At 62.3% G+C, this 114,134-nt stretch carries 102 protein-coding genes, 1 tRNA gene and 1 pseudogene (1 of these 104 running past the window's edge); 77 read left to right on the top strand and 27 right to left on the bottom strand.

The annotated features are described in order from the left end of the window. The 4 genes in view from cyoB to cyoE are tightly spaced (at most 10 nt apart) and all read left to right on the top strand, a layout consistent with a single transcriptional unit that may run on beyond the window. On the top strand, window positions 1-992 hold the 3' portion of the coding sequence (gene cyoB / locus HX881_RS10050) for a cytochrome o ubiquinol oxidase subunit I (RefSeq protein ID WP_177084168.1). Its footprint begins 1,030 nt before the window's first position; only the last 992 of its 2,022 coding nucleotides appear in the window; its start codon lies beyond the left edge, outside the window; the stop codon is at window positions 990-992. 3 nt (window positions 993-995) lie between these two features. Continuing rightward, window positions 996-1,622 (top strand): cytochrome o ubiquinol oxidase subunit III, encoded by a 627-nt coding sequence (locus HX881_RS10055; RefSeq protein ID WP_042934322.1) that lies wholly within the window; start codon window positions 996-998, stop codon window positions 1,620-1,622. Beyond that, complete coding sequence (cyoD, locus tag HX881_RS10060) at window positions 1,623-1,952, top strand: cytochrome o ubiquinol oxidase subunit IV (RefSeq protein ID WP_177062302.1); 330 nt, start codon at window positions 1,623-1,625, stop codon at window positions 1,950-1,952. A gap of 10 nt (window positions 1,953-1,962) precedes the next feature. Next, on the top strand, window positions 1,963-2,850 hold the full coding sequence (gene cyoE / locus HX881_RS10065; RefSeq protein ID WP_017123636.1) for a heme o synthase: 888 nt from the start codon (window positions 1,963-1,965) through the stop codon (window positions 2,848-2,850). A gap of 58 nt (window positions 2,851-2,908) precedes the next feature. Here cyoE and HX881_RS10070 read toward each other — a convergent pair whose 3' ends face one another. Beyond that, window positions 2,909-4,321: an aminotransferase-like domain-containing protein gene (locus tag HX881_RS10070; RefSeq protein WP_177084170.1), complete on the bottom strand. Its 1,413-nt coding sequence runs from the start codon at window positions 4,319-4,321 to the stop codon at window positions 2,909-2,911. Window positions 4,322-4,446: 125 nt separating this feature from the next. On the opposite strand from HX881_RS10070, the gene HX881_RS10075 reads away from it, so the two are divergent. The 11 genes from HX881_RS10075 (at window position 4,447) to HX881_RS10125 (ending at window position 15,277) form a co-directional block, all read left to right on the top strand. Next, on the top strand, window positions 4,447-5,547 hold the full coding sequence (locus tag HX881_RS10075; protein WP_177084171.1) for a hypothetical protein: 1,101 nt from the start codon (window positions 4,447-4,449) through the stop codon (window positions 5,545-5,547). A 39-nt stretch (window positions 5,548-5,586) separates the two neighbouring features. Further along, entirely contained in the window at window positions 5,587-6,885 is a 1,299-nt protein-coding gene (locus tag HX881_RS10080) for an ATP-grasp domain-containing protein (RefSeq protein ID WP_177084173.1), read from the top strand. A gap of 68 nt (window positions 6,886-6,953) precedes the next feature. Continuing rightward, entirely contained in the window at window positions 6,954-7,445 is a 492-nt protein-coding gene (locus HX881_RS10085) for a RidA family protein (RefSeq protein WP_042934406.1), read from the top strand. A gap of 54 nt (window positions 7,446-7,499) precedes the next feature. Beyond that, window positions 7,500-7,985 carry a cupin domain-containing protein gene (locus HX881_RS10090; protein ID WP_017123641.1) on the top strand — a complete coding sequence of 162 codons (486 nt, stop codon included), beginning with the start codon at window positions 7,500-7,502 and terminating at the stop codon, window positions 7,983-7,985. Between the two features lie 404 nt (window positions 7,986-8,389). After that, entirely contained in the window at window positions 8,390-9,043 is a 654-nt protein-coding gene (gene yfcF / locus HX881_RS10095) for a glutathione transferase (protein ID WP_177084175.1), read from the top strand. A 256-nt stretch (window positions 9,044-9,299) separates the two neighbouring features. Beyond that, window positions 9,300-10,646: a KamA family radical SAM protein gene (locus HX881_RS10100; RefSeq protein WP_017123643.1), complete on the top strand. Its 1,347-nt coding sequence runs from the start codon at window positions 9,300-9,302 to the stop codon at window positions 10,644-10,646. Between the two features lie 29 nt (window positions 10,647-10,675). Beyond that, complete coding sequence (locus HX881_RS10105) at window positions 10,676-11,740, top strand: Ldh family oxidoreductase (protein WP_246356482.1); 1,065 nt, start codon at window positions 10,676-10,678, stop codon at window positions 11,738-11,740. Beyond that, window positions 11,737-12,618: a branched-chain amino acid aminotransferase gene (locus tag HX881_RS10110; protein ID WP_017123645.1), complete on the top strand. Its 882-nt coding sequence runs from the start codon at window positions 11,737-11,739 to the stop codon at window positions 12,616-12,618. Before HX881_RS10105 ends, HX881_RS10110 begins: the two co-directional genes overlap by 4 nt. A 21-nt stretch (window positions 12,619-12,639) precedes the next feature. Then, complete coding sequence (locus tag HX881_RS10115; protein ID WP_177084187.1) at window positions 12,640-13,398, top strand: TauD/TfdA family dioxygenase; 759 nt, start codon at window positions 12,640-12,642, stop codon at window positions 13,396-13,398. A gap of 75 nt (window positions 13,399-13,473) precedes the next feature. Then, window positions 13,474-14,442 carry a diiron oxygenase gene (locus tag HX881_RS10120; RefSeq protein WP_017123647.1) on the top strand — a complete coding sequence of 323 codons (969 nt, stop codon included), beginning with the start codon at window positions 13,474-13,476 and terminating at the stop codon, window positions 14,440-14,442. A gap of 13 nt (window positions 14,443-14,455) precedes the next feature. Further along, the gene (locus HX881_RS10125; RefSeq protein WP_017123648.1) at window positions 14,456-15,277 is read left to right on the top strand and encodes an N-acyl homoserine lactonase family protein; all 822 of its coding nucleotides are present in this window, start codon (window positions 14,456-14,458) and stop codon (window positions 15,275-15,277) included. A gap of 53 nt (window positions 15,278-15,330) precedes the next feature. Here the strand turns inward: HX881_RS10125 and HX881_RS10130 are convergent, their stop codons facing one another. Continuing rightward, the gene (locus HX881_RS10130; protein WP_042934410.1) at window positions 15,331-16,764 is read right to left on the bottom strand and encodes an aminotransferase-like domain-containing protein; all 1,434 of its coding nucleotides are present in this window, start codon (window positions 16,762-16,764) and stop codon (window positions 15,331-15,333) included. 738 nt (window positions 16,765-17,502) lie between these two features. On the opposite strand from HX881_RS10130, the pseudogene HX881_RS33185 reads away from it, so the two are divergent. Both HX881_RS33185 and HX881_RS33190 read left to right on the top strand, forming a co-directional pair. Next, a pseudogene (locus tag HX881_RS33185) lies at window positions 17,503-18,270 on the top strand (MCP four helix bundle domain-containing protein); the annotation flags it as partial. Window positions 18,271-18,372: 102 nt separating this feature from the next. Further along, window positions 18,373-19,128 (top strand): methyl-accepting chemotaxis protein, encoded by a 756-nt coding sequence (locus HX881_RS33190; RefSeq protein ID WP_425503504.1) that lies wholly within the window; start codon window positions 18,373-18,375, stop codon window positions 19,126-19,128. Here HX881_RS33190 and HX881_RS10140 read toward each other — a convergent pair. Both HX881_RS10140 and HX881_RS10145 read right to left on the bottom strand, forming a co-directional pair. After that, the gene (locus HX881_RS10140; protein WP_177084191.1) at window positions 19,093-19,704 is read right to left on the bottom strand and encodes a DedA family protein; all 612 of its coding nucleotides are present in this window, start codon (window positions 19,702-19,704) and stop codon (window positions 19,093-19,095) included. The genes HX881_RS33190 and HX881_RS10140 overlap by 36 nt on opposite strands. A 121-nt stretch (window positions 19,705-19,825) precedes the next feature. After that, the gene (locus HX881_RS10145; protein ID WP_017123652.1) at window positions 19,826-20,647 is read right to left on the bottom strand and encodes an AraC family transcriptional regulator; all 822 of its coding nucleotides are present in this window, start codon (window positions 20,645-20,647) and stop codon (window positions 19,826-19,828) included. Between the two features lie 160 nt (window positions 20,648-20,807). Between HX881_RS10145 and HX881_RS10150 the strand changes: the two genes are divergently transcribed. Next, complete coding sequence (locus HX881_RS10150) at window positions 20,808-21,632, top strand: alpha/beta fold hydrolase (protein WP_177084193.1); 825 nt, start codon at window positions 20,808-20,810, stop codon at window positions 21,630-21,632. A gap of 46 nt (window positions 21,633-21,678) precedes the next feature. Here HX881_RS10150 and HX881_RS10155 read toward each other — a convergent pair whose 3' ends face one another. Beyond that, window positions 21,679-22,584, bottom strand: a complete 906-nt coding sequence (locus tag HX881_RS10155; protein WP_177084195.1) for a LysR family transcriptional regulator — start codon at window positions 22,582-22,584, stop codon at window positions 21,679-21,681. A 102-nt stretch (window positions 22,585-22,686) separates the two neighbouring features. On the opposite strand from HX881_RS10155, the gene HX881_RS10160 reads away from it, so the two are divergent. Further along, entirely contained in the window at window positions 22,687-23,889 is a 1,203-nt protein-coding gene (locus tag HX881_RS10160) for an aspartate aminotransferase family protein (RefSeq protein ID WP_177084196.1), read from the top strand. A gap of 209 nt (window positions 23,890-24,098) precedes the next feature. Here the strand turns inward: HX881_RS10160 and HX881_RS10165 are convergent, their stop codons facing one another. From HX881_RS10165 to HX881_RS10175, 3 genes are all read right to left on the bottom strand, one after another. Further along, entirely contained in the window at window positions 24,099-25,112 is a 1,014-nt protein-coding gene (locus HX881_RS10165; RefSeq protein WP_177084583.1) for a sensor domain-containing diguanylate cyclase, read from the bottom strand. Between the two features lie 198 nt (window positions 25,113-25,310). Then, a complete protein-coding gene (locus tag HX881_RS10170) occupies window positions 25,311-26,036 on the bottom strand; it encodes a hypothetical protein (RefSeq protein ID WP_177084198.1) in 726 nt (241 codons plus the stop codon). Then, a complete protein-coding gene (locus HX881_RS10175; protein WP_177084200.1) occupies window positions 26,029-26,646 on the bottom strand; it encodes a hypothetical protein in 618 nt (205 codons plus the stop codon). Before HX881_RS10175 ends, HX881_RS10170 begins: the two co-directional genes overlap by 8 nt. A gap of 434 nt (window positions 26,647-27,080) precedes the next feature. On the opposite strand from HX881_RS10175, the gene HX881_RS10180 reads away from it, so the two are divergent. Beyond that, on the top strand, window positions 27,081-27,947 hold the full coding sequence (locus tag HX881_RS10180) for a hypothetical protein (protein ID WP_177084202.1): 867 nt from the start codon (window positions 27,081-27,083) through the stop codon (window positions 27,945-27,947). A 10-nt stretch (window positions 27,948-27,957) separates the two neighbouring features. On the opposite strand, the gene HX881_RS10185 is transcribed toward HX881_RS10180, so the two are convergent. Together HX881_RS10185 and HX881_RS10190 are read right to left on the bottom strand one after the other, a co-directional pair. After that, window positions 27,958-28,776 (bottom strand): GIY-YIG nuclease family protein, encoded by an 819-nt coding sequence (locus HX881_RS10185; protein ID WP_177084204.1) that lies wholly within the window; start codon window positions 28,774-28,776, stop codon window positions 27,958-27,960. Between the two features lie 162 nt (window positions 28,777-28,938). Beyond that, a complete protein-coding gene (locus HX881_RS10190; protein WP_017123661.1) occupies window positions 28,939-29,643 on the bottom strand; it encodes a hypothetical protein in 705 nt (234 codons plus the stop codon). A gap of 349 nt (window positions 29,644-29,992) precedes the next feature. Between HX881_RS10190 and bcsQ the strand changes: the two genes are divergently transcribed. The 10 genes from bcsQ (at window position 29,993) to HX881_RS10240 (ending at window position 46,088) form a co-directional block, all read left to right on the top strand. Continuing rightward, complete coding sequence (gene bcsQ / locus HX881_RS10195) at window positions 29,993-31,135, top strand: cellulose biosynthesis protein BcsQ (protein ID WP_177084206.1); 1,143 nt, start codon at window positions 29,993-29,995, stop codon at window positions 31,133-31,135. Next, window positions 31,132-33,357 (top strand): UDP-forming cellulose synthase catalytic subunit, encoded by a 2,226-nt coding sequence (gene bcsA, locus HX881_RS10200; RefSeq protein ID WP_017123663.1) that lies wholly within the window; start codon window positions 31,132-31,134, stop codon window positions 33,355-33,357. Before bcsQ ends, bcsA begins: the two co-directional genes overlap by 4 nt. Continuing rightward, on the top strand, window positions 33,354-35,711 hold the full coding sequence (gene bcsB, locus HX881_RS10205; protein ID WP_177084208.1) for a cellulose biosynthesis cyclic di-GMP-binding regulatory protein BcsB: 2,358 nt from the start codon (window positions 33,354-33,356) through the stop codon (window positions 35,709-35,711). Before bcsA ends, bcsB begins: the two co-directional genes overlap by 4 nt. Further along, a complete protein-coding gene (gene bcsZ, locus HX881_RS10210) occupies window positions 35,708-36,913 on the top strand; it encodes a cellulose synthase complex periplasmic endoglucanase BcsZ (protein WP_177084210.1) in 1,206 nt (401 codons plus the stop codon). Before bcsB ends, bcsZ begins: the two co-directional genes overlap by 4 nt. Continuing rightward, window positions 36,895-40,785 (top strand): cellulose biosynthesis protein BcsC, encoded by a 3,891-nt coding sequence (locus HX881_RS10215; protein ID WP_177084212.1) that lies wholly within the window; start codon window positions 36,895-36,897, stop codon window positions 40,783-40,785. The genes bcsZ and HX881_RS10215 overlap by 19 nt, the downstream gene beginning before the upstream one ends. Before the next feature lie 18 nt (window positions 40,786-40,803). Continuing rightward, entirely contained in the window at window positions 40,804-41,490 is a 687-nt protein-coding gene (locus tag HX881_RS10220) for an SGNH/GDSL hydrolase family protein (protein ID WP_177084214.1), read from the top strand. Further along, complete coding sequence (locus HX881_RS10225) at window positions 41,487-42,164, top strand: cell division protein FtsQ (protein ID WP_017123668.1); 678 nt, start codon at window positions 41,487-41,489, stop codon at window positions 42,162-42,164. The genes HX881_RS10220 and HX881_RS10225 overlap by 4 nt, the downstream gene beginning before the upstream one ends. A gap of 19 nt (window positions 42,165-42,183) precedes the next feature. Beyond that, the gene (locus HX881_RS10230; RefSeq protein WP_177084216.1) at window positions 42,184-43,599 is read left to right on the top strand and encodes an MBOAT family O-acyltransferase; all 1,416 of its coding nucleotides are present in this window, start codon (window positions 42,184-42,186) and stop codon (window positions 43,597-43,599) included. Next, complete coding sequence (locus HX881_RS10235; RefSeq protein WP_177084218.1) at window positions 43,599-44,747, top strand: alginate O-acetyltransferase AlgX-related protein; 1,149 nt, start codon at window positions 43,599-43,601, stop codon at window positions 44,745-44,747. The genes HX881_RS10230 and HX881_RS10235 overlap by 1 nt, the downstream gene beginning before the upstream one ends. 102 nt (window positions 44,748-44,849) lie before the next feature. Beyond that, entirely contained in the window at window positions 44,850-46,088 is a 1,239-nt protein-coding gene (locus tag HX881_RS10240) for a phospholipase D-like domain-containing protein (protein WP_177084585.1), read from the top strand. Window positions 46,089-46,211: 123 nt separating this feature from the next. Here HX881_RS10240 and HX881_RS10245 read toward each other — a convergent pair whose 3' ends face one another. Beyond that, window positions 46,212-47,609 carry an amino acid permease gene (locus HX881_RS10245; protein ID WP_177084220.1) on the bottom strand — a complete coding sequence of 466 codons (1,398 nt, stop codon included), beginning with the start codon at window positions 47,607-47,609 and terminating at the stop codon, window positions 46,212-46,214. 220 nt (window positions 47,610-47,829) lie between these two features. Further along, entirely contained in the window at window positions 47,830-48,675 is an 846-nt protein-coding gene (locus tag HX881_RS10250) for a helix-turn-helix transcriptional regulator (RefSeq protein WP_177084222.1), read from the bottom strand. An 85-nt stretch (window positions 48,676-48,760) separates the two neighbouring features. Here HX881_RS10250 and HX881_RS10255 point away from each other — a divergent pair, with 85 nt between their 5' ends. The 3 genes from HX881_RS10255 to HX881_RS10265 all read left to right on the top strand — a co-directional run bounded on the left by HX881_RS10255 (window position 48,761) and on the right by HX881_RS10265 (window position 51,322). Continuing rightward, complete coding sequence (locus tag HX881_RS10255) at window positions 48,761-49,384, top strand: glutathione S-transferase family protein (protein ID WP_177084224.1); 624 nt, start codon at window positions 48,761-48,763, stop codon at window positions 49,382-49,384. A gap of 97 nt (window positions 49,385-49,481) precedes the next feature. Continuing rightward, on the top strand, window positions 49,482-50,267 hold the full coding sequence (locus HX881_RS10260) for a DeoR/GlpR family DNA-binding transcription regulator (protein WP_017123675.1): 786 nt from the start codon (window positions 49,482-49,484) through the stop codon (window positions 50,265-50,267). 89 nt (window positions 50,268-50,356) lie between these two features. Next, entirely contained in the window at window positions 50,357-51,322 is a 966-nt protein-coding gene (locus HX881_RS10265) for a hypothetical protein (protein ID WP_177084226.1), read from the top strand. A gap of 32 nt (window positions 51,323-51,354) precedes the next feature. On the opposite strand, the gene HX881_RS10270 is transcribed toward HX881_RS10265, so the two are convergent. After that, entirely contained in the window at window positions 51,355-52,230 is an 876-nt protein-coding gene (locus HX881_RS10270; protein ID WP_177084228.1) for a DUF4087 domain-containing protein, read from the bottom strand. A 200-nt stretch (window positions 52,231-52,430) separates the two neighbouring features. Between HX881_RS10270 and HX881_RS10275 the strand changes: the two genes are divergently transcribed. From HX881_RS10275 to HX881_RS10285, 3 genes are all read left to right on the top strand, one after another. Then, complete coding sequence (locus tag HX881_RS10275) at window positions 52,431-52,928, top strand: sterol desaturase family protein (protein WP_177084237.1); 498 nt, start codon at window positions 52,431-52,433, stop codon at window positions 52,926-52,928. A gap of 949 nt (window positions 52,929-53,877) precedes the next feature. Beyond that, window positions 53,878-54,705 (top strand): NYN domain-containing protein, encoded by an 828-nt coding sequence (locus HX881_RS10280; protein WP_177084239.1) that lies wholly within the window; start codon window positions 53,878-53,880, stop codon window positions 54,703-54,705. A 34-nt stretch (window positions 54,706-54,739) separates the two neighbouring features. Beyond that, the gene (locus HX881_RS10285; protein WP_177084241.1) at window positions 54,740-55,255 is read left to right on the top strand and encodes a hypothetical protein; all 516 of its coding nucleotides are present in this window, start codon (window positions 54,740-54,742) and stop codon (window positions 55,253-55,255) included. A gap of 135 nt (window positions 55,256-55,390) precedes the next feature. Here HX881_RS10285 and HX881_RS10290 read toward each other — a convergent pair whose 3' ends face one another. The 6 genes from HX881_RS10290 to HX881_RS10315 all read right to left on the bottom strand — a co-directional run bounded on the left by HX881_RS10290 (window position 55,391) and on the right by HX881_RS10315 (window position 61,412). After that, a complete protein-coding gene (locus HX881_RS10290; protein WP_017123682.1) occupies window positions 55,391-55,612 on the bottom strand; it encodes a formate dehydrogenase subunit delta in 222 nt (73 codons plus the stop codon). Beyond that, window positions 55,609-58,497 carry a formate dehydrogenase subunit alpha gene (gene fdhF / locus HX881_RS10295; protein ID WP_177084243.1) on the bottom strand — a complete coding sequence of 963 codons (2,889 nt, stop codon included), beginning with the start codon at window positions 58,495-58,497 and terminating at the stop codon, window positions 55,609-55,611. The genes HX881_RS10290 and fdhF overlap by 4 nt, the downstream gene beginning before the upstream one ends. Further along, complete coding sequence (locus tag HX881_RS10300; protein ID WP_177084245.1) at window positions 58,494-60,056, bottom strand: formate dehydrogenase beta subunit; 1,563 nt, start codon at window positions 60,054-60,056, stop codon at window positions 58,494-58,496. Before HX881_RS10300 ends, fdhF begins: the two co-directional genes overlap by 4 nt. After that, on the bottom strand, window positions 60,053-60,529 hold the full coding sequence (locus HX881_RS10305) for a formate dehydrogenase subunit gamma (RefSeq protein ID WP_017123685.1): 477 nt from the start codon (window positions 60,527-60,529) through the stop codon (window positions 60,053-60,055). Before HX881_RS10305 ends, HX881_RS10300 begins: the two co-directional genes overlap by 4 nt. A 374-nt stretch (window positions 60,530-60,903) precedes the next feature. Then, window positions 60,904-61,233, bottom strand: coding sequence for a hypothetical protein (locus HX881_RS10310; RefSeq protein ID WP_177084247.1), 330 nt, complete (start codon window positions 61,231-61,233; stop codon window positions 60,904-60,906). A gap of 94 nt (window positions 61,234-61,327) precedes the next feature. Further along, window positions 61,328-61,412: transfer RNA gene (locus tag HX881_RS10315), tRNA-Leu, on the bottom strand. 108 nt (window positions 61,413-61,520) lie between these two features. On the opposite strand from HX881_RS10315, the gene queA reads away from it, so the two are divergent. From queA to HX881_RS10345, 6 genes are all read left to right on the top strand, one after another. Further along, window positions 61,521-62,585: a tRNA preQ1(34) S-adenosylmethionine ribosyltransferase-isomerase QueA gene (queA, locus tag HX881_RS10320; protein ID WP_177084249.1), complete on the top strand. Its 1,065-nt coding sequence runs from the start codon at window positions 61,521-61,523 to the stop codon at window positions 62,583-62,585. A gap of 14 nt (window positions 62,586-62,599) precedes the next feature. Next, window positions 62,600-63,715 carry a tRNA guanosine(34) transglycosylase Tgt gene (tgt, locus tag HX881_RS10325; RefSeq protein ID WP_167331613.1) on the top strand — a complete coding sequence of 372 codons (1,116 nt, stop codon included), beginning with the start codon at window positions 62,600-62,602 and terminating at the stop codon, window positions 63,713-63,715. Window positions 63,716-63,759: 44 nt separating this feature from the next. Continuing rightward, window positions 63,760-64,098, top strand: coding sequence for a preprotein translocase subunit YajC (gene yajC, locus HX881_RS10330; RefSeq protein WP_017123690.1), 339 nt, complete (start codon window positions 63,760-63,762; stop codon window positions 64,096-64,098). Window positions 64,099-64,160: 62 nt separating this feature from the next. Next, window positions 64,161-66,029 carry a protein translocase subunit SecD gene (gene secD, locus HX881_RS10335; RefSeq protein WP_177084252.1) on the top strand — a complete coding sequence of 623 codons (1,869 nt, stop codon included), beginning with the start codon at window positions 64,161-64,163 and terminating at the stop codon, window positions 66,027-66,029. Window positions 66,030-66,038: 9 nt separating this feature from the next. Continuing rightward, entirely contained in the window at window positions 66,039-66,953 is a 915-nt protein-coding gene (gene secF / locus HX881_RS10340) for a protein translocase subunit SecF (RefSeq protein ID WP_017123692.1), read from the top strand. A gap of 120 nt (window positions 66,954-67,073) precedes the next feature. Next, entirely contained in the window at window positions 67,074-67,622 is a 549-nt protein-coding gene (locus HX881_RS10345) for a glycine zipper 2TM domain-containing protein (protein ID WP_017123693.1), read from the top strand. Between the two features lie 75 nt (window positions 67,623-67,697). On the opposite strand, the gene suhB is transcribed toward HX881_RS10345, so the two are convergent. Continuing rightward, window positions 67,698-68,513, bottom strand: coding sequence for a type III secretion system regulator SuhB (gene suhB / locus HX881_RS10350; RefSeq protein ID WP_017123694.1), 816 nt, complete (start codon window positions 68,511-68,513; stop codon window positions 67,698-67,700). A 145-nt stretch (window positions 68,514-68,658) separates the two neighbouring features. On the opposite strand from suhB, the gene trmJ reads away from it, so the two are divergent. The 21 genes from trmJ (at window position 68,659) to HX881_RS10455 (ending at window position 87,616) form a co-directional block, all read left to right on the top strand. Further along, window positions 68,659-69,429, top strand: coding sequence for a tRNA (cytosine(32)/uridine(32)-2'-O)-methyltransferase TrmJ (trmJ, locus tag HX881_RS10355; protein WP_177084587.1), 771 nt, complete (start codon window positions 68,659-68,661; stop codon window positions 69,427-69,429). 2 nt (window positions 69,430-69,431) lie between these two features. Next, entirely contained in the window at window positions 69,432-70,208 is a 777-nt protein-coding gene (gene cysE, locus HX881_RS10360; RefSeq protein WP_177065206.1) for a serine O-acetyltransferase, read from the top strand. Between the two features lie 271 nt (window positions 70,209-70,479). Then, a complete protein-coding gene (gene iscR, locus HX881_RS10365) occupies window positions 70,480-70,971 on the top strand; it encodes a Fe-S cluster assembly transcriptional regulator IscR (RefSeq protein ID WP_026013140.1) in 492 nt (163 codons plus the stop codon). 50 nt (window positions 70,972-71,021) lie between these two features. After that, entirely contained in the window at window positions 71,022-72,236 is a 1,215-nt protein-coding gene (locus HX881_RS10370) for an IscS subfamily cysteine desulfurase (protein ID WP_017123699.1), read from the top strand. 102 nt (window positions 72,237-72,338) lie between these two features. Continuing rightward, a complete protein-coding gene (gene iscU / locus HX881_RS10375) occupies window positions 72,339-72,725 on the top strand; it encodes a Fe-S cluster assembly scaffold IscU (RefSeq protein WP_007929523.1) in 387 nt (128 codons plus the stop codon). A gap of 36 nt (window positions 72,726-72,761) precedes the next feature. Next, complete coding sequence (gene iscA, locus HX881_RS10380; protein ID WP_010565230.1) at window positions 72,762-73,085, top strand: iron-sulfur cluster assembly protein IscA; 324 nt, start codon at window positions 72,762-72,764, stop codon at window positions 73,083-73,085. Between the two features lie 8 nt (window positions 73,086-73,093). Beyond that, window positions 73,094-73,615, top strand: coding sequence for a co-chaperone HscB (gene hscB, locus HX881_RS10385; protein ID WP_177084272.1), 522 nt, complete (start codon window positions 73,094-73,096; stop codon window positions 73,613-73,615). A 51-nt stretch (window positions 73,616-73,666) separates the two neighbouring features. Beyond that, window positions 73,667-75,529: a Fe-S protein assembly chaperone HscA gene (gene hscA / locus HX881_RS10390; RefSeq protein WP_177084274.1), complete on the top strand. Its 1,863-nt coding sequence runs from the start codon at window positions 73,667-73,669 to the stop codon at window positions 75,527-75,529. A 2-nt stretch (window positions 75,530-75,531) separates the two neighbouring features. Continuing rightward, window positions 75,532-75,873: an ISC system 2Fe-2S type ferredoxin gene (gene fdx / locus HX881_RS10395; RefSeq protein ID WP_017123702.1), complete on the top strand. Its 342-nt coding sequence runs from the start codon at window positions 75,532-75,534 to the stop codon at window positions 75,871-75,873. A 14-nt stretch (window positions 75,874-75,887) separates the two neighbouring features. Next, on the top strand, window positions 75,888-76,088 hold the full coding sequence (iscX, locus tag HX881_RS10400; protein WP_017123703.1) for a Fe-S cluster assembly protein IscX: 201 nt from the start codon (window positions 75,888-75,890) through the stop codon (window positions 76,086-76,088). A 100-nt stretch (window positions 76,089-76,188) separates the two neighbouring features. Next, a complete protein-coding gene (gene ndk, locus HX881_RS10405; protein ID WP_007916882.1) occupies window positions 76,189-76,614 on the top strand; it encodes a nucleoside-diphosphate kinase in 426 nt (141 codons plus the stop codon). Window positions 76,615-76,642: 28 nt separating this feature from the next. Next, the gene (gene rlmN, locus HX881_RS10410; RefSeq protein WP_177084276.1) at window positions 76,643-77,785 is read left to right on the top strand and encodes a dual-specificity RNA methyltransferase RlmN; all 1,143 of its coding nucleotides are present in this window, start codon (window positions 76,643-76,645) and stop codon (window positions 77,783-77,785) included. 18 nt (window positions 77,786-77,803) lie between these two features. Beyond that, window positions 77,804-78,562 carry a type IV pilus biogenesis/stability protein PilW gene (pilW, locus tag HX881_RS10415; RefSeq protein ID WP_177084278.1) on the top strand — a complete coding sequence of 253 codons (759 nt, stop codon included), beginning with the start codon at window positions 77,804-77,806 and terminating at the stop codon, window positions 78,560-78,562. After that, window positions 78,562-79,563 (top strand): RodZ domain-containing protein, encoded by a 1,002-nt coding sequence (locus tag HX881_RS10420; RefSeq protein WP_177084280.1) that lies wholly within the window; start codon window positions 78,562-78,564, stop codon window positions 79,561-79,563. The genes pilW and HX881_RS10420 overlap by 1 nt, the downstream gene beginning before the upstream one ends. Window positions 79,564-79,566: 3 nt before the next feature. After that, window positions 79,567-80,676: a flavodoxin-dependent (E)-4-hydroxy-3-methylbut-2-enyl-diphosphate synthase gene (gene ispG / locus HX881_RS10425; protein ID WP_103032810.1), complete on the top strand. Its 1,110-nt coding sequence runs from the start codon at window positions 79,567-79,569 to the stop codon at window positions 80,674-80,676. A gap of 23 nt (window positions 80,677-80,699) precedes the next feature. Continuing rightward, window positions 80,700-81,989: a histidine--tRNA ligase gene (gene hisS / locus HX881_RS10430; protein ID WP_177084283.1), complete on the top strand. Its 1,290-nt coding sequence runs from the start codon at window positions 80,700-80,702 to the stop codon at window positions 81,987-81,989. Between the two features lie 41 nt (window positions 81,990-82,030). Continuing rightward, window positions 82,031-82,672, top strand: coding sequence for a tetratricopeptide repeat protein (locus tag HX881_RS10435; protein ID WP_017123708.1), 642 nt, complete (start codon window positions 82,031-82,033; stop codon window positions 82,670-82,672). Beyond that, window positions 82,665-83,816 carry an outer membrane protein assembly factor BamB gene (gene bamB, locus HX881_RS10440; protein WP_042934352.1) on the top strand — a complete coding sequence of 384 codons (1,152 nt, stop codon included), beginning with the start codon at window positions 82,665-82,667 and terminating at the stop codon, window positions 83,814-83,816. The genes HX881_RS10435 and bamB overlap by 8 nt, the downstream gene beginning before the upstream one ends. A 281-nt stretch (window positions 83,817-84,097) precedes the next feature. Then, window positions 84,098-85,570, top strand: coding sequence for a ribosome biogenesis GTPase Der (der, locus tag HX881_RS10445; protein ID WP_017123710.1), 1,473 nt, complete (start codon window positions 84,098-84,100; stop codon window positions 85,568-85,570). A 115-nt stretch (window positions 85,571-85,685) separates the two neighbouring features. Then, window positions 85,686-86,834 carry a pyridoxal phosphate-dependent aminotransferase gene (locus HX881_RS10450; protein WP_017123711.1) on the top strand — a complete coding sequence of 383 codons (1,149 nt, stop codon included), beginning with the start codon at window positions 85,686-85,688 and terminating at the stop codon, window positions 86,832-86,834. Next, window positions 86,822-87,616 (top strand): amidohydrolase, encoded by a 795-nt coding sequence (locus HX881_RS10455; RefSeq protein WP_177084285.1) that lies wholly within the window; start codon window positions 86,822-86,824, stop codon window positions 87,614-87,616. Before HX881_RS10450 ends, HX881_RS10455 begins: the two co-directional genes overlap by 13 nt. A 301-nt stretch (window positions 87,617-87,917) precedes the next feature. Here the strand turns inward: HX881_RS10455 and leuA are convergent, their stop codons facing one another. From leuA to HX881_RS10475, 4 genes are all read right to left on the bottom strand, one after another. After that, on the bottom strand, window positions 87,918-89,600 hold the full coding sequence (gene leuA / locus HX881_RS10460) for a 2-isopropylmalate synthase (RefSeq protein ID WP_017123713.1): 1,683 nt from the start codon (window positions 89,598-89,600) through the stop codon (window positions 87,918-87,920). Between the two features lie 439 nt (window positions 89,601-90,039). Further along, window positions 90,040-90,861 (bottom strand): peptidoglycan DD-metalloendopeptidase family protein, encoded by an 822-nt coding sequence (locus tag HX881_RS10465; RefSeq protein ID WP_177084287.1) that lies wholly within the window; start codon window positions 90,859-90,861, stop codon window positions 90,040-90,042. Window positions 90,862-90,879: 18 nt separating this feature from the next. After that, window positions 90,880-92,259: an exodeoxyribonuclease VII large subunit gene (gene xseA, locus HX881_RS10470; protein WP_177084289.1), complete on the bottom strand. Its 1,380-nt coding sequence runs from the start codon at window positions 92,257-92,259 to the stop codon at window positions 90,880-90,882. Between the two features lie 155 nt (window positions 92,260-92,414). Then, window positions 92,415-93,314 carry a LysR substrate-binding domain-containing protein gene (locus HX881_RS10475; protein WP_177084291.1) on the bottom strand — a complete coding sequence of 300 codons (900 nt, stop codon included), beginning with the start codon at window positions 93,312-93,314 and terminating at the stop codon, window positions 92,415-92,417. A 100-nt stretch (window positions 93,315-93,414) separates the two neighbouring features. On the opposite strand from HX881_RS10475, the gene HX881_RS10480 reads away from it, so the two are divergent. From HX881_RS10480 to HX881_RS10505, 7 genes are all read left to right on the top strand, one after another. Continuing rightward, a complete protein-coding gene (locus HX881_RS10480; RefSeq protein WP_177084293.1) occupies window positions 93,415-94,182 on the top strand; it encodes a sulfite exporter TauE/SafE family protein in 768 nt (255 codons plus the stop codon). 54 nt (window positions 94,183-94,236) lie between these two features. After that, complete coding sequence (locus tag HX881_RS10485; RefSeq protein ID WP_017123719.1) at window positions 94,237-94,785, top strand: hypothetical protein; 549 nt, start codon at window positions 94,237-94,239, stop codon at window positions 94,783-94,785. An 82-nt stretch (window positions 94,786-94,867) separates the two neighbouring features. Further along, window positions 94,868-96,337 (top strand): IMP dehydrogenase, encoded by a 1,470-nt coding sequence (gene guaB / locus HX881_RS10490; RefSeq protein WP_017123720.1) that lies wholly within the window; start codon window positions 94,868-94,870, stop codon window positions 96,335-96,337. A gap of 105 nt (window positions 96,338-96,442) precedes the next feature. Next, the gene (gene guaA / locus HX881_RS10495) at window positions 96,443-98,020 is read left to right on the top strand and encodes a glutamine-hydrolyzing GMP synthase (RefSeq protein WP_017123721.1); all 1,578 of its coding nucleotides are present in this window, start codon (window positions 96,443-96,445) and stop codon (window positions 98,018-98,020) included. 267 nt (window positions 98,021-98,287) lie between these two features. Further along, window positions 98,288-98,566 carry a hypothetical protein gene (locus HX881_RS32750; protein ID WP_246356484.1) on the top strand — a complete coding sequence of 93 codons (279 nt, stop codon included), beginning with the start codon at window positions 98,288-98,290 and terminating at the stop codon, window positions 98,564-98,566. Between the two features lie 4 nt (window positions 98,567-98,570). Next, window positions 98,571-99,092, top strand: a complete 522-nt coding sequence (locus HX881_RS10500) for a helix-turn-helix transcriptional regulator (protein ID WP_177084295.1) — start codon at window positions 98,571-98,573, stop codon at window positions 99,090-99,092. A 117-nt stretch (window positions 99,093-99,209) separates the two neighbouring features. After that, window positions 99,210-101,912 (top strand): AAA domain-containing protein, encoded by a 2,703-nt coding sequence (locus tag HX881_RS10505; protein WP_177084297.1) that lies wholly within the window; start codon window positions 99,210-99,212, stop codon window positions 101,910-101,912. A 71-nt stretch (window positions 101,913-101,983) separates the two neighbouring features. On the opposite strand, the gene treR is transcribed toward HX881_RS10505, so the two are convergent. After that, window positions 101,984-102,688, bottom strand: coding sequence for a trehalose operon repressor (gene treR, locus HX881_RS10510; RefSeq protein ID WP_017123723.1), 705 nt, complete (start codon window positions 102,686-102,688; stop codon window positions 101,984-101,986). Window positions 102,689-102,916: 228 nt separating this feature from the next. Here treR and treP point away from each other — a divergent pair, with 228 nt between their 5' ends. The 7 genes from treP to tadA all read left to right on the top strand — a co-directional run bounded on the left by treP (window position 102,917) and on the right by tadA (window position 112,381). Further along, a complete protein-coding gene (treP, locus tag HX881_RS10515) occupies window positions 102,917-104,359 on the top strand; it encodes a PTS system trehalose-specific EIIBC component (RefSeq protein WP_177084303.1) in 1,443 nt (480 codons plus the stop codon). Window positions 104,360-104,418: 59 nt separating this feature from the next. Next, a complete protein-coding gene (treC, locus tag HX881_RS10520; protein ID WP_017123725.1) occupies window positions 104,419-106,068 on the top strand; it encodes an alpha,alpha-phosphotrehalase in 1,650 nt (549 codons plus the stop codon). Window positions 106,069-106,167: 99 nt separating this feature from the next. Then, window positions 106,168-107,394: a maltoporin gene (locus tag HX881_RS10525; protein WP_177084306.1), complete on the top strand. Its 1,227-nt coding sequence runs from the start codon at window positions 106,168-106,170 to the stop codon at window positions 107,392-107,394. Between the two features lie 63 nt (window positions 107,395-107,457). Continuing rightward, window positions 107,458-109,992, top strand: a complete 2,535-nt coding sequence (gene ptsP / locus HX881_RS10530) for a phosphoenolpyruvate--protein phosphotransferase (protein ID WP_177084307.1) — start codon at window positions 107,458-107,460, stop codon at window positions 109,990-109,992. Window positions 109,993-109,994: 2 nt separating this feature from the next. Next, a complete protein-coding gene (locus HX881_RS10535) occupies window positions 109,995-110,288 on the top strand; it encodes a PTS sugar transporter subunit IIB (RefSeq protein WP_017123728.1) in 294 nt (97 codons plus the stop codon). Between the two features lie 225 nt (window positions 110,289-110,513). Further along, complete coding sequence (locus HX881_RS10540) at window positions 110,514-111,890, top strand: multicopper oxidase family protein (RefSeq protein ID WP_042934358.1); 1,377 nt, start codon at window positions 110,514-110,516, stop codon at window positions 111,888-111,890. Further along, window positions 111,890-112,381 carry a tRNA adenosine(34) deaminase TadA gene (tadA, locus tag HX881_RS10545; RefSeq protein WP_177084309.1) on the top strand — a complete coding sequence of 164 codons (492 nt, stop codon included), beginning with the start codon at window positions 111,890-111,892 and terminating at the stop codon, window positions 112,379-112,381. The genes HX881_RS10540 and tadA overlap by 1 nt, the downstream gene beginning before the upstream one ends. Window positions 112,382-112,434: 53 nt before the next feature. Here tadA and cmoB read toward each other — a convergent pair whose 3' ends face one another. Together cmoB and cmoA are read right to left on the bottom strand one after the other, a co-directional pair. Beyond that, window positions 112,435-113,391: a tRNA 5-methoxyuridine(34)/uridine 5-oxyacetic acid(34) synthase CmoB gene (cmoB, locus tag HX881_RS10550; RefSeq protein WP_177084311.1), complete on the bottom strand. Its 957-nt coding sequence runs from the start codon at window positions 113,389-113,391 to the stop codon at window positions 112,435-112,437. Then, window positions 113,388-114,131 (bottom strand): carboxy-S-adenosyl-L-methionine synthase CmoA, encoded by a 744-nt coding sequence (gene cmoA / locus HX881_RS10555; protein WP_017123732.1) that lies wholly within the window; start codon window positions 114,129-114,131, stop codon window positions 113,388-113,390. The genes cmoB and cmoA overlap by 4 nt, the downstream gene beginning before the upstream one ends. Window positions 114,132-114,134 lie beyond the last annotated feature (3 nt).

A 114,134-nucleotide genomic window follows, 5' to 3' on the forward strand; every position in this document is an offset into this window, starting at 1 on the left:
TCAACGCCTTCTTCGGCCTGGCGACCATGCTGATCTCGATCCCGACAGGGGTGAAGCTGTTCAACTGGCTGTTCACCATCTACCGCGGTCGTTTGCGCTTCACCAGCCAGGTCCTCTGGACCCTGGGCTTCATGGTGACCTTCGCCATCGGCGGCATGACCGGCGTACTGCTGGCCATCCCGGGTGCTGACTTCGTCCTGCACAACAGCCTGTTCGTTATCGCGCACTTCCACAACGTGATCATCGGCGGCGCGGTATTCGGCTACATCGCCGGCTTCAGCTTCTGGTTCCCGAAAGCGTTCGGCTTCAAGCTGCACGAAGGCTGGGGCAAGGCAGCGTTCTGGTTCTGGATCTCGGGCTTCTTCGTCGCGTTCATGCCGCTCTATGCACTGGGCTTCATGGGCATGACCCGTCGCCTGAACGCCAGCACCAACCCTGAGTGGGTACCGTACCTGTACGTCGCTCTGTTCGGTGCGGTCCTGATCGCCTTCGGTATCGCTTCGCAACTGATCCAGATCTACGTCAGCGTACGTGATCGCAAGCAGAACCTGGACGTGACCGGCGACCCATGGAACGGCCATACCCTGGAATGGTCGACCTCTTCGCCACCACCGTTCTACAACTTCGCCGAACTGCCGAAAGCCGATGTGGTCGACGCGTTCACCGAAGCCAAGGAAAACGGTACCGCGTACTCGGTTCCAAAGCGCTACCAGCCGATCCACATGCCGAACAACACCGCGACCGGCCTGGTCATGGGTGCTCTGCTGACCGTCTTCGGTTTCGCGATGATCTGGCACATCTGGTGGATGGCCATCTTCGGCCTGGCCGGTACCGTGATCTATTTCATCATCCATGCCGCCCGTGACGACCAGGGCTACATGGTGCCGGTAGAGACCATCGAACGCATCGAAGCCGAGCAGCACAAGGTGCTGGTAGAGGCCAAGGCGATTGCGGCCAATGCTCGTGTTGAAACCTCGTTGGAAAAGGCTTAAACCATGTCGAATGCAGTGACTCATGCTGGACACGCCCATGGTCATGACCATGGGCACGATGACCATCACCACGACTCGGGCGAGATGACCGTATTCGGTTTCTGGCTCTACCTGATGACCGACTGCATCCTGTTTGCGTCGATCTTCGCAGCGTACGCGGTACTGGTTAACAACGTAGCGGGTGGCCCGTCGGGCCACGACATCTTCGAACTGCCTTACGTGCTGGGCGAAACCGCCTGCCTGTTGCTCAGCTCGATCACCTACGGCTTCGCCATGCTGGCGTTGTTCAAGGGCAAGAAAAGCCAGGTACTGGGCTGGTTGGCGATCACCTTCCTGTTCGGCCTGGGCTTCATCGGCATGGAAATCAACGAATTCCACAAGCTGATCGAAGAAGGCTACGGTCCTAACCGCAGCGGCTTCCTGTCCGGGTTCTTCACCCTGGTCGGGACCCACGGTGTACACGTCACCAGCGGCCTGATCTGGATGGCCGTGATGATGTACCAGGTCTGGAAAAACGGCCTGACGCCGACCAACATCACTCGCCTGAGCTGCCTGAGCCTGTTCTGGCACTTCCTGGACGTCGTGTGGATCTGCGTATTCACCGTTGTTTACCTGATGGGGACTCTGTAAATGGCTAATGCACACCATTCCAGTGATGCCAACCACGGCAGCGTGAAGTCGTACATGATCGGCTTTGTCCTGTCGATCATCCTGACTGCCATCCCGTTCGGCCTGGTGATGTACCCGTCGCTGCCGAAGGCCGCGACCCTGTGGATCGTGCTGATCTTCGCCGTGATCCAGGTGCTGGTGCACCTGGTGTACTTCCTGCACTTGGACCGTTCCGCCGCGCAGCGCAACAACGTGATTGCGTTTATCTTCGCGGCGCTGGTGATTGTCCTGCTGGTAGGTCTGTCACTGTGGATCATGTTCAGCATCCACGCCGTCATGATGGCGAAGTGAGGTAGACCCGATGTCGCTCAAGCACTTTATCCAAATCACCAAACCGGGGATCATTTTCGGTAACGTGCTTTCTGTGGCGGGTGGCTTCTTCCTGGCCTCCAAGGGGCATGTCGATCTGGCCATCTTCCTGGCGGCCATGATCGGCACCTCGCTGGTGGTGGCGTCCGGTTGCGTGTTCAACAACTGCATCGACCGCGACATCGACCTGAAGATGGAACGCACCAAGAACCGGGTGCTGGTCCAGGGGCTTATCTCCCTGAAACTGGCACTGGTCTACGCGACCGTCCTCGGCGTTGCCGGCGTGGCCTTGCTGTACCGCGTCGCCAACCCGTTGGCGGCGCTGTTCGCGGTGATCGGCTTCGTCATCTACGTCGGCTTCTACAGCCTGTACTTCAAGCGCAAGTCGGTTCACGGCACGCTGATCGGCAGTCTGTCGGGGGCGATGCCACCGGTGATCGGCTACGTGGCGGTGAGCAACAGCTTCGACATGGCGGCGCTGACGCTGCTGGTGATGTTCAGCCTGTGGCAGATGCCGCATTCCTACGCGATCGCGATCTTCCGCTTCAACGACTACCTGGCCGCATCGATTCCGGTGTTGCCGGTGAAGCGCGGGATCCTGGTGGCCAAGAAGCACATCCTGCTCTACATCCTGGCCTTCCTCGGCGCGACGTTGATGCTGACGTTCAGCGGTTATGCCGGCATGAGCTACCTCGCGGTGGCCGCGGCCATGGGCATGTACTGGCTGTACATGGCCTGGACCGGCTACAAGGCGGTGGATGACACGGTCTGGGCACGCAAGCTGTTCGTGTTCTCGATCTTCACCATTACCGCCCTGAGCGTGATGATGTCCCTGGACTTCAAGGTGCCGACCGAGTTGTTGCTGACTTACGCGCACTGAGTGACCCGCATGACGAAAAAAGCCCCGCCTTCGGAAGAAGCGCGGGGCTTTTTTTCGCCTAGCTGTCCAGCAGGCGCATGAACCGCTCCCGTACGCGCATGTCATCGCTATGGGCGACGTTGAAGCGCAGGAAGCTCACCGCGTCGTCGGCCGTGCTCAACAGGGTTCCCGGGGCCAGCACGATGTCATTCTCCAGGCCCTTGCGCGCCAGTGTCTCGGCGTTCATCCCGGCGGGCAGGCGGGTCCAGAGAAACAGCCCCTCTCCCGGGCAGGATGACAACGCGCAGCCCGCTTCTGCCAGCCATTGCGCGACCCGGTCGTTCGACTCATACAAACGGTCGACCAGCCGCCGCGCATGTTTGGTGTAGCTGCCATCGCTGAGCATCCGGTAGGTCATCTGCTCGGCCAGCTCCGAAGTCACGCCGCCGCTCATCATCTTCAGGGCGATCATCCGCGCCGCCACTTCCGGCGTCAGCACGGCATAACTGACCCGGCTGTTGGCGCTCAGGGTCTTGGTGAACCCCGAGACATAGCTGATGTTCTCCAGCCCGCCGGCCGCCGCCAGCCGGGGCGTGCGCTTCTGCTGGATATCGCAGTACAGGTCGTCTTCGACGATATGGAAGCCGTAGCGGTGGCTCAATTCCAGCAAGCGATACACCTGGGCCGGCGAGAACGAATGCCCGGTGGGGTTATGCAAGGTGGTGTTGGTCAGGTAGAGCACCGGCCGGTGGCTGTCGAGCAACTGTTCGAGCCGGGTGAAATCCACGCCATCGCAATCGCGAGCGATGCTGATCACCTTGGCGCCGTGGAGCAACAGGTTCGAACGCAGGTTGAAATAGCACGGATCGTCGAGCAGTACCGTATCGCCGGGCTTGATCAGCAGGCGCATGAGCATGTCGATGGCCTGCACGGTGTTGGCGGTGGTCACGATCTGCTCCACCGGTACTTCGATGCCGAAGGTCGCCAGTTTCACCCGCAGGGCCTGGCGCAGCGGCAGATAGCCGGCGGGTACCCCGGCCTCGCCCATGCGCAGGGTGGTGGAGCGCAAGGTGCCGCGGGCGGCCTTGAGCAGTTCTTCGCCGGGCAACCAGGAAGAGGGCAGGAAACCGCAGCCGGGCCGCAGGGCACCGTTGTCCAGCAGCAGGGCGCGACGCACCACGCTGAGGGTGTCCTGCGGCAGCAGATCGCGGCCAACACCGGCATGCGCCGCTGCGCTGAGGCGGGTGACATAGTGCCCCGAGCCCTGGCGCGAGGCGACCAGGCCCTTGGCCCGCAAGCGGTCCAGGGCCTCGACCACGGTCGACTTGCCCACCCCCATCAGCTCCGACAGTTCACGGATCGGCGGCAGCTTGGCCCCGTGCTGCAGGCCACCCTGGCTGATGGCCGCGGTGAAGCGCTCGACGATCTGCTGTACCAGTGGCGCGCCGGGCTCGAACTCGATAGCGGCGATCACGGCTCTTTGCGCCTGCATTTTACTGGTCATCCGAGCAATAAAGTTCGGAGGATTCTAGTCCAACTTGCTCTGATCAAGAAGGACTTCGCTCACTAGTATCGACTTCATTGTCCTAGATGTCGTTCTGATCGAAGAGGTTCTCCATGAGTGTTGAAACAACTGCCGGTATCGCCAAGCCGGCCGTTAATGTCCGGCTGTTCGTCATCCGGATCATTACCGCCGTGTCGCTGTTCGCGGTCCTGGGCAAGGCCAACGTCTGGCTCGACACCGCCACCAACAGTATTCTCGCCCTGGGCTACCGCGCGTTGCTGCTGTTGCTGCCCCTGACGCTGCTGTTCCTCGGGCGCCGCTCCCTCAGCGTCACGCTGCTGTGTGCCACGACCGGTCTGGTCCTGCTGGCCCTGACCAAGGACCAGGGCATCGTCATGTTCGGCGCGGCGCTGTTCGCCTACGGGATCGCCATCGCCGGTTACCTGATCAAGAGCGAGGCGGCGCAGACCAAGGAAGGCGCGGCCTACAACCGCGTGGCCATGAACATGGGCAGCCTGATCGCCGGCCTGATCCTGCTGTCGCCGCAACTGACCCCGACCCTGTTCTTCCTCGGCGCCGCCGGCTTTGTCCTGATGTGCCTGCCGGTCGCCATGGGCGCGACCCTGCAACTGCCGACCATTTCCTCGCCGTCGAAGGCCCAGGGCGGTTCCGGCTGGCTGGGCAAGCTGCCGTGGGTGATCGCCGGGATCATCATGGGCATCAAGCTGTTCGGCGTGTTCTCGATCCTGCCCCAGGCGATCCTGCGGGAAACCGGCGAGCTGCCGTCCTGGTACGGCCTGATGCTGATTCTCAACAGTGCCGTGGTGGTGTTCCTGCAAGTCCCGGTCATGCGCGTGATCGAAGTGACCGGCCGGTTCAAGGTGTTCACCGTGATCGGCATCATTTTCGCCGGATTCCTCGTCCTGTCCTCGCCGGCCGCCTTCCATGTGGAAACCCTGATCGGTGCGTTCATCTGGGTCACCCTGTTGTCCATCGCCGAATGCGCGTTCAGCTACCTCGACTACTTCTCCGTCAAGCAGAACAGTATGTTCGCCAAGGAAGTGTCCCTGGGCGTCGGTGCCGGTCTGACCGTGCTGCTCATGCGCGCGCTGCCCGACCCCTATAACGCCTATGTCCTGGCGCTGATCGGTGCCTTGGGGATCCTGGCCTGGTACTACCTCAATCGCAGACTCAACGCGCCGCTGCATGACTGAACCGTAGCAAGAGCCCGTAACAGGAAGGGGAGATCCGAAATGAGTGCAAAACCCTGTGTGATCGTGGTCGGCTACAACGGCAACCGCGTACGTGACATCGGCAAGCTGCGCGAGCTGTGCCGGTCGCTCTACCAGGCGACGCTGATCCTGCTGGTGGAAAAGGTCCAGCTGGAAGACTACGAGGTGGCGGACTACGTCTGGACCACCTCCCTGGCCATCGAAAACCTCGATGCGGCGCTGGACGCGGTGTCCAGTTGCCTGGCGGTCGATGAGTGGAATCTGCTCGGTGTCCTGCCGTTTTCCGACCGTGGGGTGTTGCTCGGTGCGGGGCTGGCGACGCGTCACGGTTTGCCGGGCATCACGCCCGAGCAGGCCCGAGCCGGCCTCGACAAGGAAATCTTCCGCCAGTTGGAGGCGGCGGCACCGACTTCCCCTGAGAGTTACCGACCCGTGTTTTCCTGCCGGGTCGCGGACCTCGACGAACTGCGCCAACGGGTCGCGGCACTCGGCGGCAAGGCCTTTATCAAGCCGGCCTGCGAAGGGGCCAGCCGGGGTTGCCGGGTGATCCACTCGCCCGCCGAGTGCGAGGAAGCCTGGGCGGCTCTGGAGCAGTACCGGGCGGGTGGAATCATCGTCGAAGAGCTGGTGCAGGAAGCCCGGGAATACAGCTGGGATTGTGTGGCGGGGCGTTCCTGGGTCACCGAGAAGACGACCACCGAAGGGGCTTATCGTGCCGAGATCCAGCAGGTGGTTCCCGCGCCATTGACGGGCGCGGCGCTGACCGCCATCGCCGCGGCTGGCGAGCACATGCGTCAGTTGGTCTCCGTGGACAATGGCGCCTATCACAACGAGGTTTTCTTCAGGCAGGACGGCACGACCTCGGCCGTGGAAACCAATATGCGCCCGGCGGGCATGCATATCTGGGACCTGGCCCGTAAAGCCTTTGCTGCCCTCGACGCATTCGACCCCTGGGAGAGTTGGGTGCGCTGGGCGGTCGAAGGACGCATGGCGCAGGCCGAGCCGGTCGCGCAAGGCTACTGCGGTATCCGCCTGGTGAGCGCACCTGCCCACGGCACCCTGCAGCACCTTCCGGATATCCAGGCACTGGCCGCCAGCCTGGGGATCGAGGTGATCGAAGGCTGCTACAGCAAGGGCGTGGGTGACCGGGTTTCCTCCCTGGTGACCGACAACACCTCGTTCATCGGCCACGTCATTCTTTTCAATCCCGACTATCCGACGCTCAGCCGGCAGCTTCTGCAACTGACCCGGGCCATCGAGTCGGCGATCGTGGTGTCGCAGTCCGAACCGGTACGGCAACTCGAAGAGGCACTGCCGTGAACCGAGAACCCCCCTGGCCCGACGCCTCGATCCCGGTGCTTGCCCATCCACAGAAGGAAGTCATGTTGATGTCGTGTGATGAACGTTTTATCGCCATTGCCCAGGAACTGGGTTATGACATCTACGGTGAAAACACCGCCGGAGGTCATTACTCACCGGTGATCCGCCTGCATGATCAGGTCTACGTCAGCGGCCTGGTGCCGATGATGAGCGGCCGCGTGGTCCTGCCCGGCCGCGTCGGCGCCAACCTGAGCCTGTCCGAGGGCCAGAAAGCCGCCCGCATCAGTGCCATGCGCGGGCTGGCGCTGATCCTGCAGACCATCGGTTCGCTGGATCGCATCAAGACCCTGGTGCGGGTGACGGTCTACGTCAAGTCGACGGAAGACTTCCCCGAACTCAGCGAAGTCGCCAATGGTGCCTCGGACGTTTTCCATCGGGTGCTGGGCGATGCCGGCCGGCATACCCGGACGACCATCGGCGTGTACCAATTGCCGAAGAATGCCGCCATCGAAGTCGATATCATTGCCGCGGTTAGCGAAGGGGCGTTGCGCCAGCTATAAATTCAATGTCTGTGCGGCGGGAACGATTCGCCGCACGAAAAAATGGAACGACACATGGATACCTTCAAGGGCAGCTTTTTCACCTATCAGGATTTCCGCGACAGCCTGCAAGGATCGTCACCTCGGCCCCAGGTCTGGAAGGGCACGGACCTGGCGAGCCTGCAACGCGACATGCAGCCCAGCGATACCGATATCGTCGCGCTGTCGAGCGAGTCGAGTATCGGCGGTTGCGAAATCCTGCCCGGCACCGTGATCTCGATGCAGTGGTTGAACCCGGGCACCACCCTCAATGGACACGCCCACACCTGGTGGCATCTGTTCATTATCCAGTCGGGCCGGGGCGAGCTGACCCTGGGCGATGCCGAGGCGGTACCGGTCAGCAGCGGTGACGTGATCGTCGTGCCGGCGTGGAACAAGCACGGATTTGTCAACGGCTCCGCGGAAGAGCCGCTGGTGATGCTCAATATCAGCAACATGCCGCAGGTGGCGGCACTGTCGAATTTCGCCGATCAGAACGGACGGATCGGCGTGGTGAAGTAACCCGTCGCGATTCCTCCCCGCCGCTGTTCCCGTCAGGGAGCCAACGTTCGTTGGCTCCCTGATTGCATTTGCGCGCCCGGCTTTTCTGCCCGGTACTCTGCCGCGCCCTCGCTACCCCTTGCCTTCGCTCCTTCCCCGGGTAATCGGCTGTCCGATCGTCCCGCTGCAGGCGTTTGTCCGTAGGCCATCTGTATCGATACAAACAGGCATTTTCTGTATCTATCGAAGGAGTCTCCAGTTATCTACGATCCTTATCCGTAGATAACACCTCTGAATCAATTTGAGTGATGGGCAAATCGGCGTATTACCGCGCGTTGTCCCGTTATCTATCTGTCAGGCAGTTTTTGCAGTCGAACAATTCGATTGAAACTATTCATGTATTTGAATCTGGAAGGGAGCGTCCTGTGGCTGATCAATCATTAACCCTGTATGTCGGTGCGGACTTTGTCAGTGCCTTTGCGTTGTCGGCATTTGTTGCCTTGAAAGAAAAGGAACTGCCGTTTGATATTGTCACCGTTGATCTCAAGCAACGGGACAATTACTTGCCGGCTTATCGCGATCTGTCGCTGACCTGCAAGGTGCCGACCCTGGTCCATGACGGTTTCGCCCTGACCGAGTCCTCGGCCATCGCCGAATACCTGGACGAGGCTTTTGCCCATGCCGGCCACAAGCAGGTTCTGCCCCGTGGGCTCAAGGAGCGCGCCCGGGCTCGTCAGTTGCAGGCCTGGCTGCGCAGCGACCTGCTGGTGATCCGCCAGGAACGCCCGGCCGACCTGATCTATTTCGGCAAGAAAGACCAGCCCCTGTCCGATGCGGCGAAGGCTGCCGTAGAGCGCCTGTATCGGGTCGCCAGCACCTTCCTCGGTGACAGTGGCGGGCACTTGTTCGGTGACTGGAGCATTGCCGACACGGACCTGGCAATCATGCTCAATCGCCTGCTGGCCAATGGCGACGAGATGCCCGAGCACCTGGCGGCCTATGTCCGTCGACAATGGGGCCGTGACAGCGTCCAGGCCTGGGTCAACCAGGAACGTGTGGCGCCGCTGCCAGCGAAGTGAGCACAGCCGCGATCGGTCCGTTGGGGACAATGATCGATTGACCGTGATGAATGATTGAAAAGATTCGAATAAGCACTGTATCGCTGTCAGTGGTTGATAACCGCTATTGAACAAGATCGAACTTGCCGCGTTGAACAAGCGTTAAAGGCAGCAGGCATCTGTTTGCCTGTAATTGCTGAATAGGCGGAGTTCGCAACGGTTCGATTAAAAGCGATATGCAAGGTGAACTCATAACAGAATCGTCAGGAGCGCTGTCATGCAGGGAATGTCCGAACCACAGAAATACAAGCCTTATAATTCACGCACTATTCGCGATACGGTGTATTGGCAGAAGTTGACCCCGGAGTTGCAGGAAGCAATGACGGTAGTGTCCAAGGTCATGCCGTTTCGTACCAATGATTATGTGCTCAGTACCTTGATCGACTGGAACAACATTCCGGACGATCCGATCTTCCGCATGACCTTCCCTCACCGCGACATGCTGCACCCGCATGAGTACGAGGCCCTGAAGGCGCTGATCGACGGCGATGACAGTGCGGCGGTCAAGCGCCAGGTCGAGCAGGTCTGGCAGCGGATGAACCCGCACCCGGCCGGCCAGTTGACCCACAACACCGTGACCCTGGATGGCAAGCCGCTGTCGGGTATCCAGCACAAGTACCGGGAGACCGTGCTGTTCTTTCCCGGCGCGGGCCAGACCTGTCATGCCTACTGCACCTTCTGCTTCCGCTGGGCCCAGTTCATCGGCGAGGAAGAACTCAAGTTCAACGCCCGTGAATCCCAGGAACTGGCGGCTTACCTGCGGGTACACACCGAAGTGACCGATGTGCTGATCACCGGCGGCGACCCGCTGATCATGAACACCCGTTCCCTGGCCGAGTACATCGAGCCCTTGCTGGCGCCGGACATGGCGCATATCAAGAGCATCCGCCTGGGGACCAAGTCGGTGGCGTACTGGCCGCAGCGCTTTGTCACGGACAAGGACGCCGATGCCCTGATCGACCTGTTCAGGCGTGTGGTGGCGACCGGCAAGAACCTCTCGGTGATGGGCCACTACAACCATCCGGTGGAGATCAAGCAGGACATGGCCCGTCAGGCGATCCAGCGGATCCGCTCGTCCGGGGCGACCTTGCGGATCCAGGCGCCGCTGATTCGCCACATCAACGAAGACCCCGCCGACTGGGCGGCGCTCTGGACCGAAGGCGTACGCCTCGGGGCCATCCCGTACTACTTCTTCGTCGAGCGCGATACCGGCCCCAGCCATTACTTCGCGATGCCGCTGCACCGTGCCTTCGAGATCTACCAGTCGGCCTATCGCACGGTCTCCGGGCTGGCGCGCACGGTACGCGGGCCGTCGATGAGCACTTTCTACGGCAAGGTGGTGATCAACGGCATCGAGACCGTCGCTGGCGAGAAAGTCTTCGTCCTGCAGTTTCTCCAGGCCCGCGATCCGCAGTGGGTATTGCGCACCTTCTACGCCAAGTTCGACCCGCAGGCGACCTGGTTCGACGAGTTGGTCCCGGCCTTTGGCGAGGAGTTTTTCTTCTTCCAGAACGAAAGCGTCGCGCCGCCGAAACTGATTCCGGTCGTGCTGGAAGCCGTTTGATCCCAACCTAATTCGATGGAATGAACACCATGCTCTATCTGAATCCGCACACCGCTCGCCAGGTCTGCGCGCAGGCGGTCAAACGCCGTGGCGTGTCGACCGAACACGCCCACTGGTTCGCCAACGCCCTGGTCGACACCTCGCTGATGGGCGTCGACACCCATGGCCTGCGCCTGCTGCCGCTGTACCTGCGGGAACTGGACGAAGGCCGCAGCCATGCGATGCCGGACATCAATGTGCAGCGCCGCAACGGCAACGTGATTATCCTCGACGCCGACCAGGCACTCGGCACCGTGGCCGGCATGTATGCGGCCAAGCTGGCGGTGCAGGAAGCCCGCAACAGTGGCATCGCCGCGGTCGGGGTCGGTAACTCCAACCACTTCGGCGCGGCCTCGGTGTATGGCCTGGAAATCGCCAACAGCGGCATGATCGGCATCGTCACCACCAGCGCCGCGGCGCGCATGGCGCCGTTCAAGGGCAAGCAGCCGATGTTCGGGACCAACCCGATCTGCTTCACCGCTCCGGCGGACGAACAACCCTTCGTGCTCGACATGGCGACCAGCCAGATCTCCTATTCCCAGGTCAAGCACTACCGCAAGCTCGGCCTGTCGCTGCCCCTGGGCTGGGCGCTGGACAAGGACGGCAACGACACCGCCGAACCGGATGAGGTGGTTTCGCTGTCCCCGCTGGGTGGCTACAAGGGGCAGGGCCTGGCCATGATGGTCCAGGTGCTCAGTTGCCTGCTGACCGGCATGCCGCTGGATCACCAGTTGGATCATCTGGACACCGGCTCCTTCAGCAAGGGCCGGCAGATCGGTCACTTCATGATTGCCCTGGATATTGCCGCCTTCACCGACCTGCGCGGCTTCCAGAGCAGTCTTGCCGGCCTGATGGAAACCATTCGCACCACCCCGGCCCAGGCCGGCGAGCGTATCAGCGTGGCCGGCGATCCCCAGGCCCATACCCGGCGCAATCGCCTGATTGCCGGTATCCCGGCCTCGGAAGAAGAGGCCGGTGTGCTGATGGCCGAAGCCCGGCTCTGTGGCCTGAATGTGGCCAGTGTCCTGATGAACACCGCGGAGGTGAGTGTATGAGCGGCCCGACAGCAGTCCCTTTCGATCAGCGCGACGGCTACATCTGGCTCGACGGCGAGTTCGTCGAGTGGAAGGAAGCGAAGATCCATGTCCTGACCCACGGGTTGCACTACGCCAGCACGGTCTACGAGGGCGAGCGGGTCTACGGCGGGAAGATCTTCCAGCTGCGGGCGCACTCCGAGCGCCTGTACCGCTCCGCGCAGTTGATGGACTTCTCCATTCCCTACGACCTGCAAACCCTGGAGGCCGCCAGCCATGCCCTGCTCGAACGCAACGGCGTGACCGATGGCTACCTGCGTCCGGTGGCCTGGCGCGGCAGCGAGATGATCTCGACCTCGGCGCGTTTCAACAGCGTGCACCTGGCGATCGCCTGCTGGCAATGGCCGAGCTACTTCGACCCGGCGGCCCGCATGGCCGGGATCAAGCTCAAGACCGCGGCCTGGCGGCGTCCGCCACCGAGCAGCAGCCCGTTCGAGGCCAAGGCCTCGGGGCAATACATGATCGCCACCCTGAGCAAGCACGATGCGGAAAACAGCGGTTATCACGATGCCCTGATGCTCGACTGGCGCGGCCATGTGGCCGAGGCCACCAGCGCGAATATTTTCTTCGTCAAGGGCCGGCAACTGCACACGCCGGTGCCGGATTGCTTCCTCAACGGCATCACTCGCCAGACCGTGATCAGGCTGGCCCGGGCGCTGGACTACGAGGTGATCGAGCGGACCTTGTTGCCCGATGACCTCGGCGATTTCGACGAGTGCTTCCTGACCGGCACGGCCGCCGAAATCACTCCGGTGCGCAGCATCGACGACCTCCAGTATGAGCCCGGCCAGGCCTGTCGTGACCTGATCGACGCCTACGCCGCGGCCGTCATCGCCTGACCAGACAAAAGGACTTTCGTCATGTTGGAAGAAACCGCTGTAAACGACCCTGCCGTGGTTGCGCGGCACGGCTTGAGCCACCACCATCGCGAGCTGGCCGAACAGGGCTGGACCCTGTTGCAGCCGGGCGAACTCAGTACTGACCTGTACGAGACACTGGCGCCGTTCGGCCGGGTGATCCCGCAGTTCAATGGCCTGGATACCTTCGACGTCACCCTGAAGCCGGGCTTCGACGACCTGCCGTACTCCCAGAGCATGAACGGCATCGGTCCCCACACCGAGGCGCCGGTCTATGACCCGCCGCCGCGCTACCTGGTGCTGCACTGCCATCGCCAGGCGACCTGCGGTGGCGGGCATACGCAACTGGCCGACGGCCTGGCCTTCCTCAAGACCCTGCCGGCGGACCTGCGGGCGTGGATCGAGGACAATCCCGTCGCGTTCAACGCCACGGCCAAGCCCGGTGAAACCACCCGCCGCGTGCTGGAGGAGTACATCTTCAAGCCCGCTGTCGACGGCGACATCTTCCGCTTCAGCTACAACCAGTTCCACTACGGCGATGTGAATCCGTCCGTGGAGGACCTGGGCGCGCCCGAAGGCCGTAACAGCGGCACGCCCCTGGGGCGTATCGCGGCATTGGGCGAGCAGTTCTTCCTGGAGCACTGCACGCCGTTACTGATCCCCGATGGCTGCGTGCTGATCTGGGACAACTGGCGCCTGATGCATGCCCGCAGCCAGTACCGCGACCCCCAGCGGCACCTGACCCGCTACTGGCTCGCCTGACGCCCGAATGCGTCCGGCGGCTTCCCCCTTTGCACCCGCGCACGGACTCCGTGCGCGTCCTACAGGTATCACGTCATGCAACAAGCCATTGTCATCGCCAAGGTCGACCACAAGCTGGTCGTGCAACTCAACAAGGCCTGGACCAAGCGGGCGACCGTCTGCGCCGGCGACAAATTCCCGCTGACCGACGAGTTCGACCCGAGCAAGCCGGATTATCCGATTGCCATGGTCCCGTTCTTCCATCATCCGAAGTTCCAGGCGCTGAGCGAGGAACTGAAAAGTGCCGTGCTGACCTGGGGCTGGATCGGCTACAACCTGCGTACCGTCACCGCCGAGGAGTGCGTGGTCAATCCGGCCCTGAGCGTCATCGCCAACCAGTACCTGGGCAAGGACGACTGGCACTTTCGCGAAGCCATGCAGCAGACCCTGATCGACGAGCACTACCACACGCTCATGCACCTGCGGGCGATCCAGCGCAGCAAGGCCGACCGTAACCTCGAGCAGGACCTCGACCTGCCGCCTTCCGTCACCTACCTGCGCCTGCAGGCGCTGTGCGCGCAACTGCCCCATGCCTGGCAGCGGGACCTGGCCGCGATCACCTTTGCGGTGGTCGCCGAGATCAGCGTCAACGCCTACCTGGACATGCTCGCCGACGACCAGAGCATCCAGCCGCAGAACCGCCGGGTCGCCGAGCTGCACAACCGTGACGAGTACGCCCACAGCAAGGTGCTCGCCGAGGTGGCGAAAGTGATGTACGAACATATGGACGCCGAGAAGCGCCGTTTCTTCGTACAGACCTTGCCCGAGGCGCTCAATGCCTTTGTCGCCCAGGACTATTCGATGTGGGAGGCGATCCTGACGCAGCTCGGCGTGGCCGATGTCGACGTGATCATCGGCGACACCCGCGAAGCCAGCCGTGGCAGCGCGATCATGCGTGACTATAGCGGCCTGTATCGACTGGCCGAGGACCTGGGCATCACCGCCGACATGGACTTCGACTTCAGTTCCACCGTCAAGGCGGCGCCTGCCGCGCAACCGGCCTGAGGAGAGCAGCCGCATGTCGAATCCATCGCTGTCCCCGGTCTATGAAGTCTTCGCCATCCGCGTCGGCGCCAACTCCCAGCGTACCGCGCGGGAGAACTTTCTCTACGACGCCTGCTGCGGTGATCCCAATGCGCCGATGCCGCTGGACTACTACTTCTGGGTGATCCGCAACGACCAGCACGTGGTGGTCGTGGACACCTGTTTCCAGCCGGCCACGGCCGACCGCCGCAATCGTGAGATGTACCGTTTGCCGGAGGAGTCGTTGCAGCAACTGGGCATCGATCCGGCCCGGGTCGAAACGCTGATCCTGACGCACCTGCACTGGGATCATGCCGGCAACCTGGGGCTGTTTCCCAAGGCCGTGATTCACCTGCAGGAGGAAGAGTTGCGCTTCTGCACCGGGCCGAAGATGACCCACCATACGATCAACAAGACCTACGAAGTGGACGATGTGATGTCGGCGATCCCGCCGCTGTTCGAAGGGCGCCTGCGCCTGCATCGTGGCACCGTGGAGATCGTGCCGGGCGTGACGATCCACGCGGTGGGTGGTCACACGCCGGGCAGCCAGGTGGTGCGCGTGCGGACCCAGCGTGGCTGGGTGGTACTGGCTTCCGACGCGGCGCACCTGTGGGCCAATATCCGTTTGCGCAGCCCGTTCCCGATTCTCGATGACATGGCCCAGACCCTCGAAGCCTTCGCGACCATCGACGGCCTGGTGGATGGCGAGGACCATGTCATTCCGGGGCACGACCCGCTGATTGCCCAACGCTTCCCCCATTGGCAGAACGACCCGCACATCATCTGCCTGCACGAGCATCCGGTAGACCGGATGTAAGGGATGCCGGGAAGGTCCGCGGGTGACCGGGAGACCTCTCCGGCACGCTGCGTTCAGCCTTGTCGCGCAATCAGGCGCCCCAGGGTGGCCACTGCATTTTCAATGCGCGGTGAATAAGGCGTTCCACAGCCGATGCGGATGAAGTGATCGAAGCTTCGCGAGTTGGAGAAGATCATTCCAGGCGATATGTAGATCCCTTGCTGCAACGCCTGGTGGAACAGCTCCAGGGACGAATGGCCCTGGGGCAACTCCACCCACAGCAGGGTGCCGCCCTTGGGGTTGGTGATCTGCGTGCCCGCCGGGAAGTATTGCGCGATCGCCGCGCTCATCTGTTTTCTCTGCATCGTCAACTGCCCGCGCAGCCTGCGCAGGTAACGCTCATAGGACGGTGTTTTCATAAAGGCATCCACCGCCAGCTGCGGCAGCATTTCGCAGTTGCGCGACTGGGTGTGCTTGAGCATCTCGACCCGGTCGTGCCATTTGCCGGCGGCGATCCAGCCCAGGCGCAGGCCGGGAGCGAGCGTCTTGTTCAGGGACGCGCAATAGATCAGGTTGTCGTTGCGGTCCCAGCTTTTCAGGGCCGACAACGGCTGCTCGGTATCCGCCAGGTCGGAGTAGGTATCGTCCTCGATCAGCACCGTGTCGTAGTCCGAGCACAGTTGCACCAGCAACGCCTTGTGCGCATCGGGCATCACGCTGCCCAGGGGATTGTGCAGGTTGGGAATGACGATCAGCGCCTTGATCCGTTCCGAACCCTGGAGCAACTGTTCGAGGGCGAACAGGTTTATCCCGGTCTTGGCCGTGGTGGGCACTTCCAGTACCCGCAGGCTCAGGCTTTCGAGAATCTGCAGGAGTCCGTAGAACGTCGGTGACTCCACCGCGACGATATCCCCCGGCTGGGTCACGGCACGCAGGGCCAGGTTGATGGCTTCCGTGGCCCCGTTGGTGATGACGATCTTGTCGGCGGTGACGCTGATCTTCGAGCCCAGCGCCCGGCGGGCCAGCAAGTCGCGCAACGGGCGGGCGCCGCAGGCCGGGGACGGACTGCCGATCAATTGTGGGTCCTGGCGCAGGGCCTTGATCATATGGTCCTGGAGTACCTTGAGCGGGTAGATCTGCGCACCGCAGTAGGCACTGGCGAGGTTGACCTGGATCGAAGCCTGCTGGCTGGCCTTGACGACTGCCGAGACCTGTTCGTGGATACCGACATAGTGGCTGGTATCCAGGGGCAGCAGCGGTTCGCTGTCGGCGGCCAGCGCAATGGGCCTGGCAGGCTGGCGAATGAAGTTTCCGGAGCGGGGACGGGCTTCCAGGACACCGTAGTCTTCCAGCTGGCGACAGATCTGGACGGCGGTGGAGAGACTGATGGCGTGTTTTTCCATCATCAGGCGAATGGATGGGAAACGCTCACCGGTTTTCAGGGTTCCTGCCTGAATCGCGTTGAGGTAGTGATTGGCGAGTTGGCGGTAGAGAGGAGGCGAGTTCATATTGACCATCGAAATCGCATCACTGAAGTCATGACTGTAAGGCGAACGGCGTATTTGCAGGCGGACCCGTGATGCAGGAAGGTGGGGGGAGGTTCTTGGCACACAACCGTGGGGCATCACCTATCCATGGGGCTACCCTCCTGGTCAGGTACGCGGGGAGTTTCTGCGGGGCCGCGTGGCGTCGCAGTCTCCGGGGACTTTACAAGCTGGCAGGCCATCAGGCGTGATGGCCCGTCTCCGACCCGATGATCACCTGTTGTTGGGCCGAGCGGGGGATGGGCGTCAGCCGGTTGGCCGTGGCTTGTGCGCGGGCCGGTGGGGATATGGCGAAAGGCTTACAGACGGACACCGAGATCTCCTCTGTTGCGCCTTTGCCGCGGGGCTTAATCTTTACCCATCGCTGCTGCGCAAGGATGTGCACAGAGTCATGGAAGATTGGCCCAGGCCAGGACGGTCGACGACAGGATGTCGTAATGGTCAACAAAAAACCCGCTTCGGCGGGTTTTTTGTGGCCGATGGAAAAGCAATGTTTCACTTAATCCCCGCGCACCCTGGTCTCAAGAGCCTGGCCCCAAGATCGAGTTGGCTTTGCAGCACAATAGCTCATTGATGGCACACGGCCTTGTTTTTCCCGACAGCGTGTTCAAGTTGTCATACAACTTGCCGATAGCCTGCCAGTCGTCGGTGCCTGTGCCGACGCCGTTCCTCTTCGGATCCCTACAAGAAAAGGCTGCCGTCATGTTTCTTCGTCAATTGAATATCGCGCCCCGCGCAGCGCTCGGGTTTGCCCTGATTGCCTTGTTGGTGGCCTTGCTCGGGGTGTTCGCCCTGGAGAAGATGTCGAGTATCCGCGACAGCGAAGTGGCGGTTGAAACCCAATGGCTGCCGAGTATTCGAGGCGGTGACGAGATTCGCGAGATCATGCTGCGCATCCGCACCATCTCCCTGCGCATGGCCCTCGATCCGGACCCGAAGAACGTTGCCGTGTACCGCGGCCAGATGGACACGCGGGACAAGGAACTGAGCGACAAGATCAATGCCTACGACAAGCTGGTCACCACGCCGGAAGCCAAGGTGTTGTATGACCAGTTCAAGTCGACCTTCGCCGCTTACCGTTCCGGTATCGCCCAGTCGTTCACCCTGGCGGAACAGGGGCGACGGGATGAGTTGATCAAGCTGCTGCTGGTGGACATGAAAACCGTGGTCGATGGTTCGGGCAAGCAGCTCACCGACCTGGCAGACCTGTTCAGCAAGCAGGTTGCGGCCGAAAGCCTGAAATCCGAGGCGTATTACACGGGTTCGCGGATGATCGTCAGCCTGTTTATCGTGCTGGCGGCCCTGGCCACCGTGGTCCTGGCGATGCTGCTGACCCGCAGTATCGTCAAGCCGTTGGGCGAAGCCCTGAGCGCCGCGCAGAACGTGGCGCGTGGCGACCTGACCCAGACCATCGAAGCCCGTGGCAACGATGAAGTGAGCCGCCTGCTCGAAGCCCTGGCGACCATGCAACAGACCCTGCGCAACACTTTGCAGGGTATCAGCGGTTCCGCGGCGCAACTGGCGACGGCGGCAGACGAGTTGAACGCGGTGACCCTCGGCAGCACCCGCGATATGCAGCAGCAGAACAACGAAATCGAGCAGGCGGCCACCGCCGTCACCGAAATGACCACCGCCGTGGAGGAGGTCGCGCGCAATGCCGTGTCCACTTCCGAGGCCACCCGTGAGTCCAGCGACTCGGCGCGCCTGGGCCAGGAGCGGGTCGGCGAAACGGTCGAGGCGATCAACGCCCTGGCCGGTGAAGTGGCGCATACCGGGGAGCTGGTGCAGTCACTGGCCGCCCGGTCCCAGGACATCGGCAAGGTGCTCGATGTGATCCGGGCGATTGCCGAACAGACCAACCTGCTGGCGCTCAACGCCGCCATCGAGGCCGCCCGTGCCGGCGAGAGCGGACGCGGCTTTGCCGTGGTGGCGGACGAGGTGCGTGCCCTGGCCCATCGCACCCAGCAATCGACCCAGGAAATCGAGCAGATGGTCCAGGGGATGCGCAACGGCTCGACCCAGGCCCTGGATTCGATGCAGGCCAGTTCCCGCCGCGCCGCCAGTACCCTGGCCCTGGCCGAACGGGCGGGTGACGCCTTGCAGACCATTACCAGCTCGGTGCACCAGATCCATGAGCGCAACCTGGTGATCGCCAGTGCCGCCGAGGAACAGGCCCAGGTCGCCCGTGAAGTGGACCGCAACCTGGTGAATATCCGCGACCTGTCGCTGCGTTCGGCTACCGGCGCCGACCAGACCAGCGCCTCCAGCCACGAGCTGTCGCAGTTGGCCAATTCACTGCGGGGGATGGTGGGGCAGTTTCGCGTCTGACTGGCGGGCCTTGTGCTGGCTCCGCAGGTGCCGGATCAGCGCGATGCCCGCCATCAGCAGCACCACGCCGATGACGATGGGCAGGCGGTAGGGCTTGAGGTTGCCGAGCATCTGTTCCAGGAATTCACCGGCCCAGTAGCCGCCGGAGGCGAAGAGGCTGGCCCAGACCACCGCGCCGAGCAGGTTGATCAGACTGAAGCGCAGCGGCGACAGGCCGCTGGCGCCGATCACCAGCGGGCCCACCAGGCGCATGCCATACAGGAAACGCACGGAAAACACCGAGGCCAGCGGGTAGCGCGCGATCAGCCCGGTGACCCGGTCGATTGCCGCCTGCTGGCGATGCAGGTGCGGCAACAGGCGGGCGCCGAAATAACGCCCGGTCCAGAACAGCAACTGATCGCCGAGCATACCACCCAGGCTGGCCCAGAAGATCACCGGCATCAGTTGCAATACCTGTTGATGGGCCGCCATGCCACCGAGGATCAGGATGCTTTCACCCTCCAGCAGGCAACCGATGAAGATGGCCCAGTAGCCGTAGGTGGCGAGCAGGTAGGTGAAGTCGATGTGTTCGAACATGGTCGGCTGTTGATCCTTGTCGCGGTCGCTGGTTTGCCTTGCCGGGGGCGAGGCGCCTGTTGGGTCTGATCGACCCGGTGGGCGAAAGTGCCTGCCGGAATGCCCTGGCGGCGGTTTTTATTCAGGCTGACTGACGTGCCAGCCATTCCCGCGGGCTTTCGCCGATCTTGCGACGAAACGCCCGGGCCAGCGCCGACGGGCTTTCGTAACCGACCTCATCGGCGATCAGCGCAATCGGCCGGCCTTCGCGCAAGCGCTTCTGCGCCAGGCTCACGCGCCAGCTCAGGACATAGTCCGCCGGAGTCTGGCCGACCACCTTGTGAAAATGCGCGGCGAAACTGGCCCGCGACATGTTCGACTCCAGCGCCAGTTCGGCCACGGTCCAGGGCCGCTCGGGCCGGTTGTGCATCATGGTCATGGCCCGTGCCAGGCGCAGGTCGGCCAGGCCCGACATCATCCCGGTGGTCATGCTGTGGTAGGCCATCATGTGCCGCAGGAACTGGATCACCATCAGCTCGAACAGGCGGTTCATCACCGCTTCCCGGCCACAGTGCTCGGCGAAGGCCTCGTCGAACAGCCACTCCAGCGTGCCTTCGAGCATGGGCACCGCCGCGAGCGGCATCACGATGGTGTCGGACAAGGCCACGGACAAGGGATTGTCGATACCGCCGTCGAAACGCAACGAGGCGCACACCAGCTCGGCGGCATCGGCCTCGCTGGCGATCAGGCGATGAGGCAGTGGACGGGGAATCAGGATCAGGCTGGGCTCTTCGATCCGCAGCACCTTGCCCCCGGCCTCCAGGCTGACGCGTCCGCTTTTGAGCAAATGCACATGCCCGCGCGGTTGTGCGCCGTCGAGCTCGGCCTTGCCCCGCAGGAAGCCGCTGTGAAAGGTGTCGGCGGCGATGCCGAAGTGGGTGAGCAAGGTCGACAGGCGATCCATGGATTCAATCTCTTCCAAGACAGGTTTAGACGATCTGGCGCATATCATCGACAAAAAGGCGCCATTCGTAAATCGGTTTTGCCCATCATGGCACCACGTTCAGCGACCTGAACGCCGCCGCTTCCGGCGGATCATCCACTTCAAGCACGAGGAAACACCGATGCAAACGTCCCGTCTCTCTGCTGTCTCGAAACTGTTCGCCGCTGTTGCCATCGCTGCCGGCGCCCTGTCGCTGGGCTGGGCGGCTTCAGCCTCGGCTGCCACGGAACCCGGCAAGAAAGCCACCGTGGTCCTGGTGCACGGCGCCTTTGCCGAGTCGTCCAGCTGGAACGGGGTGATTGCCCGCCTGCAGGCCAAGGGGTATCCGGTCATCGCTGTCGCCAACCCGCTGCACAGCGTGAAGAGCGATTCGGACTACGTGGCCGATATCGTCGAACACACAGCGGGCCCGGTGATCCTGGTTGGCCATTCCTACGGTGGTTCGGTGATTTCCAACGCGGTCCATGGCCAGTCCAACGTCAAGGCCCTGGTCTATGTCGCGGCCTTCGCCCCGGAAAAAGGCGAGACCGCCGTCGAGCTCTCCGGTCGCTACCCGGGTGGTACCCTCGGCCCGACCCTGGCACCGCCGGTCCAACTGAAAAACGGCACCGTCGACCTGTTTATCCAGCAGGACAAATTCCCCGCCCAGTTTGCCGCCGACGTCCCGGCCAAAGAGGCCGCGCTGATGGCCGCGACCCAGCGTCCGATCGCCGAGGCCGCGCTGAAGGAACCGTCGGGTGATCCGGCATGGAAAAACCTGCCGTCCTGGTTCATCTACGGTTCGGCGGACAAGAACATTCCCGAGGCTGCCCTGAAGTTCATGGCCGATCGTGCCGGCTCGAAGGAAACCGTGGATATCAAGGGCGCGTCCCATGTGGTGATGGTGTCCCATCCGGACAAGGTCGCGGCGATCATCGAGGATGCGGCCAAGGCCACTGCCCAGTAAGCGGCCGCGGGTGGCGAGCGGGTGTATTCGCTCGCCACGACCTGTCTCAGAGCTTGGCCCACTTCTCCAGCGCGAACTCCACGAAGCTGCGCAGCTTGGGCAGCCGGTAGCGGTCCTGCGCATAGAGCAGGTTCATCGGCCGGCAGGGCAGTTTGTAGGTTCCCAGGATCGGCACCAGCCGCCCCTCGCGCAGGTCGTCGCGCAACAGCGCATCCGGCAGCATCACGATACCCATGCCGGCGAGCGCCGCCTGATACAGCGCCGACGAGCTGTTGACGGTCATCGGGCCACTGACCGGCACCAGGATTTCTCCTTCCGGGCCACTCAGGCTCCATTGTTTTTCCACCGTCCGCCAGTCGTCTCCCGCCGGGTAGGTGAAGGCCAGGCAATCGTGATGTTCGAGATCCTGGGGGATCAGTGGTGTCCCGCGTCTTTGCAGGTACGCCGGCGCCGCACAGACCGTCAGCGCGTAGTTTTCCAGGGGCCGGGCAATCAGTGCCGAAGGCTCGGGCACGCCCAGGCGGATCGCCACGTCGAAACCGCTGTCGATCAGGTCCTCGCGCTGGTTGCTGAGCATCACGTCGAGCTTGATCCGCGGATACCGTGCCACGAATTCGCTGAGGGCCGGTGCCAGGCGTTCGGAGCCGAAGGTCAGCGGCGCGGTGATCCGCAGGGTGCCGCTCGGCTCGCCCTGGACCTGTTCCGCCAACCGCTCGGAATCGGCCAGCAGCCCGAGTACCTCGAGGCAGCGCTGGTAGTAGGTCGCGCCGAACTCGGTCAGGCGCTGGCGCCGGGTCGTGCGGCTGAGCAGGCTGACCCCGAGGCGTTGCTCCAGCGCGCGCAGGTGATTGCCGACCATGGTGGTGGAAATACCGCACTCCAGGGCGGCCGCGGTCATGCTGCCGCTCTCCACCACCTTCACATATACCTGCATCGCCTGGAACAGATCCATTATCAATCCCTGGTTTAAAATTATTGAAGTGGTGAAGAGTTTATCCAGCTCAGGTGGCTAACGATACTGCCAGCACCACCCCGATGCCTGGAGCTCGATGCCATGACCGCCGCCTGCCTGATGACCACCTATCAACCGCTCGATCTGGGATTTGTCAAAGGCCTGGGCACGCGACTCTGGGACCAGGGCGGCCGCGAGTACCTGGATGCCGTGGCGGGCGTGGCGGTGACCAATGTCGGCCATTCCCATCCACGGCTGGTCAGTGCGATCAGCGAGCAGGCCGGCCTGTTGCTGCACACCTCGAACCTCTACAGCATCGACTGGCAACAGCGGCTGGCGCGGCAGTTGACCCAGTTGTCCGGCATGGACCGGGTGTTCTTCAACAATTCGGGGGCCGAGGCCAATGAAAGCGCGTTGAAGCTGGCGCGCCTGCATGCCTGGCACAAAGGCATCGAGCAGCCGCTGGTGGTGGTCATGGAGAACGCCTTTCACGGGCGCACCCTGGGCACTCTGTCGGCCAGCGACGGTCCGGCAGTGCGCCTGGGCTATCACGCGCTGCCGGGGGACTTCGTCAAGGTGCCGTTCGGCGACCTGCCGCTGTTGCACAGCCTCGCCCGCAGCCATGGCCAGCGTATCTGCGCGGTATTGATGGAGCCGATCCAGGGCGAAAGCGGCGTGCAACTGCCACCGCCGGGCTATCTCAAGGCCGTACGGGACCTGTGCAAGCGCCGCTCCTGGTTGCTGATGCTCGACGAAATCCAGACCGGTATCGGCCGCACCGGCCAGTGGTTCGCCTTCCAGCATGAAGGCATCGTCCCGGACGTGATGACCCTGGCCAAGGGCCTGGGCAACGGCATTCCCATCGGCGCCTGCCTGGCGCGGGGCAGGGCGGCGCAACTGTTCACACCGGGTAGCCACGGCAGTACATTCGGGGGTAATCCGCTGGCCTGTCGGGTGGGTTGCACGGTGCTCGATATCATCGAGGAACAGGCCCTGGTCGGTAACGCCCGGCAACAGGGCGAGCGCCTGCTGGCGCGTTTGCGTAGCGAGCTGGGCGGGCATCCGCAGGTCGTGGAGATTCGTGGCCGCGGGTTGATGATCGGCATCGAACTCAGGCAGCCGGTCCGCGACCTGGCATTGATCGCTGCCCGTGACCATGGCGTGCTGATCAATGTCACGCGGGGCAAGACCATCCGGCTGCTGCCGCCATTGACGATTGACGAGGCCGAGGTGGAGATGATCGTGGCAGCCGTCTGCGGGGTACTGGCTGGCGCGCCGGTGGAAAAAGCCTTGGCCTATGGCTAAAGGCTTACACGACATGCCGGTGATCACGTCTTGGTCGGCCACGGCGACTGGCCTAATCTGAACCTACTTCTGCTGCGCAAGGATGCGTACAGGATCAGGGACGATCGACCTGGCCAGGATGGCCGCTGACAGGATGTCGGAAGGTCAAAGGAAAAACCCGCTTCGGCGGGTTTTTTTGTGCGCGCGGAAATAGCGGAATGCCGCGGCGATCAACCCGAGATCATGTTCTTGCCCGCGGCCTTGGACCGGTACAACGCCTGGTCGGCACGTCCCATCAGGGCCGCCATCTGTTCACCGTCGAGGCGTTCGACCACGCCAAAACTCATGCTCAGGGAAATCGTGCCCCTGGGCCGCAGTTTCAGGATCATCCGGCGTATCCGCCCGGCCAGGGTCGTCGAGGTCGCCCGGGTGCCGTGGGGGACAACCACCATGAATTCGTCGCCACCCCAGCGCGCCAATACGTCGACATCGCGCAGGCAGCTCTGGATACCCCGGGCGACTTCCATCAGCACCGCATCGCCGCCGAGATGGCCATGCTGGTCGTTGATCAGCTTGAAGTCGTCGATATCCATGGCGATCAGCGCCAAGGGTTGGCGAAAGCGCTGGGCGCGCTCACATTCCTTGCGCAGCACCTGTTCCAGCCGGTAGCGATTGGCGACGCCGGTCAATGAGTCGCTGTGCGCCAGCTTGCGGTTTTCTTCCAGCTGCAATTGCAATTGATGATTGACCCGCGACAACTCGGCGGTCCGCTCGTTGATCAGGGCTTCAAGGGAATGGGTGCGCACTTCGAGTTGTTCGAGCAGGCGTCGCTTGTCTTCGATACTGCGGTGCGCGCCGATCATGCGGGCCACGGAGCCGTCGTCATTGCGGGAGATCACGTAGCCGCGATCCTCGATGAGGATGTAGTCGCCATGACGGTTCTTGAGGCGATACTCGGCCAGGTAACCCTGGGTATGACCGTGGATATGGTTGTCGAAGTGGGTCATGACCTGGGGGTAGTCGTCGGGGTGGACCAGGTTTTCCCAGGTAAAGACAGTGTTGGGCAGTGCATGGGGCGTGTAGCCGAGCATTTCGTACCAGCCGGGATTGCGGTAGACGAAACCGGTATTGGCATTCCAGTCCCAGATGCCATCGCTGATCAGCTCGAGGATCGCGTGCACCACTTCTTCACTGATATCGCTGAGATTGATATTCCAGGGGCCGTTCTTGGGTGCATTGGCCATCATCGCTCACTCCCTTGGCGTTGTTGATCTTGGGCTTTGCAGGCCAACAACAGGGCACGATGTCCTATGGCGCGGTGATACTGTACAGGTTGAGGTTGTGGCAGTGAAGCCAGTATGCGGTCTGTCTGAAGTAGCCTATAGGGGCTACATTTCAACAAGTAGCTTCTGGAGGATACGCGTGTTGTGCGAGGGTATCTGTCAGAGATCCAGTATCAGGACGACGATCAGACCTATGCCAATGCTGATGGAAAAGCTCAGCAAAGTGCCTACCAGTACGTACTCGCTGAGGGGCCTGTGTTCGGCGCCTTGTATTTCATTGAAGCGTAAGATGCTTTTGGCCGTGAGCAGGAAACCTACCGCCTCCCATTGACCGAGTAAGACGAAGGTTAGAATCAATGACCTTTCCAGATAACCGATAAGCCTCCCCGCATTCTTCAATGACCCACCGATGGCAATATCTTTCAGCATGGGACTGAGTATTGAGCCAATCAGGACTGATGCCGGGGAAAGTACCAGCAGATAGGCCAGTATGACGAGCAGATTACGCGTATTGGCTTGAGTGGACAGGTAGTCGCAAATCCTGGAAAGAAACTGCTCGCTGATGAGCCATACCCCGATCAACAGGGCAAGGAACATCCCCTGTCGAGTAATAAACAGGAATGTCGATGTCAGCCCCAGGCGGGGTAATACCGTACCGGCCAACAGCCGCACCAGGAGCGTCATCGCCGAGCCCCCGAGGGCCAATTCGACGTTATCGCGCAGAAAGTACAGCAGCGTCCCCAGGAGGAGGGCATGGAGCAGCATTTCTATGGTCAGTTCCAGGCCCTTGTTAGGCGTGTTTTCGGCATTGTGCGGTAACAGCATGAATTCGACGGTGACGTAAGCAAGCAGCAGGATCAGTAAAAAAACCGTTGAATCAAGCATGGTTCAATCCCTTGATCCATTCACCGGTGCAATCGAGATAACGATCCAGCAAGCGTGCATGTGCGCGTTGCAGTGCTTTGTTCACAGTGACCCTGGACTTGCCGAGCATGCGTGCGGTGCCTTGTTGATCAAGGTTTTCGGTCATGTGGAGGAAATAGGTCCGGGCCTCCACGATTGTCCATTCATCGAGGGTCGTGCCGACAAATTCCGTCAACAACTCGGTGCGCTCTTGCAGGTTCCGGTCATGGCTGAACAACATGAGCGTCGTCCTCTTCATGCTGTCCAAGCCTTGGCCGGACAACACATAGGCTTCGCCATATCCTGGATTTGAGTTTGCCGAACCGACCCCGACGGCGATCCGGGCATCCCATCGCTCCCCTGGCGGGCTTTTGGCGATCAGACCGGCGCGTAGGGCTAATGCACAATGAAAAGCCTGTTCCGGTGATACGGGTACCAACTGGAAACCATCACCACGAAAGATTTCCACCTGGAAGTCATAGTGCTTGCGGAGTTCGTCGAGCACCGCCTTCAGGCCGTCGATATAGGCCTGCGTGCTATCCGCTGCCTGGGAGTGGATCAGGTCGCCCGTCAATACCGCCTTGATCGCCATGGAGTATCTCTGTGCAGAAAGGATAAGAGAGTAGCCTCTGAAGGCTACATTTTTGAAAGTAGCCTTTAAAGGCTACTTTTGCAAATGGACAAGTTCGTTCAGGCGGTGAGTTGCCTGGAGGAAACCGAGGTAGTAGGCATAATGTACGGTGAGGTGAGCATGGCGCGAAAAGAAGAGTGCACGGAGTGATCAGAGAGTTGTTCCAAGGTTTGTCGACTCTGGCTTTGATATTGGCGTCTCTGTACGCCGGTGCGAATCAGCCGCTGTTTGATCAAGCCATCCGTTCTCCGACCAATTTACCCCTGTGTGGGGACTCGAGCCTGTATGCAGGCCCTATCGCCCAGCCCGGCACTGCGCTTGCTTCCCGGCAATGCTCGAAGCCTTCACCCAGGACTTACCAACCCCGCCATCGCGGCCTGGGTTACGAGATCCTGATGCTGGAGTCTGAGGCCTGTTTCGTGCCGGACGAGAGTTTTCGCCTGCTGGACTCGCTGATCGATCAGGCGCGGGATTCGCTGGCTGCCCGGCCCGGCGCAAAGGCCGACTGGCAAGCGCAGGCCCGGGCCACGTTTACGGTGGTGGGGGCCACGCTCGTCGACAACGGCTTCCAGCTGTACGTCCCGACCGAAACCCTGGGCGATGTCCTGGCCTCGCGCACGCTGCCCGGAGGCGGGCGACATATCGCCGACTGTGACACCAGCGCGTTCCTGTATCTGTCGGTGGCCGAGTCCCTGTCGCTGCCCATGAGCCTGGTGGAAATGCGCCTGCCCGACGGCGAGAGCCACAACTACCTGCGTTGGACGCCCCGCCACGGTCCGGCGATGGACTGGGACACCAATGGCCGCGCCCAATGCCGCACGCCGGCGGGTCTGCCGGCCTGGCAGGGGCGAAGCCTGTCGCGCGACGAAGTGCTGGGGTACGTGACCTTGTTGCGTGGCGAGTCCTGGCACAAACAGGGCAAGCTCGACGAGGCCCTGGCGGATTACCGCACGGGTGTGCGGCTCTATCCCCAGTCGCCGAAGGGGCAGAACAACCTGGCCTGGATCATCGCCAGCACGGCCGCCTTCAAGACCCCGGCGCTGCTGGCCGAAGCCCGGGTCGCGGCGCAACGGGCCGTGGCGCTGGAACCCGGAGCCAATGCCCTGGATACCCTGGCTTGCGTCAAGGCTCGGTCGGGGGACTTTGTCGGCGCGCTGGCGGCTGAAGAGCGGGCGCTGGCACTGAAGCCGGGAAGCCCGGATTTCCTCGCGCGCAAAAGTCGATTCAGCGCCGTGCCGGCCCGGGACTGCACGGGGTTTTAACTGCCACGACTCAGTTGCCGTTCAGGCCGCTGTCGCGTGTCAGCAGGCGGATTTTCCAGTGATTTTCCTTGTCGCGCATCTCGTCGGCGCCGGTGTGTTTGTCGGCGATTTCCAGGATGGAAAAGTGGAACTTCTCCGAGAAACTGCCCCCGCGCACGGCTTCGAGATCCACCAGCCGCACGTTGCCGCCATGACCCGAATGCGCGTAGTTCACCCAGCGTCCCCAGATGCCATCCATGCCGGTGGCACTGCCCACGTAGAGCTGGTTCTGTTCCCGGTCGGAGATCAGGTAGACCCCGGCGACGCTGGACAGCGCCGTGCGCCAGGACTCCAGCTCCTGATTGACGATCAGCCGCAGTTCCGGGTAGCTGACATTGACGTCCTTGAAACCGGGGAACGGGCCGATGGTGAGCCGTTCTTCGCGAATTTCCGACAGCTGCAGTTCGTGGAGGCAGGTTTCCAGGTTTCGATAGTTGGCCCGGGCCGTCTTCTCATGGTGAATGACCAGTCGCCCTTCCAGTGGCCTGAAGGCTTCGACCTTGCGGTAGCGGTAGTGATACTGCAGGGGCGGATACTCATCGTTGGGAATCGCTTCCAGCGAATCGTAGGCGCCGACAAACAGCCACTTGTTCCAGCGCGGCATCTGCACCAGCGACAGCAACAGCGGTCGTTCGAAATTCTTCTGGCGTTGCCAGGCCTGCCAGTCGTCGAACTTACCGGCGAAGTACACGTCCAGTGGATCGTCCGAACCATTGTGCTGGGCGAAATGGATCTTGGTCTGTTCCGGGTCGAAGCCGGGGTAAACGCTGGTCAACAGGGGCTGAAGCATACGAGGTCCGTTTTCGAATGGGATCGGCATGGCAGGCTTGAGGAAAAGTCGCGTCGTCTGCAGCGCTCATGAAGCAAAAAGGGCGGATCTGTTCCCCGGCACGTCGCACCTCGTAACACATCCACCCTTTCCCACCACGGCTTCGATCAAGCCATCGCGGTTTTACTGCTGAACGATGCTGTAGCCGGCAAACGCGGTCTGTTGCTGGATCGCGGTGACGATGTTCTTGCGTGTCGCCGGTTGTTCGTTGCCTTCGTTGTCCACAAAGGTTTCGCTCAGCAGTTCGGCCAGGTCGCCATGACCGGCAAAGGCGAAGCCCAGGAACTCGTAGGCTTCGCGATCGGCGTTGGCCTTGGAGCGTGGCGTGCGCAGCGGGAAGTTGACGCTGTTGCCGTCCTTGCTGATCACGAAGACCTCGGCTTCTTTCTTCGGGCGCGCGGCCTTGCCCTTGCCGGCATTCGGGTTGCTCACCGCCTGGTGGGTCTGGTTCAGCACCTTGAGCGCCAGGCCGTAGACCAGTTCCTGGAACGCCGGGTCGTCCTTGTAGCTGGAGAGGATCCGGGTGATCGGGAATTTCGTGCTCAAGTCTTCCAGCGCGGCGATATCCGCGGCCTCGGCGTCCTTGAGTTGCTTGAGCTGGCCCATGAGTTCGTAGGCTTTGTCGTCGTCAAAACGGTCGTGCGCCTGGCGGATTGCCGCGCGCAGCTGGCGAATCTCATCGCTTTCCTTGGAGGTGTGGAAAGCGTCGAGCACCATTTCACTGATGGTCTTGGCCTGGGCCACGTGCTGGGAAAGATTGATCGCGTTTTCGTACTCGTGCTTGGCGGACAAGGAGGTTACGGCTTCATCGGTATGGGAATCAGGCATCGAAATTTCGCTATTTCATTTGACAGGTTGTGAGGCGCGAAATGCCTTGGGCATTTCCGGGCGCCTAATCTATTGGACCGACGCGCCGTTGTCACGGATCAACAGGCGAGTGGCCCGCGCAGGGGACAAGAGCTCCTTTACATTCAAGGGATTACAGTTTGTTCGCCAAAATATTGGCGAGTGCGGCCTGTTCGCTGCGTAAAATCAATTAGACTCCAAAATAATGACACAATCATATTGATATCACTTGTGGGGGGAGTCATCGGGGAACAACGGAGTGTATGACCAGGGTTGGTGCTAGTCCCTTTGGATGCTCGTTTTGAACCTTTTTGTACAAAGGGATACCAGGATGCATCGGCTAGACGATATCGCGAATCTGTTCCAGAGATTCGGCGCAAGCGCGGACAGCTATCGGGAAATAGAACCGTCCTACGACTACATCGAAGAGACTGCCACGCCTGGTGCCACCGCCTTGAGTACCGGGCAACCGCCGGACGGGGTGTCCGCGGTCGAGGTCCCGGTGTCTCCTGTCGCGATAGCGCCTGTACCTCAGGCGCAGACCCCGTCTGCGGTCGTCGAGCCATCGCCGTTCGTCCTGCCGGCAGCCCCGGCCAGTTCCACACCGCTGAGTCGCCTGCTGGCGGAAATCGAGCAACAGCGTGCAGCGGTGGTCGTCGATGCCCCTGTCCCGGGTGCTTCCCGTCCGATCCTGAAAGCCAAGGTCATCGCGGTGGTCTCGGCCAAGGGCGGTGTCGGCAAGAGCACCCTGGCCGGTGCCCTGGCGAGTGCGATCAAGCGCTCCGGCGGGCGTACCCTGGCGATCGACCTCGACCCGCAAAACGCCTTGTGCCTGCATCTGGGCGGCAATGAGCAATGGCCGGGCATCGCCCAGGACGACCCGGAGCAGCAGGACTGGCGCCAGCTGATTCGCGAGGGTTTTGCCGCCAGCCGCTGCCTGGCCTACGGGGTGGTCAGCGAAGCGGAACGCCTGGATTTCGAAAACAGCCTGCGCGCCGATCCCACCTGGCTGGCTCGTCATCTGGCCGACATGGGGCTGGGCGAGCGGGACACACTGATCATCGACACGCCGCCCGGGGCTACGGCCTATCTCGCCCAGGCCCTGGCCATCGCCGACATCGCCCTGGTGGTAACCCTCGCCGATGCGGCGTCCTACTCCAGTCTCAACCAGATGGAGCGGCTGCTCGCGCCCTATCTGCAGCGGGACAAGCCGTTGCAGTGCAAATACGTCATCAACCAGTTGGATACGTCCCGCCAGTTCAGCCTCGACGTGTGCGAAGTGCTGAAAAAAAGAACAGGCAACCAGCTGCTCGGAGTGATCCATCAGGATCATTTCTTCAGCGAAGCATTGGCGTACGACCGTAACCCGCTGGCGCACACCCCAAGCACCCGAGGCTGCCAGGACACCCTCGATATCGCAGGCTCGCTGTGCGAACTGCTCATGCAAGGTACGCAAGAGTCCCATTTGTCATGATCCGCGATCCCAATCCCACGTCCCATCTCCCGGGGCGCAGCGAACTGCGTCTCAACGATTGGTCGACCCGCTTCAAGCAATGGCCGGGCGCACTGCGCCGGGCGTTGATTCTCGGCGGCGCGCTGGTCGCCGGCCTGTTGCTGGTCAGCATCATCAGCGCCCCGCTGGACCTCTACACCCAGTGCCTGTTCGCCGCGCTGTGCTTCGGTTCGGCGTTGCTGATCAAGCGCCTGCCGGGGCGCCTGCCGATCCTGGCGCTGATCGTGCTGTCGCTGGTGGCCTCGTTGCGCTACCTGTACTGGCGCCTGACCGACACCCTCGGTTTTGACGGCTGGTTGGACATCCTCTTCGGCTACGGCCTGGTGCTGGCGGAGATCTATGCGCTGGTGGTGCTGGTCTTCGGTTATGTGCAGACCGCCTGGCCGCTGCGCCGCCGTCCGGTGATGCTGGCGGGCGATCCGGGCGACTGGCCGACGGTGGATGTGTTCATCCCCACCTACAACGAAACCCTGAGCATCGTGAAGCTGAGCATCTTCGCCGCCCAGGCGATGGATTGGCCCAAGGACAAGCTGCGCGTGCATGTCCTCGATGACGGCCGGCGCGATGAGTTCCGCCGCTTCTGTCAGAGCATCGGCGTCAACTACATCACCCGCGACAACAACTTTCACGCCAAGGCCGGCAACCTCAACGAAGCCCTCAAGGTCACCGACGGCGAATACATCGCCATGTTCGACGCCGACCACGTGCCGACCCGATCCTTCCTGCAGATCGGCATGGGCTGGTTCCTCAAGGATCCGAAGCTTGCGATGTTGCAGACGCCGCACTTCTTCTTTTCCCCGGACCCGTTCGAGAAGAACCTCAACACCTTCCGCGCCGTGCCCAACGAAGGCGAGCTGTTCTATGGCCTGGTGCAGGACGGCAACGATCTGTGGAACGCGACGTTCTTCTGCGGCTCATGCGCCATTCTGCGCCGCAAGCCACTGGAGGAAATCGGCGGGGTGGCGGTCGAAACCGTGACCGAGGACGCCCACACCGCCCTCAAGCTCAACCGTGCCGGCTACAACACCGCCTACCTGGCGATCCCCCAGGCGGCGGGCCTGGCCACCGAAAGCCTGTCGCGACATATCAGCCAGCGGATCCGCTGGGCGCGCGGCATGGCGCAGATCTTCCGGCTCGACAACCCGCTGGTGGGCAAGGGCCTGAACCTCGGCCAGCGCATCTGCTACGCCAACGCCATGCTGCACTTTTTCTATGGCCTGCCACGGCTGGTGTTTCTCACCGCGCCGCTGGCCTACCTGATCTTCGGCGCGCAGATCTTCCACGCCTCGGCCCTGATGATCACCGCCTACGCCTTGCCGCACCTGTTCCATTCCAACCTGACCAACTCCTGCATCCAGGGGCGTTTCCGGCATTCGTTCTGGAACGAGGTCTACGAGACGGTCCTGGCCTGGTACATCATGCCGCCGGTGCTGATGGCGCTGGTCAACCCGAAGTTCGGCGGCTTCAACGTCACCGACAAGGGCGGGATCATTGACAAGGAGTATTTCGACTGGAAGCTGGCCCGGCCCTACATCGTCCTGCTGGTGCTGAACGTGACCGGTCTCGGCTTCGGTATCCACCAGTTGATCTGGGGGGCGCCGGACACGGCGATCACGGTGCTGATCAACTGTGTGTGGACGCTCTACAACCTGATCATCACCAGCGCCGCGGTCGCGGTGGCCAGTGAGACCCGCCAGGTGCGCGCGGAACCCCGGGTCCGGGCCGAGCTGCCGGTGAGGATCGAGCTGGCCGATGGCACCGAGGTCTACGGTACGACCCAGGACTTTTCCCAGCGCGGCCTGGGCCTCAAATTGCCGGCGGGAACCACGGTGGCGGCGGGGGAACGGGTGCGGGTGTCGTTGTTCCGCAACTCGCGCACCAGCCAGTTCGATACCACGGTGGTGTTCAGCAAGGGCCAGTACCTGGGTGCGCTGTTCGACCCGCTGAGCCTGCGCCAGCAAAGCGAGCTGGTGCGCATGACCTTCTCCCGCGCCGATACCTGGGCCTCCAGCTGGGGCAGCGGCAAGCTCGATACGCCGCTGTCGGCCCTGCGGGAAGTCAGTGCCATCGGCCTCGTCGGCATGGGCGCCCTGCTCAAGGCCGTGGCCCTGCAGGCCCGCGACCGCCTGGTCGCCCGATCCGCTCCTTCGCAACCGCTCGAACCTCTTATGGACAAGTCATGATCATCAAATCCTCAGCACGCAGCGCCACCCGTGGCCCACGTCATCCGTTCATGCGCCTGCCTTCATGGGTACTGCTTTCATCGGTGCAGCTTTTATCGGGGCTGGCTTTGCCGCTACTGGGCCTGGGCGGCATGATTCCCCTGGCCCATGCCGATACGACAGCGACGCCTGCGTTGGCACCGGCTCAGGCCGGCCCCGTGGTCCAGCCGAGCGCGGGCAGCTACAATCGCGACCTGACCCTCAAGCAACTGGGCCGGCTGGACACCATGAACCTGCAGGGTGTCGAAGCGGCCGACGGGGTCAATTTCGATATCCGCGCCGACGAAGTGGTCAACGGTGCGCAACTGGTGCTGCACTACAGCTACTCGCCGGCGCTGCTCGCCGACCTGTCGCAGATCAACGTGCTGGTCAACGACGAAGTCGCTGCCAGCCTGGCGTTGCCCAAGGAGGGCGCCGGCCAGCCGCAACAGCAGGTGGTGCAGATCCCTGCGCACCTGATCACCGAGTTCAACCGCCTGCGCCTGCAATTTATCGGGCACTACACGATGCAGTGCGAGGACCCGCAGCACAGCAGCCTGTGGGCCAAGATCAACAACAGCTCGGAACTCAAGCTCAGCGTTTCGCCGATCCAGCTCAAGGATGACCTGTCGATCCTGCCGCTGCCGTTCTTCGATCGCCGCGACTCGCGCCAGGTCAACCTGCCGGTCGTGTTCGCCCGGCAACCGGATAACGCCGCCCTGGAAGCAGCGGGGGCGTTGTCATCCTGGATCGGTGGCCTGGCGGCCTATCGAGGCGCGAGTTTCACCAGCAGCCTGGGCCAGCTTCCCGAGCAGGGCAATGCGATTGTCCTGATCGAAAGCCAGGAGGCGGTGCAACTGGGCGGCCTGCAGGTGCCGGCACCGAAAGGCGCGACCGTCACGCTGCTGACCAACCCCGGCGATCCCCATGGCAAGCTGCTGCTCGTCGCCGGACGCAATGCGGCCGAGCTCAAGCTGGCTGCCGCCGCCGTGGCGGTGGGCAGCAAGGCGCTGGTGGGCAGCAGCGTGGTGATCGAGCATCTCGATCCGCTGAGCCCGCGCAAACCCTATGACGCACCGAACTGGCTGCCGTCTGATCGGCCAGTGCGCCTGGGCGAACTGCTCGATACCCGCCAACTCAGTGTGTCCGGCTACAACCCCGGCAGTATCAATATCCCCGTGCGGCTGCCACCGGACCTGTTCAACTGGCGCGAAGCGGGTGTGCCGCTGGACCTGAAATACCGCTACACCCCGCAGCAGGAGTCGGCCAACTCGTCACTGCTGGTGAGCCTGAACAACACCTTCATGAAATCCATGCCGTTGCCGTCGCTCAAGAGCCTGGACGGCGGCGAGAACCTGCTGGCGTTGCTGAAGAAGGATGAAAGCCTGCCTCGCGAGGCGAATGTGCTGTTGCCCCTGGGCGTGGCGTCGCCGCGCTCGCAGTTGCAACTGCGCTTCATGTTCGACTACGTCAAGCAGGGCGAATGCCGGGACATCATCATCGATAACATGCGCGGCCTGATCGACCCGGACTCGAGCCTCGACCTGCGCGGTTTCAACCATTACATCGCCTTGCCCAACCTGGGCGTGTTCAACGACAGCGGCTTCCCGTTCACCCGCCTGGCGGACCTGTCGCAGAGTGCCGTGGTCCTGCCCGACGGCAGCGGCCCGCAAGAGTGGGGCGCCTACCTGACCGTGCTCGGCCGGTTCGGCGAGTCCACCGGTTACCCGGCGACGGCGGTGACCGTGGTCCAGGCCAAGGATGTGCAGACGGTCAGCGACAAGGACCTGCTGGTATTCGCCTCGGGAGCCAACCAGCCCTTGCTGGAACAGTGGGCCGATCGTCTGCCCGCCAGCACCGCCGGCAGCAGCCACCGCTTCAACCTGTCCGACCTGACCTTGCGCCTGCGCGACTGGATCAGCCCTGATGCCCAGGCCAACCAGCGCAAGCCACGTCTCCAGGTGACCTACACCGGCGCCAACAGCAGCACCTACCTGGCCGGTTTCGAATCGCCGCTCAAGCCTGAGCGCAGTGTGGTGGTGATTGCCAGCGGCAAGCCGGAAGGCCTGGCCGATGCCACCGCCGCGCTGATCGGTGGCGACTCGTACAAGGACAGCATCCAGGGCAGCCTGGCGGTGGTGCAGGACAAGCGGATCACCTCGCTGGTGGCCGACGAGCAGTACTACGTCGGCGACCTGAGCCTGTTCAAGCGGGTGCAGTGGACCCTGTCGCAGAACCTGTTGTGGATGCTGCTGGTGACGGTGGCGGGCCTGGCGCTGGTGAGCGTGCTGCTGTACCTGTTCCTGCGCTCACGGGCTCGGAAGCGACTGTCATGAGTGTCGCTCGATGTCTCAAGCCGCGCTGCCTGGGCGGCCTGCTGTCGCTGGTGCTGCTGATCTCGGGCACGGTGCGCGCCGAGGGCTGCAGCGTGCAGAACTGGCCGTTGTGGAAAAGCTACGCCGAGCGGTTCGTGCAGAAGGACGGGCGCATGCTCGGATCGAGCATGGACCCCAACCAGAGCAGTTCCGAAGGCCAGTCCTACGGGATGTTCTTTGCGCTGGTGGCCAATGACCCGGTGACCTTCGATGCGTTGTGGCGCTGGACCCGGGACAACATGGCCGGCGCCGATATCGTCGGGAACCTGCCCGGCTGGCTGTGGGGGCCGACTCCCGCCGGCACCTGGGGCGTGCTCGACAGGAACTCCGCCAGCGATGCCGACCTGTGGTTCGCCTACGCGTTGCTGGAGGCCGATCGCCTGTGGAAAAAGCCGGCGTACCGCAGCGATGCGCAACGCATTCTGAACAACGTCGAAAAGACCCTGATCCGCGATATCCCTGGCCTGGGCAAGATGCTCCTGCCCGGGCCTGTGGGTTATGAGCACCCGGATCAACTGTGGCGCTTCAATGCCAGCTACACGCCGATCCCACTGCTGCGCCGCTTCAGCAGGGAGGCGCCGTCGAGCCCCTGGAAAGAGGTCGCCGAGAGCACCGCGAAGATGATCGCCGACAAGAACATGAACCGCTTCGGATTCGTCCCGGACTGGGTCGGTTATCGGGGCACGGACGTCAACAAGGGCCTGTTCGTGGTGGACAAGTTCACCAATGCCCAGGGCAGCTATGACGCCATTCGTGCCTACCTGTGGGCCGGCCTGACTTCACCGGGCGACCCCCTGGCCAGGCCGATTCTCGACAATCTCGACGGCATGGCACAGGCCACGGCATCCACCGGCGTACCGCCGGAAAAGGTCCAGGTCCTGACCGGCGCCACCGAGGGGATCGGCCCCTACGGGTTCTCCGCCGCGCTGGTGCCGTACCTGCGGGCCAAGGGCCTGCCGTTGCTGGCGGACCAGCAGCAACGCCTGGTCGACCAGGCGATCGCGCACTTCAGCAACCCGGCCGATCCGGCTTATCAACAGCACCAGTATTACCACGTGATGCTGAGCCTGTTTTCCCTCGGCTGGAGCGAGAACCGCTATCAGTTCAACAAAGACGGCACCGTGAAAGTGTCCTGGGAGGCCGCATGCGCCAGCAAACCCTAGCCCTGGCGGTGTGTGCCGCCCTGGCATCCGGCGCCAGCTTCGCCGCCGACAGCGCTGCCCCGCAGTCGCTGCTGATTCAGCAGGGTTACTACTGGCAGGCCAAGGAAAAGCCGGACCGCGCGGCGGAAGCCTGGACGCGGCTGTTGAACCTGCAGCCCGAGCAACCCGACGCCTTGTATGGCCTGGGCCTGATCGACCTGCAACAACAGCGCCTGGCCGGCGCGCAGAATTACCTGGCCCGGTTGCAGGCGATCAAGCCGTTGCCGCGCCTGGCGTTGCAGCTCGAGCAGGACATTGCCCTGAGCCCGCCGGACAAACAGCAACTACTGGAGAAAGCCCGCGAACTGAGCGATGCCGGCGAGCGCGACAAGGCCGTCGAGGCCTATCGGCAGTTACTGGGCGGTCATCAGCCGCAAGGCCTGATTGCCCGCGAGTACTACAACACCCTGGGCTTCGCCACGGGGGGCTGGCCCGAGGCGCGGACCGGGCTGGAACGGTTGCGCCGGGAACGTCCGGATGACGCGATCCTCGACCTGTGGCTGGCATTGCATCTGGCGCGCAATCCCGACAGCCGCGCGGAAGGTATCCGTGCCCTGGCGCGGCTGTCGCATAACCCGGATATCGGTGGCAACGCCGACGAAACCTGGCGCTTCGCCCTGGTCTGGCTCGGTCCGCCGTCGCGGGACCAGGTGTCATTGTTCGAGCAGTATCTGCAGGCGCATCCGAACGACACGGAAATCCGCGCGTTGATGGACAAGGGCATCGCCCAGGGCCGCGGCGCCGCCGGCTGGCAGCGCGATCCCCATGTCGCCCGTGGCCTCAAGGCCCTCGAGGCCGGTGACCTGGCCACTGCCGAGCAGCAATTGCAGGCGCGCCTCAACGACAAGCCCGGCGACTACGACGCCCTCGGTGGCATGGGCATCCTGCGCCAGCAGCAGAAACGCCTGGGCGAAGCCGAGAACTATCTGCTGCAGGCGACCCGCACCGCCGGCGGCGGGCAATGGAAAGAGGCCCTCGAGGATGTGCGCTACTGGATCCTCCTCGACAAGGCCGCCGAGGCCCAGCGCAGCGGACGGCAAGCCCAGGCGCGGGAATTGATCGAACAGGCCATTGCCAAGAACCCGGTGGAGCCGGCCGGCCCGACCGCGCTGGCCGGGTTGCAGGCCCAGGCCGGGCAACTGGACGCCGCCGAAGCCGGTTATCGCCAGGTACTGGCACGCACCGCGAACTACCCGGATGCCTTGAGCGGACTGATCGCCGTGCTGTCGCGGGCGGGCAAGTCCGATGAAGCGTTGCAACTGATCGACGGCCTGCCACCGGCGCAACAGGCGCGCCTGGCGCCCAGCGTGCATATCCGCGCGCTGCGGGCCACCCAGGTGGCCAAGCTGGCCGAGCGCCGTGGCGATCTGGCTGCCGCGCAGAAAGCCTACAAGGAAGCCCTGGCCGACGACCCGAAGAATCCCTGGACACGTTTCGCCCTGGCCCGGGTCTACCTGCGCAACGGCCAGACCCAGGTCGCCCGCGACCTGATCGACGAACTGCTCAAGCAGCAACCCGACCAGCCGGACGCGCTGTACACCAGCACCCTGCTGTCTGCCGAACTGGGCGAGTGGAGCAAGGCCCAACGCACCCTGGCGCGGATTCCGGCGGCCAGGCGCAGTGCCGACATGAACGAGATGGAGCTGGATATCCGCCTGCATATCCAGACCGAACTGGCGGTGGACGTCGCCCGTCGCGGCCAGCGCCAGGAAGCCTGGGCGCTGCTGTCGCGTTGCGAGCCGCTGGCCCAGGGCAAGCCCGAGCGGCTGGCGGTGCTGGCCAGTGCCTACGCCGAAGCCGGCAATCCGGACCAGGCGGTGAGCCTGATGCGTGGTTTGCTGGATAAGTCCGCATCGACGCCGGACCTGCAATTGCTCTATGCGGGCGTGTTGCTCAAGGCCGACCAGGACGCCGAAGCCAGCGACATCCTGCGCCAGTTGCAAGGCAAGCCGATGAGCGAAACCGCGAGCAAGCGCTATGAGGACCTGGTGTTTCTCTACCGGGTCAAACAGGCTGACGAACTGCGCGAAAAGAATGACCTGGTGGCTGCCTACGACATGTTGTCGCCGGCCCTCCAGCAACGTCCGAACGACAGCCTGGCGGTGTCTTCGCTGGCGCGCATGTATGCGGCCAGCGGCAATCTCGCCAAGGCCCGGCAACTCTATGAGCCGCTGATCAAGGCCGATCCGGGCAACGCCAGGCTGCAACTGGGCCTGGCCGATATCGCCCTGCAAGGCCGGGACTATGCCCTGGCCGAAAGCGCGGTGAAAAAAGCCCTCGAACTGGAACCGGGCGTGCCGCAGACGCTGACTGCGTCCGCGCGGATCTATCGCGGCATGGGTCGTACCGGCGAGGCCAGCCAGTTGCTGCGCAAGGCCATCGAGATCGAGAACAGTCAGCGCAGCGACACCTACGTGGTGACTTCCGCCGGCTCGGCCGTCTCGGCCAACCCCTTTGTCGGGCTGGCCGGGCAGCGGCGCCAGACCACCGCGCTGGCCCAGGCGTCACTGATTCCGCCGCCGGTGGATGGCCCGGCGACGGGGCTTGGCGCGGGGGATCCGGAGCCGGTGCCGGCACCGGTCGGGCGCAAGGCCCAGGTCGTTGCCGCGACCAATGGCGGCGTCAATCCGTTCGACCAGAGCTATGCCCGCGACACGGCTGCGCAGGCGGGACGCAGCCCGGCGCAACTGGCCCTGGACGATATCCTCCAGGACCGCACCGGCTATGTGGTCCAGGGCCTCAGCGTGCGCAGCAACAACAGTGAGAAAGGCCTGGGCAAGCTGACGGATATCGAGACGCCGTTTGAACTCAGTATCCCCGTGGGTACGGAAATGGCGAGCATCGCCCTGCAGGTTACTCCGGTCTGGCTGTCCTCGGGCAGTCCGGGCAATTTCGCCCAGGCCCGTTTCGGCACCAGCGGCCTGGATCCGGTGGGGTCGCAGAAAGACAGCGGCGTGGGGTTCGCCTTGGCCTATCGCGACAAGGAGCAGGGCCTCAAGGCCGATATCGGGGTCAGCCCGGTGGGCTTTACCTACAGCACGCCGATTGGCGGGGTCAGCCTCAACCGGCCATTCGCGGCCAACTCCAATTTCAGCTACGGCGTCAGCGCCTCACGGCGGGCGGTGACCGACAGCCTGACCTCGTTCGCCGGCTCCCGCGACCCGCGTACCGGCGAGAAGTGGGGGGGCGTCACCGCCAACGGCGTACGTGGCGAACTGGGTTACGACAACCAGAAGTTCGGCGCCTACGGCTACGGTTCGGCACACCGGCTGGTGGGCCACAACGTCGACGACAATGACCGCTTCGAGCTGGGCAGCGGCGTCTACTGGTACCTGCGCAATACCCCCGGCAGCATCCTGACCCTCGGCCTCAGCGGTTCGGCCCTGAGCTACTCGGATAACCAGGACTTCTACACCTACGGCCACGGCGGTTACTTCAGCCCGCAGACCTTCTTCGCCCTCGGCGTGCCGGTCAGTTGGTCGCAACGTACCGAGCGATTCACCTACCGGATCAAGAGTTCGGTGGGCGTCCAGCATATCGGCCAGGACAGCGCCGCGATCTTCCCCGGTCACAGCGAGCTGCAGCCGAACGCCACGGCAGTCGGCCTGACGCGTTATGACGGCGAAAACAAGACAGGAATCGGCTACAGCTTCAACGCCGCCGGTGAATACAAGTTCGGTTCGAACTTCTTCCTCGGGGGCTCGCTGGGCGTGGACAACGCCAGCGACTACCGCCAGGTCGCCGGTGGCCTGTACCTGCGTTACACCTTCGAGGACATGACCGGCCCGATGGACTTGCCGGTCAGCCCCTTCGGTTCCCCCTATTCGAATTGATTCAACGAGGAATGGTTCATGGCTTCTTCTGTGCTCGCTGGTTTGACGTTGCTCGTGATTGGCGAAAGCCACATGAGTTTTCCCGACTCACTGATGAACCCGCTGTATGACAACCTCACCCAGCAGGGCGCGCAGGTCCATGCGATCGGTGCCTGCGGGGCCAACCCGGCGGACTGGGTCACGCCGAAACTGAAGCTCGACTGCGGCGCCACCCGCGATCCCGGCGAGAAGATCAAGGTGATGAGCCGCGGCACCCTGGACACCCAGCCGATCAAGGAGGTGATCGCCAAGGACAAGCCGGACCTGGTGGTGCTGATCATGGGGGACACCATGGCTTCCTATAAGACCACGCCGTTTCCCAAGGTCTGGGCCTACCAGAGCGTCACCGCGCTGACCCGGCAGATCGCCGACAGCGGCGCCAAGTGCGTGTGGGTCGGGCCGGCCTGGGGCAAGGCGAATGGCAGCAATACCAATGAAAACACCTACGGCAAGAACCAGGTGCGTACCCAACTGGTGGCGGGCACCCTGGCGAACATGGTCGCGCCCTGCACCTATATCGACTCCACGAAGTTCTCCAAGCCAGGCGAGTGGATCACCTCCGACGGGCAGCACTTCACCATCGCCGGGTACAAGTCCTGGGCGGCGGCCATCGGCAAATCCATCAGTGAACTGCCCGCGAGCGCGGTCAAGGGAGCGAAACAGTGAAACGGACCTTCAGCCTCGTTGGCGGCCTGCTCGGCGTCGCCTTGGGCGGCACCGCGTTCAGTGCGCAGATTGCCCTGTACCCCACCGGCCCGTCCCAGGACTCGGCCTACCTGCGCTTCGTCAATGTCTCCGGCAGTGCCCTGGAACTGACCCCGGAAGGAGCGAAGACCAGCCTCAAGCTGGAAGGCGACAAGGCCGTCAGCGGTTTTATCCCGGTGCCCGGTGGCCGCCCGGTCAAGGGCACGCTCCAGCGTGACGGGCAGAGCGTGCCGGTGCAGGTGACGGTCGCGGCGGGGGACTTCACCACGGTATTTGCCCTGGACGACGGCCACCAGGGCATCCGGCAACTGGTGGTCAACGAAGCCTTCGATATCCCCAACCAGCTCAAGGCCTCGCTGGCCTTGTTCAACGCCGACGCCGCTTGCGCCGATGCGCGGATCAACCTCGCCGGGCGCGACGTCGACCTGTTCCAGAAGGCGCCGGCGGGCAACCCGCGCCGCCAGGAACTCAATCCACGTGCTTCGCTGGCGGTCCAACTGCTCTGCGCCGACAAGCCGGTGGGTGCGCCGGTCGAGCTGGGGGCGCTGGAGCCGAACAAGCGCTACAGCTTGCTGGTATTGCCTTCGCCGACGGGGCCACGCCTTGTCACTGCCACGGATAGCGTGTCCAACTGAATCGGAAGCACCCGTCGCCATGGTTTTCGCCTCGCTCGAGTTTCTGACGCTGTTCCTGCCTGCGTTCCTGCTGGTCTATGCCCTGGCAAGACCGGGCTGGCGCAATGTGACCCTGTTGATCGGCAGTTGGTTGTTCTACGGCTGGTTGAGCCCGTTGTTCCTGTTCCTGCATATGGTCCTGACCGTGCTGGCGTGGGTCGGCGGCCTGCTGGTGGATCGTTCCCGGGAAGACGGGCGCGGGCGGGTGCGGCTGCTGATTGCGCTGATCGTGATCAACACCGCGGTGCTCTGCTGGTACAAGTACGCGAATATCCTCGCCGCTACCTGGAACGACCTGATCACCTGCTACGGTGCCATGCCCATGGCCTGGCAGCGGGTGGCACTGCCGGCGGGGCTGTCGTTCATTGTCCTGCAGGCGATTTCCTATCTGGTCGACGTGCACCGGCATGTGGTGCCGGTGGAGCGCAGCTTCGTCAATTACGCGACCTACATTTCCATGTTCGGCCACTCGATTGCCGGGCCGATCATCCGTTATGACTGGGTCCGGAGAGAGCTCAACCAGCGTTATTTCAACTGGGTGAACTTCTCCCTCGGTGCGCGCCGCTTCATGATCGGCATGTGCATGAAGGTGCTGGTGGCGGACACCCTGTCGCCGCTGGTGGACGTGGCCTTCCACCTGGACCAGCCATCCTTCGTCGATGCCTGGATCGGCTGCCTGGCGTACTCGTTGCAACTGTTCTTCGATTTCGCCGGCTACAGCGCCATGGCCATCGGCCTGGGGTTGATGCTGGGCTTTCACTTTCCGGAGAACTTCAACCGGCCGTACCTGGCCTACAGCATCCAGGACTTCTGGCGGCGCTGGCACCTGTCGTTGTCCAGCTGGCTGCGCGACTACCTGTACATCGCCCTCGGTGGCAATCGCAAGGGCACCTGGAAAACCTATCGCAACCTGTTCCTGACCATGGCCATCGCCGGCCTGTGGCATGGCGGCGACAGTTGGAACTACCTGTTGTGGGGCTCGGCCCACGGCGTGGCCCTGTGCGTCGATCGCGCCTGGTCGCGCTCCAGCCTGCCGGGCCTGCCGCTGTGGGCTTCGCATACCGCGACGCTGTTGTTCGTGTGCCTGGCCTGGACGCTGTTCCGCTCCCCGGATTTCGCCACGGCCCTGAGCATGTATGGCGGGCAGTTCGGCCAGCATGGCTTCGCCCTCGGCGATGCGCTGGCGGTGACCCTGCGCCCGGTGCACGGCCTGGCGGCCCTGCTGGGGCTGGTGTGCATCCTCGCGCCGCTGTTGCAGGCGCGATGTGAAAGACGATTCGCCGACAGTGCGTGGTTCGTGCTGGCAGCGGCCCTCTGGCCCGTGCTCGGGTTCATCCTGTCGTTCGCTCTGATCGCCAGTCGTGAAGCCGTGCCCTTTCTGTACTTTCAATTCTGATGACCAAGCCAACGCAATCCCCGTCGACCGCGCCCACGCCACCCACCGAACTGGCGTTGCGCGCCAGCCCGCTGGCCGGGGTGATCTTCACGCTGTTCCTGTCCCTGGGCTTCCTGTCCTGTGTCTGGCTGATGCTCAAGGGCTCGATCGAGTTCGTGCCCAAGGTGGTCACCCGGGACATGTTGCTGCATGGCGATATCACCCATCGTTTCGCCAAGACCCTGTCCGACGCGCCTGCGCCGAAACAGGCCGCCGACCTGGAGCGTGGCGCCAGCTGGCTGGTGTTCGGCGACCTCGGGCCACGGGTACGCGAGGGCTGTCCCGGCTGGTTGTTCCTCACCGATGAACTGCGGGTGAACCACAACGCCGCGCTCAATGCCCGGGCCAAGGCCGGGGCGGTGATCGAGTTGCAGCAAGGGCTGGCCAGGCGCGGTATCCAACTGATGGTGGCGGTGGTGCCGGACAAGACTCGGATCGTCGCGTCGCAACGGTGCACGCTGGCCCGCCCGGCGCTGCTGGCGCCACGCATCGGCGAATGGTTGACCCTGTTGCAGGGCGCTGGCGTGCCAGTCCTGGACCTGACACCGACGTTGCAGGCGGTGGGGGTGGGGGCCTATCTGCGCACCGATACGCACTGGAGCGAAGCCGGTGCCAAGGCGGCGGCGGGGCAGGTTGCCCGGGCGGTCGCAGGGCTGAAGTTCACTGCGACGCCACACAAGCGCTTCGATCTGGTGACGCAGGCGAGCGCGGTGCGCCCGGGTGATCTGGTGCGCCTGGCGGGGATCGATTGGTTACCGCCGATGTTGCAGCCTCGAACCGAAAACGTGGCCGCGACCCAGGTGAAGGAGCAGGCAGAAGAGGCCGCCGGTGCTGACAACCTGGACGATCTGTTTGGCGACGACAACCTGCCCAACACAGCGCTGATCGGCACCTCGTTTTCGCGCAACTCGAATTTCCTCGGTTTCCTCGAGGCCGCGCTGGGCGCCCCTGTGGGTAACTTCGCCAAGGATGGCGGCGAATTTTCCGGAGCGGCCAAGGCCTACTTCGACAGCCCGGCGTTCAGGCAGACGCCACCCAAACTGGTGGTCTGGGAGATTCCCGAGCGGGATTTGCAGACGCCGTATGGTAACGATATACGGCTACCCTGAGGGTTGATGGAGCGTTCCTTGCGCGTTGCGCGGGAACGACCGGCCAGCCGCGTGGTGCACGCCCGGGGTGCGGGCCGTCCTACCTTTCCCGACGAGACATCTATGCCGATCCACCTGAAGTTTCAACCGGCACGCTCAAGCGTCGCCATGGCGGGCCTGATCGGCCTGTTGCTCAGTCCGCTGGCCCAGGCGGACTTTTCCATTGCGGGCTTCGAGCTGGTGCACAGCGTGCCGCTGGCGACGGATCTCGCGACCCCGGACCTGCGCCAGCCCGGCGAGGTCTGGATCGAACTGTTCGACGGTGCGCAAAGCCGTATCGATATCGGCCAGTTCTATACTGCCGATCATCCCGGCTCGGTGATGGACAAGGTGCTCGAAAGCCTCGAGGCCGCCGGCCAGCGTGGGGTCAAGATCCGTTTCCTGCTGGAGGAAAAGGGCCTGGCGCTTTCCGATGAGGCGACCCTGGAGCGGCTGCGCAGGATTCCCAACCTGACGTTCCGTGTCCTGCCCTACGCACGCGTGGGGGGCGGCATCATCCACGCCAAGTATCTGGTGGTGGACGGTCGCCTGGCCTTTATCGGCAGCCAGAATTTCGACTGGCGCTCGCTCGAACATATCCATGAGACCGGCCTGCGCATCAGCGACGAGACCATGGTCGGCCAGGTGCAGGCGATCTTCGATCAGGACTGGAAAGCCCAGGCCGCGCTGGCCGACAACAAGGCGGTGCCGTTGCCCAGGGCCGGCAAGGAGCCGGCACGCACCGGCAACTACCTGGTCGCCAGCCCGCAACGCTACAACCCGCCCGGCGTCGGCGATTCGCAGCAGGAATTGCCGCGCTTGCTGGCCGAGGCGAAACGCGAGGTGCGGGTGCAATTGCTCGATTATGCACCGTTGTCATCCGCTCCGGACAACACCCGTGCGTACTACGCGGTGATCGACAATGCCCTGCGAGCCGCCGCGGCGCGTGGCGTGTCGATCAAGCTGATGGTCTCCGACTGGAACACCGGCATGCCGGAAGTCGCCTATCTGAAAAGCCTGGCGGTGCTGCCCAATGTGCAGGTCAAGATCGTCACCTTGCCCCAGGATCCGCAGGGCTTTATTCCCTATGCGCGAGTTATCCACAGCAAGACGATGGAAATCGACGGGCAGGTGGCCTGGGTCGGCACCAGCAACTGGCTGGGCGGCTACCTCGACAACTCGCGCAATCTGGAAGTGGTGATGCGCGACAGTGCCATGGCCGAGCGGATCGAAGCGTTGCATGAGCAACTGTGGGATGGCCCCTATGCGTGGCCGGTGGATATCGTCCGCGACTACCCGCAACCCCATCCGGGCAAACCCTGATAATACGGGACCGACGGCGATCGTTCCCACGCTCCGGCGTGGGAATGCCTGACCGGACGCTCCGCGTCCAGTGCCGGCGAGGTGACGCGCAGCGTTTTGCTGCGCGTGGGAACGATCAGGCGGTCAGGCCGGGCGGGCCGAACCCTTCGCCAGGCGCAGGCGGTACAGACCATAGATGAACAGCACCCAAACCGGCATCACGTACACCGATACGCTGATGCCCGGGATCATCAGCATCACGCCGAGGATCAGGGCGACAAAGGCCAGGCACAGGTAATTGCTGAACGGCGTCCAGAACGCCTTGAAGCCCGGCACCACGCCTTGCTGCTCCATGGCCTTGCGGAATTTCAGGTGGGTCAGGCTGATCACGATCCAGTTGATGATCAATGAAGCCACCACCAGCGCCATCAGCAATTCCAGGGCCTCATGGGGGGCCACGTAGTTGACCACCACGCACAGCAGCGTCACCAGTGCCGAGACGCCGATGGCCCGTACCGGTACGCCTTGCCTGTTCAGCTTCATCAGCGATTTCGGCGCGTCGCCCTGCTCGGCGAGGCCGAACAGCATGCGGCTGTTGCAGTACACGCCGCTGTTGTACACCGACAGAGCGGCGGTGAGGACCACCACGTTGAGGATCTGTGCCGCGGTGTCGCTGCCGATCAGGGCGAAGATCTGCACGAACGGGCTGCCGCTGTAGGCATCGCCGGAGGCGCCGAGGGTGGTCAGCAACTGGTCCCATGGGTACAGCGACAGCAGCACGGTCAGAGCGCCAACGTAGAAGATCAGGATCCGCAACACCACCTGGTTGATCGCCTTGGGGATCACCTTGCGCGGTTCGCTGGCCTCGGCGGCGGTGATGCCCACCAGCTCCAGGCCACCGAATGAGAACATGATGAAACACAGCGCCATCAGCAGGCCGCTGATGCCATTGGGGAAGAACCCGCCGTGGCTCCACAGGTTGCTGACCGTGGCCTGCGGGCCGCCGGCACCGCTGATCAGCAGGTAACAGCCGAGGGCGATCATGCCGACAATCGCCACCACCTTGATGATCGCGAACCAGAACTCGGCCTCACCGAAGGTCTTCACATTGGTCAGGTTGATCAGGTTGACCAGCACGAAGAACACCGCCGCGCTGACCCAGGACGGCACCTCGGGCCACCAGAACTGCACGTACTTGCCCACGGCCGTGAGCTCGGCCATGCCCACCAGCACATAGAGCACCCAGTAGTTCCAGCCGCAGAGGAAGCCCGCGTAGCCGCCCCAGTACTTGTGGGCGAAGTGGCTGAAGGAGCCGGCCACGGGCTCCTCGACGATCATCTCGCCGAGCTGGCGCATGATCAGGAACGCGATAAAACCGCAGATCGCGTAGCCGAGGATCATCGCCGGGCCGGCCGACTTGAGCACCCCGGCGGAACCGAGGAACAGCCCGGTGCCGATCGCCCCGCCCAGGGAAATCAGCTGGATATGGCGGTTCTTCAGGCCGCGCTTGAGCAGACCCGGTGTCAGGTTGTCACCTGTCATTGCTTCACCTTCTCTAGTTTTTCTTCTCAGCGGGGCCCTGAGCGGGTCAGGTGTGCAACCGGGACTGAGTGCTCGACATAAGCGGCGTGGATATTAAATCCCGAAGGTGGGGGGCTCAAGTATTACGCGGGCTCGAGGGCAAATTAGCGGTGGAATCGGAGGTTTCCGACAGGGGCGTGCCTGGAACCTCGGGGTCGGTTACACCGATTGCGCGGATGGCTCAACGCGCCCGGCGAAAACTGCCGGGTGTCACCCCGACCACCTTCTTGAAGGCCCGGGCCATATGACTCTGGTCAAAGAAGCCGCAGGCGAAGGACGCTTCGGCAATCCCGGTACCCAGGCGCAGCAACTGCTGCACCCGGGCGATTCTGCGCTGGATCTGGTACTGGTGCGGGGACACGCCGACATTGGCGCGGAACACCCGGATCAGGTACAGCGGCTCCATGTCCACCAGCCTGGCCAGTTCTTCCAGGGGAATACTGCGCTCGAACTCGTCGTCGAGCTTCTGCTTGATCCGGGTGACCGCGTGCCGCTCGAGGGCCGGCGACGGGACGATGCCGACGCCGTCGCGCTGGAACAAGCGGCTGACCAGTTCCAGCAGGGTGGTCTCGCGCTCCAGCGTCTGGCCGGCCTGTTCGATCAGTCGATGGGCGCGGAGAAACACCTGGGCAAAGTGCGGATCGTGGCTGATTGCGTGGTGAAACAGGTGGATATGGTCCGCGGCAACACGCTGGCCCAGCACGGTTTCGTTCAACCAGGTCGGATCGATATACAGCATCCGGTACATCCAGCCCGTGTCGCAGCCGGCCAGGCCGTCATGGATTTCCCCCGGACTGATGGTCACCACGCTGGACTGCCCACCGAGGTGATAGCTGCCACGGTAATAGAGCTTTTCCACGCCGGCGCTGATCACGCCGACGGCATAGCGCTCGTGGGAGTGACGGCCGAATGACTGGCTGCTGTAGCGCGCCGACAGTAGTTCGCAGTCGCCCTCGCTGATTCGCCAGAAGCGCGAGAAGTCCCGCCCGGCGGGGTCAGGTGTCCCTGGAAGCTGATGCTCGCTCATGACCCTGTCCAGTTTTGTGCAATACGGGGGAAAGGTGGGCCGATAAATTTAGCACCCACTCCATTGCGCAAGCCAGGTAAAAACAATGTCGACAACGCTCGTTATCGGGGACTACAACAGCTCTTCGTGGTCTTTTCGTGCATGGCTGGTCCTCAGGGCCGCCGGTGTTTCCTTCGAGGTGGTCGAGGTGAAACTGGGCCAGGAAAACACCCGCGCGCAGATTCTCAAGTATTCGCCCTCGGGGAAAGTCCCGGCACTGCTGACCGAAGGCGTGGTCATCAACGACAGCCTGGCGATTGCCGAATACATCGCGCACCTGCACCCCGAGGCCCAGCTGTGGCCGCAGTACCCGATCCCCAAGGCCCTGGCCCGGGCTGCCGTGGCGGAAATGCATTCGGGCTTCAGTCATCTGCGCACGCAGCTGTCGTTCGGCTTATCCACAGGGGATATGGCGCAAGCGCTGACGGTCGAGACGAAGGAGGAGATCCAGCGCATCTTCAGCCTCTGGAGCGACCTGCGCACGCGGAGCGCTTCCAGCCGTTTCCTCTGCGGCGAGTTCGGCATCGTCGACGCGATGTTCGTGCCGGTGGTGTTCCGCTTCCGCCGCTATGGCATCGCGGTGCCTGACGCCTTGCAGGACTACGTGGCGCAGGTGCTGGAGCACCCGCTGGTACAGGAGTGGCAGCAACTGGCCGGCGAAGAAGCCTGAGGGCTGACCGCGGGTCGGCGGGCGAGTGGTGCGGGGGCGGTTGGCTGGTATATAGTCATGCCTGAGTCGGCACAAACGTGCGTAATCGGGCATAAACATGCAAAACCTTCATCACGCCTCCGAGCTGCCGCACCTGCGGCGGCAGAAGATCCTGTTGCTGCTGGAACGCGACGGCAAAGTCATGGCCTCGGACCTCGGCCAGCATTTCGCGGTGTCGGAGGACACCATCCGCCGCGACCTGGCGGAACTCGCCCAGGCCGGGCTGCTGCAACGGGTCCACGGCGGCGCCTTGCCGCGGCCCAAGGACACGGGCAAGGACTACTTCACCCGCATCGCCGAAACCAACGAAGTGAAACGCTACCTGGCGCAACTGGCGGTGCGCCGCATCGAAGAGGGCCAGATCGTCCTGTTCGACTCCGGCAGCACCACCTTGCAGATCGCCCAGTCCCTGCCCACGGGCATGTCCATCACCGCTGTCACCTGCTCACCGATGATCGCCATGACCCTGGCCGAACACAAAGGCGTCACGGTGATCCTCGCCGGGGGCACGCTGAACCCGCTGACCATGGCGGTGGGCGGGCATGAAGCGGTACGGCTGATCCAGGGCATCAAGGCCGACCTGCTGTTTACCGGCGTCTGCGCGATTCATCCGGAAGTCGGCATCAGTTGCCTGCGCTACGAAGAACTCGCGGTGAAACAGGCTCTGCTGGACAGCGCCTCCCATGTGGTGGCGGTCACCACCGCCGACAAGCTCGGCGCGGTGGAGCCATTCGTGGTAGCACCTTGCTCGCGATTGCACACGATGATTACCGAGCACCAGGTGAGCGACGATATCGAGGCCTATCGACGCATGGGGATCGAGGTGGTGCAAGCGGAGGTTTGACGGTTACTTCTCGTCGAACGGGATCATGCTGGCAGTAATCCGGCAGACGTCTAGTCTCAGCCCAGTCATGGACGTTGGAGGCTGATGCAATGGACTCGAAAACCCTTTCCGCCGCACGTGCTTTTCTCCATTCGATCAATACAGGGGCCAACCGCCGATTGTTTTACCCCGGCTCAGGTAATGACGTGGGCTGTTCGGTGGGATTGTTCTGGAACATCTGTGACAGCTTCTATCTGATCGATCCCTTTCATGCTCCGGTGGGACAACTGACCTCGGGGCTGCTGGCGCAGATGGCGCAAGGTACCGCCGGGTACATGGAGGGCATGCGGGTTGCCCACTCGAGTTACGAGGATGGCTTTATCGAAGGGAGCCAGCCCTGCCGCCGCTACCAGGTATCGCTCCAGGGAGAGCTGGCGCGCAAACGGCTGTGCTTTGTCACCTGTGGCACCAACGAATGGCTCGATACAACACCCAACGTGCGTTACAACGTTGCTATCTGCAAAGATTACGCAGGTATCGAGGAGGGTGTGGATAACGACTATCCGTACGCTGAAATATGGGGGCGCCTCAATCGACATGGCATCTTCGCCGAGACCATCGGTGCTCAGCGTTCAATTGAAGCCTTCAACTTCGCCAAATATCAGTTCTATGGTTTCAGGCCACTATTCAAGGTCGTCACTGCATCAAACGGGCGCATCGGTTTCGGTGACGGATTCTGCCTGTTCCAGAAAGTAGACTCGGCAACCGCCGATGATTATCGACACCGACTCGATATCATGGGCGGTCTGGCGGGGCAAATCATCGAGGCGCTGGATCCCTTTTATGGCGCGGACAATTACACGCCTTCGGCCTTGCAGCATAAGGATCATGTCAATGCTCAAAACACCGAGTTGTACAAGATCATGACCGAAGGGGTCATCTCCAATTGGTCGCAGCTCCGGCAATCCCCATTGTTTATCAGCTGGATGAAGGCGCGCATCGACACCCCTATCAGCGATGAACTGTTATTCGAGTTGCTCGTACCTTTCCGGCTTGAAATGCTTGGAAGCTGGTGAGGCCGGGTCCTGTTGATATCGCATTGGCTGTTTTACTTCTTCTCGTCGAACCGCACCGAACGGATGATCGCGCTGAGGGTGTCGAAATCCTGGTAGTAACCCACGGTGTCGAACAGCAGCTGCGTCCTGGCGTTGTAGACAATTGCCATCAGGCAGGTGCCGCCGGCGGCGTGGAAGCCGGTCTCTTCATCGCCGACGCCACAGGTCTGGGTCGTCTGCATGCCTTTCCAGCCCGGGCCTTCGATCAGGTCGACGGGGCTGGGTGAGTCCATGCCGGCGCTGCGCATCCAGACGCCGTCTTCGAGGGAAAAGATCATGCTGTCGGCGGCCTGTTCCAGTGTGCCGTGCTGGACACACAGGTTGAGGGTGTATTCCTCGTTGGTCCTGGTCTTGGGCTGGTTGAGGTTCAGGCACTCCTTGATCTTGCTGACCTTCCAGCCCTTCGGGTAGCTGAAACTGAAGCCTTCGGCCTGATAGGGCTTCATTTCCCTGACCGGGCCTGACGTGGGGGTCGCAGTCGGGGCGAGCGGGTTTTCCGGCTCGCGCAGAGTCGCATCGTTGCGACAGGCCGCCAGCGGCCGGGCGGTGGCCTTGGTCAGGTTGTCCAGTCGACGGGTTTCGGGATCGGCGCTGGCGGTCATGCAGCCGCAGCCATAGCCGTAGTGGCCGTTGGTGCGCACCCACTGCGCATCGCTGAACTGCGGCCAGTCGCCCTCGGCCTGGTAGCCGCCCTGGCTGGCGATTTCCCAGGTGCCGTCGCGGTCGCTGAGGGTGGCGTTGGCCGGTGTCGGGTTCTCGAACCAGCCGCAGCGGCGTTCAACCTTGGCCGCGGCATGGGCCGGAAGACTCAGGCAAGCGAAGGTGAATGCGAGCAGGCAGAGCTGGCCGGGCAGGAAGAGGCGGGGCATGGAACGTCCTTGTCGGTGATCGTCACGGGGCGGCGCGGCACGGGCGTGCTGGCCGGCAGTTCGCGTGATGATAGCCAATATGGGGCTTTTCCCCCAGCGACGCCTGTCGCGGCAGGGCTCGATTTTCGCGCCCGGCAAGGTATGCTTGGACACCTTCTTCCGCTTGATTCCCTGACGTTCCCGCGAGCCGACAGCGTTCCATGATCAGCCACCTTGCCCTGTTCCTCTGCACCCTGGTCGCCATGGAGGGAGTCGGCTACCTGGCGCACAGGTACGTGATGCATGGCTGGGGCTGGTTCCTGCACCGTTCGCACCACGAGGAACACCTGGGGGCGTTCGAGACCAACGATCTCTACCTGCTGGTGCTGGCAGCGGTGGCGATCACCCTGATCGTGCTGGGCAATACCGGGCACGATCCCTTGCAGTGGATCGGCGCCGGCGTCGCGGCGTTCGGGATCATCTACGTGGTGGTGCATGACGGCATTGTGCACCGCTACTGGCCGTTCCGTCCGCGGCCGCGCAATCGCTACCTGAAACGCCTGTACCAGGCGCACCTGCTGCACCACGCGGTGAAAGGGCGCAAGAACAGTGTGTCGTTCGGCTTCCTGTATGCGCCGCCGTTGCGCACGCTGAAGCGCCAGTTGCGCGAATCGCGGCGTGGCGTTGAGTGTCGTGCTGAGTCGGGCGAGCAGGCCTGAGTCGGGACGAAAAAAAACCGCCTTAGTAGGGCGGTTTTTTTCGCAAAGCCAGTATGAAACTGATTTGCTGATCTCATAGAGACCTTCACGTGGACGGTTCAATGTTACTGAGACTCTTGGTGTTGTGCAACGCTCATCCACCGGGAGGGTTGGCTGGAACAAAGACTGGCTCAGTCTGAAATGTCTTGATTGAACTTCGCCGAAAAAAAAGCCTGATGGAAACATCTGAAGACTGGCGCTCGGATACGATGTCGGCGCTCTCACGTTAAAGGAGTGTCATGAGGCAGCCAGGCCTGCGCGCGCATTTTCGGACCCCCTGACACGGCTTAGTAACCCGTGCCGGATTCGCTCAGGGGGCCATCAGCCTGGCCGCCTCATGGAGTCCTTCACGTGGACTTGAAGGCGTACGTGTTCCGGTAAGTACGCTGGAGGTTTGGCCCACCTTGGGGGGCCAAAGTATGTCAAAGATCCTGCGACGTACCTGGAGCCTCGTAGTGAACGCATTCCGGGCTTATCGCTTGTATGAGTTTCTACGGGATCATTTCGACAATCAGCGGTAAGGATTGTTGAGGTGGCCTGCCCCGGCTTCGGTCGGGGCGGGTTTGAATTCGTACAAGTCTTGCGGAACACTCCTACAAATACTTTGTAACACTCGAACCTGTGGGAGCCGGGCTTGCCCACGAAAGCGCCGGCCCAGAAGGCGCGGGCTTCAAGTGAACGCCCAAGAATCCCCTCCGTTCTCACCTTCCTTTAGTCGTAAACCCCAGCCCGACCTGTGGACGCGGTAGTGTCAAAATAGTAGCGTCGCCCTCAAAGCCCCACGCTACTGGCCGTACCAACGCGCCAATGCCCCAGGCCTTCATGTTCGTTAAGGAAGACGTAGTGAACTGCCTGCCGGGTCCTGATCACGGTCAGCCCGCCCCAGGTAGTCACTTTTCAAGGATGAGTGATGGCTACCAAATCGCCCCACAACCACCAGCAGAAGCACCTGGCCGTGCTGATCGATGCGGACAACGCTCAGGCGGCGATTGTCGAAGGCCTGTTCGAGGAAGTCGCCAAATACGGCATCGCCAGCGTGAAGCGCATGTACGGCGACTGGACCTCGCCGCAACTGGGCAGTTGGAAAAAGCTGATGCTGGAACACTCCATCCAGCCTATCCAGCAATTCGCCTACACCAAGGGCAAGAACGCTACCGACAGCTCGCTGATCATCGATGCGATGGACCTGCTTTATACGCGCCGGTTCGACGGCTTTTGCCTGGTATCCAGTGACAGCGACTTCACCCGACTGGCCGCGCGCTTGCGTGAGGAAGGGATGACGGTCTATGGCTTCGGTGAAGAGAAAACGCCCAAGCCGTTTGTGTCCGCTTGCGACAAGTTTATCTATACCGAGATTTTGCGGGCTGAGGTGGCGGTTGAGCAGGGCGGGCAGGGGGAGAAAATACCTGCGGCGGCTCACCCTGTTGCTGAGGTAGAGAAGCCATCGTCTCCCCCAACCTCGGCCAAACAGCCGAAGGTGCCGGTGGAGTTCATCGCGAAGATCCTGGATGACATTGCCGATGAGGACGGATGGGCGCCTCTCGGAGCGTTGGGTAACAACATCAGCCAGCTACGTTCCGATTTCGACTCTCGGCTGTATGGGCACACCAAACTCAGTGGTTTGATTCGCAGCCAAAGCAAATCGTTTGAACTGGAAAGTCGAGGTGGTTCACCGACAGGTGGGGCGGTATTGTACGTGCGTAACAAGAACAGGGTTAACGGTCACTCGTCTCATTGATGTGGCCAGGTTAAAGAAGTAGATAAAGATTGATATGAAAAAAGTATGGATGGTTTTGTTGTGGGTGGTGGTTCTCACGGGGTGCGGACACAAGCAGATTGAGTACACGCCGAGGCCTGTTTCCGGAATGGATCGCCAGCAGGCGATAGATATCGTTGAGCAGGTATTCTATGAAGATTTCAGCAAGGGCCGGCCGCAGTCGGTTCAGGTGACGGAGCAATTCATTGCGTTATCCGATGGCACCGTTTCAAACGGTACAACCTACGGTACGGCTGCTCCGCTTGGTAATGGTGCAGTTGCGGTTGGTAGTTCGACGGTAACGACCAAGGAAAGAGGACAGCGTCTCTATTTTAGTTCGATAAGCTCGGTCAGCCTCTATCAAAGCAATGTTCGCAAAGGACGCTATGCCGTGATCATTCGTGCGGCTGAGGGAGGGCAGGTGCGAACGGTGAGAACGTTGAGTCTTGAAAAGGCTCAGAGGTTTGTTGATGCGTTGGAGTATCTGCGGATAGGGGCGGGAAAAGTCATGAGTAAAAATACGCTTCCCTGAGTGCTCTTGGTGTTGCGCGACCCTTGAATCCTCACTGCCAATCCAGCGGACCTAGCCTTTGAGCAGACAGCTTCCAGGAGCGCCCCTTGGCCTGCTTTCACAGGCCAAGGGGTAATCCCAAACAGTTGTGTGTACCTAAGCCTCCCACCCCGCCCCACTGACCGCTTCCTGCGCCAGTGGATGCAGGTCCGCACCTTGATGCGTGGTTTGCCAGGCCAGCAGTTCCTTGCGCATCCCCGGCGTCCAGAACATCTGCAGATGGTTGCGCACGCCCAGCACGGCCTGGTGCTGGTCCGGTTCGCTGGAGAAGTACTGGGCGATCTGGTTGGCCATCTTGATCAGGTTTTCAGTGCTCATCGGCGTACCTCCGCTTTTGCCCCGGTGCTGCGCGCATGGCGGCGTTCGTCGAGCAGGCGTTGTTGTTCGTCACTGAAGGCCTGGAAGCGTTTCTGCCACTCGGAAGGGTGATACACACGGCTGACTTCCACGGCGGTGACCTTGTACTCCGGACAGTTGGTGGCCCAGTCGGAGTTGTCGGTGGTGATGACGTTGGCGCCCGATTCCGGGAAGTGGAAGGTGGTGTACACCACGCCCGGAGCGACCCGTTCGGTCACCCGTGCGCGCAGCACGGTCTGGCCCGCGCGGCTGCCGATACCGACCCAGTCGCCCTCGTTGATACCCCGGCTCTCGGCATCGGTCGGGTGGATTTCCAGGCGGTCTTCGTCGTGCCAGGCGACGTTGTCGGTGCGCCGGGTCTGGGCGCCGACGTTGTACTGGCTGAGGATGCGTCCGGTGGTCAGCAACAGCGGATAGCGGTTGTTGACCTTTTCCTCGGTGGGCACGTAGCCGGTGAGCATGAAGCGCCCCTTGCCGCGCACGAACTGCTCGATGTGCATGGTCGGCGTGCCGTCCGGCGCCGCGGCGTTGCACGGCCATTGCAGGCTGCCATGGCTGTCCAGGGCGGCGTAGCTGACGTTGGTGAAGGTCGGCGTCAGGCTGGCGATTTCATCCATGATTTCCGACGGGTGCTTGTAGTTCATCGGATAGCCCAGGGCGTTGGCCAGGGCCACGGTGCCTTCCCAGTCGGCCTTGCCGCCCAGCGGCTCCATGACCTTGCGTACCCGCGAAATGCGCCGCTCGGCGTTGGTGAAGGTGCCGTCCTTTTCCAGGAACGAGCTGCCCGGCAGGAACACGTGGGCGAACTTGGCGGTTTCGTTGAGGAAGATGTCCTGCACCACCACGCATTCCATGGCCGACAGCGCCGCGGTGACGTGCTGGGTATTCGGATCGCTCTGGGCGATGTCTTCGCCCTGGCAGTACAGGCCCTTGAAGCTGCCGGCCAGGGCCGACTCGAACATGTTGGGAATGCGCAGGCCCGGATCGGGTTGCAGGGTGACGTTCCAGGCCTGTTCGAACTGCGCCCGTACCACTTCGTTGGAGATATGCCGGTAGCCGGGCAGTTCGTGGGGGAAGGAGCCCATGTCGCAGGAACCCTGGACGTTGTTCTGCCCCCGCAGCGGGTTGACGCCGACGCCTTCGCGGCCGATGTTGCCGGTGGCCATGGCCAGGTTGGCGATGCCCATGACCGCGGTACTGCCCTGGCTGTGTTCGGTGATGCCCAGGCCGTAGTAGATCGCCGCGTTGCCGGCGCTGGCGTAGAGGCGGGCGGCGGCACGGATGTCGGCCGCATCGACGCCGCAGATCAGGCCAAGGACTTCCGGCGAGTTTTCCGCGCGGCTGACGAATTCGCTCCAGCGGGCGAAATCGCTGCCTTCGCAACGGGCGTCGATAAAGGCCTGGTCGAGCAGGTTCTCGCTGACGATAACGTGGGCCAGGGCGTTGAGCATGGCGACGTTGGTGCCAGGGCGCAGGGCCAGGTGCAGGTCGGCGCGGGCATGCACCGAGTCCACCAGGTCGATGCGCCGCGGGTCGATGACGATCAACCGGGCGCCCTCGCGCAGGCGGCGCTTGAGTTGGGAGGCGAATACGGGGTGGGCGTCGCTGGGGTTGGCGCCCATGACCAGGATCACGTCGGCCTGCATCACCGAGTCGAAACTCTGGGTGCCGGCGGATTCGCCCAAGGTCTGTTTCAGGCCGTAGCCGGTGGGCGAGTGGCAGACCCGCGCGCAGGTGTCGACGTTGTTGTTACCGAAGGCGGCGCGCACCAGCTTCTGTACCAGGTAGGTTTCTTCGTTGGTGCAGCGGCTGGAGGTGATGCCACCGATGGAGTCGCGGCCGTATTTCTGCTGCAGGCGACGGAATTCGCCAGCGGCGTAGGTCACCGCTTCATCCCAGCTGACTTCCTGCCAGGGATCGCTGATGTGCTTGCGGATCATCGGCTTGGTGATGCGATCCGGGTGGGTGGCGTAGCCCCAGGCAAAGCGGCCCTTGACGCAGGAGTGGCCGTGGTTGGCCTGGCCGTTCTTGTCGGGAACCATGCGCACCAGTTGGTCGCCTTTCATCTCGGCGCGGAACGAGCAGCCCACGCCGCAGTAGGCGCAGGTGGTGATCACGGCGTGTTCGGGCTGGCCCAGTTCGACCACGCTTTTTTCCATCAGCGTCGCGGTGGGGCAGGCTTGCACGCAGGCGCCGCAGGACACGCATTCCGAGTCGAGGAAATCCTCGCCACCGGCGGCCGCGACCCGGGATTCGAAACCGCGTCCGGTGATGGTCAGGGCAAAGGTGCCCTGGGTTTCTTCACAGGCGCGCACGCAGCGGTTGCAGACGATGCACTTGCTCGGGTCGTAGTCGAAGTAGGGATTGGAGGTGTCTTTCTTGTCGGCGAGGTGGTTTTCACCTTCGTAGCCGTAGCGCACCTCCCGCAGGCCGACCTGGCCGGCGACGGTCTGCAACTCGCAGTTGCCGTTGGCCGAGCAGGTCAGGCAGTCCAGCGGGTGATCGGAGATGTACAGTTCCATGACGTTGCGCCGCAGGGTGGCGAGCTTCGGCGTCTGGGTGTGCACGGTCATGCCTTCGCTGACCGGCGTGGTGCAGGACGCCGGGTAGCCGCGCATGCCGTCGATCTCCACCAGGCACATGCGGCAGGAGCCGAAGGCTTCCAGGCTGTCGGTGGCGCACAGTTTCGGAATGCTGGTGCCCAGCAACGCGGCGGCGCGCATGACCGAGGTGCCTTCGGGCACGCTGATGCTGCGGCCGTCGATGGTCAGGGTGACCTGCACCTGGCTGTCGCGGGCAGGGGTGCCCAGGTCGATATCGGTTTTCGGGTCGAAGAGAGTGATCATTGGTCGGCCTCCGAGGGCTGCAGACCGAAGTCGGCGGGGAAATGCTTGAGGGCGCTGGCCACCGGATAGGAGGTCATGCCGCCCAACGCACACAGCGAACCGTATTGTAGGGTGTCGCACAGGTCCTTGAGGATGATCGCCTGTTCATCGCGACCGCCCTGGTCGGGTGCGGCCAGCAGGCGATCGATCACCTCCACGCCGCGGGTGGAGCCGATGCGGCACGGGGTGCATTTGCCACAGGATTCCTCGGCGCAGAACTGCAGGGCGAAGCGCGCCATGCGGGCCATGTCGAGACTGTCGTCCGCCACCACCACGCCACCGTGGCCGAGCATGGCACCGATGGCGGCGAAAGCTTCGTAATCCAGCGGCGTGTCGAATTGCCCGGGTGGCACCCAGGCCCCGAGAGGGCCACCGACCTGGGCTGCCTTCAGCGGCCGGCCACTGGCGGTGCCGCCGCCATAGTCTTCCACCAGCTCGCGCAGGGTCAGGCCAAAGGCCCTTTCGACCAGGCCGCCGTGACGGATATTGCCCGCCAGCTGGAAGGGCATGGTGCCCAGGGAACGGCCCATGCCGTAGTCGCGATAGAACTGCGCGCCTTTCGCCAGGATCAGCGGCACCGAGGCCAGGGTCAGTACGTTGTGCACCAGGGTCGGCTGGCCGAACAGGCCTTGCAGGGCGGGGATCGGCGGCTTGGCGCGGACGATCCCACGCTTGCCTTCGAGGGAGTCCAGAAGCGCGGTTTCCTCGCCACAGATATAGGCGCCGGCACCGACGCGGACTTCCATGTCGAAAGCCTGGCCGCTGCCGCTGACATTGGTGCCGAGATAGCCGGCGGCGCGGGCGATGTCCAGGGCTTCGCGCAAGGTCGCCACGGCCTGGGGATATTCCGAGCGTACATAGATGTAGCCGTAGCTGGCCCCGACGGTGAGGCCGGCAATGGCCATGCCCTCGATCAGCAGGAAGGGGTCGCCTTCCATCAGCATGCGGTCGGCGAAGGTGCCGGAGTCGCCTTCGTCGGCGTTGCAGACGATGTACTTCTGCGCAGCCTGGGTACCACGCACCGTGCGCCATTTGATCCCGGCGGGGAACGCCGCGCCGCCGCGTCCGCGCAGGCCGGAATCGAATACAGCGGTGGCGGTCTGTTCGCCACCGAGGGCGATGGCCCGGGCCAGGCCCTCGAAGCCGCCGTGGGCACGGTAATCCTCCAGGGACAGCGGTCGGGTAATGCCTGCGCGAGCGAACAGCAGGCGTTGCTGGCTCTTCAGGTAGGGCAATTCTTCCACGGGGCCGAGGGCCAGTGGATGGGTGGCGGGATCACCTTGCAGGGCGTCGAGCAGCGACGGTACGTCGGCGGCGGTCAGCGGACCGAAGCCGATACGGCCTTGCGGGCTGTCGATTTCCAGCAGCGGTTCGAGCCAGTACAGGCCACGGGAGCTGGTGCGGTGCAGCTCCAGCGGCAGATGGCGTTCCCGGGCCTGGGCGGCAAAGGCCGTGGCGACTTCATCGGCACCGACGGCGCGGGCCAGGGAGTCAGCGGGCAGATAGAGGCTGGGCATCATGCGTCCTCCCGGCAGGCGTCGAGCAGGGCATCCAGGCGTTCGGCGCTGAGCCGTGCATGCACCTGGCCATCCAGCTCCAGGGCGGGCGAGCAGGCGCAGGCACCGAGGCAATAGACCGGACGCAGGCTGATGCTGCCGTCGGCGCTGCTGCCGTGGTCGTCCAGTTGCAGGCGCTCGCGCAGTTGCGCGGCGAGCTGCTCGGCGCCGCGACTCTGGCAGGACTCGGCCCGGCACAGGCGCAGGATATGTCGGGCCGGGGGGGCGGTGCGGAAGTCGTGGTAGAAACTGATCACCCCGCGAACTTCGGCCTGGCTCAGGTTGAGGGCGTGGGCAATCTCGGGGATGGCGGCATCGGGGATGTAGCCGATGCCCGCCTGAATCTCATGAAGGATGGGCAACAGTGCGCCGGGGGAGCCTTTGTGGCGCTCCAGCAGGCTGTTGACCATAGGCAGGTGCAGCATCTCATCAGGCATACAGCATTCCTCACGGTCACGGACAAACCACAAGGTTGTCGGTTGTCCGAAAGTGTCGGCTGCGGCATTCACACCACGTCACGGTATCGTGGCATTTTCGGCCGTTGGCCAGGCACCCTGAGCGGGCATCTTGTTGGGCCCGGTGCGGTCTTTGCCGCACCTCTTCAGGGCATAAAGGGCAGCTTGCCACGCTGTCTTTGGTTTATCGGCACCAAAGCGACGTGCACGGTTCTTTCCGCGACTACCGTTGAGTATAGAAGGGTGTTGCCCGGGACATGGGGCGGGCGGCGGAATCGGCAAAAAAACGAGGCGAAAAAAAACGACTTAGAATGGCTTTCGCCTGATTCATGAGAGGGGACGGTGAGCGCGGCTCATTACTGAATGTCTTTCAGGTAGTCCTTGAGCAAGACGAGCGGTGCATTCATTTCTTCGGTGGTCCGCGCCTGGCTGAAGTCCGTTGCCAGTCTGTGCAGTTCGCGCCCCAGGGGCTTGTCCGTTCCGCCCACGGCGTCCAGCGCCACCGTTATGCACGCATTCATCTTCTGCTGGATAGCGTCGACATCGCGGTTGCGCACCAGCAAGTCGAACACGTCCCGCTGATAGTCACTCATGACCAGATCGTCGCGCAAAATCGGGCTCTGGCCTTCGGTTTCATAAGCCAGCTTGAGGGCAAAAAGGGCGACTGTTTCCAGTGACGATTCCATGGTGCCGGGTCCTCTGTCGTCGTGTGTGGCGGACGATGGCCGCTTTTCTGCAGACGAAAAAAAAGACCTTGATAATCAAGGTCTTTTTCAATTTTGGTGCCCCGAGGGAGACTCGAACTCCCACTCCTTTCGAAAACGGATTTTGAATCCGCCGCGTCTACCAATTCCGCCATCAGGGCTCAATGGCGGCGAAGTATAGAGACGCCATTACCGTTGGTCAATCGCCTTTCATGGTCAATATGGGTGAATTCCGCTAAACTTTCCGGCCCTGCTAGACGAACCCCATCATGCGCGTCGCTGACTTTACTTTCGAGCTCCCCGATTCCCTGATCGCTCGCCATCCGCTGGCCGAGCGTCGCAACAGCCGCCTGCTGACCCTGGATGGGCCCAGCGGCGCGCTGGCACATCGTCAATTCACTGATTTGCTTGAGCATTTACGCCCGGGCGACTTGATGGTGTTCAACAATACCCGGGTCATTCCGGCCCGTCTTTTCGGCCAGAAAGCCTCCGGCGGCAAGCTGGAAATTCTCGTCGAGCGAGTGCTCGACAGCCACCGTGTGCTGGCTCATGTGCGCTCCAGCAAGTCGCCCAAACCCGGCTCGAAGATCCTCATCGAAGGGGGGGGGGAAGCCGAGATGCTCGCCCGTCACGACACCCTGTTCGAACTGGGTTTCGCCGAGGAAGTACTGCCCCTGCTGGAGCGCGTCGGCCACATGCCGTTGCCTCCTTATATAGACCGTCCCGACGAGTGCTCGGACCGCGAGCGTTACCAGACGGTCTATGCCGAGCGCCTGGGCGCCGTGGCCGCGCCGACTGCCGGCCTGCATTTCGATCAGCCGCTGCTGGAGGCCATTGCCGCCAAGGGCGTCGAAACCGCGTTCGTGACCCTGCATGTCGGCGCCGGCACCTTCCAGCCGGTGCGCGTGGAGCGCATCGAAGACCACCATATGCATAACGAATGGCTGGAAGTCAGCCAGGCTGTCGTGGACGCCGTCGCCGCCTGCCGCGCGCGTGGTGGTCGGGTGATTGCGGTAGGCACTACCAGCGTACGCTCGCTGGAAAGCGCTGCCCGCGATGGCGTGCTCAAGCCGTTCAGTGGCGATACCGACATCTTTATCTACCCGGGCCGGCCGTTCCATGTGGTCGACGCCCTGGTCACCAACTTCCACCTGCCCGAATCCACGCTGCTGATGCTGGTTTCGGCCTTCGCCGGTTACCCCGAAGCCATGGCCGCCTACAAGGCCGCCGTGGACAACGGCTACCGCTTCTTCAGTTACGGTGATGCGATGTTCATCACCCGCAACCCCGCGCCGACCGGACCCCAGGAATCGGCACCCGAGGATCAAGCATGAGTCGCACCAGTCGTATGTCGTTCGAGTTGCTCGCCACCGATGGCAAGGCCCGTCGCGGTCGCCTGACCTTCCCGCGCGGCACCGTCGAGACCCCGGCGTTCATGCCGGTGGGCACCTACGGCACGGTCAAGGGCATGCTGCCACGGGATATCGTCGCCACCGGTGCCGAGATCATCCTGGGCAACACCTTCCACCTGTGGCTGCGCCCGGGCACCGAAGTGATCAAAAAACACGGCGACCTGCACGACTTCATGCAGTGGAAGGGGCCGATCCTCACCGACTCCGGCGGTTTCCAGGTGTTCAGCCTGGGCGCCATGCGCAAGATCAAGGAGGAGGGCGTGACCTTCGCTTCGCCGGTCGACGGTGCCAAGGTGTTCATGGGGCCGGAAGAGTCGATGCAGGTCCAGCGCGACCTGGGTTCGGACATCGTGATGATTTTCGACGAGTGCACGCCGTACCCGGCGGATGAAGATGTCGCCCGGGTGTCCATGGAACTGTCGCTGCGCTGGGCCCAGCGCTCGAAGAATGCCCATGGCGACAACACCGCGGCGCTGTTCGGTATCGTCCAGGGCGGCATGCACCAGAACCTGCGCATGCGCTCCCTCGAAGGCCTCGACAAGATCGGTTTCGACGGCCTGGCCATCGGCGGCCTGTCGGTGGGCGAGCCCAAGCACGAGATGATCAAGGTGCTGGATTACCTGCCGGGCCAGATGCCCGCTGACAAACCTCGTTACCTTATGGGCGTTGGCAAGCCGGAGGATCTCGTGGAGGGTGTTCGCCGCGGGGTGGACATGTTCGATTGCGTGATGCCGACCCGTAATGCCCGCAACGGGCATCTGTTCGTCGATACCGGCGTGCTGAAGATCCGTAACGCGTTCCATCGCCATGATGATTCGCCGCTGGATCCGACCTGCGATTGCTACACCTGCCAGAACTTCTCCCGTGCTTATCTGCATCATCTGGACAAGTGCGGCGAAATGCTGGGGAGTATGTTGAATACCATCCACAATTTGCGCCATTACCAACTGCTTATGGCTGGTTTGCGCGAGGCTATTCAACAGGGTACATTGGCCGCCTTTGTCGATGCCTTCTACGCCAAGCGCGGGCTTCCCGTGCCGCCTTTGGACTGATCTTTTCAGACCTTAGAACTACATATTTGCAACTGGAGTGTCACATGAGCTTTTTCATCTCTTCCGCCCTGGCGGACACCGCTGCACCTGCCGCTGCAGGTCCGATGGGCGGTGGTTTCGAATGGATTTTCCTGGTCGGCTTCCTGGTCATCTTCTACCTGATGATCTGGCGTCCACAGGCCAAGCGCGCCAAGGAGCAGAAAAACCTGCTGGGCAACCTGGCCAAGGGTGACGAAGTGGTGACCACCGGTGGTATCGCCGGCAAGATCCTGAAAGTGACCGACGATTTCGTCGTGCTGGAAGTTTCCGACACCGTCGAAATGAAGTTCCAGAAGGGTGCCATCGCGGCCACTCTGCCTAAAGGCACGCTGAAAGCGATCTAAGTTTCAACATTCAACAATCGACGGGGCGCGCAAGGCGCCCCGCGTCATAAGCGGGCGGCGTGATGCTGAACAAATACCCTCTGTGGAAATACGTACTGATCCTGGCGGTGCTGGCGGTCGGTTTTATTTATTCCGCTCCCAATCTCTACCCTGACGATCCGGCCATCCAGGTCAGCGGCGCCAGCACGGCGTTGCAGGTCAACCAGGCCGATCTGGACCGGGTGAGCAAGGCGCTCACCGAAGCCGGCATCGCCGTCAAGGGTGCCACCCTGGCCGCCAACGGCAAGGACGGCCTGCTGCGCCTGACCAAGCAGGAAGACCAACTGCCGGCCAAGGACGTGGTGCGTAAAGCCCTCGGCGACGACTACGTGGTGGCCCTCAACCTGGCACAGACCACCCCGCAATGGCTGCGCAGCCTCGGCGCGCACCCGATGAAGCTGGGTCTGGACTTGTCCGGTGGTGTGCACTTCCTGCTGGAAGTGGACATGGACAAGGCCCTCGATGCCCGCCTGAAAGTCTACGAAGGCGACGTCAAGAGCCTGTTGCGCAAGGAGCGTGTGCGTTATCGCAGCCTGCCGCAGCTCAATGGCGCCATTCAACTGGGCTTCTCCGACAATGATTCCCGCGAGCAGGCCCGTGCCCTGATTCGCAAGAGCTTCAACGATTTCGACATTGTTCCGGCTGATCTGAATGGCCAGGCGGTACTGCGTCTGGCGATGACCCCGGCCAAGCTGGCGGAAATCCGTGAATACTCCATCAAGCAGAACCTGACCACGGTACGTAACCGCGTCAACGAGCTGGGTGTGGCCGAGCCGCTGGTTCAGCGCCAGGGTGCCAACCGCATCGTGGTCGAGCTGCCGGGCGTGCAGGACACGGCTGAAGCCAAGCGTATCCTCGGCAAGACCGCCAACCTCGAATTCCGCCTGGCCGCCGAGCCGGGTGCGTCGAAGGCGACTTCCGAAGAGTTCGAGTTCCGTGAAGGCAACCGTCCTCCGGCGCTGATCGAGCGTGGGCTGATCATCACCGGTGACCAGGTGACCGATGCCAAGGCCGGTTTCGGCGAGCACGGTACCCCGGAAGTGAACATCCGCCTGGATGGTCATGGTGGCGAACTGATGAGCCGCGCCACGCGCAGCAACGTCGGTCGCCAGATGGCGGTGATCTTCATCGAACAGCGTCCGATCACCACCTACAGCAAGCAAGTGGTCAACGGTGTCGAGAAAGACGTGCCGGTACAGACTTTCAAGGAAGAGAAGAAGATCATCAGCCTGGCGACCATCCAGTCGCCGCTGGGCGCGCAGTTCCGCATCACCGGCCTGAACGGCCAGGGCGAATCCTCGGAACTGGCCCTGTTGCTGCGTGCCGGTGGTCTGGCCGCGCCGATGTACTTCGCTGAAGAACGTACCATTGGCCCGAGCCTGGGTGCCGACAACATCACCAAGGGTATCGATGCGTCGTTGTGGGGCATGCTGTTCGTCTCGCTGTTCATCATCGCCATCTACCGCTTCTTCGGCATCATCGCCACCGTGGCGCTGGCCTTCAACATGGTCGCGCTGCTGGCCCTGATGTCCTTGCTGGGAGCGACACTGACCCTGCCGGGTATCGCCGGTATCGTCCTGACCATGGGTATGGCGGTCGACGCCAACGTACTGATCTTCTCGCGGATACGTGAAGAGATCGCGGCGGGCATGACGGTTCAGCGGGCGATCAACGAGGGCTTCAGTCGTGCCTATACGGCGATTGTCGACGCCAACCTGACCACCTTGCTGGTGGGCGGCATCCTGTTCGCCATGGGTACCGGTCCGGTCAAGGGCTTTGCGGTGACCATGTCCCTCGGGATCTTTACCTCGATGTTCACGGCCATCATGGTGACCCGCGCGATGGTCAACCTGATCTTCGGCGGTCGTGACTTCAAGAAGTTGTGGATTTAAGGGGCTGCCATGTTACGTACTATCAACTTCATGGGCGTTCGCAACATTGCGTTCGGCGTCACCGTGCTCCTTACCGTTCTGGCGTTGTTCAGCTGGTTCCATAAGGGCCTGAACTACGGTCTGGATTTCACCGGCGGTACGCTGATCGAGCTGACCTACGAGCGTCCGGCCGATGTCACCAAGGTCCGTGAGCAACTGGTCACGGCCGGTTATCACGAGGCGATCGTGCAGAGCTTCGGCGCGACCACCGACCTGCTGGTGCGGATGCCGGGTGAAGACCCGCAACTGGGTCACCAGGTGGCGGATGCGCTGCAGAAGACCGGCGGCGACAACCCGGCGCAGGTCAAGCGCGTCGAGTTCGTCGGCCCGCAGGTGGGTGAAGAGCTGCGCGACCAGGGCGGCCTCGGCATGCTGATGGCGCTGGGCGGCGTCCTGATCTACCTGGCTTTCCGCTTCCAGTGGAAGTTCGCGGTCGGCGCCATCGTGTCGCTGATCCACGACGTGGTCGTGACCGTGGGTATCCTGTCGTTCTTCCAGATCACCTTCGACCTGACGGTGCTGGCGGCGGTACTGGCGATCATCGGTTACTCGCTCAACGACACCATCGTGGTATTCGACCGGGTTCGCGAGAACTTCCGGGTGCTGCGCAAGGCCAGCCTGATCGAGAACATCAACATCTCGACCACCCAGACCCTGCTGCGGACCATGGCGACGTCGATCTCCACCCTGCTGGCGATCGCGGCCCTGCTGTTCTTCGGTGGCGACAACCTGTTCGGTTTCTCCATCGCACTGTTCGTCGGTGTGCTGGCGGGTACCTACTCGTCGATCTACATCGCCAACGTGGTGTTGATCTGGCTGAACCTGAACAGCGAGGACCTGATTCCTCCGGCCAACACCCAGAAGGAAATCGACGACCGTCCTTGACGTTCGTTTTTCCTCCGGCTGTCACCTGAGAAGGCGCGAGTATTGAACTCGCGCCTTTTTTCATGCTCCAAGGCTAGGAGAGATGCGGATATTTCCCGCGGAGATGGTCAGGAGGTTCACGTGAACAAGTCGTTGCTGGTGGGTGCGGTATTGGGTGCTGTCGGTGTCACCGCCGGAGGTGCTGTTGCGACCTACAGCATGGTGAAGAGCGGCCCTGAGTATGCTCAAGTATTGGCGGTCGAACCTGTGAAGACGCAGGTCAAGACACCGCGCGAAGTGTGCAAGGACGTTGCCGTGACCCGGCAGAAGCCGGTGCAGGACGAGCATCGCCTGGCCGGTACGGCGCTGGGTGCGGTGGGCGGTGGACTGCTGGGCAGTCTGGTGGGCGGTGGCAAGGGCAAGACCCTGGCAACGGTAGTGGGTGCGGTCGGTGGCGGTTATGCCGGTAACAAGGTGCAGGAGGGCATGCAGGAGCGTGATACCTACACCACGACCCAGACCCGCTGCAACACGGTCAATGACATCAGCGACAAGGTCGTGGGTTATGACGTGCGTTACCAACTCGACGGCAAGGAAGGCAAGGTGCGCATGGATCGTGATCCGGGCAACCAGATTCCGGTCGACAAGGAAGGTCGCCTGATTCTCAGCCAGAACCAGCCTGCCCAGTAATCGCTCCGGGGGTTGACCCCGGATCGCAGGCACAAAAAAAGCACCCCTCGGGGTGCTTTTTTCATGGCCGGGCGCTTAGCGCTTCAGCGAAGCCGGCAGGTGCGGCTGGATTGCGGTCAACACGGCCTTGAAGCACTTGGTGTTGCCGGCGACGATATGGCCCTTCTCAAGGAAGTCGTGACCGCCGGTGAAGTCGCTCACCAGGCCGCCCGCTTCCTGGATCAGCAGTGCGCCCGCTGCCATGTCCCACTCGGACAGGCCCGACTCCCAGAAGGCATCGAAACGACCGGCGGCCACATAGGCCAGGTCGAGGCTCGCGGCACCGGCGCGGCGGATGCCGGCGGTCTGGCCGACCAGGGCGCGGAACATGCCCAGGTAGTTGTCGATGTTGTCCATCTGGTCGTCGCGGAACGGGAAGCCGGTGCCCAGTAGGGCGCCGTCGAGGCTGGTGCGACCGCTGACGCGCAGGCGGCGACCGTTCAGCTGGGCGCCACGGCCACGGCTGGCGGTGAATTCTTCCTGGCGAACCGGGTCCAGAACCACGGCGTGCTCAAGGCGGCCGCGGTATTTGCAGGCGATGCTGACCGCGAAGTGCGGGATGCCGCGCAGGAAGTTGGTGGTGCCATCAAGTGGGTCGATGATCCACAGGTATTCTTCGCCTTCGCCGCTACCGGCGTGGAAACCGGTTTCTTCACCGCGGATGGCGTGGGTCGGATACGCTTTGCGCAGAGCGTCGATGATTTTCTGCTCGGCAGCACGATCAACCTCGGACACGTAGTCCTTGGCGTCTTTTTCGTCGACCTTGATGGTATCCAGGCGCTCGATGGAGCGGAAAATCAATTCACTGGCGCTGCGGGCGGCGCGCAGCGCGATATTCAGCATGGGCTGCATGGACGTTTCACCTAGAGTGTTAAAGAAAGCCGAACATTCTAACAGAAAAGTGTTATCGGTGAAGGACGACATTCAGTTTCGTGGCGTAAACCCGAGTGCTTCTGTAAGATTTGCTCCCCTTTGCCCTGTCCGAGAGCGCCTGCCCGTGCTGCAAAATATTCGTGTCGTCCTGGTCAATACCAGTCATCCGGGCAATATCGGCGGGGCTGCGCGAGCCATGAAGAACATGGGATTGTCGCGCCTGATACTGGTCGAGCCGCGCATCTTTCCGTCCCATGAGGCCGATGCGCGTGCCTCCGGCGCCACCGACATCCTTGAAAACGCCCAGGTCGTCGCCACTTTGGAAGAGGCGCTGGTCGGCTGCAACCTGGTGTTCGGCACCAGTGCGCGGGATCGGCGGATTCCCTGGCCGTTGCTGGACCCGCGCGAGTCCGGCGTGAAAGTGGTCGAGGAGGCGGCGCAGGATGCGCAGATCGCCCTGGTGTTCGGTCGCGAAGATTCCGGCCTGACCAATGACGAACTGCAGCGATGTCATTATCACGTGCATATCCCATCTGACCCCGGATTCAGTTCGCTGAACCTCGGGGCGGCGGTGCAGGTGTTGAGTTATGAGGTGCGCATGGCCTGGTTGGCGGCTGAAGGCCAGCCGCACAAGGTCGAGAAGGATGAAGTGGCGTCCACCCGCAGTGGTGAATTGGCGACCATGGATGAGCTGGAGCGATTTTATGAGCACCTGGAACAGACGCTGGTGGCCATCGAGTTCCTCGATCCGGAAAAGCCGCGGCACCTCATGGCGCGCCTGCGCCGCCTTTACGGACGCAGCTCGGTCAGCCGGGCGGAAATGAATATATTGCGTGGCATCCTCACGGAAACCCAGAAAGCGGCCCGTGGCGAGCTTCTTAAGCGGAAGGATTAATGATGTTCGAGCGTTTGCGTGAAGATATCCAGAGCGTATTCCATCGTGACCCGGCGGCGCGCAATGCCTTTGAAGTCCTGACCTGCTACCCCGGCATGCACGCCATCTGGCTGCATCGCCTGAGTCATTCGCTGTGGGGCATGGGCTGGAAGTGGCTGGCGCGGGTGGTGTCGAACTTCGGCCGCTGGTTGACCGGTATCGAGATCCATCCGGGCGCCAAGGTCGGGCGGCGTTTCTTCATCGACCACGGCATGGGCATCGTGATCGGTGAAACCGCCGAGATCGGCAACGATGTGACTCTCTACCAGGGGGTGACCCTGGGTGGTACCAGCTGGAACAAGGGCAAGCGCCATCCGACCCTGGAAGACGGCGTGGTGGTCGGCGCCGGCGCCAAGGTGCTGGGGCCGTTCACGGTCGGTGCCGGGGCCAAGGTCGGCTCCAATGCGGTGGTGACCAAGGCGGTTCCGCCAGGGGCGACGGTGGTGGGGATTCCGGGGCGGATCATCATGAAGTCCGACGACCAGCAGGAGGCCAAGCGCAAGGCGATGGCCGAGAAGCTGGGCTTCGATGCCTATGGCGTCAGCGAAGACATGCCGGATCCGGTGGCGCGGGCCATCGGCCAGATGCTCGATCACCTGCAGGCGGTCGATGGGCGCCTGGAAGGCATGTGCGGTGCGCTGAAGGACCTGGGCAGCAGCTACTGCGCCAAGGATCTGCCGGAGTTGCACTGTGAAGGCTTTGTCGAAGTGAAGGACGAGGGCGAGGTCAAGGCAGGCTGATCTGCGTCGGGTTTGCCGGCCTCTTCGCAGGCAAGCCCGCTCCCACAAGGTCAGGGCTGTATCGAATCCTGTGGGAGCGGGCTTGCCCGCGAAGCATTTCAAGGACGACAAAAACCATCGGTCTAGCGCGATGCCATTACGCTTGTGACTTTGCTACAATGCGCGCGCTCTTTTACGGGTAATCCCGACTAAAGTACTAGGTCTTATAGTTGACTTAAATACTCGGGAATAGCATACTCGTCCTCATTCCGTAACTCCGTGGTAATTGTCCATGCGACTGACTACAAAAGGCCGATACGCGGTGACCGCCATGCTCGATCTGGCGTTGCACGCGCAACACGGGCCGGTGTCCCTGGCCGATATCTCCGAGCGCCAAGGCATCTCCCTGTCCTACCTCGAACAGCTTTTCGCCAAATTGCGTCGCAGCAACCTGGTGTCGAGTGTCCGTGGTCCGGGCGGCGGCTATCAGCTGTCGCGCGACATGCAGGGGATCCAGGTCGCCCAGGTGATCGACGCGGTGAATGAATCGGTCGACGCCACCAAGTGCCAGGGGCTCGGTGATTGCCATTCCGGCGACACCTGCCTGACCCACCACCTGTGGTGCGACCTCAGCCTGCAGATCCACGAATTTCTCAGTGGTATCAGCTTGGCGGACCTTGTGACTCGCCGTGAGGTACAAGAAGTCGCCCAGCGTCAGGATCAGCGCCGCTGTAATGGCAAGGCGCCACGCCTGGATAAGATCGAAGCGTCCGCCGTCGAATGACAGCCAAAGAGCCCGCGGTGCGCCAGCCAGCCTGATTTAGGAGATAGTCCATGAAATTGCCGATTTACCTTGATTACTCAGCGACCACCCCGGTTGATCCGCGTGTCGCGCAGAAAATGAGTGAATGCCTGCTGGTCGACGGAAACTTCGGTAACCCGGCCTCGCGTTCCCACGTCTTCGGCTGGAAGGCCGAGGAGTCGGTCGAGAACGCCCGCCGCCAGGTCGCCGACCTGGTCAATGCCGACCCGCGTGAAATCGTCTGGACCTCCGGTGCCACCGAGTCCGACAACCTGGCGATCAAGGGTGTCGCGCATTTCTACCACACCAAGGGCAAGCACCTGATCACCAGCAAGATCGAGCACAAGGCGGTCCTCGACACCACGCGCCAACTGGAGCGTGAAGGTTTCGAAGTCACCTATATCGAGCCTGGCGAAGACGGCCTGATCACCCCGGCCATGGTCGAAGCCGCCCTGCGCGACGACACCATCCTGGTTTCGATCATGCACGTGAACAACGAGATCGGCACCGTCAACGACATCGCCGCCATCGGTGAGCTGACCCGCTCGCGCGGCGTGCTGTTCCATGTTGACGCAGCCCAGTCGACCGGCAAGGTCGATATCGACCTGCAGAAGCTGAAAGTCGACCTGATGTCCTTCTCGGCCCACAAGACCTACGGTCCCAAAGGCATCGGCGCGCTGTACGTCAGCCGCAAGCCGCGGGTGCGCCTCGAGGCGACCATGCACGGCGGCGGTCACGAGCGCGGCATGCGTTCCGGTACCCTGGCGACCCACCAGATCGTCGGCATGGGTGAAGCCTTCCGCGTGGCCAAGGAAGACATGGCTGCCGAGAACGTGCGCATCAAGGCCCTGAGCGACCGCTTCTACAAGCAGGTCGAGCACCTGGAAGAGCTGTACATCAACGGCAGCATGACCGCCCGCGTACCGCACAACCTGAACCTGAGCTTCAACTACGTCGAAGGCGAGTCGCTGATCATGGCACTCAAGGACCTGGCGGTTTCCTCCGGTTCCGCCTGCACCTCGGCTTCGCTGGAGCCTTCGTACGTACTGCGCGCCCTGGGCCGCAACGACGAACTGGCACACAGCTCGATCCGCTTCACCTTCGGTCGCTTCACCACCGAAGAAGAAATCGATTACGCCGCGCAGAAAGTCTGCGAGGCCGTGACCAAGCTGCGCGCCCTGTCGCCGCTGTGGGACATGTTCAAAGATGGCGTCGATATCTCGAAGATCGAGTGGGCGGCACACTAACTATAGAAGCCGCCGGATACAGGTCCTGTAGCGACGCGGCGACTGACGCAAGCGGAACTGCAGGGTCTCAAGAGCGGCCCTGATGAGTGAGGATTAAGTACCATGGCTTACAGCGAAAAGGTCATCGACCACTACGAAAACCCGCGTAACGTCGGCAAGATGAATGCCGAGGACCCGGATGTCGGTACCGGCATGGTCGGGGCTCCGGCGTGCGGCGACGTGATGCGTCTGCAGATCAAGGTCAACGAACAGGGCATCATCGAAGACGCCAAGTTCAAGACCTACGGTTGCGGTTCGGCCATCGCCTCCAGCTCCCTGGCGACCGAGTGGATGAAAGGCAAGACTCTGGATGAAGCAGAGACCATCAAGAACACTCAGCTGGCCGAAGAACTGGCCCTGCCGCCAGTGAAGATCCACTGCTCGGTACTCGCCGAAGACGCCATCAAGGCCGCCGTTCGCGATTACAAGCAGAAGAAAGGCCTGATCTAAACGATCCGGCGTTCAAGCGATTAGTAAGGAGTCACGATGGCTATCAGCATGACAGAAGCGGCTGCTCGACACGTGCGACGCTCCCTTGACGGGCGCGGCAAAGGTGAAGGGATTCGTCTGGGTGTTCGCACCACAGGCTGTTCCGGCCTTGCCTACGTGCTGGAGTTCGTCGACGAGGTGGTGGCGGAAGATCAGGTGTTCGAGAGTCACGGCGAGAAAGTGATCATCGACCCGAAAAGCCTCACCTACCTGGACGGCACCGAGCTGGATTTCGTCAAGGAAGGGTTGAACGAAGGCTTCAAGTTCAACAACCCCAACGTACGCGGTGAGTGTGGCTGCGGCGAAAGCTTCAACATCTGAGGCTATTCGTGGGTACTCCTTGTCATTTCGCTTTATTCGAGTTGCAGCCGAGCTTCACGCTGGACCTCGAACAGTTGGCCGCGCGCTACCGAGAGTTGGCGCGCGCCGTTCATCCGGACCGCTTTGCCGACGCTTCCGAGCGTGAGCAACGGCTGGCCCTGGAGCAATCCGCGAGCCTCAACGAGGCCTACCAGACGCTCAAGAGCCCTCCCAAGCGTGCGCGCTATCTGCTCGCCATGGGCGGTCGCGAGCTGCCATTGGAAGTCACGGTGCATGATCCGGACTTCCTGATGCAGCAGATGCAATGGCGCGAAGAGCTCGAAGACCTGCAGGACGATGCCGACCTGCCGGGCATCGCCGCGTTCAAGCGACGCCTGAAAACGGCCCAGGATGAACTGAACGACAGCTTCGCAGCCTGCTGGAACGATGCCGCGCAACGCGAACAGGCCGAGCGCCTGATGCGGCGCATGCAGTTCCTCGACAAGCTCACCTACGAAGTGCGCCAGTTAGAAGAGCGCCTCGACGATTAACCCAGTGCCGCTCCGGTCGCACGCCTGATATTCAGATAAGTCCAGATAACGATGGCCCTACTGCAGATCGCCGAACCCGGCCAAAGTCCCCAACCGCACCAGCGTCGCCTGGCGGTCGGGATTGACTTGGGTACTACCAATTCGCTGGTCGCTGCATTGCGCAGTGGTCTTTCCGAGCCCCTGGCCGATGCTGACGGGCAGGTGATCCTGCCGTCCGCGGTGCGCTACCACGCCGACCGTATCGAGGTCGGCCAGTCGGCCAAGCTGGCGGCCGCCAGTGATCCGCTCAATACCGTGCTGTCGGTGAAGCGCCTGATGGGCCGTGGCCTGGCGGACGTCAAGCAACTGGGCGAGCAACTGCCTTACCGCTTTGTCGGCGGTGAGTCGCACATGCCGTTCATCGATACCGTGCAGGGTCCGAAAAGCCCGGTCGAAGTCTCCGCCGATATCCTCAAGGTGCTACGTCAGCGCGCCGAGGCAGCCCTGGGCGGTGAACTGGTCGGGGCGGTAATCACCGTGCCGGCCTATTTCGACGATGCCCAGCGCCAGGCGACCAAGGACGCGGCCCGGCTGGCCGGCCTGAGCGTCCTGCGCCTGCTCAACGAACCGACCGCCGCGGCCGTGGCCTATGGCCTGGACCAGCACGCCGAAGGCCTGGTCGCGATCTACGACCTGGGCGGCGGTACTTTCGACATCTCTATCCTGCGCCTGACCGGCGGGGTCTTCGAGGTCTTGGCCACCGGTGGCGACAGCGCCCTGGGCGGCGATGACTTCGATCACGCGATTGCCGGCTGGATCATCGAGCAGGCCGGCTTGTCCGCCGACCTCGATCCGGGTGCCCAGCGCAGCCTGTTGCAGGCGGCCTGCGCGGCCAAGGAAGCGTTGACCGACGCTGACTCGGTCGAGGTGGTCCATGGCGACTGGCGTGCCCAGCTGACCCGTGAAGCGTTTGATGCCCTGATCGAGCCGATGATCGCCCGCAGCCTCAAGGCCTGCCGGCGTGCGGTGCGGGACTCGAATGTCGAGCTTGAAGACGTGCACGCGGTGGTCATGGTCGGCGGTTCGACCCGTGTGCCCCGTGTGCGCGAGGCCGTCGCCGAGATGTTCGGTCGCCAGCCGTTGACCGAAATCGATCCGGATCAGGTGGTGGCCATCGGTGCCGCCATCCAGGCCGATACCCTGGCCGGCAACAAGCGCGACGGTGGCGAACTGCTGCTGCTCGATGTGATTCCGCTGTCCCTTGGTCTCGAAACCATGGGTGGGCTGATGGAGAAGGTGATTCCGCGCAACACCACCATTCCCGTCGCCCGCGCCCAGGATTTCACCACCTACAAGGACGGCCAGTCGGCCATGGCGATTCACGTGCTGCAAGGCGAGCGTGAACTGATCAGCGACTGCCGCTCCCTGGCGCGCTTCGAACTGCGGGGCATTCCGGCGATGGTTGCCGGCGCGGCGAAGATCCGCGTGACCTTCCAGGTCGATGCCGACGGCCTGCTCAATGTCACGGCTCGCGAGCTGGGTTCGGGCGTCGAGTCGAGTATCCAGGTCAAGCCGTCCTATGGCCTGACCGACGGTGAAATTGCCCGCATGCTCAAGGACTCGTTCAAGTATGCCGGTGATGACAAGGTTGCCCGCGTGTTGCGCGAGCAGCAGGTCGATGCGCAACGCCTGATCGAAGCGGTGCAGGGTGCCCTCGAGGCCGACGGCGAACGCCTGCTCGATGCCGAGGAGCGCATGGTCATCGAATTGCAGATGCAGGAATTGAGTGAATTGATGAAAGGCACCGATGGTTATGCCATCGAGCAACAGACCAAGCGTCTGTCGCAAGTGACCGATGCCTTTGCCGCCCGCCGCCTGGATTCGACGGTGAAAGCCGCCCTGGCGGGACGCAACCTGAATGAGATTGAGGAATAACGATGCCGCAGGTCATTTTTCTGCCCCACGAGAAGTTCTGCCCGGAAGGGATGGTAGTAGAGGCTGAGCCCGGCACTTCGATCCTCGATCTGGCGCATGAGCACCATATCGAGATGGAAAGCGCCTGTGGCGGCGTCTGCGCCTGCACCACCTGTCATTGCATCATTCGCGAAGGCTTCGATTCGCTGGAAGAGGCCGATGAGCTGGAAGAAGATTTCCTGGATCGGGCCTGGGGCCTGGAAGCGCAGTCACGCCTGGGTTGCCAGGCGATTGTCGGCACCGAAGACCTGACCGTCGAGATTCCAAAGTATTCGCTCAACCATGCCGCGGAAGCGCCACACTGATTCGAGGAACTATCATGAGTCTGAAGTGGACTGATGTGCTGGAAATCGCGATCCAGCTGGCTGAAAGCAAGCCGGATGTCGATCCGATGTCGGTGAATTTCGTCGATCTGCGCAAGTGGGTCATGGAACTGCCGGAGTTCGACGACAAACCGGAACACTGTGGCGAGAAGATCCTGGAGGCCATTCAGGCCCACTGGATCGAAGAACGCGACTGATCCCTGGCTGCAGGCAATACCTGAGTTAGGCAATACCCAAGAACCCGCGTATAATTCGCGGGTTTAATTTTTCGCAAATTATCGTTTCTGGAGTTACACCATGGCTGTTCAACGCACTTTCTCCATCATCAAGCCTGACGCTGTTGCAAAAAACGTTATCGGCGAGATCACCACCCGTTTCGAAAAAGCCGGCCTGCGCGTTGTCGCTTCGAAACTGAAGCAACTGTCCAAGGCCGAAGCCGAAGGCTTCTACGCTGAGCACAGCGCTCGTGGTTTCTTCGGCGACCTGGTTGCCTTCATGATCTCCGGTCCTGTCGTTGTCCAGGTTCTGGAAGGCGAAAACGCTATCGCTCTGAACCGTGAGCTGATGGGCGCCACCAACCCTAAAGAAGCGGCTGCCGGCACCATCCGTGCTGACTTCGCCGATTCCATCGACGCCAACGCTGTACACGGTTCGGACTCCGAAGCCGCTGCCGCTCGCGAAATCTCGTACTTCTTCGCAGCTACTGAAGTAACCACTCGCTAAGCAAAGGCTTGGGAGTGAGGGTGAATCCATGACTGTATCAATCGGCAAAACAAACCTGTTGGGTCTGACTCAACCGGAAATGGAAAAATTCTTCGACTCAATCGGGGAGAAGCGTTTCCGTGCCGGTCAGGTCATGAAGTGGATTCACCACTTTGGCGTCGATGATTTCGACGCCATGACGAACGTCAGCAAGGCCTTGCGCGAAAAGCTCAAGACCGTCGCCGAGGTTCGTGGTCCTGAAATCGTCAGCGAGGACATTTCCACCGACGGCACCCGCAAGTGGGTGGTGCGCGTGGCGTCCGGCAGCTGCGTCGAGACCGTCTACATTCCCCAGGGCAAACGCGGCACCTTGTGCGTTTCGTCCCAGGCAGGCTGTGCCCTGGATTGCAGTTTCTGCTCCACCGGCAAGCAAGGCTTCAACAGCAACCTCACTGCCGCCGAAGTCATCGGCCAGGTGTGGATTGCCAACAAATCCTTTGGCAGCGTCCCGGCCACCATCGACCGTGCCATCACCAACGTGGTGATGATGGGCATGGGCGAGCCGCTGCTCAACTTCGACAACGTCATCGCCGCCATGCGCCTGATGATGGACGACCTGGGCTACGGCATCTCCAAGCGCCGCGTGACCCTGTCGACCTCCGGCGTGGTGCCGATGATCGATGTGCTGGCCGAGCATATCGACGTCTCCCTGGCGTTGTCGCTGCACGCACCGAATGACGCATTGCGTAACCAATTGGTGCCGATCAACAAGAAGTATCCGCTTAAGATGCTGCTCGAATCGTGCCGTCGCTATATGGCGACCCTCGGCGAGAAGCGTGTCCTGACCGTCGAGTACACCCTGCTCAAGGATGTCAACGACCAGGTCGAGCACGCGGTCGAGATGATCGAGCTGCTCAAGGATACGCCGTGCAAGATCAACCTGATCCCGTTCAACCCGTTCCCGCATTCGGGCTACGAGCGCCCGAGCAACAATGCGATCCGGCGTTTCCAGGATCTGTTGCACCAGGCCGGCTACAACGTCACGGTACGTACCACCCGCGGTGAAGACATTGATGCTGCCTGCGGGCAGTTGGTCGGGCAGGTGCTGGATCGCACCCGCCGTAGCGAACGTTATATCGCGGTGCGTGAACTGAGCGCCGATGCCGATATGTCGAAAAGCGCTTCGAACTGAACCCGAGAGAGGATCTCCATGACCGTGCGCACTGCGCTCCTTGTACTCTTTGCCGGCCTCCTGGCCGGCTGCGTTTCCTCGGGCAATATCGACCCGATGAGTACCAGCAAGGGGCGTGACGAGGCACGTACGGCCTATGTGCAACTGGGCATTGGTTACCTGCAGCAGGGCCAGACCGAGCAGGCCAAGGTTCCGCTCAAGAAAGCCCTGGAGCTGAACAGCTCCGATCCCGATGCCAACGCGGCCCTGGCGCTGGTGTTCCAGGCCGAGATGGAGTGGGACCTGGCGGACCAGCATTTCCGCAAGGCATTGTCGTCCCGTCCGGGCGATGCGCGGATCCTCAACAACTACGGTGGCTTCCTGTACGAGCGCAAGCAGTACAAGGACGCTTACCAGCGTTTCGAGCAGGCGGCGACCGACAGCCTGTATCCCGAGCGTTCGCGGGTCTACGAGAACCTTGGCCTGACCGCCCTGGCCCTCGGCAATCGCGACGACGCACGGCAGAACCTGGAAAAATCCCTGCGCCTGAACCGACAACAGCCACGCGCCTTGCTGGAAATGGCTGAGTTGTCTTACGAAGACAGGCATTATGTGCCCGCACGCGATTATTACGATCGCTTTAGCCTGCTGAGCGAGCAGAATGCACGTAGTCTGTTGCTCGGTATTCGACTGGCGAAGATTTACGAAGATCGCGACAAGGTCGCCAGTTACGGCCTGCAATTAAAACGACTCTATCCCGGTACGCCGGAATATCAGCAATACCTGTCGGAGCAATGATGAAAGCGGCGCATCCAGAAGTTGTAGCAGCGACTCGCGTAAACCCCGGTGAGACCCTGCGTCAGGCCCGCGAAAGCAATGGTTGGACGTTGGCCGAGGTGGCCCTGAAGCTCAATCTGACCACTACGTCGTTGAGTAACCTGGAGGCCGGCGCCTTCGACAAGCTGCCGGGGCATACCTTCGCCCGTGGTTATATCCGGGCCTACGCCAAGCTGCTGGGCATGGACCAGACCGTGCTGGTGCAGCAGTTCGACCAGTGCACCGGGACCGACTCCCAGGGCAGCAACGTGCATGCGCTGGGGCGGATCGAAGAGCCGGTGCGGGTTTCCCATACCATTTTGCGAATTGTCAGCCTGTTGCTGCTGATTGCGGTGATCGGTGGCGGTTTTGTCTGGTGGCAGGACCAGGCCAGCCTGCGCTCCAAGGACCAGGCAGCCATCAGCATGGAGCACGTCGAAGTCGAAAGCGCCGACGGCACCACCCAGATTCATCCGATCGACGAGCCGGAAGACCAGGCCGTCGCGGAAAACCAGTCCAATCCTGAAGCGACTCCCGGCGAGCCTTCGACCGAAACCCAGGCTGAAGCCCCGGCCCCATCCGCTCCAGTGGCCCCGGCCACGCCGGTCGTGGTGCCGGTCCCGCATGCCGCGCAGTCGCTGGTGGTGCCACCACAACCGGCGCCAACTCCGGTTTCGCCCGTGTCGCCGAGCGCCCCGGTCAATGGCGCGCCGGCCACTGCCGCTGCCGCACCGGTCGCCGGTGCCGGGCAGGTGCATGTGACCTTCGTCGCCGATTGCTGGACCCAGGTCACCGACGGTGGCGGCAAGGTCCTGTTCAGCGGCCTCAAGCGCAAGGGCGATATCCTCGAAGTCAGCGGCAAGCCGCCGTTCGCGGTGCGCCTGGGCTACGCCAAGGGTGCACAGATCACGTACAACGGTCAGGCGGTCGATGTCGCACCGTTCACCAGTGGCGAGACCGCTCGCCTGAAGCTAGGTCAATAAGTCATGCACGGCGAATCTCCAATCAAGCGTCGCGAATCGCGTAAAATCTGGGTCGGCTCGGTGCCGGTGGGCGGCGATGCGCCTATCGCGGTGCAGAGCATGACCAACAGCGACACCAATGATGTGGCCGCGACCGTGGCCCAGATCAACCGCCTGGAAGCCGCGGGCGTCGATATCGTCCGGGTTTCCGTGCCGGACATGGACGCTGCCGAGGCCTTCGGCCGGATCAAGCAACTGGTCAAGGTGCCATTGGTCGCCGACATCCATTTCGACTACCGGATCGCCCTGCGCGTGGCTGAGCTGGGCGTGGATTGCCTGCGGATCAACCCGGGCAACATCGGTCGCGAAGACCGCGTGCGCGCGGTGGTCGATGCCGCCCGTGACCGCGGGATCCCGATCCGTATCGGCGTCAACGCCGGTTCCCTGGAAAAGGACCTGCAGAAGAAGTACGGCGAACCGACCCCGGCTGCGCTGGTGGAGTCGGCCCTGCGTCACGTCGAGCACCTGGAGCGCCTGAACTTCCAGGACTTCAAGGTCAGCGTTAAGGCCTCCGATGTGTTCATGGCGGTAGAAGCCTACCGCCTGCTGGCCAAGGAAATCGTCCAGCCGTTGCACCTGGGCATCACCGAAGCCGGTGGTTTGCGTTCGGGCACGGTGAAATCGGCGGTCGGCCTCGGTATGCTGCTGGCCGAAGGGATTGGCGATACTATCCGCATCTCGTTGGCGGCCGACCCGGTCGAGGAAGTGAAAGTCGGCTACGACATCCTCAAGTCCCTGCACCTGCGGTCCCGTGGGATCAACTTCATCGCCTGCCCGAGCTGCTCGCGGCAGAACTTCGATGTGGTGAAGACCATGAACGAGCTGGAAGGGCGCCTGGAAGACCTGCTGGTGCCGCTGGATGTCGCGGTGATCGGCTGTGTGGTGAACGGTCCCGGTGAAGCCAAGGAAGCCCATATCGGCCTGACCGGCGGTACACCGAACCTGATCTACATCGATGGCAAGCCGGCGCAGAAACTGACGAATGACAACCTGGTGGATGAGCTGGAAAGGCTGATCCGGCAGAAGGCGGCCGAAAAGGTCGAGGCCGACGCGGCGCTGATCGCCCGCGGCTGAAACGAAGAATTTAAGGAAAATCTGTGAGCAAGTCTTTGCAAGCCATTCGTGGCATGAACGACATCCTGCCCGAGCAGACGCCGCTGTGGCGTTATTTCGAGGGCACTGTCGCGCGTTTGCTGGATAACTACGGTTACAAGCAGATCCGTATGCCGATCGTCGAGTTCACCGAGCTGTTCAAGCGCTCCATCGGTGAAGTGACCGACATCGTCGAAAAAGAGATGTACACCTTCGAGGACCGCAACGGCGACTCCCTGACCCTGCGTCCGGAAGGCACCGCGGCCTGTGTGCGTGCGGTGCTGGAGCACGGCATCACCGGTGGTGGCCAGCCGCAGAAACTCTGGTACATCGGCCCGATGTTCCGTCACGAGCGCCCGCAGAAGGGCCGTTACCGCCAGTTCCACCAGATCGGTTGCGAAGTCTTCAACATCGACGGTCCGGACATCGACGCCGAACTGATCGTGCTGACCTGGCGCCTGTGGGGCCTGCTGGGCATCCGCAACGCGGTCAAGCTCGAACTCAACAGCCTGGGCACCAGCGAGTCCCGTGGTCGTTATCGCGAAGCCCTGGTGGAGTTCCTTTCGGCCCGCCTCGACCAGCTGGATGAAGACAGCCAGCGCCGGTTGAAGACCAACCCGTTGCGCGTGCTCGATACCAAGAACGCCGATACCCAGGCGGTCCTGGTGGATGCGCCGAAGCTCGCCGACTACCTCGACGAAGAATCCCGCCTGCATTTCGAAGGCCTCAAGGCCCGCCTGGATGCCGCCGGTATTCCGTACGTGATCAATCCGAAGCTGGTGCGCGGCCTGGATTACTACAGCAAGACCGTTTTCGAATGGGTCACCGACCAGTTGGGCGCCCAGGGCACCGTGTGTGCCGGTGGTCGCTATGACGGCCTGGTGGAACAGATGGGCGGCAAGCCGACCCCGGGCGTGGGTTTTGCCATGGGCATCGAGCGCCTGATCCTGCTGCTGGAAACCCTGGAGCAGGTGCCGGAAGAGATTTCCCGCCAGGTCGATGTCTACCTGTGCGCGTTCGGCGAGGCTGCCGAGCTGGCGGCCCTGGCCCTGAGCGAGAAAGTCCGTGACCAGCTGCCGAACCTGCGTTTGCAGGTCAACGCCGGCGCCGGTAGCTTCAAGAGCCAGTTCAAGAAAGCTGACAAGAGTGGTGCGCTGTACGCCTTGATTCTCGGAGACGACGAATTGGCTCAGCAAGTGGTAGGTTTCAAACCCCTGCGTGGCCAGGGCGAGCAACAAAGCGTTGCCTGGGATGCTCTTTCCGAGCACTTGTCCACCTGCGTCGTGCAGGGTTGAAGCTGTAAAAACAGCCGATTTAGAGAATAAGGAGTATTGGGGTGTCGAGTTCCGAAGATGATCAGCTGGCGGAGTTGAAGGACTGGTGGCAGCGCAACGGCAAACCCCTGGTCACTGGCGGCCTGTTGGCGCTGGTGGTGGTGTTCGGCTGGCAGGCATGGCACAAATATCAGAGCAACCAGTCGCAAGGCGCCTCGGTGCTCTATCAGGAGTTGCTGGAGTCCACGCTGACGCCTGACGGCAAGCCTGATCCCGCGCGCGTCGCGGACCTGGCCGGCAAGCTCAACACCCAGTTCGGTGGCAGCGCCTACGCGCAGTACGGCAGCCTGTTCGTCGCGAAGGTCGCGGTCGACACCGGCAAGCTGGACGATGCCGCCACCGAGCTCAAGGCCGTGGTCGACAAACCGGTCAATGCCACCCTGGGCGAAGTCGCGCGTCAGCGCCTGGCCCAGGTCATGGCGGCACAGAACAAGGTCGACGATGCACTGAAACTGCTCGACGGCGATGCTGACAAGGCGTTCCTGGCCAGTCGCGAAGAGCTCAAGGGGGACCTGCTGGTTCAACTGGGTCGTACCGATGAAGCCCATGCTGCGTACCAAAAGGCCAAGGCGGCGCTGTCTGATGAAGCGGCGGTCGGTGGCTTACAAATCAAGCTCGACGACTTGGCCAAAGGGGATGCGTGACGTGATCCGTTGGAAACATGCAGCATTGCTGGCTCTGGCCATTCTGGCCGCGGGTTGCAGCAGCAACAGCAAGAAAGAACTGCCACCGGCCGAACTGACTTCCTTCAAGGAAGAAGTGGTTCTGCAGAAGCAGTGGAGCCGCTCCATCGGTGATGGCCAGGGCAAGATCTACAACATGCTGGTGCCGGCGGTCGACGGCGATACCATCTACGCGGCCGATGCGACCGGCGTGGTGGTCTCGATGGACCGCATGAACGGCGACGTGAAGTGGAAGAAGGACCTGGAGCTGCCGGTTTCCGGTGCGATCGGCGTCGGCTACGGCCTGGTGCTGATGGGGACCCTCAAGGGCGAGATCATTGCCCTGGATTCCAGCAGCGGCGAAGAGAAATGGCGCGCCCGTGTGACCAGCGAAGTCCTCGCGCCACCGGCCACCAATGGTGACGTGGTGGTGGTACAGACCCAGGATGACCGCGTGATCGGCCTCGATGCCGCCACCGGCAACCAGCGCTGGTTGTACGACAGTACTCCGGCGGTCCTGACCCTGCGTGGTACCGGCGCGCCGATCGTGACCAACCACCTCGCGGTGGCGGGCCTGTCGACCGGCAAGGTGGTCGCCCTGGATACCCAGAACGGCGTGCCGGCCTGGGAAACTCGCGTGGCGATTCCACAAGGTCGTTCGGAACTGGAGCGCGTGGTCGATATCGACGGTGGCCTGCTGTTGTCCGGCGGCACCCTGTATGTCGCCAGCTACCAGGGCCGCATGGCCGCACTGGACCTGGAAAGCGGTCGTGTACTCTGGCAGCGTGATGCTTCCAGCTACGCGGGTGTCGCCCAGGGCTTTGGCAGCGTCTACGTTGCCCTGGCGTCCGGTACCGTGGAGGGTGTCGACGAGCGTTCGACCACCGCTATCTGGAGCAACGACTCCCTGGCTCGCCGCCAGCTGTCGGCTCCGGAAGTGTTTTCCAGCTACGTGGCGGTCGGCGACTTCGAAGGCTACCTGCACCTGCTGAGCCAGGTGGACGGTCGTTTCGTCGGTCGCGAGCGTATCGACAGCGACGGTCTGCGTGCCCGTCCGCTGGTGGTGGGTGACATGATTTACGTGTATGGCAACAGCGGCAAACTGGAAGCCCTGACCATCAAGTAGTGTTTGGCACCTGAAGTCGCCGAGCGAAGATCAGGCAAGGCGAAGAGCAGTGAGCAAGCGGGGTTGACGTGTTCGTCAATGAGCATTGCGAACTGATCTTCAACGCAGCATGATCGAGTTCAGTCGCTTCAGGTGCAAAAAACAGGTTTGACTATGCTTGGGGGTACCCCCAAGCGGCCTTGCTCTGCAAGGTTCGCGGCACCTCGCGGTGCTGCCCCGAGCACCAGCCGCTGCCTCGCAGCGGCTTTTGTATTTTCTGAAATAACGAAGTGGAGAGCCGCATGGTTCCCGTAATCGCCCTGGTGGGCCGACCGAACGTCGGCAAGTCCACCTTGTTCAACCGCCTGACCAGGACTCGCGACGCCATCGTCGGCGACTTGTCCGGTCTGACCCGTGATCGCCAGTACGGTGAGGCAAAGTGGCAAGGGCGCTCCTATATCCTGATCGACACCGGCGGTATCTCCGGCGACGAGCATGGCATGGACGAAAAGATGGCCGAGCAGTCGCTGCTGGCCATTGAAGAAGCCGATGTCGTGCTGTTCCTGGTGGATGCCAAGGCCGGCTTCACCGCCGCCGACCAGATGATCGGCGAGCACCTGCGCAAGCGTAACAAGCGTTCCTACGTGGTTGCCAACAAGGTCGACAACATCGACCCGGACATGGCTCGCGCCGAGTTCAGCCCGATGGGCCTGGGCGACGCGATCCCGATCGCCGGCGCCCATGGTCGCGGCATCACCCAGATGCTGGAAATCGCCCTGCGCGACTTCCCCAAAGACGACGAGGAAGAGCCGGAAGACGGCGAAGCCGAGGAAGTCGCCGAAGGTGAAGAAGCCAAGCGCATTCCCGGTCCGAGCGAGAAGGATGGCATCAAGATCGCCATTATCGGTCGGCCGAACGTGGGCAAGTCGACCCTGGTCAACCGCATGCTCGGTGAAGACCGGGTCATCGTCTATGACCAGCCCGGCACCACCCGCGACAGCATCTACATTCCGTTCGAACGCAACGAGGAAAAGTACACGCTGATCGACACCGCCGGTGTGCGCAAGCGCGGCAAGATCCACGAGGAAGTCGAAAAGTTCTCCGTGGTGAAAACCCTGCAGGCGATCAAGGACGCCAACGTCGTGATCTTCGTCATGGACGCCCGCGAAGGCGTGGTCGACCATGACCTCAACCTGCTCGGTTTCGCCCTGGAGTCCGGTCGCGCGCTGGTCATCGCCCTGAACAAGTGGGACGGCATGACCCCGGGCGAACGCGACTTCGTGAAGATCGAGCTGGAGCGCCGGCTGTTCTTCGTCGACTTCGCCGACATCCACTTCATCTCGGCCCTGCACGGCACGGGCGTGGGCAACCTGTACCAGTCGGTGCAGAACTCGTTCAAGTCGGCGGTCACCCGCTGGCCGACCAGCCGCCTGACCCAGATCCTCGAGGATGCCGTGGTCGAGCACGCCCCGCCGATGGTCAACAACCGCCGGATCAAGCTGCGCTACGCTCACCTGGGTGGTGCCAACCCGCCGCTGATCGTGATCCACGGCAACCAGGTCGAGAAAGTACCGAAGTCTTATGTGCGTTACCTGGAAAACACTTACCGCCGTGTCCTGAAGCTGGTCGGTACGCCGATCCGCATCGAGTTCAAAGGTGGCGAGAACCCGTACGAAGGCAACAAGAACACGCTGACCGACCGCCAGGTCAACAAGAAGCGTCGTTTGATGTCGCACCACAAGAAAGCCGACAAGAAGCGCCGCGACAAGCGCTGATTGCGGACCTGCGAAAGGGCGCCCATGGCGCCCTTTTTCATGCCTGGCGGATACGTTATCCTCGAAGCCTCCCGTGCCGTCGTAGAGCCGGGTGTTCAGCAGGGAAAACGGCCCCATGATCACCAGCAAGCTGCCGAATGTCGGCACCACTATCTTTACCCGGATGTCCCAGCTCGCGGTGGAAACCGGCGCGCTGAACCTGTCCCAGGGCTTCCCTGACTTTGATGGACCGCAAGCCCTGCGCGATGCGGTTGGCCGGCATATCGCCAGTGGCCACAACCAGTATGCGCCGATGACCGGCCTGCCGGCCCTGCGTCAGCAGGTGGCGGCGAAGGTCTTCAACAGCTATGGCGTCCATGTGAACGCCGATGCGGAAGTGACCATCACCCCCGGCGCGACCCAGGGCATCTTCTGTGCGATCCAGGCGGTGATTCATCCGGGCGATGAAGTCATCGTCTTCGACCCCAGCTATGACAGCTATGAACCTTCGGTGGAGTTGGCCGGCGGTCGTTGCATCCACGTGCAACTGGGCCTCGACGACTTCGCCATCGACTGGCAGAAACTCCGCGATGCCCTCAGCCCGCGGACCCGGATGATCATCCTCAACACCCCGCACAACCCGAGCGGGGCGCTGATCAGCCATGGCGAACTGGATCAACTGGCGGCGCTGATCGCCGACCGGGATATCTACGTGGTCAGCGACGAGGTCTACGAGCACCTGGTCTATGACGGCGTGCCCCACGCCAGCGTGCTGGCCCATGAGGCGTTGTATCAGCGCGCCTTTGTCGTCAGTTCGTTCGGCAAGACCTACCACGTCACCGGCTGGAAGACCGGCTACGTGATCGCACCACCGGCGCTGACCGCCGAACTGCGCAAGGTGCACCAGTACGTCAGCTTCTGTGGCGTGACCCCGCTGCAATATGCCCTGGCCGACTACATGGAGGCGCATCCCGAGCATGTCGAGCAATTGCCGGCGTTCTATCAGGGCAAGCGCGACCTGTTCTGCGATCTGCTCAGTCAGTCGCGGTTCAGCTTCAAGCGGGTGGCGGGGACCTACTTCCAGCTGGTCGACTACTCACGGATTCGCCCGGACCTGAACGATGTCGACATGGCGGTATGGATGACCCGCGAGCATGGCGTGGCGGCGATTCCGGTCTCGGTGTTCTACCAGAACCCGCCGGAAGGCCAGCGCCTAGTCCGTCTGTGTTTTGCCAAGCGCGAGGAGACGTTGCGTGAAGCCGCGGAGAAGTTATGCGTGATTTGAGCCGATTGCCTGATCTGAACGTGGCGCTGGTGCAGACCACCCTGGCCTGGCACGACCGCCAGGCCAACCTCGAACATTTCGAGCTGCTGCTGGAGCAGGCGAGGGGGGCTGACCTGGTGATCCTGCCGGAGATGTTCACCACCGGCTTTTCCATGGAATCGCAGACCCTGGCCGAAGCCGAAAACGGTCCGACCAGCCACTGGCTGCGCGAGCAGGCGCAAAAGCTCGGTGCGGTGATCACCGGCAGCGTGATTATCCGCGCCGCCGATGGCAGCCACCGCAATCGCCTGTTGTGGGCGCGGCCGGATGGCGAGGTGCTGCACTATGACAAGCGCCATCTGTTCCGCATGGCGGGCGAGCACAATCATTACACTCCGGGCGAGCGCCAGGTGCAGTTCGAACTCAAGGGGTGGCGGGTACGCCCGCTGATCTGCTATGACCTGCGTTTTCCGGTCTGGAGCCGCGACGCCCAGGACACCGACCTGCTGCTCTACACCGCGAACTGGCCGGGGGCGCGGCGTTTGCACTGGAACCGCCTGCTGCCGGCCCGGGCGATCGAGAACCTGTGCTACGTGGCGGCCGTGAATCGCATCGGCACCGATGGCAAGGGTTTCGCCTACACCGGCGACAGCCAGGTGCTGGACTTCCAGGGTGAGTCGTTGCTGGGGACCGGGGAGGCCGACGGGGTCTTCCAAGTGACCCTGAGCGCGGCGGAGCTGGCTGCCTATCGCGAGCGTTTTCCGGCCAACCTGGATGCTGATACCTTTGTGTTGAATCAGTAACGCCGCGTTATCGTTCATCGCCAGCAAGCCGGCTCCCACAAGGCATTTGTGGCGCACGCTGATCTGCGGTTTGGCATGCTCTCCTGTGGGAGCCGGCTTGCCGGCGATGGCGTCCGAATAGTCGCAGCAAGGCTTGCGGGCCTCATCGCCGGCAAGCCAGCTCCTACAAAGTCCTGGAGACGCTGATATTCTGCGTCGAGGCCCCGACCTGTGGGAGCCGGCTTGCTGGCGATGGCATACTCGAACGCACAAAAAAGCCCCGGGGTTTTCACCACCGGGGCCTTTTCATTGCAGTCGACGCTTATGCCGCCTTGGTGGCATCCACCTGGCTCAGCGAGCGGTTCAGCGCGCTGAACAGGGCCTTGAAGCTGGCGGTGGTGATGTTTTCATCGATACCCACGCCGTGCACCGCACGTTCGCCGTTCACTCGCAGCTCGATATAGGCCGCTGCCTTGGCATTGGTCCCGGCCCCGATGGCGTGCTCGTTGTAGTCCATGATTTCCACCGGAACCGGCAGGCCGGCCACCAGGGCTTCCAAGGCGCCGTTGCCCTTGCCGCGCCAGTGCAGGTTGGTTTCGCCCTGGCCCTTGCCGGAGACTTCCACTTCAACTGCGCTGTGACCGTTCTCTTCCTGCAGGCGATGGCTGACCAGCGCGTACGGGGTGTTGGCCTGCAGGTACTCGCTGTGGAGCAGGGCATGGATCTGCTGTGCGGTCATCTCCAGGCCGAGACGGTCGGTTTCGCGCTGGACCACCTGGCTGAACTCGATCTGCATGCGACGTGGCAGGCTGATGCCGTATTCCTGTTCCAGCAGATAGGCGATACCGCCCTTGCCCGACTGACTGTTGACGCGGATCACCGCCTCGTAGCTGCGACCGATGTCGGCCGGGTCGATCGGCAGGTAGGGCACTTCCCACAGGCCGTCGGATTTCTGCTGGGCGAAGCCCTTGCGGATCGCGTCCTGGTGGGAGCCGGAGAAAGCGGTGTGAACCAGGTCGCCGACATACGGATGACGCGGGTGCACCTGGATCTGGTTGCACTCCTCGACCACCTTGCGCACGCCATCGATATCGGAGAAGTCCAGCTCGGGGTCGAGACCCTGGGTGTACATGTTCAGGGCCACGGTCACCAGGTCGACGTTACCGGTACGCTCGCCGTTGCCGAACAGGCAGCCTTCGACACGGTCGGCGCCGGCCATCAGGCCCAGCTCGGTGGCGGCCACGCCGGTGCCACGGTCGTTGTGGGTGTGCAGGCTGATGATCACGCTGTCACGGCGGTTGATATGACGACCGAACCACTCGATCTGGTCGGCATAGATGTTCGGTGTGGCGCATTCGACGGTCGCGGGCAGGTTGAGGATCACCTTGTGCTCGGGCGTCGGGTTCCAGACTTCGATCACCGCGTCACAGACTTCCTTGGCGAACTCCAGCTCGGTGGCGCTGAAAGTTTCCGGCGAGTACTCGAACTGCCACTGGGTTTCCGGCTGCTGGGCGGCATATTTGACGAACAGCTTGGCCGCGTTCACCGCGATGTCCTTCACGCCCTGCTTGTCCTGGTTGAAGACGATGCGGCGGAACGACGGGCTGGTGGCGTTGTAGAGGTGCACGATGGCTTTCTTCGCGCCGCGCAGGGATTCGAAGGTGCGGGCGATGAGGTCTTCACGGGCCTGGGTCAGCACCTGGATGGTGGTGTCGTCGGGGATATGGCCTTCTTCGATCAGCGTCCGGACGAAGTCGAAGTCGGTTTGCGAAGCGGCCGGGAAGGACGCTTCGATTTCCTTGACGCCGACACTGACCAGGGTTTTCCAGAAACGCAGCTTTTTCACTGCGTCCATCGGTTCGATCAGCGACTGGTTGCCGTCGCGCAGGTCGGAGCTGCACCAGATCGGCACGCTGGTGATGGTTTTCGATGGCCAGGTGCGATCGGGCAGATCGATGGTCGGAAATGCGCGGTACTTCGAAGACGGGTCTTTGAGCATGCTCATGGAGAAATTCCTTGTGGTCAGGGCCGAAAAGAGGCGGCCATCCGGTAAAACGTTGTCAGGGAGAAACCTGGGGATGAGGCACCGCGATTCAGCCCGGCAGTCGTGCACTGACGAGGCAGAGGCTGCGGTGTTGACGGCGCTGAATGAGGGTGTGGGAAGTTTTCATGCTTTCAACCCTAACCACTGGGGTGAAAGATGGCAAGCCTGTGGGAAAAATTGAGAGGAATACCCGTAAAATTGGCTTGTACGAGATTTTATTTTGCGTGAGTGGCGGAAAGTCTAGAACAATTGCGCACTATTTTGGCGCTGCTGCTGGTCGCGATGCCGATCTGCGCGGCGAGTGCGCTCCTTGTGGTAGCCGACTCGCAAGATCGATGCAAGGCTCAAGGGCCTCATCGCTGGCAAGCCAGCTCCTGCAAAGGGGCGTGGGTCCTTGGGATCAGGGTTGGAACGCGCCGATAAAGATCGCCGGATCGACCCGTGTTTCATTGAGGCTGATATTCCAGTGCAGATGCGGCCCTGTCGCCCGCCCGGTCGCACCGACCAGGCCGACCACCGCGCCGCGTGCCAGTGACTGGCCTGCTTTGACATCGATCCTGGAAAGATGACAGAACATGCTGATAAAACCCTGGCCATGATCGACGAACACGGTGTTGCCATTGAAGAAGTAGTTGCCGGTCAGGATCACCTTGCCGGCGGCCGGCGCCTTGATCGGCGTGCCGGTGGGCACGGCGAAATCCAGTCCCGCGTGTGGGTTGCGTTCTTCGCCATTGAAGAAACGCCGCACGCCGAACTTGCTCGACAGCGGGCCGTTCACGGGTTTGTCCAGCAGCAGGTTGCTCGGGGCCACGGGACTGAAGGTGCGATAGGCCGCCAGTTGTGCGACCACTTCGGCATCGATGCGTTTGACGTCTTCGGGATTCGGATTGACCTGGCGTTTGTTTTTCAGGGTGATGTGCTGTTCCTGATACTTCTTGGGGCCGACCCTGAAGTCGAGGTTGCGATTGCCCGAACTGATCTGCTGGCTGCCGGGTTTGACGGTCAGCGGGATACCGACGATCGCCAGCCAGTTGTTCTGCTCCTTGACCACCAGCACCGGTTTGCCCTGGTAGCTGGCCTTGGGCGCCTGGGCCGCGGGGCCGAGATCGACCACGGCTACGCCGCCGGGCACGGGTTTGTTCAGCAGGCGGGTGATATAGCTGTCCGCGTGGGCGTTGAAGGCCAGGCCCAGCACCAGCAGGGCGGCAAGAAAACGGGGCATGCTCGGGTCCCTTGAGATTCAGTCCAGTAGAGAAAGGGTGACAGGCGTCAGGTGGTTGTCTTCGACTCGCACCTGCAGTTCGCCTTCCGCCAGTTTCGCCTTCAGGCGCTGGCCGGGGCGAGTCTGCCCGGCACTGCGGATCGCCTGCCCACGCTCGTCCAGCAGGATACTGTAGCCACGTCCCAGGGTTGCCAACGGACTTACTACATGAAGTGTCTGCACCTGGCTTTGCAGTTGCAGGCGCCGGGCCTTGAGGCCTTCGCGCATGGCCCGGGGCAGGCGTTCGGACAGGCTCTCCAGGCGCTGGCGCAGCAGGGCCAGCTGACGGCCCGGATGTTGCCCGGCGAGACGGGTTTCCAGGCGCAGCAGTTTTTCCCGGCGGGTATTGAGCTGGCGTTCGAACGCCCGGCGCATGCGCATGTCCAGGTCATCCAGGCGCTGGGCCTGCTGGCGCAGGCGCTCGCCGGGGTGGCGCAGGCGTCGGGCGAGGCCATCGAGGCGCAGGCGGTCGCGCATCAGCCGGTCGCGGATACGCATCACCAGCCGGCGGTGCAGGCTCTCGACCCGGCGTTGCAGGTCGCTGGAATCGGGGGCCAGCAGTTCCGCGGCCGCCGAAGGCGTCGGGGCCCGGACGTCGGCCACGAAGTCGCTGATGGACACATCGGTTTCATGACCGACGGCGCTGACAATCGGCGTCACGCAGGCATCCACGGCGCGGGCCACGGTCTCTTCGTTGAAGCACCAGAGGTCTTCCAGCGAGCCGCCGCCACGGGCCAGGATCAGCGCATCGAAGCCCTTGGCATCGGCGATTCTCAAGGCGCGCACGATCTGCGCCGTGGCTTCGCGGCCCTGGACCGCCGTGGGAATCAGGGTCAGCTCGACTTGCGGCGCGCGGCGGCGGAAGACGCTGATGATGTCGCGGATCACCGCGCCGGTCGGTGAGCTGATGATGCCGATCCGTTGCGGGTGAGCGGGCAGGCCAACCTTGCGTTCGGCGCTGAACAGGCCTTCGGCGTCGAGCTTTTCCTTGAGCGCGTCGAATGCCAGGCGCAGCGCGCCATCGCCGGCCGGCTCAACGGTATCGAGGATCAACTGGTAGTCGCCCCGGCCCTCGAACAGCGAGACCTTGCCTCGCACCTTGACTGCCAGGCCATCCTTCAACGCCTGGCGCACGCGTGCGGCGTTCTGCCGGAACAGCGCGCAACGCACCTGGGCGCCGCTGTCCTTGAGGGTGAAATAGATGTGGCCGGAGGCCGGGCGGGCGAGGTTGGAGATTTCGCCTTCGACCCAGATATTGCTGAACACGTCTTCCAGCAACACCCGCGCGCGGCCGTTGAGCTGGCTGACAGTGAGGACTTCGCGGTCGAGGCCCAGGCGTGAAAAGGGATCTTTAATCATGGGCCGCATGATAAAGGCATTCGGTTGCCAATCTCCATGGCTATGAGCACTCCCCGTGTGGGAGCCGGCTTGCTGGCGATGGCGCCCGAGTACTCGCAGCAGGGCTTGCGGGCCTCATCGCTGGCAAGCCAGCTCCTACAGGTTTATCGGTGTTTTCAAGGGCGTTGCAGGTCTTCGCTGAAGCGCTCGACAAATTGCGCCACCAGCGGCGTCGGCTCCTGTCGACAGGCGAGGGCCAGGGTGCTCTGGCAATCCGGGTCCTTGAGGGGCAGGAAATGGATATTGCCCGGCGCAATGTCGCGCATCGACTCGGGCAGCAGGGCGATGCCGAATCCCGCCTGGATCAACTGCAACTGGGTGGTCTTGCGCGACACCACCCGGGCGGCGCGGGGAAAGAAGCCCTGGCGCATGCACAACTCCGCCGACAGGTAGCTCAAGCCGCCGCGCTGGGGGTGAGGAATGGAAATAAACGCCTCGTCCTTCAGCAGCGCCATGTCGATGCCCTCGGTCGAGTCTGCCAGCGGATGATTCGGCGGCACCGCCAGGAGCAACCGCTCGCTGTACAACGGCACGATCTGCACCCCCTCACGCTGGCGCAGTACCGGCAGGCGCAGCAGACCGATATCCAGCCGCCCCTCGGCCAGTTCTTCCAGCTGGGCCTCGGAGGACAGCTTGACGATATCCATCGATGCCCCCGGACTCTGTTCGAGGAAATGACTGATTGCTCGCAACAGTCTGCCGCTCATCGGGACGGTACTCGAGTGACTGAGGCGCAGGGTGCCGAGTTGGCCCTTGCCGACCTGGGTAGCCAGCTCGCTGGCCTTGCTCAGTTCGCCCAGCAGGTTTCTCGCCCGCGGATAGAAGGCCTCGCCGGCAGCGGTCAGTCGCGGCAGGCGCGCCGTGCGTTCGAACAACGGCGTCTGCAAATGGTTTTCCAGCTCCTTGATCTGCCGGCTCAGGGCGGACTGCGCGATAAACAAACGTTCGGCGGCCGCACTGAAGCTGCCGGATTCGGCGATCTCGACGAAGTAGCGCAGTTGGCGGGTGGAAATCACAAGTCATGCCTTTTCGAGATGAGTAGCGGGCTTTGAATATATTAGTCGCAAGGCTCGCCACTGGCTAAAGTCAATCGAACCCATTGTGGAAGTGTTCTTCATGAGTCTTGTCGCGCTGTTGAACCAATGGCCATTCAGTGCCACCGACTGGCTGGTGGTGGAACTGGGCATTGCCCTGGCCTATATCGTCTTTGGCGTGGCCGGGTTTGGTACGGCGCTGGTGGCGGGACCGATCCTGATCCTGTTCATGCCGTTGTCGAAGATCGTGCCGTTGCTGGTGCTGCTGGATTTTGTCGCGGCGTTCGGCAACCTGCTGCCGTCACGCAAGGATGTCGCCAGGTCCGAGTTACTGCGGTTGCTGCCGTGCATGGCCGTGGGCTGCACGCTTGGCGTGGTCTTTCTGCTGAATCTGCATTCCGATGTATTGCTGCTGTTGATGGGCCTGTTCATCAGCGCCTATGCGATCCATAGCCTGCTGATCAAGGTCCGCCCCGGGCAGTTGGCGGCGGCCTGGGCGGTGCCCATGGGCACCGTGGGCGGGATGTTCGGGGCGCTGTTCGGCAGTGGCGGTTTTCTCTATGCCATCTATCTCAACAGTCGTTTGCCCAAGGATGCGGCGCGGGCCACGCAAAGTGCGCTGATCAGTTGCAGCACGGTGGTGCGTCTGTCGCTATTCGTGATCGCCGGGGTCTATGCCGAGCTACCCTTGTTGCTGTTGGCGGTGTGCTTGTTGCCGGCGATGGCGCTGGGGTTGTGGATCGGCCGACGTCTGACCCGACGGCTGTCACGGGAAGCCTTCGTGCGCCTGGTGACCTGGCTGGTACTGGCCAGCGGCATCGCCCTGATCACCCGTTATTTCAGTACTTGACCTGATGGTGGCAGGGATTAAGCTGCCGGGTCGCAAACGCTCCAGGCCGTCCCCATGAACTCCCAAAGCATCATTGTCCCGAAAATCTCCACCTTGCCGGTCCATGAGCCAAGGGCCCGGGCCATCGTGCGCTGGCTGGTGCGCAAGAACATCATCGAGGAAGAACTCACCACCTGCGGTCGCACCGGCAATCGCATGGGCCATGCCATCGCGCCCGGTGCCGCCGAGGTGGTCCTGCATCCCCAGGCGTTGCCGTTCGGCGAGCCGATCAACGGCCTGGAGATCATCACCAAGCGCTGCATCTATACCCCGGCCAAGGGCTTTCTCGAGGAGGCGGGATGTGCCGAGTGTCGCAAGGAAGTCGGCGAGGCCCTGTTCGACAGCCTGGAAGACTGGATGCCGGGGCGCACCGAAAACTTCATCTGTCCGTTGTGCGGGCACGAAGACGATATCAACGGTTTCCTGTTCCTGCAGGAGTGCGGCTTTTCCAACCTGGGTTTCATCTTCAACAACTGGGCGGAAGCCGGCTTCAAGCAGGCTTTTCTCGATGAGTTCGCCGACTGGCTGGACCAGCCGGTGGCCTGGGTGAAAGTCGAGCTGTAAATAGGCCAAGGTTTACATTGAGCCCAGGGCCTTGTATGAGTATAATGGCGCGCTTCCATTTTCCCGCTCGGGAGCCCCCGCGATGCTGCGTATCAGCCAAGAAGCTCTGACCTTCGACGACATTCTCCTAGTGCCCGGTTATTCCGAGGTGCTTCCCAACGAAGTCAGTCTCAAGACCCGTCTCACCCGTGGCATCGAGCTGAATATTCCGCTGGTTTCCGCCGCCATGGACACCGTGACCGAAGCCCGTCTGGCCATTGCCATGGCCCAGGAAGGCGGTATCGGCATCATCCACAAGAACATGACCATCGAGCAGCAGGCTGCCGAAGTGCGCAAGGTCAAGAAGTTCGAAGCCGGTGTCGTCAAGGACCCGATCACCATCGAGGCCGATGCCTCGGTACGTGACCTGCTCGAACTGACCCGCATGCACAACATCTCCGGTGTGCCGGTACTGCACGACGGCGACCTGGTCGGCATCGTCACCTCGCGCGACGTGCGTTTCGAAACCCGCATGGATGTCCCGGTTCGCGAAGTGATGACGCCCAAAGAGCGCCTGGTCACTGTCCGCGAAGGCGCCAACAAGCACGAAGTCCGCGAGCTGCTGCACAAGCACCGCCTGGAAAAAGTGCTGATCGTCGACGACAAGTTCGCCCTCAAGGGCATGATGACCGTCAAGGACATCGAGAAATCCAAGGCCTGGCCACTGGCGAGCAAGGACGACCAGGGTCGCCTGCGTGTCGGTGCCGCGGTCGGTACCGGCAAGGACACAGCTGATCGCGTTGCTGCGCTGGTCAATGCCGGTGTCGACGTGGTGGTGGTCGACACCGCCCACGGTCACTCCAAGGGTGTGATCGACCGCGTTCGCTGGGTCAAGCAGAACTTCCCGGAAGTACAGGTGATCGGCGGCAACATCGCCACCGGCGCTGCCGCCAAGGCCCTGGCCGAGGCAGGCGCGGATGCGGTCAAGGTCGGTATCGGCCCTGGCTCGATCTGCACCACCCGTATCGTCGCTGGTGTCGGCGTCCCGCAGATCAGCGCCATCGCCAACGTCGCCGCCGCCCTTGAAGGCACCGGCGTCCCGTTGATCGCCGACGGCGGCATCCGTTTCTCCGGTGACCTGTCCAAGGCCATCGTTGCCGGTGCCTCCTGCGTGATGATGGGTTCGATGTTCGCCGGTACCGAAGAGGCTCCGGGCGAGATCGAGCTGTTCCAGGGGCGTTCCTACAAGGCCTATCGTGGCATGGGTTCGCTGGGTGCGATGTCGCAGTCCCAGGGTTCCTCCGACCGTTACTTCCAGGACTCCTCCGCGGGTGCCGAGAAGCTGGTGCCGGAAGGTATCGAAGGTCGCGTCCCGTACAAGGGCACCCTGACCGCCATCGTCCATCAACTGATGGGCGGCCTGCGTTCCTCGATGGGCTACACCGGCAGCGCCAACATCGAGGAAATGCGCACCAAGCCTGAATTCGTGCGCATCACCGGTGCCGGCATGGCCGAATCTCACGTCCACGACGTGCAGATCACCAAGGAAGCTCCAAACTATCGCGTAGGTTGATAGTGATCGCCTCCTGGTGCTGACCTGGAGGCGATTGATGAATTTGAACCGGGGCTGTTGATGACAGCCCCGTGTTGTTTCTGATTTCACAGACGAGAATGACCCATGGCCCTCGACATTCACGCCCACCGCATCCTGATCCTCGACTTCGGTTCCCAATACACCCAACTGATCGCCCGCCGCGTGCGTGAAATCGGCGTGTACTGCGAACTGCATCCGTTCGACATGGACGACGAAGCGATTCGCGAATTCGCTCCCAAAGGCGTCATCCTCGCCGGCGGTCCCGAGTCCGTGCACGAAGCCAACAGCCCGCGTTGCCCGCAGGCGGTGTTCGACCTGGGCGTGCCAGTCTTCGGTATCTGCTACGGCATGCAGACCATGGCCGAGCAGATGGGCGGCAAGGTCGAAGGTTCCGAGCTGCGTGAATTCGGTTATGCCCGTGTCGATGTGGTCGGCAAGAGCCGCCTGCTGGACGGCATCGAAGACCACGTCGACGCCGACGGCCTGTTCGGTCTCGACGTCTGGATGAGCCACGGTGACAAGGTCACCCGCATGCCGGAAGACTTTCACATCCTGGCCAGCACCCCGAGCTGCCCGATTGCCGGCATGTTCAACGACGACCTGCGTTACTACGGCGTGCAGTTCCACCCGGAAGTGACCCACACCAAGCAGGGCGGTCGTATCCTGTCGCGCTTCATCCTCGATATCTGTGGCTGTGAAGCGCTGTGGACCCCGTCGAAGATCGCCGAAGACGCCATCGCCCAGGTGCGTGCCCAGGTGGGGACCGACAACGTCCTGCTGGGCCTGTCTGGCGGTGTCGACTCCTCGGTGGTTGCGGCCCTGCTGCACAAGGCCATCGGCGACCAGCTGACCTGCGTCTTCGTCGACAACGGCCTGCTGCGCCTGCACGAAGGCGAGCAAGTGATGGCCATGTTCGCCGAGAACATGGGCGTCAAGGTGATCCGCGCCAACGCCGAAGAACAGTTCCTGAACAACCTGGCCGGCGAGTCCGACCCGGAGAAGAAGCGCAAGATCATCGGCCGGACCTTTATCGACGTGTTCGATGCCGAATCCTGCAAGCTGGACAACATCAAGTACCTGGCCCAGGGCACCATCTACCCGGACGTGATCGAGTCGGCTGGCGCAAAAAGCGGCAAGGCCCACGTGATCAAGTCCCACCACAACGTCGGTGGCCTGCCGGAAGAGATGAACCTCAAGCTGGTCGAGCCGCTGCGCGAGCTGTTCAAGGACGAGGTCCGTCGCCTCGGCCTGGAACTCGGCCTGCCGTACGACATGGTCTATCGCCACCCATTCCCGGGCCCGGGCCTGGGCGTGCGGATCCTGGGTGAAGTGAAGAAGGAATACGCTGACCTGCTGCGTCGCGCCGACCATATCTTCATCGAAGAACTGCGCAAGGCCGACTGGTACCACAAGGTCAGCCAGGCTTTCGTGGTGTTCCAGCCGGTGAAATCGGTGGGTGTGGTCGGTGACGGTCGTCGTTACGCCTGGGTCGTGGCCCTGCGCGCGGTGGAAACCATCGACTTCATGACCGCCCGTTGGGCACACCTGCCGTACGAACTGCTGGAAACCGTCAGCGGCCGGATCATCAACGAGATCGAAGGCATCTCCCGCGTCACCTACGACGTGTCGAGCAAGCCGCCGGCAACCATCGAGTGGGAATGATCCCCGAGTGATATAGGCCTCAAGCGTTGAAAGCAAGGGCGGTCATACCTCGGTATGACCGCCTTTTTCGTTTCAGGCGGTAAGGAAATTCGGCGTTTCTACCCGCGCAATATCCCGCAAACACATTGATCCAACTGGGTTTTCTGTCTCCCTACACTCAAGAAATGAGCGCCGGGTTGAAGCGTCGCTCGAGTCATTTTTTTTCGATAAACAGGCTTGGTTGTCAATTGACAACTTTTTTCTGTGGCGAGAGACTGGGGGCAATGGATGGCCAGGGCAAGACACCCGATCAAGGAGATCGAAAATGTACTGCGTTATGCCGAGGAGTGTGGCTGGCGAATCAAGGTGGGTGGTTCGCATGCTTGGGGCAGAATGTACTGCCCGCTCAACAGCGGGTTGTGTCGATGTGGCGAGTTCTGCATGACGAGCGTGTATAGCACTCCGCGTAACGTTTACAGACATGTTCGTGAGCTGCGGTTGGTTATTGATAACTGTGATCTGAACCGTATCGATGATGAGCCTCCGATCGAAATATTTAAGGAGTAGAAGTATGGAGGAATATGAATTCACTCTGAGATACCAGCTCTCGGAGCAAAACAATGATCCAGACGTCTTGATCGAACTTCTGCTGGAGAACGGTTGCGATGACTCGCTCGTTGGCTCGGGAATCCCTGGAAAGCTGGCGCTGAAATTCTGCAGGGATGCCGAGAGCGCCAGGCAGGCACTGCTCAGCGCCTTGCAGGACGTCAAACGCGCCATTCCTGACGCTCGGCTCATCGAGGTACTGCCGGATATGGTCGGCCTTTCAGATATCGCCGATATCGTCGGCGTTTCGCGGCAGAACATGCGCAAACTCATGCTCAATCATTCGGCGTCCTTTCCGCTGGCCGTCCACGAAGGCAGTGCCTCTGTCTGGCACCTGGCGGAAGTACTGGGTTGGCTCGACGGCCGCGGTTATGACCTTGATCCACTGATCATCGAAACCGCGCAGGCGGCCCAGGTTATCAATCTCACGAAAGCGACCAGCAAGCTGGCTGCCGTGAACCCGGAGTGGTTGGCGTTGGTGCTGTGAGTCTTTGCAAGGTATTGCTGCTCGTGATATCTGAGTGATATCAAAATGGAATTATCAGGGTGTATCCTGACGCCATGGTGATATCCCTTTCCTCGGAGCAATTCTGCATAAGGCTATATGATTTCTATCTACATGGATGGTGAAGATCAAACTGGGAAGTTCCGCGACTGGAAGATACGGCCGGGTGATCAAGGTGGAGAGTTGATACTGACTTGCGATCTCCACACGGGTGAGAAACGCAGTCTTCCCTTGAGCAATTGTCGTGTTCTCCCTACCAGGGCCATACAGGGAAAACTCCTCATGCAGAAAAAGCAGGCGGAGTTCAACCCTGTGGACAGCGTGCATATCTACGGAGAAAAGTATGCCGTCGTTAAATACCCGGGGAGTCAGAAGAGCTACGTCAACAAGCTACATGATGTTGCGTTCGTCCCGGAGACTGCGCTCAAGGACGACGCTATTTTTCGCTATTTCGTGTCTGTGGCCAACATTCGCATGGGGCAGGCGAAGCCCCAGGACAGACCCATCGCCGAAAACGTGTTACGCCAGCTGAATCAGGTGCTCCCTCATGGCGACACCGTACTGCATGCCTATTGCACGGGACAAAGCAGCCCGCAGCAATCTGAGGGCAATTTTATCTACCCCTTCGGAGTCAATGAGAGCCAACTCGATGCGGTGGAGCGAGCTTTCAGTTCGCAAGTCAGTCTGGTCGAAGGACCTCCAGGCACCGGGAAAACCCAAACGATATTGAACATCATCGCCAATATTTTATTACGCGGAAAAACGGTCGCGATTCTGTCGAATAACAATGCGGCGGTGGAAAACGTCTATGAGAAACTAGGCAAGGTCGGACTGGGGTACCTGGTTGCCAAGTTGGGGAGTACCGAGAATCGAAAGATTTTTTTCAGTGATATCCCTGCTATACCATCCGCAGTCAGCGCCCCCGCCCCTGATATGCCGCATATTCAAGCCACTTTGCAGGGTTTGAAGCAGTTTCTTCGTGCTCAGAACGAACTGGCGCGGCTGCAGGGTGAGGTCGATGAGTTGGCCATAGAGCAGCAGTATCTGTTGCAATGGCAACGCGAGAACATGACGACAGCCCCTGTTCCCTTGGGAAAGTACAGGCTGTCCGCGCAACAGAGCGTGGAGCTGATGGTTTACATGGCCCACCTTGCCGAGAGTCGTATCAGGCTCAGGGATAGGGTCGAGCTGCTGCTCAACTTCAGAATCCTGCGCATGAAGCCTTTTGACAATTGGGACAAGCGCCAGTCCCTGATCTATTCCTTGCAACTGCATTTCTACGAGAAGGCACTACAGGATAAAAAGTCTGAATTGGCGAGCTGCCGGGAAGTATTGGAGCGCGGTAAGTTCAAGGCGTTGCTGGACGAGTTGACCTGCGCTTCGATGGCACATCTGAAACAACATCTCCAGCAGCATGCCACTGCCCACGAAGCATTTGACATGGAAAACTATCGGAAAAAATTCGATAAATTCCTGAAACGCTACCCGATCCTGGGTAGCAGTACGCATTCCATCATCAACTCGATCGGTCGTGGGGCGCTTCTCGACTATGTCATCATCGACGAGGCCTCACAGCAGGATATCGTGCCGGGAATACTGGCGTTGGGTTGCGCCAGAAATCTCATCGTCGTTGGGGACCGCAAGCAACTGCCGCACATCCCAGCGAAACTGGGCATCGCCGCGCCCGTCGATGCCTATGATTGCGAAAAATACAGCCTGCTTGATTCGTGCGTCAGTGTTTTCAGCGACACGGTTCCAATGACACTGCTCAAGGAACATTATCGCTGCCATCCCAGGATCATCCAGTTCTGCAACCAGCAGTTCTACGACAACCAACTGATTCCAATGACCCGCGACTCGGGTGAGAAACCATTGCAGTTGCTCGTCACCGGTAAGGGCAATCACACGCGAAGAAATGCCAATTTCAGAGAGATGGAGTCAGTGCTCGAGATGCTGAAGTGGGATGGCGAAAGTGAGTGGGACGCTGAAAGCAGCAGGGGATTCATTGCACCTTACAGGGCACAGGTTTCTCTTTCAGAGACGCATCTGCCGGCGGATTTCGTAAAAAACACCGTGCACAAGTTTCAGGGGCGTGAGTGCGATGAAATCGTCTTCTCCACCGTGCTGGACAAGAAACAGTTCAGCCAGAGAAGCCTTGCTTTCGTGGATGATCCTCATCTGGTCAATGTGGCGGTATCGAGAGCCAGGAACCGTTTCACCCTGGTGACCGGTGACGATGTATTCGGAGGTAACGGTCATATCGCTGCCCTGGTGCGCTACATGGAGTATTACGCCGGGGAGCAACAGATTCACCGATCCCTTCTCATTTCGGCTTTTGATCTGCTCTACAAGGAATACGATCAATCGCTTGAGAAGCTCAACTCCCGGCTGCGGCCAAACGATTCACGATACAAATCCGAGCAGATCGTGGCGCAACTACTGCGTGAAGCTTTATCTCGGGAGTCCTGTCGGGCAATGACATTCCACTCCCAGATTCGCCTGAATCAGCTGGTTTCATTGGATAACCAGGCACTAACGCCCGCAGAGCGGCTTTTCATGGCGAATCGTGCCAGCTGCGACTTTGTGCTCTATTTCAAAGTGGGAAAAACACCGTTAGGTGTCATCGAGGTCGATGGCGGTTACCACGACACGGTACTCCAGGCTGCACGGGACGAGTTGAAAAACAGCATTTTGAGCAAGAGCGGTATACCGTTGCTGCGATTGCCAACCATCGCGAGTCGCGTCGAGGAAAAGATCACGGACTTCCTGGCGCAGTGGACGAGCGATCTTTCCAAGGTGTGAGTTCTCTGTCCGCTGCCCTGAAGGGCCCAACAGGGCCACCACACCGTCAGGACCTGGCTGCCCGGTTCGTATCAGCGTCGGGCGACGTCGGAGAAGTAGAACTTGTCCAGGGTATGCCGCGACTCGGTGTATTCGAATTGCCGGCCGTCCTGGAGGAAGGTCTGGTTCTTCACCACGATCACGTGGCTGGCGCCGTCCAGGTCGAGGTGCTGCTGGTCGTCCTTGCTGCAGCGCGCCGCTTCGATGGTGCGCTGGGCGAAACTGATGCTCAGTTGCAGGGTCTGCTCGATATAGGCGTAGATCGAGTGCTCGGCAATGTCCCGGGTCAGGCCGGGAATCAGGTCGGCGACGAAATGGTTGATGTCGAGGATGATCCGCTTGCCATCAATGCGTCGCACCCGCTTGATGCGGATCACCAGGCTGCCGGGCTCGGCCTGCAGGCGCTCCTGGAGGGCGCCGGCCAGCGGGATTTCGCTGAACTCCACCACTTCGGTGCCGATAGTGCTGCCCATGCTCGAATGGGCTTCCTGGAAGCTGACGATGCCGCCGAGCTGGAATTCGATCGGGCTGCGTGACAGCACGAAGGTGCCCTTGCCATGGATCTTCTGGGCAAACCCGCGTTCCTGCAATTGCTCGATGGCCTTGCGCACCGTGCCGCGACTGGCCTGGTAGCTGTCCATCAGTTCGGTTTCCGAAGGCAGCCGGGCGCCTTTCTCCAACTGCTCGGTGGTGATGCTGGCAAGCAGATCGCTGTAGATCTGGTTGTATTTGCTCATGGTGTTCGCTCTGGATCGGAAGTCGCCGACTAATAGCGTAGCGGGCGTGGTGTCCCAAGGCATGGAACCTTAAGGGCAGGTCGAGGGTTTGTCCATTTGTCGGATCATTTACCAAGAAACGCTCAACTCGTACAGACGAGTTGTTGCTTTAACTCGTACAGACGAGTATTTTTTGTTTCTGTGTGCTGCCAACCATTTCCAATAACAAGAAACAGCGGAAGAAAAAGCATGAGCCACGACTATCCGAATATCGCCCGCGAGCTGCTGCAGAGCCTCGGTGGTGCTGAAAACCTCGAGCAGGCCGCTCACTGTGTCACCCGCCTGCGGCTGGCGCTCAAGGACCCTAGTAAAGTCGACAAGGCCACCTTGTCCGGCATCGACCTGGTCAAGGGTTCGTTCTTTACCGGTGGCCTGTTCCAGGTCGTCATCGGTCCGGGCGAAGTGGAAAAGGTCTACGCCGCCTTGCGCGAGCTCACGGGCCTGGCGGTATCGACCATTGCCGACGTCAAGCAGAAGGGCGCGGACAAGACCAACGCCATGCAACGCCTGGTGCGGGTGTTCTCCGATGTGTTCATGCCGATCCTGCCGGCGCTGATCATTGCCGGCCTGCTGATGGGGGTGAACAACCTCATGGGCGCCAAGGGCATGTTCATCGATGGCAAGACGCTGCTCGAGGCCTACCCGTCGCTGGACGGCCTGTGGAGCCTGATCAACCTGATGGCCAACACCTCCTTCGTGTTCCTGCCGGCCCTGGTCGGCTGGTCGGCGGCCAAGCGCTTTGGCGGCAGCGAGATCCTCGGTATCGTCCTCGGCCTGATGCTGGTCCACCCGGACCTGCTCAACGCCTGGAACTATGGCAAGGCGGTCGCCGGCCTGGACGGCCAGAGCCTGCCGTACTTCGATATCTTCGGTTGGTTCCGCATCGAGAAAGTCGGTTACCAGGGGCAGATCCTGCCGATCCTGATGGCCGCCTATGTCATGAGCGTGATCGAGAAATGGCTGCGGGCGCGGGTGCCGAATGCCATTCAACTGCTCGTGGTACCGATCACCACCATCGTCGTCACCGGTGTCCTGGCCCTGGCGATCATCGGCCCGGTCACCCGTCACCTGGGCATCCTGATCACCGAAGGCGTGGTCTGGCTGTTCGATGTGGCCCCGGCACTCGGCGGCGCGATCTTCGGCCTGCTCTATGCGCCGCTGGTTATCACCGGCATGCACCACATGTTCCTCGCGGTTGACCTGCAACTGATCTCGGGCCACGGCGGCACCTTCATCTGGCCGATGATCGTCATGTCCAACCTGGCCCAGGGCAGCGCTGCCCTCGCGGTGTTCTACATGAGCCGCAATGCCCGCGACCGCAGCATGGCCTCGACCTCGGCGATCTCCGCCTACTTCGGCATCACGGAACCGGCGATGTTCGGCGTCAACCTGCGCTACAAGTTCCCGTTCTACGCCGCGCTGATCGGTTCGGCGCTCGCCAGCGTGTTCCTTTCGCTGAACAAGGTGCTGGCCTCGGCCATCGGCGTCGGCGGCCTGCCGGGTTTCATCTCGATCATTCCACAGTTCATCCCGATGTTCGTCGTCGGCATGGTGGTCGCGATTGTCGTGCCCTTCGTCCTCACCTGCGGGTTGAGCATGAAGATCGTCCGCCCTGGCTATCGCGTCGCCTGATCGTGCCGGCCCGCTCCGAACCCTACTGATTACACGCTCTGAAGATAAGGGAATTCCCCATGCAAGACTGGCAACGTTCGGTGATCTACCAGATCTACCCGAAGAGCTTTCATAGCCATGCAGGCCAGGCCACCGGCGATCTGCTGGGGGTGGTCGACAAGCTCGACTACCTGAAGTGGCTGGGCGTCGACTGCCTGTGGATCACCCCGTTCCTGCGTTCGCCACAGCGTGACAACGGCTACGACATCAGCGACTACTACGCCATCGACCCGAGCTACGGGACCATGGCCGATTGCGAGTTGCTGATCGCCGAGGCCGGCAAGCGCGGCATCAAGCTGATGCTCGATATCGTGGTCAACCACACATCCATCGAGCACGCCTGGTTCCAGCAGGCCCGCAGCAGCCTGGACAACCCGTACCGCGATTTCTACATCTGGCGCGACCAGCCGAACAACTGGCAGTCCAAGTTCGGCGGCAATGCCTGGGAGTACGAGGCGCAAACCGGCCAGTATTTCCTGCATCTGTTCGACCACACCCAGGCCGACCTCAACTGGGACAACCCCAAGGTGCGCCAGGAAGTCTTCAAGATGATGCGCTTCTGGCGCGACAAGGGCGTCGGCGGTTTCCGCCTCGACGTGATCAACCTGATCTCCAAGCCGGCGGACTTTCCCGAGGACGCCACGGACGGTCGGCGTTTCTACACCGATGGCCCGAACGTCCATGAATACCTGCAGGAAATGCACCGGGAAGTGTTTGCCGGCCATGACCTGATCAATGTCGGCGAAATGTCCTCCACCAGCCTGGAGCATTGCATCCGTTATTCGCGTCCGGAGTCGGACGAGTTGTCGATGACCTTCAACTTCCATCACCTGAAGGTCGATTACCCGAACATGGAAAAGTGGGTGCACGCCGACTTCGACTTCCTCCAGCTCAAGCGCATCCTGTCCGACTGGCAGGTCGGCATGCAGGCCGGCGGCGGCTGGAATGCCCTGTTCTGGTGTAACCACGATCAGCCGCGGGTGGTCTCGCGCTTTGGCGATGACGGCGAGTACCGCACGGTCTCGGCGAAGATGCTCGCCACCGCGCTGCACTTTCTCCAGGGCACGCCCTACATCTACCAGGGTGAAGAACTGGGCATGACCGATCCCGGGTTCGACCACATCGATCAGTACCGCGATGTCGAGACCCTGAATATCTATCGCATCAAGCGTGAAGCCGGCGAGTCCGAAGCGCAGAGCATGGCAGCGATCATGCAGAAGTCCCGCGACAACGGCCGTACGCCGATGCAGTGGAGCGCCGGCCCGAACGCCGGTTTCAGTTCGGTGCAGCCATGGATCGGCGTGCCGGCGAATGCGGCGCAGATTAACGTCGAACAACAACTCGACGACCCGGATTCGGTCCTGCACCACTACCGCAGCCTGGTGGCCTTGCGCCGTACCGAAGCGCTGATGGTCGAAGGGGTCTATCGCCAGTTGCTGCCCGAGCACCCGCGGGTCTGGGCCTATGTGCGCGAAGGGCAGGGCGAGCGCCTGCTGATCGTCAACAACTTCTATGCCGACAGCTGTGAGGTTCAACTGCCGGAAGGGGTCTTCAGCCAGGGGCAGGAGCAGCGCCTGGTGATCAGCAACTATCAGGATTGTCCTGCGCGCGGTCGCGAATTGTTCCTGCGGCCCTATGAGTCTTTTGCGCTGCATCTGTCAGAAAAATAGGAAATATCGTTCGTACAACGCAGTTCGCATCACATCGTGCGCGGGGAGGCTGCGCCCGACAATCGAGCATTGATCACAATAAAAATAATGGGGTGGTTCATGAAAACAATAATAAATCGAAACCTTGTGGTGTCCTGCGTCTGTCTGGGCCTGCCGTTCTCGGCCCAGGCCCTGGAGTTCGCCGGGTACTTGCGCAGCGGCTTGGGGAGCTCGGTCAACAGCAGTTCGCAAAGCTGTTTCCAGTTACCGGGGGCGCAGGCCAAATACCGCCTCGGCAACGAGTGTGAGCAATACGCGGAGCTGGAGCTGCGCCAGGATCTGCTGACCCTCGACGATGGCTCGGTATTCAGTGTCGATGCCATGGCATCGCTCTATAACAAGTACGATCGCGACCTGCGTTTCCAGGGCGATGACCACGGTTCGGCGCGCATGCCGCAGATGTATGCGCAATGGTCGAACATGCCCTCGCTCAATGGTGGTTCCCTGTGGGCGGGGCGTCGTTACTACAAGCGAAACGATATCCACATCTCCGACTTCTACTACTGGAACCAGAGCGCCACCGGCGGTGGTATCGAGGATGTGCTGATCGGCGACCTGAAGTACAGCTATGCCTTTTCGCGCAAGGACAACCTGTACCAGAAGGACTATATCAATCGCCATGACTTCAACGTCGCCGGCTTCAAGACCAATACCGATGGCGAGCTGGAATTCGGCTTCAGCTACATCGATGCGCCCCAGCGCCGCGATACCCACCAGGGCTGGGCGATCACCGCGCAGCATGTGCAGAAGAACTTCCTCGGCGGTAAGAACAAGTTCGCCCTGCAATACGGCGAGGGGCCGGGCACCGGCCTGGGCTACACCGGCGATCCGCACCTGGATACCAGCAACAAGAGCTACCGTGCCGTGGAGTTCTTCGACTGGCAGGTGACGCCGCGTTTTGGCGGGCAGGTCGAGGCGATCTATCAGAAGGATATTCGTCCCGATGGCCAGGATCAGACCTGGATGTCCCTCGGCGTGCGTCCTTCCTACGCCATCACCGAACAATTCAAGCTGGTCACCGAACTGGGCCACGATCAGGTCGAGGCACCGGGCGGTACCCGCAAGCTCAGCAAGTTTACCTTCGCGCCGACCTGGTCGCCCAAGGGCCCGGATTTCTGGGCGCGTCCCGAGGTCCGTCTGTACTACACCTACGCCAGCTGGAACAAGGCGGCGCAGCGGGCGGCCAACGAGTTGGCGGCGGGCTCCGCGCTGTCGGATACCGGCGCTTTCGGCAACGCGCTCAATGGCGCCAACTTTGGCGTGCAGGTCGAGTACTGGTGGAAATAAGTCCATGCTGGCGGGGCAGTTGCTCTGCCGGCGTTTCAAAGAACAACGATAAAAGGTGATGTCATGACCGCAACCCCTTCCCTGGAACTGCTGGCGCCGCTGTCAGGGCTGCTGATGCCGCTGGAGCGGGTCCCCGATCCGGTGTTTTCCAGTCGCCTGATCGGTGATGGCCTGTGCATCGATCCGACCTCCAGCGTGCTCTGTGCACCGCTGGCCGGGGTGATCAGCAATGTCCAGGACAGCGGGCATGCCATCAGCATCACCGATGAGCGTGGCGTGCAGGTGCTGATGCATATCGGCCTGGATACCGTGAACCTGGCGGGCAAGGGCTTCACCGCGCGGGTTCGCGAAGGCGAGCAGGTGCAGGCCGGGCAGGTACTGATCGAGTTCGATGCGGACTATCTGGCGCTGCATGCCCGCAGCCTGCTGACCCTGGTGCTGGTGGTCAGCGGCGAGCCCTTTACCCTGCTGGTGCCCGACGACGGCCTGGTCGAAAGTGGCCAGCCGCTGCTGAGCTTGAGCCCGGCGCAGACGAGCAGCGTCGAGGCCGTGGAAGAAGAGGGCGAGGCGTTGTTCTCCCGGCCCCTGAGCCTGCCCAATGCCAATGGCCTGCATGCCCGGCCGGCGGCGGTGCTGGCCCAGGCGGCGAAAGGTTTTGCCGCCAGCATCCATCTGCACAAACGCCAGGACAGCGCCAATGCCAAGTCGCTGGTGGCGATCATGGCCTTGCAGACTGTCCAGGGCGATGTACTGCAGGTCAGTGCCGTCGGCGAGGATGCCCAGGCTGCCCTCGATGCACTGACTGCGCTGATCACCGAAGGCTGTGGCGAAACCACCGCGGCCGAAACCACCGGGGAAACCTTCGAGGCTCCCGAGGCGTCGTCCGCGACCCTGTTGCGGGGCGTCTGCGCTTCACCGGGCTCGGCCTTCGGCAAGGTGGTGCAGGTCTCCGAGCAGGTCCTGAATATCCAGGAAGCCGGTGCCGGCGAGGCTCACGAGCGAGCCACCCTCGAACGCGCCTTGACGGAGGCGACCCTGGCCCTGCAGACCTTGCAGGACAATGCGGTCGGCAGCGCCCAGGCGCAGATTTTCCGGGCCCACCAGGAGTTGCTGGAAGACCCGAGCCTGCTGGAACAGGCCCAGTTGCTGGTGGTCCAGGGCAAGAGCGCGGCCTTCGCCTGGCGTGCGGCCACCGAAGAGACTGCGGCCCTGTTCAAGCGCCTCGGCAGCGAACTGCTCGCCGAGCGGGCCCTGGACCTGATGGATGTCGGCCAGCGTGTGCTTCGCTTGATCCTGGGTGTCCAGGAACAGGCGGCGGAGTTGCCGGACGATGCGATCCTGATCGCCGACCAGCTGACACCCTCGCAGACCGCCGGGCTCGATACCCGCAAGGTGCTGGGTTTCGCCACGGTCGGCGGTGGGGCCACCAGCCATGTCGCGATACTCGCCCGGGCCTTTGGCCTGCCGGCGTTGTGCGGGTTGCCGGCGCAGGTGCTGAACATTGCCAGCGGTACCCAGGTGCTGCTGGATGCCGACCTTGGGCAACTGCACCTCAAGCCCGAGGAGGCGGACGTCCAGCAGTTGCTGGTCAAGCGCCAGCAACAGCGCCAGCGTCGCCAGCGCGAAACCGAGCAATCGCACCAGGTCGCGCGTACCCGCGATGGCCATCATGTCGAGGTGACGGCCAACGTCGCTTCCCTGGAAGAAGTGGAGCAGTCGCTGACCCTGGGCGGTGAAGGCGTCGGTTTGCTGCGCTCGGAGTTTCTCTATCTCGATCGCAGCAGTGCGCCGAGTATCGAGGAACAGGGCGCGACCTATTCGGCGATCGCCCGGGCGCTGGGGCCGGAACGCAACCTGGTGGTGCGCACCCTCGATGTCGGCGGTGACAAACCGCTGGCCTATGTGCCGATGGACAGCGAGGCCAACCCGTTCCTCGGCATGCGCGGCATTCGCCTGTGCCTGCAGCGTCCCGAACTGCTGCGCCAGCAATTGCGGGCGATCCTCGCCTGCGCCGGGCAGACCCGGCTGCACATCATGCTGCCGATGATCACCCAGTTGTCCGAATTGCGTCAGGCCCGGCAGTTCCTGGTCGAGGAAGCGCGTGCATTGGGGCTGGGCGAACTGCCGAAACTGGGGATCATGATCGAGGTGCCCTCGGCGGCCCTGATGGCCGACCTGTTTGCCCCGGAAGTGGATTTCTTCTCCGTCGGCACCAACGACCTGACGCAGTACACCCTGGCGATGGACCGTGATCATCCGCAGCTGGCGAGCCAGGCCGACAGCCTGCATCCGGCGGTGCTGCGCCTGATCGCCACCACCGTCAAGGCCGCCCATGCCCATGGCAAGTGGGTCGGGGTTTGCGGCGCGCTGGCCTCCGAGGCGCTGGCGGTGCCGGCCCTGCTGGGGCTGGGGGTGGATGAGTTGTCGGTCAGCGTGCCGTTGATCCCGTCGATCAAGGCGGCGATACGCGAGGTCAACCTGGATGAGTGCCAGGTCCTGGCACAACGGATTCTCGGCCAGGAAAGCGCGGAACAGGTCCGCGAGCTGCTGCGCCTTCATCAACAAGCAACGGCGGCCGCGCCGGTCCTGGAGAACTGAGCATGTTCGATACATTGAAGCGGGCGTTCTGGAAGGCCCTGACCCCGGATCTGGTGGAAGACCGGTCGACGCTCGCCAGTGCGGCGGCTCCGCTGGAGGAACTGGCCGCGCCGATCCTGGCGGCCCTGGGTGGAGCAGCCAATCTCAAGTCCCGGCAGCGGGTGGCGCTGACACGGTTGCGGGTCGAGTTGCAGGATGCGACCCGCCTCGATCAACAGGCCCTGCGGGCGGCCGGCGTGCCTGGAGTGATGACATTGCCCGGTGGCGTGGTGCATTTACTGGTGGGGCTGGACTGACGTCTTCGCCGGCAAGCCGGCTCCCACAAGGTTCGCGTGGTACTCCAGGTTTGTTGATGACTGGATACCTGTGGGAGCTGGCTTGCCAGCGAACAGGGCCTCACTGACCCAACACGGCTGCGGCCCATCGCCACCCCGCCCTTACTGTTTCTCAACTGCGGGTGTATCGTATTCGCCTTTTGTGGGCTCCGGGCCCGCGGTTGATTCGGTGAGGTGGTTGGGTTCATGTCTTTTTCCCGTCGGCAAATACTCGGTGGCCTGGTCGGTCTGGCAGTGGTAGGTGTGGGCGCCGGCGGTGCATCGCGGTACTGGCTGGGGAAGAGGGCCGACGCCGAGGCCGGTCATGACTACGAATTGATCGCCGCGCCGCTGGATGTCGAGCTGGTGGCCGGGCACCAGACCCCGGCCTGGGCCTTCGGTCCCTCGGCACCGGGCACCGAGCTGCGGGTCCGTCAGGGCGAGTGGCTGCGGGTGCGGTTCATCAACCACCTGCCGGTCGCCACCACCATTCACTGGCACGGCATCCGCCTGCCGCTGGAAATGGACGGGGTGCCCTACGTGTCGCAACTGCCGGTATTGCCGGGCGAGTATTTCGACTACAAGTTCCGCGTGCCGGATGCCGGCAGCTACTGGTACCACCCCCACGTCAACAGCAGCGAGGAACTGGGTCGCGGGCTGGTCGGTCCGTTGATCGTCGAGGAGCGCGAGCCCACCGGTTTTCGCTACGAGCGCACCCTCAGCCTGAAAAGCTGGCATGTCGATGAAGAAGGCGCGTTCGTGCCCTTCAGCATCCCCCGGGAAGCGGCGCGGGGCGGCACGGCCGGACGACTGGCGACCATCAATGGCACGCCGCAGGCCGTGGTCGACCTGCCGGCCGGGCAGATCACCCGCGTGCGCCTGCTCAACCTCGATAACACCCTGACCTACCGCATCAATATCCCGGGCGCCGAAGCGCAGATCTATGCCCTGGACGGCAACCCCGTGGCCCCACGGCCCCTGGGCAAGGAATACTGGCTTGGGCCGGGCATGCGCATCTGCCTGGCGATCAAGGCCCCGGCGGCGGGCGAGGAACTGTCCCTGCGCAATGGCCCGGTGCGGCTCGGCACCTTCCGTTCGGTGGCCAACGCCGACGCCCCGACCGAGTGGCCGGCGGCGCTGCCGGCCAACCCGATCGCCGAACCGGACCTGGCGAATGCCGAGAAGCTCAACTTCAATTTCGAATGGGTTGGCTCGGTCTCGGTGAATGTCGATAATGGCCGCCCGCCAAGCCTCTGGCAGATCAACGGCAAGGCCTGGGACATCACGGACAAGACCTGCGCCGACCGGCCCATCGCCAAGCTGGAGAAGGGCAAGAGCTACATTTTCGAATTGAAGAACATGACCCAGTATCAGCATCCGATCCACTTGCACGGCATGAGCTTCAAGGTCATTGCCTCGAATCGCAAGACGATCACCCCGTACTTCACCGATACCTACCTGCTGGGCAAGAACGAGCGCGCGCGGGTGGCCCTGGTGGCGGATAATCCGGGGGTGTGGATGTTCCATTGCCATGTGATCGATCACATGGAAACCGGCCTGATGGCCGCCATCGAGGTGGCGTGATGCGCCAGATTCGCCCCGCCGCGATCATCGATCGCAGCCGTGACCAGGATTTCATGCGCGAGGCCCTGCTGCTGGCGGCCGAGGGCGCGGCGCTGGGTGAGGTGCCGGTGGGCGCGGTGCTGGTCCAGGACGGCGAGATCATCGGGCGCGGCTTCAACTGCCCGATCAGTGGCAGCGATCCCAGCGCCCATGCCGAGATGGTCGCCATCCGGGCGGCGGCCCAGGCGGCGAGCAACTACCGGCTGCCGGGCAGCACCCTCTACGTGACCCTGGAGCCGTGCAGCATGTGCGCCGGGCTGATCGTGCATTCGCGCATCGCCCGGGTGGTCTATGGCGCGCTGGAGCCCAAGGCGGGAATCGTGCAGAGCCAGGGGCAGTTCTTCACCCAGGATTTTCTCAATCACCGGGTGCTGTTCGAAGGCGGGGTATTGGCGCCAGAGTGCGGGGCGATCCTCAGCGAGTTCTTCAAGGCCCGCCGCGGCAAACCCTGACTATGCAAGGTCCCTTGCAGGAGCCGGGCTTGCCAGACGCTGTGCGGTTTCGTCTATTTACGGGCGACGATCACCGCGCGCATCGGCGCCGGCAGCCCTTCGATGGTCTTGCCGTGATCTTCGGGGTCGAGGAAGTCGCTCAGTGACTGGTACTTCATCCACTCGGTGCCGCGCTGCTCCTGTACCGTGGTCACGCTCACATCCACGCAACGCACGTCGCTGAATCCGGCACGCCGCAACCAGCGCTCCAGCGCCGGCACCGAGGGCAGGAACCAGACATTGCGCATCTGTGCATAACGATCCTCCGGCACCAGTACCTGGTTCGCGTCGCCTTCCACTACCAGGGTTTCCAGCACCAGTTCGCCGCCCTTGACCAGGCAGTCCTTGAGCGCCAGCAGGTGTTCGATGGGCGAGCGCCGATGGTAGAACACGCCCATGGAAAACACCGTGTCGAAACCTTCCAGGTTGGCCGGCAAGTCCTCGAAGGGGAATGGCAGGTGCCACGCCGCGGGCTGCGACAGGTAGCGCTGGACCGCCTGGAACTGACAGAAGAACAGCCAGTTCGGGTCGACCCCGATCACCGTGTCGGCACCGGCGCCGAGCATGCGCCACATGTAGTAGCCGTTGCCGCAGCCGACATCGAGGATGCGCTTGCCCTTGAGGTCCAGGTGCGGGGCGACCCGCGACCATTTCCAGTCCGAACGCCATTCGGTGTCGACATGCACGCCGAACAGGTCGAACGGGCCCTTGCGCCATGGGCTCAGGCCCATCAGGGCGGTGCGCATCTGCGCGCGGGTGGCGTCGTCGCAGTCGCTGTCGAGGGTCAGCCCGTTGAGCAGGTCGACGTGGCTCGGCTGGATCTTCGGCAAGGCGTCGAGCGCACTCTGCCAGCGTTCCAGGTCGCCATGGCCTTTCTCCATCCGGGTATCGAGTCGGGCCTGCAGGCCGTTGGCCCAGTCGGCCAGCGGGGTATGCGCCAGGCGGCGGGCGAGGGGCGACAGATCAATCATGGCAGGGCAATCAACGAGGCAAAGTTAAGACACTGGAACCACGGCACGACTTTCGAGAAACCCGCCGCCAGCAGGCGTTCGCGGTGTTCTTCGAGGCTGTCGGGCTTCATGACGTTTTCGATGGCACTGCGTTTCTGGGCGATTTCCAGTTCGCTGTAGCCGTTGGCGCGCTTGAAGGCGATATGCAGGTCGGTGAGCAGCGCATGCTCCTGGGCATCATTGAAGCGCAGTTTTTCCGACAGGATCAGCGCACCGCCGGGCAGCAGGGCCTGGCGGATCCGGCCGAGCAGGGCAAGACGTTGCTCGGGGGCGATGAATTGCAGGGTGAAATTCAGCGCCACCACCGAGGCGGGCTTGAAGTCCAGGGCGAGGATATCGCCTTCGACCACGTCCACCGGCAGCAGCTCCTGGAACATCGAATCCTGGCCGTTGAGGTACTCGCGGCAGCGTTCGACCATGGCGCTGGAGTTGTCCACGGCGATCACCCGGCAGCCGTCGGTGCGCACGTGCCGGCGCAGGGCCTGGGTCACCGCGCCGAGGGAGCTGCCCAGGTCATAGAGCACGCTGCCCGGCTGGGCGAACTGCGCGGCGAGCACACCGAGGTTTTCGACAATGGTCGGGTAGCCGGGCACCGAACGCTTGATCATGTCCGGGAACACCCGCACCACGTCTTCGTTGAAGGCGAAGTCCGGCACCTGGGCCAGGGGTTGGGCGAAAAGGCGGTCGGGTTCTTTGCTCACGGC

The sequence above is a fragment of the Pseudomonas gingeri genome (assembly GCF_013386115.1).
GTDB lineage: Bacteria > Pseudomonadota > Gammaproteobacteria > Pseudomonadales > Pseudomonadaceae > Aquipseudomonas > Aquipseudomonas gingeri.

Excerpts from the sequence above, each read along its gene's own strand:
- HX881_RS10055 (WP_042934322.1), top strand. The coding sequence starts at position 996 with ATGTCGAATGCAGTGACTCATGCTGGACACGCCCATGGTCATGACCAT.
- cyoD (WP_177062302.1), top strand. The coding sequence starts at position 1,623 with ATGGCTAATGCACACCATTCCAGTGATGCCAACCACGGCAGCGTGAAG.
- cyoE (WP_017123636.1), top strand. The coding sequence starts at position 1,963 with ATGTCGCTCAAGCACTTTATCCAAATCACCAAACCGGGGATCATTTTC.
- HX881_RS10070 (WP_177084170.1), bottom strand. The coding sequence starts at position 4,321 with ATGCAGGCGCAAAGAGCCGTGATCGCCGCTATCGAGTTCGAGCCCGGC.
- HX881_RS10075 (WP_177084171.1), top strand. The coding sequence starts at position 4,447 with ATGAGTGTTGAAACAACTGCCGGTATCGCCAAGCCGGCCGTTAATGTC.
- HX881_RS10080 (WP_177084173.1), top strand. The coding sequence starts at position 5,587 with ATGAGTGCAAAACCCTGTGTGATCGTGGTCGGCTACAACGGCAACCGC.
- HX881_RS10085 (WP_042934406.1), top strand. The coding sequence starts at position 6,954 with ATGTCGTGTGATGAACGTTTTATCGCCATTGCCCAGGAACTGGGTTAT.
- HX881_RS10090 (WP_017123641.1), top strand. The coding sequence starts at position 7,500 with ATGGATACCTTCAAGGGCAGCTTTTTCACCTATCAGGATTTCCGCGAC.
- HX881_RS10100 (WP_017123643.1), top strand. The coding sequence starts at position 9,300 with ATGCAGGGAATGTCCGAACCACAGAAATACAAGCCTTATAATTCACGC.
- HX881_RS10105 (WP_246356482.1), top strand. The coding sequence starts at position 10,676 with ATGCTCTATCTGAATCCGCACACCGCTCGCCAGGTCTGCGCGCAGGCG.
- HX881_RS10110 (WP_017123645.1), top strand. The coding sequence starts at position 11,737 with ATGAGCGGCCCGACAGCAGTCCCTTTCGATCAGCGCGACGGCTACATC.
- HX881_RS10115 (WP_177084187.1), top strand. The coding sequence starts at position 12,640 with ATGTTGGAAGAAACCGCTGTAAACGACCCTGCCGTGGTTGCGCGGCAC.
- HX881_RS10120 (WP_017123647.1), top strand. The coding sequence starts at position 13,474 with ATGCAACAAGCCATTGTCATCGCCAAGGTCGACCACAAGCTGGTCGTG.
- HX881_RS10125 (WP_017123648.1), top strand. The coding sequence starts at position 14,456 with ATGTCGAATCCATCGCTGTCCCCGGTCTATGAAGTCTTCGCCATCCGC.
- HX881_RS10130 (WP_042934410.1), bottom strand. The coding sequence starts at position 16,764 with ATGAACTCGCCTCCTCTCTACCGCCAACTCGCCAATCACTACCTCAAC.
- HX881_RS33190 (WP_425503504.1), top strand. The coding sequence starts at position 18,373 with ATGCAGCAGCAGAACAACGAAATCGAGCAGGCGGCCACCGCCGTCACC.
- HX881_RS10140 (WP_177084191.1), bottom strand. The coding sequence starts at position 19,704 with ATGTTCGAACACATCGACTTCACCTACCTGCTCGCCACCTACGGCTAC.
- HX881_RS10145 (WP_017123652.1), bottom strand. The coding sequence starts at position 20,647 with ATGGATCGCCTGTCGACCTTGCTCACCCACTTCGGCATCGCCGCCGAC.
- HX881_RS10150 (WP_177084193.1), top strand. The coding sequence starts at position 20,808 with ATGCAAACGTCCCGTCTCTCTGCTGTCTCGAAACTGTTCGCCGCTGTT.
- HX881_RS10155 (WP_177084195.1), bottom strand. The coding sequence starts at position 22,584 with ATGGATCTGTTCCAGGCGATGCAGGTATATGTGAAGGTGGTGGAGAGC.
- HX881_RS10160 (WP_177084196.1), top strand. The coding sequence starts at position 22,687 with ATGACCGCCGCCTGCCTGATGACCACCTATCAACCGCTCGATCTGGGA.
- HX881_RS10165 (WP_177084583.1), bottom strand. The coding sequence starts at position 25,112 with ATGGCCAATGCACCCAAGAACGGCCCCTGGAATATCAATCTCAGCGAT.
- HX881_RS10170 (WP_177084198.1), bottom strand. The coding sequence starts at position 26,036 with ATGCTTGATTCAACGGTTTTTTTACTGATCCTGCTGCTTGCTTACGTC.
- HX881_RS10175 (WP_177084200.1), bottom strand. The coding sequence starts at position 26,646 with ATGGCGATCAAGGCGGTATTGACGGGCGACCTGATCCACTCCCAGGCA.
- HX881_RS10180 (WP_177084202.1), top strand. The coding sequence starts at position 27,081 with ATGCTGGAGTCTGAGGCCTGTTTCGTGCCGGACGAGAGTTTTCGCCTG.
- HX881_RS10185 (WP_177084204.1), bottom strand. The coding sequence starts at position 28,776 with ATGCTTCAGCCCCTGTTGACCAGCGTTTACCCCGGCTTCGACCCGGAA.
- HX881_RS10190 (WP_017123661.1), bottom strand. The coding sequence starts at position 29,643 with ATGCCTGATTCCCATACCGATGAAGCCGTAACCTCCTTGTCCGCCAAG.
- bcsQ (WP_177084206.1), top strand. The coding sequence starts at position 29,993 with ATGCATCGGCTAGACGATATCGCGAATCTGTTCCAGAGATTCGGCGCA.
- bcsA (WP_017123663.1), top strand. The coding sequence starts at position 31,132 with ATGATCCGCGATCCCAATCCCACGTCCCATCTCCCGGGGCGCAGCGAA.
- bcsB (WP_177084208.1), top strand. The coding sequence starts at position 33,354 with ATGATCATCAAATCCTCAGCACGCAGCGCCACCCGTGGCCCACGTCAT.
- bcsZ (WP_177084210.1), top strand. The coding sequence starts at position 35,708 with ATGAGTGTCGCTCGATGTCTCAAGCCGCGCTGCCTGGGCGGCCTGCTG.
- HX881_RS10215 (WP_177084212.1), top strand. The coding sequence starts at position 36,895 with ATGCGCCAGCAAACCCTAGCCCTGGCGGTGTGTGCCGCCCTGGCATCC.
- HX881_RS10220 (WP_177084214.1), top strand. The coding sequence starts at position 40,804 with ATGGCTTCTTCTGTGCTCGCTGGTTTGACGTTGCTCGTGATTGGCGAA.
- HX881_RS10230 (WP_177084216.1), top strand. The coding sequence starts at position 42,184 with ATGGTTTTCGCCTCGCTCGAGTTTCTGACGCTGTTCCTGCCTGCGTTC.
- HX881_RS10235 (WP_177084218.1), top strand. The coding sequence starts at position 43,599 with ATGACCAAGCCAACGCAATCCCCGTCGACCGCGCCCACGCCACCCACC.
- HX881_RS10240 (WP_177084585.1), top strand. The coding sequence starts at position 44,850 with ATGCCGATCCACCTGAAGTTTCAACCGGCACGCTCAAGCGTCGCCATG.
- HX881_RS10245 (WP_177084220.1), bottom strand. The coding sequence starts at position 47,609 with ATGACAGGTGACAACCTGACACCGGGTCTGCTCAAGCGCGGCCTGAAG.
- HX881_RS10250 (WP_177084222.1), bottom strand. The coding sequence starts at position 48,675 with ATGAGCGAGCATCAGCTTCCAGGGACACCTGACCCCGCCGGGCGGGAC.
- HX881_RS10255 (WP_177084224.1), top strand. The coding sequence starts at position 48,761 with ATGTCGACAACGCTCGTTATCGGGGACTACAACAGCTCTTCGTGGTCT.
- HX881_RS10260 (WP_017123675.1), top strand. The coding sequence starts at position 49,482 with ATGCAAAACCTTCATCACGCCTCCGAGCTGCCGCACCTGCGGCGGCAG.
- HX881_RS10265 (WP_177084226.1), top strand. The coding sequence starts at position 50,357 with ATGGACTCGAAAACCCTTTCCGCCGCACGTGCTTTTCTCCATTCGATC.
- HX881_RS10270 (WP_177084228.1), bottom strand. The coding sequence starts at position 52,230 with ATGCCCCGCCTCTTCCTGCCCGGCCAGCTCTGCCTGCTCGCATTCACC.
- HX881_RS10275 (WP_177084237.1), top strand. The coding sequence starts at position 52,431 with ATGATCAGCCACCTTGCCCTGTTCCTCTGCACCCTGGTCGCCATGGAG.
- HX881_RS10280 (WP_177084239.1), top strand. The coding sequence starts at position 53,878 with ATGGCTACCAAATCGCCCCACAACCACCAGCAGAAGCACCTGGCCGTG.
- HX881_RS10285 (WP_177084241.1), top strand. The coding sequence starts at position 54,740 with ATGAAAAAAGTATGGATGGTTTTGTTGTGGGTGGTGGTTCTCACGGGG.
- HX881_RS10290 (WP_017123682.1), bottom strand. The coding sequence starts at position 55,612 with ATGAGCACTGAAAACCTGATCAAGATGGCCAACCAGATCGCCCAGTAC.
- fdhF (WP_177084243.1), bottom strand. The coding sequence starts at position 58,497 with ATGATCACTCTCTTCGACCCGAAAACCGATATCGACCTGGGCACCCCT.
- HX881_RS10300 (WP_177084245.1), bottom strand. The coding sequence starts at position 60,056 with ATGATGCCCAGCCTCTATCTGCCCGCTGACTCCCTGGCCCGCGCCGTC.
- HX881_RS10305 (WP_017123685.1), bottom strand. The coding sequence starts at position 60,529 with ATGCCTGATGAGATGCTGCACCTGCCTATGGTCAACAGCCTGCTGGAG.
- HX881_RS10310 (WP_177084247.1), bottom strand. The coding sequence starts at position 61,233 with ATGGAATCGTCACTGGAAACAGTCGCCCTTTTTGCCCTCAAGCTGGCT.
- queA (WP_177084249.1), top strand. The coding sequence starts at position 61,521 with ATGCGCGTCGCTGACTTTACTTTCGAGCTCCCCGATTCCCTGATCGCT.
- tgt (WP_167331613.1), top strand. The coding sequence starts at position 62,600 with ATGTCGTTCGAGTTGCTCGCCACCGATGGCAAGGCCCGTCGCGGTCGC.
- yajC (WP_017123690.1), top strand. The coding sequence starts at position 63,760 with ATGAGCTTTTTCATCTCTTCCGCCCTGGCGGACACCGCTGCACCTGCC.
- secD (WP_177084252.1), top strand. The coding sequence starts at position 64,161 with ATGCTGAACAAATACCCTCTGTGGAAATACGTACTGATCCTGGCGGTG.
- secF (WP_017123692.1), top strand. The coding sequence starts at position 66,039 with ATGTTACGTACTATCAACTTCATGGGCGTTCGCAACATTGCGTTCGGC.
- suhB (WP_017123694.1), bottom strand. The coding sequence starts at position 68,513 with ATGCAGCCCATGCTGAATATCGCGCTGCGCGCCGCCCGCAGCGCCAGT.
- cysE (WP_177065206.1), top strand. The coding sequence starts at position 69,432 with ATGTTCGAGCGTTTGCGTGAAGATATCCAGAGCGTATTCCATCGTGAC.
- iscR (WP_026013140.1), top strand. The coding sequence starts at position 70,480 with ATGCGACTGACTACAAAAGGCCGATACGCGGTGACCGCCATGCTCGAT.
- HX881_RS10370 (WP_017123699.1), top strand. The coding sequence starts at position 71,022 with ATGAAATTGCCGATTTACCTTGATTACTCAGCGACCACCCCGGTTGAT.
- iscU (WP_007929523.1), top strand. The coding sequence starts at position 72,339 with ATGGCTTACAGCGAAAAGGTCATCGACCACTACGAAAACCCGCGTAAC.
- iscA (WP_010565230.1), top strand. The coding sequence starts at position 72,762 with ATGGCTATCAGCATGACAGAAGCGGCTGCTCGACACGTGCGACGCTCC.
- hscA (WP_177084274.1), top strand. The coding sequence starts at position 73,667 with ATGGCCCTACTGCAGATCGCCGAACCCGGCCAAAGTCCCCAACCGCAC.
- fdx (WP_017123702.1), top strand. The coding sequence starts at position 75,532 with ATGCCGCAGGTCATTTTTCTGCCCCACGAGAAGTTCTGCCCGGAAGGG.
- iscX (WP_017123703.1), top strand. The coding sequence starts at position 75,888 with ATGAGTCTGAAGTGGACTGATGTGCTGGAAATCGCGATCCAGCTGGCT.
- ndk (WP_007916882.1), top strand. The coding sequence starts at position 76,189 with ATGGCTGTTCAACGCACTTTCTCCATCATCAAGCCTGACGCTGTTGCA.
- rlmN (WP_177084276.1), top strand. The coding sequence starts at position 76,643 with ATGACTGTATCAATCGGCAAAACAAACCTGTTGGGTCTGACTCAACCG.
- pilW (WP_177084278.1), top strand. The coding sequence starts at position 77,804 with ATGACCGTGCGCACTGCGCTCCTTGTACTCTTTGCCGGCCTCCTGGCC.
- HX881_RS10420 (WP_177084280.1), top strand. The coding sequence starts at position 78,562 with ATGAAAGCGGCGCATCCAGAAGTTGTAGCAGCGACTCGCGTAAACCCC.
- ispG (WP_103032810.1), top strand. The coding sequence starts at position 79,567 with ATGCACGGCGAATCTCCAATCAAGCGTCGCGAATCGCGTAAAATCTGG.
- bamB (WP_042934352.1), top strand. The coding sequence starts at position 82,665 with ATGCGTGACGTGATCCGTTGGAAACATGCAGCATTGCTGGCTCTGGCC.
- der (WP_017123710.1), top strand. The coding sequence starts at position 84,098 with ATGGTTCCCGTAATCGCCCTGGTGGGCCGACCGAACGTCGGCAAGTCC.
- HX881_RS10450 (WP_017123711.1), top strand. The coding sequence starts at position 85,686 with ATGATCACCAGCAAGCTGCCGAATGTCGGCACCACTATCTTTACCCGG.
- HX881_RS10455 (WP_177084285.1), top strand. The coding sequence starts at position 86,822 with ATGCGTGATTTGAGCCGATTGCCTGATCTGAACGTGGCGCTGGTGCAG.
- leuA (WP_017123713.1), bottom strand. The coding sequence starts at position 89,600 with ATGAGCATGCTCAAAGACCCGTCTTCGAAGTACCGCGCATTTCCGACC.
- HX881_RS10465 (WP_177084287.1), bottom strand. The coding sequence starts at position 90,861 with ATGCCCCGTTTTCTTGCCGCCCTGCTGGTGCTGGGCCTGGCCTTCAAC.
- xseA (WP_177084289.1), bottom strand. The coding sequence starts at position 92,259 with ATGATTAAAGATCCCTTTTCACGCCTGGGCCTCGACCGCGAAGTCCTC.
- HX881_RS10480 (WP_177084293.1), top strand. The coding sequence starts at position 93,415 with ATGAGTCTTGTCGCGCTGTTGAACCAATGGCCATTCAGTGCCACCGAC.
- HX881_RS10485 (WP_017123719.1), top strand. The coding sequence starts at position 94,237 with ATGAACTCCCAAAGCATCATTGTCCCGAAAATCTCCACCTTGCCGGTC.
- guaB (WP_017123720.1), top strand. The coding sequence starts at position 94,868 with ATGCTGCGTATCAGCCAAGAAGCTCTGACCTTCGACGACATTCTCCTA.
- guaA (WP_017123721.1), top strand. The coding sequence starts at position 96,443 with ATGGCCCTCGACATTCACGCCCACCGCATCCTGATCCTCGACTTCGGT.
- HX881_RS32750 (WP_246356484.1), top strand. The coding sequence starts at position 98,288 with ATGGCCAGGGCAAGACACCCGATCAAGGAGATCGAAAATGTACTGCGT.
- HX881_RS10500 (WP_177084295.1), top strand. The coding sequence starts at position 98,571 with ATGGAGGAATATGAATTCACTCTGAGATACCAGCTCTCGGAGCAAAAC.
- HX881_RS10505 (WP_177084297.1), top strand. The coding sequence starts at position 99,210 with ATGATTTCTATCTACATGGATGGTGAAGATCAAACTGGGAAGTTCCGC.
- treR (WP_017123723.1), bottom strand. The coding sequence starts at position 102,688 with ATGAGCAAATACAACCAGATCTACAGCGATCTGCTTGCCAGCATCACC.
- treP (WP_177084303.1), top strand. The coding sequence starts at position 102,917 with ATGAGCCACGACTATCCGAATATCGCCCGCGAGCTGCTGCAGAGCCTC.
- treC (WP_017123725.1), top strand. The coding sequence starts at position 104,419 with ATGCAAGACTGGCAACGTTCGGTGATCTACCAGATCTACCCGAAGAGC.
- HX881_RS10525 (WP_177084306.1), top strand. The coding sequence starts at position 106,168 with ATGAAAACAATAATAAATCGAAACCTTGTGGTGTCCTGCGTCTGTCTG.
- ptsP (WP_177084307.1), top strand. The coding sequence starts at position 107,458 with ATGACCGCAACCCCTTCCCTGGAACTGCTGGCGCCGCTGTCAGGGCTG.
- HX881_RS10535 (WP_017123728.1), top strand. The coding sequence starts at position 109,995 with ATGTTCGATACATTGAAGCGGGCGTTCTGGAAGGCCCTGACCCCGGAT.
- HX881_RS10540 (WP_042934358.1), top strand. The coding sequence starts at position 110,514 with ATGTCTTTTTCCCGTCGGCAAATACTCGGTGGCCTGGTCGGTCTGGCA.
- tadA (WP_177084309.1), top strand. The coding sequence starts at position 111,890 with ATGCGCCAGATTCGCCCCGCCGCGATCATCGATCGCAGCCGTGACCAG.
- cmoB (WP_177084311.1), bottom strand. The coding sequence starts at position 113,391 with ATGATTGATCTGTCGCCCCTCGCCCGCCGCCTGGCGCATACCCCGCTG.